This window comes from Pseudomonas sp. UYEF17 (genome assembly GCF_040546125.1).
Lineage (GTDB): Bacteria > Pseudomonadota > Gammaproteobacteria > Pseudomonadales > Pseudomonadaceae > Aquipseudomonas > Aquipseudomonas putida_Z.
In genome coordinates this window covers 1-112369 of record NZ_JBEPNE010000003.1, presented here as the reverse complement: position 1 = coordinate 112369, position 112369 = coordinate 1, and the positions used below count along the sequence as shown (strand labels likewise).

Here is a 112369-nt window from a genome sequence, read left to right as displayed (position 1 = left end):
GGTTGCACAGGGCCTGCAGGCGCTCCAGGGTCAGTGCCAGGTGGGCGCCCCGCTTGTTGCCTGCCAGGGCATGGATTTCGTCGACGATCACCGTGTGCACGCTGGCCAGGCCTTTACGGCCAGAAGCCGAGCCCATCAGCACGTAGAGCGATTCGGGGGTGGTCACCAGGATGTGCGGCGCCAGCTTGCGCATGGCAGCACGCTCCTTCTGCGGGGTGTCGCCGCTGCGCACGGCGGTGGTGATGCGCGGGGCGTTCAGGCCCTGGTCCGCGAGGGCCTGGCTGATGCCTTCGAGTGGGGCTTGCAGGTTCAGGCGGATATCGTTGGACAGCGCCTTGAGTGGCGAAACGTAGACCACCTGGGTTTGCGCTGGTAGCTCGCCCTGATGCTCCAGGCCTTGGCGGAACAGTTCGTCGAGCACGGCCAGGAACGCGCTGAGGGTCTTGCCCGAACCGGTCGGCGCGGCCAGCAGCATCGACTGGCCCGCATGGATCAACGGCCAGGCCTGGGCCTGGGCATCGGTCACCGTGGCGAAGTGGCGACGGAACCAGGTGCGCACGGCGGGGTGGAACAGCTCGAGCACCGGGTGGTGTTTGGCGGGCAGGTTCATGTGTTGGTTATGGAGGGTGTGGGGCGGGTTGGCAAGGGGCCGTTCGTCTGCCGGATCGGCTATGACCTGTGCCGGCCTCTTCGCGGGTAAACCCGCTCCCACAGGTACTGCGCCGCTCTCTGGCCTTGTGGTGCACTTGTGGGAGCGGGTTCACCCGCGAAGAGGCCGGCACAGGAAACACTGGCCTTGTCAGGCCAGGAACCCCATGGGATCCTCCCCGGCCATTGTTTCAGGTGAGCCCAGCCCATGCCCAACACCATCCGCATCGCCGCCGCCCTGCTGATCGACCCCCAGGGACGCACCCTGCTGGTACGCAAACGCGGCACCCAGGCCTTCATGCAGCCCGGCGGCAAGATCGATGCTGGCGAAACCCCGGTGCAGGCGTTGGTGCGCGAGCTGCATGAGGAACTGGGCCTGCACATCGACCCGGCCCAGGCCGTGCACCTGGGCCAGTTCAGCGCCCCGGCCGCCAACGAGCCGGGCTTCGAGGTACAGGCCGAACTGTTCCGTGTCGACAGCGCCGCAGCCGTGCTGCCGGCCGCGGAGATCGAGGAGGTGGTGTGGCTGGCCGCTGACCAGGCACCCGCCATGCAGCTGGCACCTCTGACCCGCGACCTGATCCTGCCGCTATACCGCCAGTCCGTCAGCGCACCGCGCTGACACCATCGAGGGTGGCGAACGAGGTGTCCTTCGCCGTCAGCAGGAAGTCGCGCATGTATGGCGCATCGAGCATGTCGGTGCGCACGGCGGCATAAAGCGTGGCGAACAGCCCTTTTTCACCCAGGCGCTTGCCCTTCACATACCCGCGCGAACTGTACTCGTGCAGCGCCCAGTGCGGCATGCCGCACACGCCACGGCCGCTGGCCACCAGTTGCATCATCATCACCGTCAGCTCCGAGGTGCGCACGGCGGCGGGCTCGATGTCGGCCGGCTCCAGGAAGCGGGTGAAGATGTCCAGGCGGTCGCGCTCCACCGGGTAGGTGATCAGGGTCTGGTCAAGCAGGTCCTGCGGCACGATGTAGGGCTTGCTGGCCAACGGGTGCTGGTTGGCCACCGCCAGCATCGCCTCGTAGGTGAACAGTGGCACGTAGGTGATGCCCGCCAGGTCCAGCGGGTCGGAGGTCACCACCAGGTCGAGGTCACCGCGGGCCAGGGCCGGCAGTGGGGCGAAGGCAAAGCCGGAGGCCAGGTCCAGCTCCACCTCCGGCCAGGCGTCACGGAACTGGTCGATGGTCGGCATCAGCCACTGGAAGCAGCTGTGGCATTCGATGGCCATGTGCAGGCGCCCGGCGGTGCCACCGGCCAGGCGCGCGATGTCACGTTCGGCGCCGCGCAGCAGCGGCAGGGTGGCATCGGCCAGTTGCAGCAGGCGCAACCCGGCGCTGGTGAAGCGGATCGGCTTGGTCTTGCGCACGAACAGCGGCAGGCCCAGGCGCTCTTCCAGCTCCTTGAACTGGTGCGACAGCGCCGACTGGGTCAGGTGCAGGCGCTCGGCGGCCTCCACCAGGCTGTCGGCCTCGCGCAGGGCATGAAGGGTTTTCAGGTGACGGATCTCCAGCACAGCTGACTCCGGTGTGTGGATTTGAGGAAACAGGGAATGAGTTGAGTTTCCCTCATGTTGCCGCGCCTGTCGACTGGGCGTACCGCCGCACCGCCTGGCGGGAGTCATCAAACTGTCACTGAACTGTGGCAGCGCGCCCGAACAGAATTCATCAGACTCGCGCTCTACTGGGGATCTGCATTCTGGTGTTTCTTTCATGCGGGCTTTTTGGCTTTTTCTTTTCTTTGTATTCGGCGTACCGGCGAGTTTCGCTGAACAGCGTTGTGACGCCCACGTGCCGGTGCAGCGTGCCGAACTGGGCGCGGTCAGCCTGGTGTATCAGAGCGTCGGTGCGCCACGCGACCCGGCCTTGCTGCTGGTGATGGGCCTTGGCGGGCAGCTGATCCACTGGCCGGACGACGTGGTCGAAGCGTTGTGCCGCCAGGGCTTTCGGGTGATTCGCTATGACAACCGCGATGTCGGCCTGTCACGCTGGAGCCAGCTGCCACCGTCGGCCAACCTGACGGTCGAGCTGCTGCGCTACAAGCTGGGCCTGCCGGTGGCTGCGCCCTATACGCTGACCGACATGGCGGACGATGGCCTGCGCCTGATGGATGCGTTGGGCGTGCGCCAGTTTCATGTGCTGGGGGTGAGCATGGGCGGCATGATTGCTCAGCACCTGGCCGCCATGGCGCCCGAGCGCGTGCGCAGCCTGACGCTGGTCATGTCCAGTTCAGGGGCGGCGGGGTTGCCGGCGCCGGATCCGGCGCTGGTGCAGTTGCTGGCCCGGCGCAGCGCACCGAACCGCGAAGTGGCCATCGAACAGCAGGCCGACCTGCTGGCGGCGCTGGGTAGCCCCGAGGTGCGTGACGACCGTGCGGCCTTGCTGCAGCAGGCGGCCGTGGCCTATGACCGGGCGTTCAACCCGGAGGGGGCCAAGCGCCAGATCATGGCGATACTGGCCGAGCCGAGCAGGGTCGAGTTGCTGAACCAGTTGCGGGTGCCGACCCTGGTGGTGCATGGCACGGCCGACCCGTTGCTGCCGGTGATGCATGGCGTGCACCTGGCGGCGCATATCCAGGGCAGCGAGCTGCGCTTGATACCGGGGTTGGCGCACCGCTTCCAGGAGCCGTTCAAGGCGCCGTTGCTGGGGGCGGTGTTGCCTTACCTGCAGGCACATCGGCAGGATGTCACGCATATCGCAGGGCTGTGAATTTCCATGCTTCCAGGCTGATGCGATCCCCTGTAGGAGCGGCCTTGTGTCGCGAAAGGGCCGCAAAGCGGCCCCGGCAATATTCGCGGCGAAGCTGAAATCGGGGGCCGCTACGCGCCCCATCGCGACACAAGGCCGCTCCTACACGGACCGCGTCAGCCGACCGGCCTCAGTGCATCCGCACCCACAAGGTCACCAACACGGTCGCCGCCATCAGCCAGGCCACCGTGGCCAACGCCAGCGATGCCTCCAGGCGCATGCGGTCGACCAGTACATACAAGGTCGCCAGGTACACGAAGTACGGAATGATCGACCACATGCCGAACAGGATGGTGGTCTTCAGGTCGGCAATGCTGCGCCCTTTGCCGACGATGTAGTGGGCAATCAGGGCGAAGGTGGGGAACAGCGGCACCAGCCCGGCGATGTAGTAATTGCGCGTCTTCGACAGCACCGCCAGCAGCACCACCACGCCAGCGCCCAGGGCAGCTTTGAATACCAGGTCCACGTTGTCTTTCCAGGTTGGGGTTGAGGTTAGCCGAGGCCGTATTTCTTCACTTTGTCGAACAGCGTGGTCTTGGCCATGCCCAGCTCCTGGCTGGCCTGGCTCAGGTTGCCACCGGTGCGTTGCAGGGCATCGCCGAGCAGGTTGCGCTCGAACGCTTCCACCGCCTCGGCAAAGCCCAAACCTTGGCTGGCACCACCGCTGGGGCCTTTCTTGAACGCTGGCAGGCCGAGGGCATAGCGTTCGGCGACGTTGCGCAGTTCACGCACGTTGCCCGGCCAGTCGTGGGCCATCAGGCGCGACAAGGTCTGGCTGTCCAGCGCAGGCGTTTCGCGGTCGAAGCGCAGGGCGGACTGCTGCAGGAAGTGTTCGAACAGCTGCAGGATGTCTTCGCGGCGCTCGCGCAGCGGCGGCAGCTCGAGGGTCACCACGTTCAGCCGGTAATACAGGTCGCTGCGGAACTGGCCGCTCTGGCCCATGGCATCCAGGTCGGACTTGGTGGCCGCGATCACCCGGCAGTCCACCGGAATGCTCTGGTTCGAGCCCAGCCGCTCCAGGGTGCGCTCCTGCAGCACGCGCAACAGCTTGATCTGCAGGTTGATCGGCATGCTCTCCACCTCGTCGAGGAACAGCGTGCCGCCGTTGGCGTGTTCGATCTTGCCGATGCGGCGTTTGCCGGCACCGGTGAAGGCGTTGGCCTCGTGGCCGAAAATCTCGCTTTCGAACAGGTTTTCCGGCAGGCCGCCACAGTTCAGTGCCACGAACGGCTGGCCCTGGCGGCGGCTGAAATCGTGCAGGCAGCGGGCGACCAGTTCCTTGCCGGTACCGGTTTCGCCTTCGATCAGCACGTTGGCCGAGGTATCGGCGACGTTGGCGATCAGTTCGCGCAGGTGCTCCATGGCTGGCGAGCGGCCAATGATGCGCCCCTCCAGGCTGCTTTGTTCGGCCAACTGGCGGCGCAGGGCCACGACTTCGCGCGACAGCCCGCGCTGCTCAAGGGCGCGGCGCACCACGTCGACCAGGCGCTCCGGGGAGAAGGGTTTTTCCATGAAGTCGTAGGCGCCATTGCGCATGGCGCCGACCGCCATGTCGATATCGCCGTGGCCGGTGATCAGCACCACCGGCAGGCTGCGGTCGCGGGCCTTGAGGCGGTTGAGCAGCTCCAGGCCATCGATGCCCGGCAGGCGGATATCGCTGACGACGATGCCGGCGAAGTCGTCGCCGATGCGTTCCAGCGCCTGTTCGGCGCTGCCTACGCCTTCGCAGGCGATGTCTTCCAGGGCCAACGCCTGTTGGCAGCCGAGCAGCACATGCGGGTCGTCTTCGACGATCAGGACGGTAAGAGGCGCTTGGTTCATGGGTGCTCTGCCGATTCGCTAGGGGGTGAGACCAGGGGCAGGGCCAGGACGAAGGCCGTGCCGCCGCTGGCGGGGTGCTCGACGTTGAGGCTGCCCTTGGCGGCGGCGGCAAGGCTCGCCGACAGGGTCAGGCCCAGGCCCAGGCCGTGTTCGCCCGGTTTGGTGGTGAAGAAAGGTTCGAACAGGTGCTTGCGCGCCTCGGCGTCGATGCCGTGGCCATTGTCGCGCACCTGCAAACGGTACTTGTCGCCCTGCAGCTCGCCTTCCAGCCACAGTTGCGGCAGCGGCTGGGCGGCCATGGCATCCAGGGCGTTGCCGATCAGGTTGACCAAGATCTGCTCCAGGCGGGTCTGGTCGATGGCCAGCTGCTGGTCCTCGAACTGATTGTGCAGCTGCAGGTGGCAGGCGCTGATGCGGTTGGCCAGCACCTGCAGGGTAGCGTCCACCGCCTTGGCCAGCGAGGCCTGGCCGCTGTCGTCACTGCGTCGGGCGAACGAGCGCAGGCTGGCGGTGATGCGGCCCATGCGGTCGATCAGGTCGTTCATGGTGCGCAGGTTGGTGCTGGCGGTTTCCAGTGCCCCGCGCTCGAGGAAGCGCACGGTGTTGCCGGACAACGTGCGCAGCGCGGCAAGAGGTTGGTTCAGTTCGTGGGCAATGCTGGTGGACATCTGCCCGATGGCGGCCAGCTTGCCGGCCTGTACCAGTTCGTCCTGGGCGTGGCGCAGGGTCTGCTCGGCATGCCGGCGCTCGCGAATCTGGCCCTTGAGGCGTTCGTTGCTGGCACGCAGGTCGGCCGTGCGTTCGGTAATCCGTCGCTCCAGCTGGCTGTTGGCTTCCTGCAGGGCCTCGCGGGCTGCCAGGCGGGTGGCGATGACCTTGCGCCGTTCGTTCCAGGCAATGCCGAGGATCGCCAGCAAGGCAAAGGCCACGCCCACCAGGATGCCCTGTACCATGGATTCGCGGCGCAGGTCCTGCAGTGGGGTCAGCAGAGTGAAGTGCCAGGGCGTGTCGACCAGGCGCCGGGTCTGGGCCAGGTAGGCCATTTCGCGGGCCTTGCCCTGTGCGGTTTCGCTGTTGGCCGGGAAGGTCAGCTTTTCCACACCGTCGGCCAGGGTTTCACGGGCCAGGGGCTGCAGCTCGTTCAGCGGCCACCAGTAGTACTGCAGGCTACGGGCCAGGCGCTCCTTGATCTGCGGGGTCAGCGGGCGTACCGACTTCAGGCGCCGGGCCGGGTCGCTGGAGAGGATGATGATGCCGTTCTCGTCGCTGACGAACGCTTCCAGGCGGGCACGCTGCCAGCGCTCCTCGAGGGTGTCCAGGCGCACTTTAATCACCGCCACGCCAATGATCTTGCCGTGCTCCTCCAGGCCGTGGGCCAGGTAATAGCCGGCCTCGCCGGTGGTGCTGCCGATACCGTAGAAACGCCCGGGCTCGCCGCGCACGGCGGTCTGGAAGTAGGCACGGAATGAAAGGTCTTCGCCGAGGAACGAGTCGGCATCGCGCCAGTTGCTGGTGGCCTGGACCCGGCCATTGGTGTCGAGGACGAAGATGGCCCGGCTGCGGCTGCGCCGGTTCAGGCCTTCGAGGTATTCGTTGACGATCTGCCGCGAGCCGCCATCAGGGTCGGTGAGCAGGTGCGAGACGCTGTCTTCCAGCTCCAGCAGGCTCGGCAGGTAGGTGTACTTGCTGATTTCGCTCTCGACCGTGCGCGCGTGCAGCTCCAGCTGGCGCTCGCCGTTTTCGCTGAGGGTGCGGATACCGTTGCTCTCGCTGATCAGGTAGCCAGCCATACCCAGGCCGACCATCAGCAGGATGATCAGTGGCGGCAACAGCAATTGGCGGAGCAGGCGGGATTTCACGGCAGGCTTGGCAGGGAGAAGAAGCGAAGGATCGCATTTCATCACAGTGGCCTTGTCACGACCAGCGCCTGCTGCCCGAAAGGGCAGCGGCGCCGACCGCTTCAGTGAAGCAAAATCAGTGTTGCAGGATCTTGCTGAGGAAGTGCTGGGTACGCTCGTGGCGGGCGCTCGGGTTGCCGAAGAAGTCTTCCTTCTGGCAGTCCTCGATGATGTTGCCCTTGTCCATGAAGATCACGCGGTTGGCTACCTTGCGGGCGAAGCCCATTTCGTGGGTCACGCACATCATGGTCATGCCTTCGTGGGCCAGTTCGACCATCACGTCCAGTACTTCGTTGACCATCTCCGGGTCCAGCGCCGAGGTCGGTTCGTCGAACAGCATGACGATCGGGTCCATCGACAGGGCACGGGCGATGGCCACGCGCTGCTGCTGGCCGCCGGACAGCTGGCCGGGGTGCTTCTTGGCGTGGGCACCGAGGCCGACACGGTCGAGCAGGGCCAGGCCCTTCTTGGTCGCTTCCGCTTCGCTGCGGCCAAGCACCTTGCGCTGGGCAATGGTCAGGTTCTCGGTGATGGACAGGTGCGGGAACAGCTCGAAGTGCTGGAACACCATGCCAACGCGCGAACGCAGCTTGGGCAGGTTGGTCTTGGGGTCGGCGATCGAGGTGCCGTCGACCACGATGTCACCTTTCTGGAACGGCTCCAGGGCGTTGACGCACTTGATCAGGGTGGACTTGCCCGAGCCTGACGGGCCGCATACCACCACCACTTCACCCTTCTTGACCTCGGTGCTGCAGTCGGTCAGTACCTGGAAGTCCCCGTACCACTTGTTGACGTTCTTGATGGAAATCATACGGTGATCCTTTTTTGCAGGCGCTTGACCAGCCACGAAGCGGAGAAGCTGATGAGGAAGTACACGACACCGGCGAAGATCAGGAACTCATGGGAGCGCCCGATGATGTCGCCGTTGGAGCGTGCCGAGTTGAGGAAGTCCACCAGGCCCACGGTGTATACCAGCGAGGTGTCCTGGAACAGGATGATGCTCTGCTGCAGCAGCAGCGGGGTCATCTTGCGGAAGGCCTGGGGCAGGATGATCAGGCGCATGGTCTGGCCGTAGGTCATGCCCAGCGCCTGGGCGGCGCCCATCTGGCCCTTGGAGATCGACTGCACGCCGGCGCGGACGATTTCGCAGAAGTACGCGGCCTCGAACATCATGAATGCCACCACGCAGGAGGTGAAGGCACCCACCGGGGTGTCCTCGCCGGTGATCCAGCGCAGCACGAACGGTACCGCCAGGTAGAACCAGGTGATGACCAGCAGCAGCGGGATCGAGCGGAAGTAGTTGACGTAGGCGCCGGCCACGTTCGACAGCAGCTTGCTCGACGACAGGCGCATCAGGGCCAGGATGGTCCCCAGCACAATGCCGCCGACCACGCCCATGACCATCAGCTGCAGGGTCATGACCATGCCTTCCCACAGCGCAGGCAGGGCCGGGATGATTTCGCTGAAATCCATGTCCATTTATTTGCCCCCTACGGAAATCAGGCCGGGCACCGAGACTTTCTTCTCGACCATGCGCATCAGCAGCATCAGGCCCATGTTCAGGGTGAAGTAGATCAGCGTGGCCAGGGTGAAGGCCTCGAACAAGTTGGCCGAGAATTCGGCGGTCTGCTTGGTTTGTGCCAGCAGTTCCATCAGACCGATCAGCGACGCCACCGACGAGTTCTTGAACACGTTCAGGAATTCCGAGGTGAGCGGCGGAATGATGATCCGGTAGGCTTGCGGCAGCAGCACGTTGGTGTAGATCTGCGACAGGCTGAAGCCCATGGCACGGGCGGCGGCTTCCTGGCCGCGGGGCAGCGCCTGGATGCCGGTACGCACCTGTTCGCACACGCGGGCGGCGGTGAACAGGCCCAGGCAGATGACCACGCTGATCAGCGCCGAAGTGGTCGGGTTGAGGTCCTGCTTGAACCATTCCTGCAGGCCCTCTGGCAGCAGGTCCGGCACCAGGAAGTACCAGATGAACAGCTGCACCAGCAGCGGTACGTTGCGGAACAGCTCCACGTAGGCGGTGGCGATACCTGCTACCACACGGTTCGGCACGGTACGCATGACACCGAGGACCGAGCCCAGCAGCAAGGCGATGATCCAGGCGGAGATGGCGATGGCGATGGTCCAGCCCAGGCCGGTGACGTACCAGTCCAGATAGGTTTCGCTGCCCACGCCGGTGGACTTGAAGAACACGCCCCAGTCCCAGTTGTAATTCATCGGGATTTCCCCTCAGACGATTGTTTCACGGGCACCTTCGAGCATCCGAGAGCGCTTGGCGCCCTCGGATGAAAGGTTAGACACTAATGAGTGGCCTGCAGTATTGATTGGTGCTGTTGAGCACCAGGCCACTATCTGAGAGTCAGGACTTCTTCTCGTCCGCAGCCTTGTCGGTCGGCTCGGCGATCAGTTTCTTCAGCTCGTCGCTCATCGGGAACTGCAGGTTCAGGCCCTTTGGCGGGATTGGCTGCTGGAACCACTTGTCGTAGCTCTTGTTGACTTCGCCCGACTTGAAGTAGCCGACGATGGCGTCATCGACCGCTTTCTTGAAGGCCGCGTCATCCTTGCGCACCATGCAGCCGTAGATTTCGTACGATTGCGGGGTACCGGTGATGACCCAGTCCGACGGTTTGCGAGCCTTGGCCATTTCGCCGGCGAGCAGGGCGTCGTCCATCATGAAGGCCACGGCGCGGCCGCTTTCGAGCATGTTGAAGGCTTCACCGTGGTCCTTGGCGGAAATCACGTTCATCTTCATCTGCTTGTCGGCGTTCATCGCCTTGAGGATGCGCTCGGAGGTGGTACCGGCGGTGGTCACCACGTTCTTGCCGGCCAGGTCCGGGAAGTCCTTGTATGCCGGCTGACCGTCCTTGACCTTGGTCAGCAGGCGGGTACCGACTTCGAAGATGCCGACCGAGAAGCCGACCTGTTGCTGGCGCTCGACGTTGTTGGTGGTGGAGCCGCACTCGAGGTCCACGGTGCCGTTCTGCACCAGCGGGATGCGGGTCTGGGAGGTGACGAGGTTGTAGCGGACCTTGATGTCCGTGCCCAGCTGCTTCTTCAGGGCGTCGACGACAGCCATCTGGATGTCATGCGAGTAGCCCACGGGCTCGGGCTTGCCGGCCAGGTAGGAAAACGGGATGGAGGAGTCGCGGTGGCCCAGGGTGATGGTGCCCGAATCCTTGATCTTCTTCAGGGTGCCGGTCAGTTCTTCGGCCATGGCCGGCGAAGCGATCACAGCGGCCGCGATGGCGGCGCCCAGCAATTGACGAACGATGCGCATCAAATTTTCCTCGACGTGTTTGTTTTTTTTATGGAGCCGTTGGCGGACTCTTCGTTCAACGAATACAGAAGTAAACGATTGCATTCGGCTACCAAGTGTAGAGCATGAGTCGTGCCAAGCCCTGTGTTCGATGATAACGCCGCGAATTTGCTGGGAATCAATCTTTTTTGACCATTGTATGACGGTGAGTTGCGTGCGCATTTCCGAACGAATTGTTTTCGGCCATTCGGAAATCCGAACGCATATCTCGTCACACGCTGCCGCTACCAACCCGGTCAGGCGCCGGTCCAGGCAACCTGACCGGGGCAGCGTTCGAGGATCAGCGCTGAAGCGGGCGGTCCACGTCAGCCGACCTGGAACGTGCCCACGCTTCGGCCGTCAAACGGCGCATCAAGGTTGATTCTTCTGCCGCCAGTTCGTGCATCAGTGAGCTGGCGCGTTCTTCGTAGTCGCCTTCCTGGCCCGCCGTGGCCTGCGCTTCGAGCGCTTCCATCCGATCGTGGTAAGGCCCGGTCATCGCCTCGAAACGCTCCGCATAGGTTTCACGCAGGTAGGTCTGCCAATAGGGGCGGACGGCGAGCGCATCCAGCATGGGTAACGTCTCGTAGGTGCCCAGCACTTCCAGTTGCGCATCGTTCAGGTCTGCGGACGTCACATGCGCGTACGAAGCGAAATGCATTTCATCGGGCGGTACTGGCAGGTCGAGGGCGTCTGCAAGGCGCAAGCGATAGAACAGGCGGACTTCGATTTCATCCGGCCTGCGCCCTGCCTGGCGCAAGCGCTGGACATGGCGATTGGCAATGGCATCCAACAGGTCGAGACGATGCAACTGCTCCCCCAGGTGCAGCAAGCTTGTTTCTCTCATCGCAGCAGGTACGCCTTCGACGCCCTGATAAGCCATGACGCCGACTTCCATCTGGTTGAGCATCAGCAGCAGGCGGTCATCGCAGCTGCGTGGTCCATCGGCCTCGCGAAACAGCTGTTCACGCAGTGCTTCGTTGTTTTCGCAAGCTTCCAGGATATGCCAGGCGCGCCGACGATAATGGCGAGGATTGTCCTGGAAGTCCTCGCTTTGGGCGAAGTCGGCCAGGAACCGGAACATGCTTGCCGAACCAGGCTCTTCGATCAGGCGGTCCCAGGCTGCCTCGCGTTGAGCGCGCAACAGCTCGTTTCTGGAGGCTACCCAATTGGCGCGGGTGTCCTCGTCGACCACCCCGTGGGTGTAGCTGGCGCTGCCCCTGCCACCGGCATCGGTGACGCCGCGCGCTTCGTCGAGATATTCGATACTGCTTTCGCTCAAGGGGTTGTCGTGCAGGTTGAGGCGCTGCAGGCGCAGGCGCAGCCCGCGCATTTCCCGCTGTAGCTCGCTGATCCTGTTGTCGCGCAGATCGACATGGGCGCGCATCGTTATCAGCTGGTGAATCTGGCTGATGTCTGCCTGGCCCGTGGCGCGCAACTGCAGGTCACGCACATGCGGCAACGCGGACAGGTCAGGCAACCCATTGAGCGGGTTGTAACTCAGTATCAGCGTATCGAGGCGTTGGAGTTGGGCCAGGCGGTTGCTTGCCGTCTGGTCCAGCGTGATCCGGTTGTTGCCAAGGTTCACGCGTCGGAGCTGGGTAAGGCTTTCGATACCCTCGGGCACCTGGGTCAGCCGGTTGCCGCTGAGGTCCAGATCGACGATGTTGGGAAAACGCCTGAGGAATTGGGCATCGATGTGTTCCAGATGCATGTCGCGCAATGTCAGGCGGCGCACATGCCCGTATTCGATGCCGGCTGGCAACGCTGGCAGGGTCGGTACGGACTCGCCGTCTATGAACAACTCGTACTGGTCGTTGCCATCCACCAGCTTGCGCCGCCAGCTGCGGCGAAGGGCATCGACGATACGGCGGCGACGGATGGCGTCGACCGGCGACTGCCAGTCGGCCTGCCAGGCCCGTAGCGTCTCGCGTAGTTCGCCAAGCTGGCGTTGCAGCATCTGATAATGGCTCCACAGGTTTTCGCCTCGCTGACGCACGGCGTTCAGGTAGGCGTCCAGTTGCAGTTCGCTCAATGTCGGGAAGATCTGATGGATGCCTTGGCGAATGGCCTGCCGGCTGCTTTCGCCGCCACCGCTGAGTGGGTATCCAAGCCTTCCATCGGCAAAGCGCCTGGGCGGCCGCAGATTGGCACCGATACGGGGTAGCCCGAGGATTTCCGCCGTGCGTTGCCGATCCTGCACCGCGGCCACAAGGAGTTGCTGACGGAGCTGCCTGGCCTGCAAGTTGCGGTTTCCAAGCTTGGTTTTCTGCTGCTCGTCAAAGGTGCGCAGTACCGTTTCGAGCAAGGTACCGCTGGCCAGGTGATTCGCGTCATTGGCCAGCCTGTAGCCGTCTGGTTGTCGCACGATGATCGACACCTGGCTGTTCTGCGTATCTGGGCTTGCATACAACAGGCGACCTTTCTGGTGACCTTCACGCAGTTCCACACGCAATGCGGCCGGCCAGGGTGCTTGGCGCTCGATCAGCCCCATCACCAGTTTTTCGCTGTCGGCTGTACCCAGCGCCGCCAGGCGCATGCCAAGGCAAGCCCGGTCGATACGGCTGTCCCGCTCATACCAGCGGGCACGTTCCGCCATGCCCAACGGCACACGCCCGCTTGCCTGGAGTTTTTTCAGCTGTGAGGAGCTGCTGTGCTCGATGATTTCCTGGGCGCCCCTCGGTGAGAGGTACCTGAAGGCATTCATCAATGTTTTCTGCTCATCGGAAACAGCCTGGCGCCGGGCGAGCAATTGCTCCTCGAAGGCCGCGCCGCGTAACCCTGGGTGGTCGGTATGCAGTGCAATACGTTCGTGGATGTCGAGCAGCCGCGCTGGCGGCGGGGCGTGTTCCAGGCACAGCTGGCGTAACTGCTCCGTGGAAAAACCGGTGACATCCTGCAGCATGCTGGCGCTCGACTCCTGAAGTTCACCCAGGTGGTTGCCTTGCAACCCCTGCAGCAGTACCGACGCGTTTTCCTCGGCTGGGAAGTAGTGAGGAGAGCGAGCCAGTTTGACTTTGCCTTCAGGAAGCGGCCTTGGCGCCAACCCATCGACAAAAGGTACCCGCCGTATTGCCTTTATCGCGCCTGCGCTGGCACCGGCGAACACCAGGCCCTGGGCCACGGTGAACAGGTGATCCAGAGCCCCTTGGCGATCACCCAGTTGCCAGTCCTGATAGCCTTCGTAGACCTCGTCCAACAGTTGCGCAGCGCTAAGCACCAGCATCAGGTCGCCTACGACGGGCACGACGAATGCAATCAGCCCCAGCAGGTCCAGCCCTGCGCCGAGCATGGCCTGCAAGCGCCTGTGCCTGCTTAGACGGTCTTCCTGATCGGTCGCTACGGCCAGGTAGGCGGCATCGTCGAAGATCCTGGTAACCAGCAAGGCCTGCACGTGGGCGAACACATCACCACTCACGGCGAGGTTGCGCCCGTCAAGTTCCGGGGCGTGCTCCTTCTGCGATGCAGCCAAAGCCCGCGAGAGCGCCTGGTCGAACTCGCTCCTGTCCTGCGCCTTGATGAAACGCCGCAGAAAGGTCTGGAACGACCGATGTTCGAGGCGCCTGGCAAGGTCGTCGTAGAGCTCGCGCCACGAGTCGTAGAAACGCAGGCTTCGGTCAGGGTCATCAGGGATCCAGACGATAATCTCATCGAGGGCGGAATCTGGCAGCGGTCGCCATTCGAGCGCGATGATGCCGACCATGCACTTGCCCAGCAGATACAGTTGGCGCGGGATCAGGCTGCCTTTGTCATGCGCGGGCTGGGCAGGGGTAGCAAGCACTGATAGCAACCGCAGCAGATCCTGCTCATCCAGCTGGCCCTTGAGCCTGCCTTCATGAAGCGCAGCTCGCATGCGCGAACGAATACCGCGCTGAAACTGCTGTTCCACCTTGATTCGCGCCTGATCCGCTGGTTGGCCTCGGCCTGCTCTGGGTTTGAGGATGCGGTTCAGAAGGGCTTGGTATCGTCCGCCGATGTCCAGCGTGCGGCACAGGCTGGCAAAGCGCTCGAACGTCATCGCCAGGCGCCTGCCCTTTTCGTCCACCAGATGCGCCTTGCGCTGCCACCAAGGCTGGGTTTCGTGTGCTTCGAAGTTGTGTAGCGCGGCGGCTAGCAGGCTCTGTCGTGTGGTGTGAGTGATGCTGGGTTGGTAAAGCTTTTCTGCAGCAGAGGGCAACTGAAACGCTTCGCTGATGACCACGTATGTAGACCGAGGGTCGATCTCGCCAAGCCCTTCTGCAAGCAAGGCGCCTTCGAGCAGAGGGACGGCGAACTGTTCAATATCCGGTATCGAGGCAAGCAGATGCTTGAGGCTGTCGGCTGCCTGTTGCTGTTCGCTCAAGGCTTCGCGATAGGCTTCACGGTGCTGTGCGTCCGCGCGGGTCAACCAGTCAGGAAGCTGCTGCGCGATCAGATGGTCGATGGAGTCGGACGGAATACTTTCGATGGGCGGCACGTGGTGATCTCCGGGGCTGAAAAAGCCACCAGAGCATCACGCTGGGAACCCGGCTTGGCGGTAGATAGTGCTGCGCTGAGCTGCCTGTGGTGCCGCCAGGGGGCGATGACGGCCAGCCGGGAAACCAAGGTTCGATCCATGAGCATTATCTAGTGCCCATGCCCGGTGCGCAGGTGTTGAGGTGGCCGCCCATTGCCGCTGGAGACACCACATGACATCCGTTGATTTCCCCCCTGACTCGGTCGATACGCTGATTGCCCGCCAGTTGCCCGATTGGCTCACGCATGCCCCAGCCGACCGGCGGAGCACTTTCCTGAAGGCCTTGCGCAAACAGGAACAGACCACCCACAACCTGGGCGAGGTGCTACACAAGATTCCATCGCTGGAAGCGTTTGCCCGGCAACTGCTTACCGCTGGCCTGCAGCAAGCCGGGGTCAGCAATGAGCAGGCGTGGCGTTGGCAGGTGTTCCAGCAGGAATCGGAGTTCCAGCCATCCGTGCAACCGGGGATACGCAAGGCATACCCTGTCAGTTGGTCTACACGCAATTTGTTGACCGCCGCGCTGCACAACTATCACGTAAACGAGACAAAGGCTGACTCCCTGCGAAAAGCCTATTTCCTGGACGGGAATGGCAGGAGGCTGCCATTGAAGTTCGAGGTGTTCGCGAAGCTGTGCAGGCAATTGGACGTGGGTGGAAGATACCAGGCCAAGCTCGATACCTGCCTGAAGCCGAGTGATCCTCAAGGCGCCGCGCCGGGGCAGGCCGAGCGCGAGATACACAAACTGTTCGAAGACAATCAGCGCGCGCATTTTCAGGTCGCTGTGTACATGGCTTTGTTCAAGGGCGCGTTGGACGAACGCAGCTACCTGCAACTGTTGCCCGTGTTGGCTGAAACCCCGGTGGTGCCGGCAGTGCCCCAGGTGACCACGGCGCGGCAGCTCTATCTGCTGGGGAAATGCATCCGCGGTGTAGTGACCCTCGAAGTGGCACAGGCAGGCGGGGAGGGTATAGAGGGGGTCATTGCCTGGATTCCCGGCGATCCGATCACCCCTGTCGCTCGGTTTGCCACCTGGCAAGCGCTATACGTTGCACTGGCCGTTCGTTTGCAGAGCCCGGGCTACCGTGCATTCTTCGCTCGGTTTGTCAGTGAGCGGGACCGAGGCCGCTTCTTTACCCTGTTGACCGAGCGCCTGGCGAAGAGGGCGGGTTCGGCTATCGAACTCGACGGTCGCCACCTGGCTGTCAATGAACCGTTGTACGTACACCTGCGACGCTTGCAGATTGGCAAGATCTACGACGATGCCCGACTGCTCGCCGTGCCCACGGGCGATGAAGACCAGCAGGCGCGCAACGAGCGGTTCAATGCCTATGCATCACTGGGGTTGGACCTGCTCAACCTGGCGGGCCTGTTCGTGCCGGTGCTTGGGGAGGCATTGCTGGCGGTGGCTGCGGTGCAGGTGGCTTCTGAAGTCTATGAGGGCTACCAGGACTGGCGTATCGGGGATCGCGAGGGCGCGCTGGACCACCTTTTTGGTGTGGCGGAAAACGTCGCCACCGGTCTGCTCCTTGCCAAGGGCGGCGCGGCAGTGATCCAAGGCTTGAAGCGAGTCGCCTTCGTCGATGGCCTCGTACCGTTATCTGATGGCCTGGGCAAGGTAAGGCTGTGTTCGCCAAATCTCGAAGGATATGGCGTGGATGCTGCCGAGGCGAAATTGGCCGACGCTGGGGGCGCTTCCGATTACCGTCTGCTGCGCAGTGAAGAGTCGGCCTTTCAGGTCTGGGACGATCCGCAGGACGGGATACCGCGTATTCGTCACCCGGACCGCGCCGAGGCATTTGCGCCGTGGGTGGAGGACAACGGCGGTGGTTGGCATCATGCGCTCGAGCAGCCACAGCGTTGGCAGGGCGCTGCTCGCCTGATGCGGCGCCTGGCGGCGAGCCTGGCAGAATTGCCTGATGAAACGGCGCACCAGCTGTTGCAGATCACCGGCCTGAAGCTGGAGCAGCTTCGCCGGCTGCGTGTGGAGAATGCTACGGCTCCGGGCCGTTTACTGGACGCTTTCGAGTTCCATCAATTGCATGAGCAGATGCCATTGTTACGGGGGGCAGCGCTTGATCGCGTCTTCACCGAGCGCCAACCCAAGCCCAGTGCCGAGGCAGCTGCCGTGCTTGTGCGTGACTTCCCCACGTTGTCTGCGCACGCGTTGGACGAGTTGCTTGGCCAGGCTTCTGGTGTGCAACTTGATAACCTGTCCCAAGGTCGGCGAGTACCGCTGGCGCTGGCGGAACGTGCGCGCTGGCTACTGCATGACACTCGTCTCGATCGGGCCTGCGCCGGCGTGCGCCTGCTGCGCGCGGCCAATGCAGACAGCGAGGCCTTGGCGTTGGGGCTTGTATCGGAAACCGCCCCGTGGCCGGAATCGGTTCGCGTGGAGCTGCGTGAGGCGCAGGTAAACGGCCGGCTCTTGATGGCTTTCGGTGCCGAGCAAACTGCTGATGTGCGTTGCATCGTCAGAGGCGAGCAGGGATACCATCTTGCTGACGCTGCCGGGCGGAACCTGGAGCTATCACAAGTGTTGCTGCGCCTGCTCGAGGACGATCAGAAAGGGCTGCTCGGCGGTATCGAAGGGGAGCAGGGCCTGCGTGATTCCCTGGCTACCCTGGCCGCTGCCGACCGTGAACGGGCCGCGCGGCTGATCGGCTTGGCGCCGGTCGGGCAGGGATTGCGCCCGGTGCACAGATTTGCAGACGGGCGTATCGGGTACCCTCTCAGTGGCCGTGCCGAAAGCAGCCGGCAGGCAATCAGAAGCGGCATTCACCAGGTATTCCCGACGTTGACCGATGAGCAGATGGACGCTTACCTGGCGGAGCTCATGCAACACTCGACAGGGCTATGGGAACACTTCAGCCAGCTCCAGCAGCAGCTTTCCCGGTTGCGGGAGGTGTTGCATGGCTGGTGCGCCGAGGCTCCAGGTGTACTTGAGTATGCCAGGCGACGCCGAGTGGCCCGGCAGGTACGGCGATGCTGGCGGCGGAAAATAACCAATCACGCCGGCGAATATGTTCTGACAATCGACGGAGAGCATCTTGGCTCCCTGCCAGCACTGCCCGCTGGGCTGGATTTCGGACACGTCAGCAGGCTGGTGCTGCGCAACATGAACTTGAGCGAAGTCGGTGCAGACTTCCTGTCACGTTTCGGCAACCTGATCGAGTTGGACCTCGCAGGCAATCGTCTCGAGCAAGTGCCTGTCGGGCTCGAGCGACTGTCGCGTCTGCTGCGTTTGAACCTTTCCGGCAACCGTATCGTGATGAATGTCGCCAGTGAACGGCGCCTGGCCAGCCTGGGGCGGCTGGCGATGCTGGACCTGAGCCACAACCCGTTGGGGCGCGCGCCTGTGCTGACCGGCTTGCACCAACTTACTGATGTTCGGCTGCGCGACGCAGGCCTGGAGACGACGCCCGCGGACGTGATCCTGCGTGGGCATGTGGACTTGAGGGAAAACCGTATTCGCCAGTTGCGCCAGGAACTGAACGGCTTGGGCGCGCGATTGCAATCGTTCAGCCTGCATGACAACCCGCTCGATGCCCAGGGCGAGGCCGCGCTTGATCGGGCTGCCGGTGTTGACCGCGCTGGCAGCAGGGGTGGTGGCTCGTTCCGCCATCGTGCTGTTGACCAGGCTGTCCGCGATGCCTGGGTCGGCAAAGACGGCGCATTGAAAGCGCCCAGGGCCGCATTGTGGGAGTCGTTACACCAGGAGCCCGATGCGCAAGGGCTGTTCCAGTTTCTTGCGGACTTTCTCGACAGCGACGATTTTCATGAACATCCCGGTTATTTCCGTAAACGCATCTGGCGCATCCTTCAGGCATGCGAGCAACATGAACAGCTGCGGTTGCGGGTGTTTGCCGAGGCCTCGTCCCCCCGCACCTGCGAAGACCAGATGCTGTTGATTCTGGAGCAACTGGAGTTGAGCTTGCTGGCGGAGCGGGTGAGCAGCCGAGTTCCAGCGGCGGAACTGGAAGAGGGGCTGGTTCGTCTGGGGCGGCAACTGGCTCGCCTGGATGCCGTCGACCGGTTCGCCGCCGCGCATATCAGGCAGTTGCGCAGAGGGGATGCGTCGATCGTGGACGATATCGAAACGAGGCTTTTTTTCAGGCTGCGCCTGCGGCAGCCGCTGGACCTGCCCATCCTGCCGGACACGATGCACTTCGAAGATTTCGCCAACGTCACCGAGCAGGATCTGCGCAGCGTTCAAAATAGTGTGCTGGAGATGGAAAACCGAGAGGACCTGATCGTCTCGCTCGCCCAGCGCCCGTTTTGGGAGGTGCATGTGCGCCAGCGTTACCCGGATCGTTTCGACACGCTGCGGCAGCGCTTCGACCTGCGCCTGGAACAGATCGAGGCGGACCTGGCCGCGCAGCGCATCGATGAATGGACCCATGTACAACGCGGCAGGACGGTCATGAGTGATTATCAGGTTGCCGAACGTGACTTGATAAGCACGTTGGCCAGGGAAGCTTATGACCGGTTGAACCTGTGACTGCAGCGGTTACGCACCCGGTGCGCACTCACGGACGGCTTGCTCGCCGTTCCGTGGGTGCGGGCAGGCCATGGGTCACGCCGCTTGGGTGCGCGCCTGCTGCTCTCGTTGCAGATAGTCTGCTAGCGCCTGTTGCTCGCCGGTGCTGGTGAACAGGCCCAGCTTGGTGCGGCGCCAGAGAATGTCTTCAGCGCTGCATGCCCATTCGTTGTGTGCAAGGTAGTCCACCTCCCGGGCGAACAACCCACCGCCAATGGCCTGGCCCAGGTCTTCCGGCCCTTGCACGCCATCCAGCAACTGCCATACGCGGCTGCCATAGGTCAGCACCCAGCGCCTGGCGATATCGACCGGCAACCAGCCACAACGCGCCACCACCGCATCGACCAGAGCCTGCACCGTGGTCATCTGCTCACCACCTGGTAGCGGCGCGCCAGCGGTCCAGCTACCGCGCATCTGTGGGAAGTGTGGCTTGAGCTCGGCCATGGCCGACTCGGCCAGTTTGCGGTAGGTGGTCAGCTTGCCACCGAATATCGAGAGCAACGGCGCTTGCCCTTCGCTGGCGGACAGCGCCAGGGTGTAGTCGCGGGTGACCGCGGACGGATTGTCCGATTCGTCGTTGCACAGTGGGCGCACGCCGGAATAGGTGTGCACGATGTCGCTGCGGCTGAGCTGGTGGTTGAAATGGGCGTTGACCACCTTGAGCAGATAATCGGTTTCCTGCTCGGTGATCGCGACTTTGGCGGGGTCGCCGCTGTATTCGCGATCGGTGGTGCCGATCAGCGTGAAGCGCTCCAGGTACGGGATGCAGAAGACGATGCGCTGGTCCTCGTTCTGCAGGATGTAGGCATGTTCGCCTTCGTACATGCGCGGCACGATGATATGGCTGCCCTGGATCAGGCGGATGCCGTAAGGGGCATCGAGCTTGAGGTCATCCTTGATGAAGCTGGCCACCCACGGGCCGGCAGCGTTGACCAGGGCGCGGGCGCGAATGGTCTGCAGGCGGCCGTCAGCGTGCTGCAACTCCACCTGCCACAGGCCATCCACACGCTCCGCACGCAGGCAGCGGGTACGGGTATGGATATGGGCACCTTTTTCCCGTGCGGCCATCGCATTCAGCACTACCAGGCGGGCATCGTCCACCGCGCAGTCGGCATATTCGAAGCCACGGCTGATTGCAGGCTTGAGCGGGTAGCCCGGGCCGAAGCGCAGGCTGCGCGAAGCACCCAGGCGCTTGCGCTTGCCCAGGTGATCGTAGAGGAACAGGCCGGCGCGAATCATCCAGGCCGGGCGCAAGTGCGGGCGGTGCGGCAGCACGAAGCGCATCGGCTTGACGATGTGCGGGGCTTTGGCCAGCAGCACTTCGCGCTCGGCCAGGGCTTCACGCACCAGGCGGAACTCGTAGTGCTCCAGGTAGCGCAGGCCGCCGTGGATCAGTTTGCTGCTGGCCGACGAGGTGTGCTGGGCCAGGTCGTCCTTTTCGCAGAGGAATACCTTGAGGCCGCGCCCGGCGGCGTCGGCAGCGATGCCCACGCCATTGATGCCGCCGCCGATCACGGCGAGGTCATAGCAGTCGGCGACTGGGGGCTGGGACGAAACGGGCTGGGACACGGGCAAGGCCTCCTGGGGCTGTTCACATCGAATATGAACATTGATGTTCGTTTTCGAAAATACTAGCGCAACAGAAAGCTGGTCGCCAGTCAGTCTTTATAGAAAAAACTGATCAGATGACAATGAAATGAACATTTACGAAAATTTTGGATGATCGGTTTGAAAGGTGTGGCGTCTATGAGATCGAGCGCGGCGCGGGCGGCGCTCGATCTCACAGGTGCGACAAGCCTTGCGGCATGCGCCTGTCAGCCCTCAAACCACCTCAAGCCGGATCTTGTACTGGTTCAGCAGCTGGGTGAGGGCGGGGGTTGGCGCCTGGTCGGTCACCAGACAGTCGACCAGGCTGATCGAGCCCATGCGCACCATGGCGTTGCGCCCGAACTTGCTGGAGTCGGCGGCAAGGACCACTTGACGGGCATTGGCGATGATCGCCTGTGACACCCGCACTTCCTGATAGTCGAAATCGAGCAGGCTGCCGTCTTCGTCGATGCCGCTGATGCCCACCAGGGCGAAGTCGACCTTGAACTGGTTGATGAAGTCGACACTGGCCTGGCCGACAACGCCGCCATCACGGCGCACCGTGCCACCTGCCACCAGCACTTCGAAATCGTCCTTGGCGGCAAGGATCGCGGCCACGTGCAGGTTGTTGGTGATGACTTTCAGGTGGTTGTGGTTGAGCAGCGCCCGGGCGATGGATTCGGTGGTGGTGCCGATGTTGATGAACAGCGAGGCATGGTCGGGAATCTGCCGGGCCACGGCTTCGGCGATGCGTTGCTTTTCGTCACGCATCTGGTCGGCGCGCATGGCATAGGCGGTGTTCTCGATGCTCGAGTCGTAGGCTGCGCCCCCGTGGTAGCGGCGTAGCAGATTGAGCTCGGCCAGCTGGTTGATATCACGGCGAATGGTTTGCGGTGTGACGACGAACAGCTGCGCCATTTCTTCGATACTGACGTAACCGCGTTCGCGCACCAGTTCGAGGATTTGTTGTTGGCGAGGGGGCAGATTCATGGGCGGTCCTTTGGGGCTGCCGGACAAATGCTGCAATGATGCCGTAGGACGCGGACTACGACCAGTAGACTATCGGGCCTGCCGCGGGGACAAATGCCCTGCATCGATTTTGTGGCCTGCGCTGGCGCTTTTTTGTAGGAGCGGCCTTGTGTCGCGAAAGGGCCGCGAAGCGGCCCCAGCAACATTTGCAATGACACGAAAATCCTGGGGCCGCTTCGCGGCCCTTTCGCGACACAAGGCCGCTCCTACACGTGGTGTAGCGCCTATCAGGTGGGATCAGGCCTCGTGATCTTCCCAGTCGCGGGTACGGTCGACAGCCTTCTTCCAGCCGGCATACAGCTTCTCTTTCTGCGTTTCATCCAGCTGCGGGCTGAACTCGCGCTCGATGATCGCCTTGTCGCGCAGTTCGTCCAGGCCGCTCCAGAAACCACAGGCCAGGCCTGCCAGGTAGGCCGCACCCAGCGCCGTGGTTTCGCGCATCTTCGGCCGCTCCACGCAGGTGCCGAGGATGTCGGCCTGGAACTGCATGAGGAAGTTGTTGGCCACCGCACCGCCGTCCACGCGCAACTCGGACAGGCGCTGGCCGCAGTCCTGCTGCATGGCGTCGAGCACATCGCGGGTCTGGTAGGCGATCGATTCCAGAGCAGCGCGGATGATGTGGTCCACCTTCACGCCACGGGTCAGGCCGAACAGTGCGCCACGGGCATACGGGTCCCAGTACGGGGCACCCAGGCCGGTGAAGGCTGGCACCAGGTATACGCCGTTGCTGTCCTTGACCTTGCTGGCAAAGTATTCGGTATCCAGTGCGTCGTTGACGATCTTCAGTTCGTCACGCAGCCACTGCACGGTGGAACCACCATTGAACACCGCGCCCTCCAGTGCGTAGGCGACTTCGCCACGCGGCCCGCAGGCGATGGTGGTGAGCAGGCCATGGGACGACTTCACCGCCTGGTCGCCGGTGTTCATCAGCAGGAAGCAGCCGGTGCCATAGGTGTTCTTGGCCTGGCCCGGCTCCACGCACATCTGGCCGAACAGTGCCGACTGCTGGTCGCCGGCGATACCGGCAATGGCGATGCCGCTCTTGGTGTGGCCGTAGACCTCGGAGGAAGGGCGTACCTCGGGCAGCATCTGCCGTGGGATGCCGAGGATTTCCAGGAGCTTGTCGTCCCACTGCAGGCTGTGGATGTTGAACATCAGCGTGCGCGAGGCGTTGGTGTAATCGGTGACATGCACCTTGCCACCGGAGAACTTCCAGATCAGCCAGGTATCGATGGTGCCGAACAGCAGTTCGCCGCGGTCGGCGCGTTCACGGGCGCCCTCGACATTGTCGAGGATCCACTTCAGCTTGGTGCCGGAGAAGTACGGGTCGGTGACCAGGCCGGTGGTTTCGCGAATGTAGTCTTCATGGCCGTCGCGCTTGAGCTGGGCGCAGATCTCGGTGCTGCGGCGGCACTGCCAGACGATGGCGTTGTACACCGGGCGGCCGGTTTCCTTGTCCCATACCACGGTGGTTTCACGCTGGTTGGTGATACCCAGCGCGGCGACCTGGGCGTGGCTGATGCCCGCCTGGGCCAGGGCCTCGACCATGGTCGCGCTCTGCGTGGCGAAGATTTCCATCGGGTCGTGCTCGACCCAGCCCGCTTGCGGGTAGTGCTGGGCAAATTCGCGCTGAGAGGTACCCACCACATTGGCGTCGCGGTCGAAAATGATGGCCCGCGAACTGGTGGTGCCCTGGTCCAGGGCGATGATGTAGTTCTTATCCTGGGTGTCTGTCATGGTCGTAGGCCTTGCGAAAATAGGGGTTCAGGGCTGGGCGTGATGCCGGCGTCAATTGACTTGAGTATCGCCCTGGCGATTGTCATTTGTCTCAGGGTTCACGGCGGCTGCCATTGGCAGGTTGCGGGCGATCAGGCCGCGATAGGTCGCGGCGCCCAGGCAGGCGCCAAGGATCGGTGCGAACACCGGAACCAGGAAATAAGGCATGTCCCGACCGCCAGTGAAGGCGATTTCGCCCCAACCGGCCAGGAAGGTCATGAGTTTTGGTCCGAAATCGCGGGCCGGGTTCATGGCAAAGCCGGTCAACGGGCCCATGGCGCTGCCGATCACGGCGATCAGCAGGCCGATCAGCAGCGGGGCCATGGCGCCGCGCGGCAGGCCGTTGTTGTCGTCGGTCAGGGCCATGATCACGGCCATCAGGATGGCGGTGATGATCACTTCGACCAGGAACGCCTGGCCGGTGGACAGCGATGGGTGCGGATAGGTGGAGAACACCGAGGCCAGTTCCAGGCTGGCTTCGCTACCGCGCAACATGGCGTGGGTTTGTTCGAAATCGAAGAACAGGTTGCTGTACAAGGTGTAGACCAACGCTGCGCCACAAAATGCGCCGCATACCTGGGCCAGCATGTAGAAGGGCAGCTTGCGCTTGTCGAAACCGGCGAACAGGGTGAGGGCGATGCTCACCGCAGGGTTCAGGTGCGCGCCGGAAACACCGGCGGTGAGGTAGATCGCCATGCTGACGCCCACGCCCCAGATGATACTGATTTCCCAAAGGCCGAAGCTGGCGCCCGCGACCTTGAGCGCGGCGACGCAGCCGGTACCGAAGAAGATGAGCAGGGCAGTGCCGAGGAACTCGGCCAGGCATTGGCTGGACAGCGCGGGTTGGCGTAGAGCAGTCGTCATGTATGACCTCGTTTTTTTTGTTGTGAGGCGCGTGGCGCTCGACAGCAAAGCCCGGAGTCTATCCCCGTTGACCCCAGGCAGATGTAGGAAACGCACCTTAAAAGTGCATCATTTATTCAGAAACGAAAAAATATAGACAAGAAACGCTGATGTCAAAGGTCGAAAGTGAACGGCCGGTCACGATCTGGATGCTGGTTTCAGGTGCGGATCCGCGTACTAGAGGCGCGCAGTTGCGGTTCGCTGGCTGAGGTGTGGGAATTGTCCTAAAGTAGCCGCCGAGCTGTCCCCGACCGGAGCCCCCGCATGACCCCCGCCCTAGACCTGTTGAAGAAACACCGTGCCGAGCATCGTGTGCACAGTTACGAACATGACCCCAAATCGGCGTCATATGGCCTGGAGGCGGCGGAAAAGCTCGGTCTCGACCCGCAGCAGGTGTTCAAGACCTTGCTGGCGAGCAGTGAGAAGGGTGAGTTGCTGGTGGCGGTGGTGCCTGTGGTGGGTACGCTCGACCTCAAGGCCCTGGCCCATGCTGCCGGGGTGAAAAAGTGCGAGATGGCCGACCCGGCGGTTGCGCAGCGGGCCACGGGGTACCTGGTGGGCGGGATCAGCCCGCTGGGGCAGAAGAAGCGCCTGCGCACCTTCATCGATGACTCGGCGCAGAACTTTGCAACCATCCATGTCAGCGCCGGGCGGCGTGGGCTGGAGGTGGAGTTGGCGGCCGCAGTGCTGGCTGAGTACACCCAGGGCAAGTTTGCCGGGATTGGTCGGGGCTGAGATTTCTGGGGCTGCTTTGCAGCCCATCGCGACACAAGGCCGCTCCTACAGGGGGAATACGTACCCTTGTAGGAGCGGCCTTGTGTCGCGAAAGGGCCGCAAAGCGGCCCCAAAATTTCGAATCAGGTCGCTGAACTGTACCGGCGCACCCCGTTCTCCTGCCGCGGCAACTGCGCCGCCACGCTGCCCGGCACCGGGAACAGCACCAGGTGATCGGCCTTGACCGCAATCCCCACATCCTCGCCGACCTGATGGTCGTTATGGCTAGGGAAGATCGCCTCCAGCTGGCTGCCGGTCGGCAACTGCAGGCGGTACAGGGTCGATGCCCCAAGGAAGCTCTTGCCGACGATGTTCGCCTGCAGCGCGCTGCCCGGTGCGTGGACGATATCGTCAGGGCGCAGCAGCACATCCACCGAGCTGCCCGGCGCCATGATGTAGGCACGGTTGCCGCGCAGTTCACCCAGCTCGGTATTGACCGCTTCGTGGCTGATCATCTGCCCACGGATGAAATACCCCTGGCCAATGAAGCTGGCCACGAACGGCGTCTGCGGCTCGTGGTAAAGGTTGTAGGGCGTGTCCCACTGCTCCAGGCGGCCTTCCTTGAACACGCCAACCTGGTCGCTGACGGCAAAGGCCTCTTCCTGGTCATGGGTCACCAGGATGGCGCTGGTGCCGCGGCTCTTGAGAATGTCGCGAACCTCATGGCTCAGGCGCCGGCGCAGCTCCACGTCGAGGTTGGAGAATGGCTCGTCGAGCAGCAGCAGTTGCGGCTCCGGTGCCAGCGCACGGGCCAGGGCGACCCGTTGCTGTTGGCCGCCGGACAGTTCATGCGGGTAGCGCCCGCCCAGGCCGCCCAGCTTGACCAGCTCGAGCATCTCTTCGATGACCTCGGCCTGGCGCGGGTGCTTGGCGATGCCGAAGGCAATGTTCTGTGCCACGGTCAGGTGCGGGAACAGCGCGTAATCCTGAAACACCATGCCGATGCGGCGTTTTTCCGGGGCCAGGGTGAAGCCAGCTCGGGAAATGACCTCGCCAGCCAGCTGGATCTCGCCGTCGTGCACGGGTTCGAAACCGGCGATGGCGCGCAGGGTGGTGGTCTTGCCGCAACCGGATGAACCCAGCAGGCAACCGATGTCGCCTGCGTTCAGGTGCAGATTGAGGTTCTGGACGATGCGCTGGTCGCCATAGCCGCAGGCGAGGTTGCGCAGGTTGAGCAGTAGGGGTTGACTCATGCGTGGTGGTAAGCCGGTTCTACAAGGAATTCGAGAAGGGCCTTCTGTGCATGCAGGCGGTTTTCAGCCTGGTCCCAGGCGACCGAACGTGGGTCGTCGAGCAGGTCATGGCTGATTTCCTCACCACGGTGGGCTGGCAGGCAGTGCATGAACAGGGCGTCGGGTGCCGCCAGGTCGAGCAGTTCGCGGGTGACCTGGTAAGGCGCGAAATGCGCCAGGCGCCGTGCAGTTTCCTCCTCCTGGCCCATGGAAGTCCAGACATCCGTGGTCACCAGATGGGCGCCGCGCACGGCTTCCTTCGGGTCACGCACGATCTGCACGTGGTCACCACCAATGGCCATGAAGCGTGGGTCCGGCTCGTAGCCTTCCGGGCAGGCGATGCGCAGCTGGAAGTCGAACTGCCTGGCTGCCTCGATGTACGAGTTGCACATGTTGAAGCCATCGCCGATCCAGGCCACGGTCTTGCCCTGGATCGAGCCGCGATGTTCGAGGAAGGTCTGCATGTCGGCCAGCAGCTGGCACGGGTGCGACTCGTCGGACAGCGCGTTGATCACCGGCACACGCGAGTTGGCGGCGAATTCGGTCAGGGTGCTGTGGGCGTGGGTACGGATCATCACCACATCGAGCATGCTCGACAGCACGATGGCACTGTCGCCGATCGGCTCGCCACGGCCCAGCTGGGTGTCGCGCGGGGACAGGAAGATGGCCTGGCCGCCGAGCTGGATCATGCCGGCCTCGAACGACACGCGGGTACGGGTCGAGGACTTCTCGAAGATCATGCCCAGCACGCGGTTCTTCAGGGGCTCGAACAGCACGCCTCGCTTGCGCAGGTCCTTCAGCTCGATGCCGCGGCGGATCACCCCGAGCAATTCGTCGGTGGTGAAGTCCAGCAGGGAGAGAAAGTGCCTAGCGCTCATGATTGACTACCTTATCTGCAACGGTATGCAGGTCGACCGTATGGTTTTTTTTGACAACGGGAGTGACCTGCGGCGTAAGCCGCACGGGGGCGGACGAAATAGGGAAAGGCGCAATACTATAAGTAAATGTCGCCTAAAGCCAAGAGGGGAAACAGCTGCCCAGTACCAAAGGGTGTTGCAAAGGGTGTCTTTACCCGACGGGCAGTGCTGTTTTTTATTTGCTACAGAGGGTTGTACACGGCTTGCCGGCAATTTGGCAAATGGCTGTCGCAAATCGTGTGCCTGATGTCGGTGGATTCACGCCGCGAAGCGCGCTGGCCGGCGGCGGGGGCCGGGCGCATAGTCGATGTTCGACAACCCTGTACACATCCTCCATGACAACAAGGCAGAGGCGGCCATGACCAAGACCCTGCATCACCGTGCCTGTCACCTGTGCGAAGCGATCTGTGGGCTGAACATCGAAGTCAGCCATGACGACGACGGGCGGGCGCTGATCAGTTCGATCAAGGGCGACCCCCAGGACCCGTTCAGCCGCGGCCATGTCTGCCCAAAGGCCGTGGCCCTGCAGGACATCCAGAACGACCCCGACCGCCTGCGCCAGCCGCACAAGCGGGTGGGCGAGCACTGGCAGGCCATCGGCTGGGACGAGGCCTTTGCCCTGGCCGCCGACAGGCTGTGGGCGATCCAGCAGGCCCATGGGCGCAATGCCGTGGCGGTGTACCAAGGCAACCCGAGCGTGCACAACTACGGCCTGATGACCCACAGCAACTACTTCCTGGGCCTGCTGAAAACCCGCAACCGCTTCTCTGCCACCTCGGTGGACCAGTTGCCGCAGCACCTGGTCAGCCACCTTATGTACGGCCATGGCCTGCTGCTGCCGATCCCGGACATCGACCAGACCGGTTTCATGCTGATCCTCGGCGGCAACCCGCTGGCCTCCAACGGCAGCATCATGACCGTGCCGGACGTGGAAAAGCGCCTGAAAGCGCTGCAGGCCCGGGGTGGGCGCCTGGTGGTGGTGGACCCGCGGCGCAGCGAAACGGCGGCGATGGCCGACAGTCACCTGTTCATTCGCCCTGGAGGGGATGCGGCCTTGTTGTGCGGCTTGCTCAACACCCTGTTCGCTGAAGGCCTGGCGCGCGGCTCGCACTTGCCGGTCGCGGGTCTGCAGCAGGTGCGCGAAGCGATCGCGCCGTTCAGCGCGGAGGCCATGAGTGCGCACTGTGGCATTGCCGCTACAGACATCCGCCAGCTGGCACGGGACTTCGCCGCGGCCGACAAGGCGGTGTGCTACGGCCGCATGGGGGTATCGACCCAGACCTACGGCACCCTTTGCCACTGGTTGGTGCAACTGATCAACCTGGTGACCGGCAACCTTGACCGTGAAGGCGGCGCGTTGTGCACCGAGCCTGCCGTCGACTTGGTGGCGACCACCTCGGGTGGCCATTTCAACGCTTGGCAGAGCCGGGTGTCGGGCTTGCCCGAGTACGGCGGCGAACTGCCCGTGGCGGCCTTGGCCGAGGAAATGCTGACACCCGGCGAAGGGCAGGTGCGCGCGCTGGTGACGGTGGCTGGCAACCCCGTACTGTCCACGCCCAACGGCCGCCAGCTGGATGTGGCGCTGGAGGGGCTGGAGTTCATGCTCAGCATCGACCTGTACATCAACGAAACCACCCGCCATGCCGACCTGATCCTGCCCTCCACCTCGGCGCTGGAAAACGACCATTACGACTCCACGTTCAACTTGCTGGCCGTGCGCAACGTGACCCGCTTCAACCGGGCGGTCCTGGCCAAGCCCGAAGGGGCATTGCATGACTGGGAGATTTTCGTCGGGCTGGCACAAGCGTTCGCCAAGCGCGCCGAGCTGGAGTTGAAGCCGACCTGGGCGCCAGCGCAGATGATCGACCTGGCCTTGCGCAAGGGGCGCTATGGTGAAGCGACACCCTGGCAGTTGTCGCTGGCAGCGCTGGACGAGCACCCGCATGGCCTCGACCTGGGGCCATTGCGCGCCAACCTAGCAGCGCGCCTGACGACTGCCAGCAAGGCTGTCGAAGCGGCGCCGCAGGTGCTGCTGGACGACCTGGGTCGGCTGGCGCAACAAGCCCCTCCGGCGCCGGGCGAACTGCTGCTGATCGGCCGTCGCCATGTACGCAGCAACAATTCGTGGATGCACAATTTTCATCGGCTGGTGAAAGGCAAACCGCGACATCAGTTGTTGATGCACCCGCAGGACCTGCAGCAGCGGCAGCTGCAGGACGGCCAGCGGGTTCGTATCCGCTCGCGTACCGGGGACCTTGAAGTCGAGGTGCAGGCCTGCGAGGACATGATGCCGGGCGTGGTGAGCCTGCCCCATGGCTTCGGTCACTCTCGTCGGGGCGTGCACATGCAGACCGCCCAGGCGCAACCTGGCGTGAGCGCCAACGACCTCACCGATGAGCGCCTGCGTGATCAGGTTTCCGGCAATGCCGCCCTCAATGGCGTACCCGTGCAGGTAGAGGCCGCGTAAGGAACGGTAAGGCCGAGCATGCTGCTCGGCTTTCCGTTACAATGCGTCACCGTGCCGACGACCGCGTCGGAAAGTTCAGCCGAGGTGCTACATGGATATCATCGAAACGATCAAAGAGCAGATTGCCAACAACACCATTCTGCTTTACATGAAAGGCTCGCCGAATGCCCCGCAGTGTGGCTTCTCTGCGCGTGCATCGCAGGCCGTGATGGGTTGTGGCGAGAAGTTCGCCTACGTCGACATCCTGCAGAACCCGGAAATCCGTGCGAACCTGCCAAAGTACGCCAACTGGCCGACCTTCCCGCAACTGTGGGTAGCCGGTGAGCTGGTCGGCGGCAGCGACATCATGCTGGAAATGTTCGAAAAGGGTGAGCTGCAGACCCTGATCAAGGAAGCGGCTGCCAAGGCCAAGGCTTCCGAAGCCTGAATTTCCGGCAAGCATGAAAAAACCCGCTCATCGCGGGTTTTTTCATGGGGCGAATATTTATTCTTCGCCCATCTGCGACTGCAGGTAGTTCTCGATACCAATCTTGTCGATCAGCCCCAGCTGGGTTTCCAGCCAGTCGATGTGTTCTTCCTCGGACTCGAGGATGTCTTCGAGCATGTCACGCGAGCCGAAGTCGCCAGCGGTTTCGCAATGGGCGATGGCTGCTTTCAGGTCGACCAGGCCTTTCTGTTCGATCTTCAGGTCGCACTCGAGCATTTCCTTGGTGTGCTCGCCAATCAGCAGCTTGCCCAGGTCCTGGACGTTGGGGATGCCTTCGAGGAAGAGAATACGCTTGATCAGTTTGTCAGCGTGCTTCATCTCGTCGATGGATTCCTTGTACTCGTGCTTGCCGAGTTTGTTCAGGCCCCAATCTTCGTACATGCGTGCGTGCAGGAAGTACTGGTTGATCGCGACCAGCTCGTTTCCGAGGATCTTGTTGAGATGCTGGATGACGCTTACGTCGCCTTTCATGTCGGGTTCCTGCCCTGTAGAAGTGTGCCAATACAGTGAAGTTTGAGCCCGATACTTAGGAGTGTCAAACCTAAGTTCTTGAATAATAAGTGAAAATTAATGGAAATAAGAATGTTTGTGAACCGCGTTGGAGCGCTAACTTATTGAATTGCGGGCATAAAAAAACCGGACGCAAGGTCCGGTTCTTGGAATTCTGGGTTTTCAGGCCGCGGTAAATTCCACGGGGTAGGGCAGGGCTGCCTGGCTGACCTGGAGCTCGGTCAGGGTCTCGCGGACCACCTGCTTGGCCACGCAGGCACATTTGCCACACTGGCTGGCGACATTGGTCGCGGCTCGCACTTCCTTGTAGTTGCAGCATCCTTCATAGATCGCATCGCGGATCTGTCCGTCGGTAACGCCGACACAAAGACACACATACATAAAGGCTGACCATCGTTGGTGGGCTCGATGGGGTGGAGCTTAATGTTAATGAGAATGCTTGTCAAAGGAGTTTCTGAAAGGGCCGTGCTTGAGCGACCGGCGGTTGCTTCGTCGTTGGAGTCGGCCTGTCACCAGAAGCCGTGTATGATGGTCGGCCTTTGTTGGATGTCGGGCAAGCCCGTCTGGCCCGGCAAACGGTTTTTCACCCTCATCAGGAGATTACAATGAGCGTACTCGTTGGTAAGAAAGCCCCCGATTTCACCGTTCCGGCCGTGCTGGGCAATGGCGAGATCGTCGACAGCTTCAACCTGGCTTCGGCCATCAAGGGCAAGTACGGCCTGGTGTTCTTCTACCCGCTGGACTTCACCTTCGTCTGCCCGTCCGAGCTGATCGCCCTGGACAACCGCATCCCTGACTTCCAGGCGCGCAACGTGGAAGTGATCGGCGTGTCGATCGACTCGCACTTCACCCACAACGCCTGGCGTAACACCCCGGTCAACAACGGCGGTATCGGCCAGGTCAAATACACCCTGGCTGCCGACATGACCCACGAAATCTGCAAGGCCTACGACGTCGAGTCCGAAGGCGGCGTGGCCTTCCGTGGTGCCTTCCTGATCGACACCAACGGTGTTGTCCGTTCGCAGATCGTCAACGACCTGCCACTGGGCCGCAACATGGACGAGCTGCTGCGCCTGGTTGACGCCCTGCAGTTCCACGAAGAGCACGGCGAAGTTTGCCCTGCCAACTGGAAAAAAGGCGACAAAGGCATGAACGCTTCGCCGGAAGGCGTTGCTGCCTACCTGAGCGAGAACGCTGGCAAGCTGTAATTGCCGCGTGCATGAAAAAACCGGCCCTTGTGGCCGGTTTTTTTGTGCCGTCCTGTGCCGGCCTCTTCGCGGGTAAACCCGCTCCCACAGGTATCCCACGGGCCTCAGCCATTGTGCGATCCCTGTGGGAGCGGGCATGCCCGCGAATGCTCTTTCAACTCAATCGTTGAAATCGCGCCAGCCGCCCATCTCTTTCCAGCGGTTGACGATGCCGCAGAACAGCTCGGCCGTCTTCTCGGTGTCATAACGCGCCGAATGCGCCTCACGCCCGTCGAAGTCGATGTCGGCGCTCTGGCAGGCCCGCGCCAGTACGGTCTGGCCGTAGGCCAGGCCCGCCAGGGTAGCGGTGTCGAAGCTGGAGAACGGGTGGAACGGGTTGCGCTTCAGGTCATTGCGCGTTACCGCCGCATTGAGGAAGCCCAGGTCGAAGCTGCTGTTGTGGCCGACCAGGATCGCCCGCTTGCAGCCATTGGCCTTGAGCGCCTTGCGTACGCCGCGGAAGATGTCGGTCAGCGCACTTTCCTCGCTGACCGCCATGCGCAGCGGGTGGTCCAGCTTGATCCCGGTGAACTCCAGCGCGGCCGCCTCGATGTTGGCGCCCTCGAATGGCTCCACCCGGTGGAAGTAGGTGTGCTCGGGGAACAGGAAGCCCTTTTCGTCCATGCCGATGGTGACAGCGGCAATTTCCAGCAGGGCATCGGTAGCGCTGTTGAAGCCGCCGGTTTCAACATCTACCACTACCGGCAGATAGCCGCGAAAGCGCTCGGCCATCGGGTGGCGCGAGCCGCTGCTGCCTTGGGTGTCCAGGTCGTCTTCGTAGAGGTCTTCGCTCACGCGTTTTCCTCCAGCAGGCGCCAGCGCAGTTTTTCGCCGGCGCGCAGCGGGACCACGGTCTGCTCGCCAAACGGTAGGCTGTCCGGGGCGGTCCATTCTTCGCGGACCAGGGTAATGGTGTCGGTGTTCGCCGGCAGGCCATAGAACGCCGGGCCGTGCAGGCTGGCGAAGCCTTCCAGCTTGTCCAGCGCGTTACGCTGCTCGAATGCTTCGGCGTACATCTCGATTGCCGCGTAGGCGGTGTAGCAACCGGCACAACCGCAGGCGGCTTCCTTGGCGTGACGGGCGTGCGGGGCCGAGTCGGTACCCAGGAAGAACTTCGGGTTGCCGCTGGTGGCCGCGTCCAGCAGCGCCACCTGGTGGGTGTTGCGCTTGAGGATCGGCAGGCAGTAGAAGTGCGGGCGAATGCCGCCAACCAGCATGTGGTTGCGGTTGTACAGCAGGTGCTGCGCGGTGATGGTCGCGCCGACGTTGGCCGGGGCCTCGGTGACGAACTGCGCGGCATCGCTGGTGGTGATGTGCTCGAACACCACCTTCAGCGTTGGGAAGCGCTCGACCACACGGCGCATGTGCTCGTCGATGAAGCGCTTCTCGCGGTCGAACACGTCGATCTCGCTGCGGGTCACTTCGCCATGCACCAGTAGCGGCATGCCAACTTCCGCCAGCGCCTCGATGGCCGGGAAGATGTTGTCGATGCTGGTCACGCCCGAGTCGGAGTTGGTGGTGGCGCCGGCAGGGTACAGCTTGGCGGCGTACACGAAACCGCTGGCCTTGGCCGCGCGGATGTCCTCGGGGCTGGTGCGGTCGGTGAGGTACAGCACCATCAGCGGCTCGAAGCGGCTGCCAGCCGGGCGGGCGGCCAGGATGCGCTCACGGTAGGCGCCGGCCTCGACGGCATTGCGTACCGGCGGAACCAGGTTGGGCATGATGATGGCACGGGCGAAAGTACGCGCCACGTCGCCAACGGTGTGGGGCAGGACGGCACCATCGCGCAGATGGATGTGCCAGTCGTCGGGACGCAGGAGGGTCAGGCGATCGGACATTGGGGATTCCAGGCGGGTCGAACTCAAGCCCCAATGCTACCGGAAAACCCTGGGTGGAGCACGGCTATCAAGTTTTCCGGCAGGCGTCCGATAGCCTGCAGGTAAGCCGTCAGAATTTGTGGAGCCGCCCGTGCGCCAGCGTTACCTAGCCCTGTTGACCCTGTTCGCCAGCCTGCCGGCCGGCGCGCTGACCTTCCAGACGCGCATGGAGAACATCGCCTGGAAGGTCGAGGGTGACCAGTTCGAGTGCCGGCTGATCCAGCCGATCGACGGCTTCGGCAGCGGCGAGTTCGTGCGCCGCGCGGGCGAGCAGCCGGTGTTCCAGCTGCGTTCGGACAGCAATGTACTGGGTGCGGGCACGGCCACATTGCTGGCAGCCGCTGCGCCGTGGCAACCCGGGCGCAGCGACATCAACCTGGGCAGCGTGCGCATGGCCCGCACCGGGGTGCTGTTCAGTTCGTCCCAGGGCCAGGCCAGCCGCCTGATCAACGGCCTGCTCGATGGGCGCAGCACGGTGGTACGCAATTACGCCGGCGAGGCGGGCAGGCCGATGGAAGTGCGTGTACTACCGGTCAGCTTCGCCAAGGCCTACAGCGACTATCAGGCCTGTGCCGGCAAGCTGCTGCCGATGAATTACGACCAGGTGCGCCAGACCCAGGTGGGCTTCCCCGGGGGCGGCTTCGAGCTGGATGGTGCGGCCAAGGCACGGCTGGATGTGATCCTCGACTACATGAAGGCTGACCCGACGGTGAACCATGTCGAGCTCAACGGTCACTCCGACAACAGTGGCAACCGCCTGACCAATCGCGACATGTCGCGCCGCCGGGCACTGGCGGTGGCCGACTACCTCAAGGCCCATGGCGTTCCGGAAGAGCAGATTACCGTGCGTTTCCACGGCGAGCGTTACCCGTTGGCGAAGAACACCAATGCTGCCAACCGGGCGCGTAACCGTCGGGTGAATATTGAACTGGATCGGGTGACGGTGATCGAGAAGCCGGTGGAGAAGCCTGTCGAAAAGGCCCCTGAGCCAACACCTGCCAAGTCCTGAAGGTTGCGGAGCTTTCTGTAGGAGCGGCCTTGTGTCGCGATGGGCTGCGCAGCAGCCCCGGCAGTTTTCGCTGCATTGCTGAGATCCAGGGGCTGCTGCGCAGCCCATCGCGACACAAGGCCGCTCCTACACGGCATTTCATACTTTCCGACGGTAAGTCGCCCTTCCGAAACTTCCTGTCGCTTTGTCGTCAGAAGCTGTCGCCCCACTGTAAATTTATCCGTAACGTCGTTAGAATCGATCCCTTTCCGTACAACCCCGTGGAGTGATGGCATGGCGGACGTAAAAAAGGTCGTACTGGCGTATTCCGGCGGCCTTGATACTTCGGTGATTCTCAAGTGGCTGCAGGATACCTACAACTGCGAAGTGGTGACCTTCACCGCTGACCTGGGTCAGGGCGAAGAGGTCGAGCCGGCTCGTGCCAAGGCCCAGGCAATGGGCGTTAAAGAGATCTACATCGACGACCTGCGCGAAGAGTTCGTGCGTGATTTCGTGTTCCCGATGTTCCGCGCCAACACCGTATACGAAGGCGAGTACCTGCTGGGTACTTCCATCGCCCGTCCGCTGATCGCCAAGCGCCTGATCGAAATCGCCAACGAAACCGGCGCCGACGCCATTTCCCACGGCGCCACCGGCAAAGGCAACGACCAGGTGCGTTTCGAACTGGGCGCCTACGCCTTGAAGCCAGGCGTCAAGGTAATCGCCCCATGGCGTGAGTGGGACCTGCTGTCCCGCGAGAAGCTGATGGACTACGCCGAGAAGCACGGCATCCCGATCGAGCGCCACGGCAAGAAGAAGTCGCCGTACTCGATGGACGCCAACCTGCTGCACATCTCCTACGAAGGCGGTGTCCTGGAAGATACCTGGACCGAGCACGAAGAAGACATGTGGCGCTGGAGCGTCTCGCCCGAGAATGCCCCGGACCAGGCTACCTACATCGAGCTGACCTACCGCAACGGTGACATCGTTGCCATCGACGGTGTCGAGAAGACCCCGGCCACCGTCCTGGCCGACCTGAATCGTATCGGTGGTGCCAATGGCATCGGCCGTCTGGACATCGTCGAGAACCGTTACGTCGGCATGAAGTCGCGTGGCTGCTACGAGACCCCAGGCGGCACCATCATGCTCAAGGCCCACCGTGCCATCGAGTCGATCACCCTGGACCGCGAAGTCGCTCACCTGAAGGATGAGCTGATGCCGAAGTACGCCAGCCTGATCTACACCGGCTACTGGTGGAGCCCGGAGCGTCTGATGCTGCAGCAGATGATCGACGCTTCGCAGGTCAACGTGAACGGCGTGGTACGCCTGAAGCTGTACAAGGGCAACGTCACCGTTGTCGGCCGCAAGTCGGACGACTCGCTGTTCGATGCCAACATCGCTACCTTCGAGGAAGATGGCGGCGCCTACAACCAGGCGGACGCAGCGGGCTTCATCAAGCTCAACGCCCTGCGTATGCGCATTGCTGCCAACAAGGGCCGCTCGCTGCTCTGATCGCTGGCATGTGCAGCAAGAACCCCGGCCTAGGCCGGGGTTTTTTTATCTGTGATATCAATGGCCGTCGCTCGCCTGCTGTCCATCAAGCGCGCTGATCGATAGTTGTGCGCACTGGCGTCTATCCAGGTTGCAAAAGCGCCACGTGCGCGCTTGCTGCGGCGGTTGGGCAAGGGCGGACAGCAATTGCTGCTCCATCATGCGATAGGCATCGGGGCCGGAAAACATGAATGTGACAGGCTCGCCCTGCAGCGCTTCGCTGGTATTACCGGGCATTGCATGTTTGGCCACATCGCTCTGTGTCGACGTGTTGTCATTTGCCGTCCTGTTTGATGAAGGGTCGTAGAGCGACTTGTAATTGAAGTTGAGCGTGAGGAAGAACAGTGCCGTCAGGAAGAATGGGAAGCCCACCAGGAACCAGGTATAGAGCTTTTGGCTGGATTCGCTGAGAAACGGCAATGTGGCAAGGGCGGAGGCTTCGATAATCCCTGCGAAGATGGCAATGATCGTCAGCGGGGCGACAGGTTGTACTTGGTGCATATGGGGTCGTCTCCAGCGATTTTGCACATCTTTACCTTACGGCGATGCTCAACTAAAGGCTGGATTGTTTCCCGGGTGAGAATAATCGCTCGAAATCCTGATGACGGTGTTTGTTCAGCGCATTTGAACTGAGTATTTCCCGAGGTGTCGGCCGGTTTTCAACTGGTGCACTTTTAGCGGCTGGTGATACCGTTCATTCGGTAGCAGGGAATTTGATTGTTACAAGTGCGTCAGTTGAGTGTAGGAAATTTCTGTAAGTGTTGTAGGTTCTATCTGTTCATATATTTCGTCGGTAAATCACCGCGCCAGTAAGCGTTCTGTAGGTTATCTTGGCGGGCCATAGCAAAAGCAATGAATGGATATCGCATGAATAAAGTGCTTATCGTGGATGATCATCCGGTCATACGCCTGGCCGTACGCATGCTGATGGAGCGGCATGGGTATGACGTCGTGGCGGAAACCGACAACGGGGTGGCTGCGCTGCAACTCACACGGCAACACCTGCCGGATATCGTGGTGCTCGATATCGGTATCCCCAAGCTGGATGGCCTGGAGGTGATCGGTCGCATGACAACTTTCAGCCCGGGCAGCAAGGTGCTGGTGCTGACATCGCAGGCCCCCGGCAACTTCTCGATGCGCTGCATGCAGGCGGGGGCGGCGGGGTATGTGTGCAAGCAGCAGGAACTCACCGAGCTGCTGAGCGCCATCAAGGCCGTGCTGTCGGGCTACAGTTACTTCCCCAACCAGGCCTTGCATGTGTCACGCGGCAGAGGCGGAAGCGAGACGGATATGGTCAACCGCCTCTCGGCGCGCGAGATGACGGTGTTGCAACAGCTGGCGCGAGGGCGTTCCAACAAGGAGATTGCCGACAGCATGTTCCTCAGCAACAAGACGGTCAGTACCTACAAGTCGCGCCTGTTGCTCAAGCTCAATGCGCGCTCGCTGGTCGACCTGATCGAGCTGGCGCAGCGGCAAGGGTTGAACTGACCGCCAAGGCCGTAAAGCCTCCAGCCAGGAGGCTTTGCCAAGGTTACAGATCGTAGTCGAAGTCGGCCAGCTGCTTCTGCAGGCGCCTTTCTTCCAGCATATTATCGATGGTACGGCGCTTGCTCAGGTTGGTCTTTGCGGTTTCTACCTGGGGTTCCGCTTCGTCATCCGCGGCAACAAAATCATCTTCGATCGACAGGTCGTCTTTATCGCTACTCATGAGTCGCTCCAAGCCAAGGGGCCATTGGCCGTCCTTATAACCAGAAAGCAGACGCTGGTAAAAAAGATTTTTTCAATCGCTGCAGGTGGTTTCCAGCTATCGACTCAATCGTCGGAGGTCTTGTGCTTGTACTCGCACAAGTCTTCGATCCGGCAACTGCCGCAGCGCGGCTTGCGTGCCTGGCACACATAGCGCCCGTGCAGGATCAGCCAGTGGTGGGCGTCGAGCAGGTAATCCTTTGGCACGAACTTGATCAGCTTTTTCTCCACTTCCAGCACCGTCTTGCCTGGTGCAATACCCGTGCGGTTGCTGACCCGGAAGATATGGGTATCCACCGCCATGGTTGGCTGGCGGAACGCCGTGTTGAGCACCACGTTGGCGGTCTTGCGGCCCACGCCGGGCAGCGCCTCCAGGGCTTCGCGGGTTTGCGGTACCTGGCTGCCATGGCGTTCGATCAGCAGTCGGCAGGCTTCGATGACGTTCTTGGCCTTGCTGTTGTACAAGCCAATGGTCTTGATGTACTCGCTCAGGCCTTCGACGCCCAGCGCATAGATGGCCTCGGGGGTGTTGGCGACCGGGAACAGGCGTGCGGTGGCCTTGTTGACGCCGACATCGGTGGACTGCGCAGACAGTGTCACGGCGACCAGCAGTTCGAACGGGGTGGTGTAGGCCAGTTCGGTCTTCGGGTCGGGGTTGTCTTCGTGCAGCCTGCGAAAGATCTCCAGGCGTTTGGCGGCATTCATGAAATCAGAGCTTTCCTTGACGACGTGGTTGGGCGGGGCCCGGACGCAGGCGATTGTACAAGGCCAACAGCAGTCCGAGCAGTAGCAAGGCGCCCGGGGCAAGGCTGGCCAGGTGCAGGCCTGTACCGTCGGCCAACCATTGGCGGCTGGCGCCGAGCAGCAGGCATGTGGCAAGCAGCGCACAAAGGTGGCCGGCGAGCAGGCGCCAGCGCCCTTGATCGGGCAGCAGGTGGTCAGTGGCCAGGCATTGCAGGCACAGCAGTGCGGGATAGTGGCCGAGGGCAAGTGCCACTGGCAGCAGCCAGGCACGCAGCGCCAGTTGCAGGCAACTGGCCAGGGCCGCCAACAGCAGCAGGCTGGCCAGCACATAGGTCCAGGTGGCAAGCCGCTGGCGCAGGGGGGCCAGCAACAGCTGGTGAAGGCTGCTCATCAGCACCGCGCACACGCCGATGGTGGCGCCTTCGCTCATTGTTCGGGTGGCGCCCAACAGGGGCACCAGGCTTGCGCCGAGCAGGCAGAACCTATTCATGCATGGCGCCCTCCAGCAATACGCTGCGCTGCTCATCGAAGTAGCTCAGCGCTTCCTGCAGCGCGCCGATCACCGCCCGTGAGGTCACGGTTGCGCCAGCCAACTGGTCAAAGTCGCCCTGGTCGCGCTTCAGCGCCCAGCGATCGCCCAACTGGCGGTTGGCAAATTGCCCAAGCCAGTTCAGCTGCGGATCACCCAGGCGTGCACCCAGCCCGGGGCTTTCCTGTTGCTCGACTACCTGGCTGCCGATCAGCCGGCCGTCCGCGGTGATGGCCACGCTCAGCACGATCGGCCCGGCATAGCCCTGGGCCTGGGTGACCAGGATGATGGCGGCCGGCTTGCCTGCCAGCGTCGCCCGGTAAGCTGCCAGGATACGGCTGTTTGGCCGCTGTGCGGCGGGCCTGGGCAGCGGGCTGTCCAGGGGCTGGTTGTCGTAACTGCCTTCTGGCAGCACTGCCAGCCGCTGACGGCTATTCAGTTGTTTCTCGGCGTCGGCGATGGCCGCGCTGGTCCAGTGTCGCCAGGCCAGGGTGGCCGACAGTGCCAGTACCCCGGTCAGTAGCAACAGGCCCACATCACGTACCAGGCGCTTCATCGTGCAACCTGCTGGCGCTGCAAAGCCAGGCGTTCGAGGCTCGGCGCCATGAGGTTCATCAGCAGGATGGCGAATGCCGTACCGTCCGGGTAGCTGCCCCAGGTGCGGATCAGGTAGATCAGCAGGCCCGCCCCCAGGCCAAACCCCAGCTTCGCCCACTCCTGCCGGGGGCCGGATACCGGTTCGGTGGCAATGAAGAACGCCGCCATCATGGTCGAGCCGGAGAACAGGTGCAGCAGCGGGGAGCCGTTGGAGTCCGAACCCGAGCCATTCCAGCCCAACAGGCTGAACAGGAACAACCCTGCCAGCAGGCCAACCGGCGCATGCCAGCTGATCACCTTGCGTTGCAGCAAAAACAGGCCGCCCAGCAGGAACGCCAGGTTGACCCATTCGCTGCCCTGCCCACCGATGCTGCCGAAGCCCGGGTGGCTGGCGAACAGTTCATCGATGGTCAGGCTGCGGTTGTGGCGCAGGCCGTCGAGCAGTGTCGGCCGGGCCCAGGCATCGATCTGCTCGCCACCGGCGAACACCAGCTGCAGGCTGTCGAGCAGGCCTGGTGCCGGCCCCGGCCAATGGTTCATCTGCAACGGGAAGCTCAGCAGCACGAAGGCGTAGCCGACCATGGCCGGGTTGAACAGGTTGCGCCCGACCCCGCCAAAGGCCTGCTTGCCGATGCCGATGGCAACACTGGCTGCGACCACAGGCAACCACCAGGGCGCCAGGGTTGGCAGGGCGGCGGCCAGCAGCACGGCGGTCACCAGCGCGCTGCCGTCGTTCAGCGCCGTGCGCAGCGGTTGTGCTCGCAAGGTAAGCAACAGCGCCTCGCACAGCAGCGCGGCGCTGGCGCACAGCAACAGGTTCAGTAGCAAACTCCAGCCATGCAGCCAGAACAGCGCCAGCAGGCCAGGTACGCAGGCCAGCAACACCAGGCCCATGCTGGTGCGTAGCCGCGGGTCGGGCTTGGCGGTCATTGGGCGAACAGCCCGTTGAAGCCGGAAAACGCCATGGCCATTACCCCGGCCCCAAGCAGTTCGATGGGCAGGCCGCGCATTGCCCCGGGGACGTCGGCATGAGCGCTGCGCTGGCGCAGGTCGGCGAACAGCACCAGCGCCAGCCAGAAGCCGCCGCCGGCCAGCAGGCCTTGCAGCAAGGTAGCGAGCCATGTGCTGTCGTCGCTTGCCTGTTGCAGGGTCAACCCCAGTACTACCGCATTGCTCAACAGCAGCGCGGGCAGTTGCGTCACCGGCCAGCTCGGGCGCCACCTTGTCAGCAGCCATGGCATGCCCCAGGCGAGCCCGGCCAGCCAGGGCAACAACAGGAACAGGGCAAGGTCCTGGGCCTGCAGCGGGGCAAGCACCCCGCGCACCAGTAGTTGTGCGCCGATCACGCCCAAGGCAATGCACAGTGCGCAGGCGAGGCCGTGCACATGGAGGTGCAGCCTTGGGAGTGGCTGTTGTTGCAGGCACAGGTGATTGACCAGCGCAGCGCTGGTCAGGACCAGGATGTAGTCGCTCATGAGATGACGATAGCCGGGAATCGGGGCGATTGTCCGGGTTTGGCATCAAGGTGCCGGAGTCATTGTGGGAGCGGGCGTGCCCGCGAACACCGGCAACGCCGGTGCCATGCACCGCGTAGTCCGTTTCGCGGGCACGCCCGCTCCCACAAGGTCCAGCAGGTTTTGTTACTTGATGCGCTGGCCCGGCTTGGCACCGCTGTCCGGGCTCAGCAGGTAGATCTCTTCACCGCCAGGCCCGGCCGCCATGACCATGCCTTCGGACACGCCAAAGCGCATCTTCCGTGGCTTGAGGTTGGCCACCATCATGGTCAGGCGGCCTTCCAGCTGGGACGGGTCGGGGTAGGCCGACTTGATGCCGGAGAACACGTTGCGGCGCTCGTCACCGATGTCCAGGGTCAGTTGCAGCAGCTTGTCGGCACCCGGCACGGCCTCGGCCTTGACGATCAGTGCCACGCGCAGGTCGACGGCTGCGAAGGTGTCGAACTCGATTTCCGCCGACAGCGGGTCCTTGGCCAGCTCGCCGTTGCCGGCCGGGGCCTTGGCTTCGGCGGCCAGCAGGTCTTCCTTGCTGGCGGCGACCATGGCTTCGACCTTGGCCGGTTCGATACGGCTCATCAGCGCCTTGAACGGGTTCAGCTGGTGGTTTTCCAGGCGCGACAGGTGGTCGTTCCAGGTCAGCGGTGCCACGTTGAGGAAGGCCTCGGCGTCAGCGGCCAGCACCGGCAGCACTGGCTTGAGGAAGATCACCAGTTGGCGGAACAGGTTGATGCCCTGGGCGCAGATGGCCTGCACTTCATCCTGCTTGCCTTCCTGTTTGGCCAGCGACCATGGGGCCTTGTCGGCGATCCAGGCGTTGGCACGGTCAGCCAGCGCCATGATTTCGCGCATGGCACGGCCGAAGTCGCGGCCTTCATAGGCGTCGGCGATCGACGGGGCGGCCGCCAGGAAGGCTTCGGTCAGCTCCGGTGCGGCATCGCCAGCCACCATCACGCCTTCGTTGCCTTTGTGGATGAAACCGGCGCAGCGGCTGGCGATGTTGACCACCTTGCCGACCAGGTCGGAGTTGACCTTCTGCACGAAGTCTTCCAGGTTCAGGTCCAGGTCATCGACGCCACGGCCCAGCTTGGCCGCGTAGTAGTAACGCAGGTATTCCGGCTGCAGGTGGTCGAGGTAGGTGCGGGCCTTGATGAAGGTACCGCGCGACTTGGACATCTTGGCGCCGTTCACGGTCAGGTAGCCGTGCACGTTGACCGCGCTCGGCTTGCGGAAGCCGGCGCCTTCGAGCATGGCTGGCCAGAACAGGGCGTGGAAGTTGACGATGTCCTTGCCGATGAAGTGGTACAGCTCGGCCTTGGAGCCCTCGTTCCAGAACGCGTCGAAGTCCAGCTCCGGGCGGCGTGCGCAGAGGTTCTTGAAGCTGGCCATGTAGCCGATCGGTGCGTCCAGCCACACGTAGAAGTACTTGCCTGGCTCGCCCGGGATCTCGAAGCCGAAGTACGGCGCGTCGCGGGAGATGTCCCATTCCTGCAGGCCCGAGTCCAGCCATTCGGCCAGCTTGTTGGCTACCGCGTCCTGCAGCGTGCCGCTACGGGTCCACTGCTGCAGCATGGCCTGGAAGTCCGGCAGCTTGAAGAAGAAGTGCTGGGAGTCACGCAGTACCGGGGTGGCGCCGGAGATGGCCGACTTGGGGTTCTTCAGCTCGGTGGGCGCGTAGGTGGCGCCGCATTTTTCGCAGTTGTCGCCGTACTGGTCTTCGGCCGCGCACTTGGGGCAGGTGCCCTTGATGAAGCGGTCGGCGAGGAACATGCCCTTTTCCGGGTCGAAGTACTGGGTCACCGAACGGGTGGCGATATGCCCGGCGTCACGCAGGCGCGCATAGATCAGGCCCGACAGCTCGCGGTTTTCTTCGCTGTGGGTGGAGTGGAAGTTGTCGAAATCCACCAGGAAGTCGGCGAAATCGCTGCTGTGTTCGGCCTGGACGTTGGCGATCAGCTGTTCCGGGGTGATGCCTTCCTTCTCGGCGCGCAGCATGATGGCCGAACCGTGGGCGTCGTCGGCGCAGACGTAGATGCACTGGTTGCCGCGCAGCTTCTGGAAGCGGACCCACATGTCTGTCTGGATGTACTCGAGCATATGGCCAAGGTGGATCGATCCGTTGGCATAGGGCAAGGCGCTGGTGACGAGAATCTGACGTGGCTCGGACATGGTGGCTCGGCTACTTATCTGGCGACGGGGTAAAAATGAGGTTGATCGGCCACTATAAAGGGCTGGCGAAGATATTTCACCTCGCATGCGCATCTGCTGACGATTGACGGGTTAGGATAGGCGTCTGTTTTACATTCAGTTTGCCATTGGGAGTCTCCATGAGTGCCGTCACCCGTGCCGCCGTCGAGGGCGTGCTTCGCCAGTACACCGACCCCTACCTGAACCAGGACCCGGTCAGCGCCGGCTGCGTGCGCGCCATCGATATCCAGGGCGGGCAGGTCAGCGTGCAGTTGCAGCTGGGTTATGCCGCAGGGCTGTTCAAGAACGGCTGGGCCCAGGTGTTGCAGACCGCCATCGGCAACCTCGAGGGCGTCAGTGGTGCCCAGGTGTCGATCGACTGCGTGGTGGCCGCGCACAAGGCCCAGGCCCAGGTGCCGGCAATGGCCAACGTCAAGAACATCATCGCCGTGGCCTCGGGCAAGGGCGGTGTGGGCAAGTCGACCACCGCGGCCAACCTGGCCCTGGCGCTGGCCCGCGAGGGTGCGCGGGTGGGTATTCTCGATGCCGATATCTATGGCCCCAGCCAGGGCGTGATGTTCGGCATCGCCGAAGGCACCCGTCCGCAGATTCGCGAGCAGAAGTGGTTCGTGCCGATCAAGGCCCATGGCGTGGAAGTTATGTCCATGGCGTTCCTGACTGACGACAACACGCCGATGGTATGGCGTGGCCCGATGGTTTCCGGCGCGCTGCTGCAGCTGGTGACCCAGACCGCCTGGGACGACCTGGATTACCTGGTGATCGACATGCCGCCGGGCACCGGTGACATCCAGCTGACCCTGGCGCAGAAGGTACCGGTGGCCGGTTCGGTGATCGTCACCACCCCGCAGGACCTGGCCTTGCTGGATGCCAAGAAGGGCGTGGAGATGTTCCGCAAGGTCAACATCCCGGTGCTGGGCGTGGTGGAGAACATGGCTGTGCACATCTGCTCGAACTGCGGCCATGCCGAGCACCTGTTCGGCGAAGGCGGTGGCGAGAAGCTGGCGAGCCAGTATGGCGTCGACCTGCTGGCGTCGTTGCCGCTGTCGATGCTGATCCGCGAGCAGGCCGATAGTGGCAAGCCGACGGCGATCGCCGAGCCGGAAAGCCAGATTGCCATGGTCTATCAGGAACTGGCCCGCCAGGTGGGCGCGCGGATCGTGCTGCAGGAAGCTGCTGCGCCGGCGATGCCTAGCATTACCATCAGCGAAGATTGACTGGCAGACCGAGTCGCCTGCTTCGCGGGTAAACCCGCTCCCACAGGTACAGCGCAGCCTTCAAGTACCGCGCTGTCCCTGTGGGAGCGGGTTTACCCGCGAAGAGGTCGACTCGGTCTTTCGGCCAGGCATAAAAAAACCCGCCGGAAGGCGGGTTTTTTGAAAGCTAGGAAGCTTCGATCGACTTAGGCGATCTGAACTTCTTCAGCCTGCATGCCTTTCTGGCCGCGGGTAGCGACGAAAGTAACAGCCTGGCCTTCTTTCAGGGTTTTGAAGCCGTCAGCTTGGATGGCTTTGAAGTGCACGAACAGGTCGTCGCCCGACTGAGGGGTGATGAAGCCGTAGCCTTTCTCATCGTTGAACCACTTAACAACACCGGATTGACGGTTGGACATTTTTCTGTCTCCTTGGACAATTTGATAACGGTCAGGAAAAACCCTGGCCGGGACTGAGCGCAAAGAGAGCAGAAAATTCAGCGATGGGCCGATCAGGATCGTGCATCAAACTAGAGATTCTCGGTGTCACGTGCAGCACAGTGGCGCCACCTTACCCCACTTTCCGCAACCTGCCAATGGTCAGAAGGCGCTTTACGCAAATTCGGATCGACGGCGGCTGCAGCCCCCGCCCGGCGCGGGATGAGGCATGGAACTTTAACCTGGGCGCCGGGACCGGTAAGATGCGCGTCTCGAATTTTCACCTCGCAACTCTTCAGGACACCCCGCCATGAGCATCAAATCGGACAAGTGGATTCGCCGCATGGCGCAGGAACACGGCATGATCGAACCGTTCGTCGAGCGCCAGGTGCGCGGCGAACAGGACAGCCGGGTGATCTCCTTCGGCGTCTCCAGCTACGGCTACGACGTGCGCTGCGCCGACGAATTCAAGGTGTTTACCAACATCAACTCGGCCACCGTCGACCCGAAGAACTTCGATGCCGGCAGTTTCGTCGACATCAAGAGCGACGTATGCATCATCCCGCCGAACTCCTTCGCCCTGGCGCGCACCGTCGAGTATTTCCGCATTCCGCGTGATGTGCTGACCATCTGCCTGGGCAAGAGCACCTACGCCCGTTGCGGCATCATCGTCAACGTCACCCCGCTCGAGCCCGAGTGGGAAGGCCATGTGACACTGGAGTTCTCCAACACCACCACGCTGCCGGCGAAGATCTACGCCAACGAAGGTGTGGCCCAGATGCTGTTCCTGCAGTCCGACGAAGAATGCGAAGTGTCGTACAAGGACCGTGGCGGCAAGTACCAGGGCCAGCGCGGCGTCACCCTGCCGCGTACCTGAGCCGACGAGCGCGGGGAATTCCCCGCGCCTTTGGCACTCCAACTGGATAACGCCGGTGCGCATGATGCGCAGCGGCCTTGTCAGGAGCAGCCAATGAAACTCCACCCCGCAATCAGTGCCAAGCTGGCAGGTCTGCAGCCCAACCACGTCGGGTTGCTGCCATGGTCTCTGCTGGCACACCCGCTGCCCATGCAGGCGGGCGGCGTACCCCACCAGCCTGACCCGGATACCCCGCAACCGCCGGAGCCCGGTGAAACACCACCCATGGAACCGGGCGAGCCAACCTTGCCTGATGAGCCTCCTCCGGCGCCTGTAGCCTGAGTTAACTCCGCTAGAGCGCCCAGACACGGTCTGCCCCTGCCAGGTACACCCGGCTGGCGCTCGTGGGCGCGATTTCCCACCCCCCGGTGAATTCACCGAACGCCGGCAACAGGCTGACCTGGCCATCAATCAGGAAGCAGGGCAGTCGCAGGCGTTGCCGAGCCTTGCCACGCAGTACAAATACCGGATGTACATGGCCTGCCAGTACCGGGTGGCTGGGGTGCGGTTCGGGTTCGTGCTGGAGCGCGAAGGGTTCAAGCAGCCAGGGTTCGTTCATGACTTCTATTTCGAGCGTCACGGGTGGATCACCGGCGTTGCGATCATGATTGCCGCGTATCAGTACGATTTTCAGGGCCTTGTGCCGTTCCCTCCATGTCTGCAGCCTGGTGAGCGTTGCCGGCGCCCGCGCTGTTCGGGCATGCAGGAAATCGCCAAGAACGATCAGTTGCTCGCAATCATGCGCGGCCAGCAATGCATCCAGGCGCTCGAGTGTCGCTTCGGTGGTGCCGCGTGGCACCGGTTGGTGCAGGGCGCGATAGCTTGCTGCCTTGCCGATGTGCACGTCGGCCACCAGCAGGGCACGACGGGCTGGCCAGTAGATGGCCTTGTCCGAAAGCAGCCAGAGCACCTGGCCATGGAGTTCGATGGATAGGAAGTTGGTCATTCCGTAGCGTCCGCCGCACTGTTCAGTTCCGCGACCATCCTGGCAATCCGGGCCGCCAGTTTCTCGGTGCTCAACGTTTCGCGCATGCCTTCCACCAGCAAGGCAAATGCCAACGGCCCCGGCCGCTCAAGCTGTCGCAGCTCCAGCCGTAACTGCCCCATTTTCAGCAATTGACGGTGCAGCCGCTCGATCTCCAGTTCCTCATTCAGCACTTCGTCCCGTGCCTGAGTCAGCAGCAAGTTGCCGGCGTCATGCTTGCGAAATACCTCATAGAACAAACCGCTGGAGGCCTGGATCTGCCTCAGGCTTTTCTGCGCCGCCGGATACCCGCCAAACACCAGCCCGGCAATCTGCGCGATCTCGCGAAAACGGCGCAATGCCATTTCTCCAGCATTGAGGCTGGCCAGCACATCCTCCAGCAGGTGGTCGGTAACCAGCGCCTGTGGCAGATGCGTTGCCCAGTCCACGTTGCCCGGGCTGAGCAGTTCGAACCCGTAGTCATTGACGGCAATCGAAACCGAAAGCGGCTGCACGCGGCTCACTCGCCAGGCAATCAGGTTGGCCAGGCCAAGGTTGGCCATGCGTCCGGCGAACGGGTACAGGAACAGGTGCCAACCTTGGCGCGACTTGAAGGTCTCGGCCAGCAGCGTGCCGGGGGTGGGCAGCGCCGACCATAGCGCCTGCAAGGTCAGCAGAGGGCGCACTGCACGCATCTCCGGGCCTTGGAAGCGCCCCTGGGATGCTGCGCCAAGCTGCTCGACCAGTGCGTCGGCCAGTTCGCTGGAAAGCGGCATGCGGCCACCATTCCAGCGAGCGACCGCTGCCTTGCGCGCGGTGCTGCGGCGTACGTAGGCGGTCATGTTTTCCACGCGCACCAGTTCCAGCACTCGCCCGGCGAACACCAAGGTATCGCCAGGGCGCAAACGGGCAATGAACGCCTCTTCGACGCTGCCCAGCGCCTTGCCTCCGCCGCCCTTGCTCCAGTATTTGAGCTGCAGGCTGGCGTCGCTGACGATAGTACCGATACTCATGCGGTGGCGACGTGCCAGGCGTTCGCTGGCAACCCGGTAAGCACCGTCGGCCTGGCGCTCGACGCGCTGGTAGTCCGGGTAGGCGCTGAGTGAACTGCCGCCATGGCAGACGAAGTCCAGCGCCCATTGCCACTGGCTGTCGCGCAACTCGCGAAAGGCCCAGGTGCTGCGCACTTCGGCCAGTAACTGCTCCGGGTGAAAGCCACTGCCCAGGGCCATGCTGACCAGGTGTTGCACCAGCACGTCCATGCACAAGCGCGGCGAATGACGGGCCTCGATGTGCCCGGCTGCCAATGCCTGCCTGGCGGCGGCTGCTTCCACCAGTTCCAGGCTGTGGGTGGGCACCAGAGTAACTCGGGAGCGCCGCCCCGGCGCGTGGCCGGAGCGCCCGGCCCGTTGCACGAGGCGGGCAATGCCCTTGGCGGAACCGATCTGCAGTACTCGCTCCACGGGCAGGAAGTCCACCCCCAGGTCCAGGCTGGAGGTGCAGACCACTGCCTTCAGGCTGCCTTGCTTGAGGCTGCGCTCGACCCAGTCACGGGTATCGCGGGCCAGTGAGGCATGGTGCAAGGCAATCAGCCCGGCCCAGTCGGGGCGTGCTTCGAGAAGGGCCTGGTACCAGAGTTCGGCCTGCGCCCGCGTGTTGGTGAATACCAGGCAACTGGTGCTGGCATCGATCTCCCGGCTGACCTGGTCGAGCATCTTCAAGCCCATGTGCCCTGCCCAGGGGAAGCGCTCGATGGCCGTTGGCAGCAGGGTATCGACCTGCAGCGGCTTGTCTTGTCTGCCTTGTACCAGCAAGCCGCCTTGTGGCAGCAATACGTCCAGCGCATGTTGAAGATTGCCGAGGGTGGCGGACAGGCCCCATGTCGGCAGGCTCGGGTGCCAGTGGCGCAGGTGGGCCAGCGCCAGTTGCAGTTGTACCCCGCGCTTGTTGCCCAGCAGTTCGTGCCATTCGTCCACCACTACCAGGCGCAGCGTGGCGAAGTCTTCGCGGGCTTGTGCCCGGGTCAACAGCAGCGTAAGGCTTTCAGGGGTAGTGACCAGTACGCTGGGCAGGCGCCGTGCTTGCCGGGCACGTTCGGCGCTGCCGGTGTCGCCGCTGCGAACGCCCACGCTCCAGGGCAGGCCCAGCTCGTCCAGCGGCATCTGCAGCGCGCGGGCGGTGTCGGCGGCCAAGGCACGCATGGGGGTAACCCACACCACCTGCAGGGGTGCAGCATGACGCCCCTGGGCTTCGGCTTTGAAGGCCCGCAGCGCGGCGAGCCATACCGCGTAGGTCTTGCCGGCACCGGTACTGGCATGCAGCAAGCCGGATTCGCCCCGGTCCACGGCCGCCCATACACGGCGCTGGAAAGCGAAAGGCTTCCAGCCACGCTTGGCGAACCAGGCCTTGGCGAGGTCGGTGGCGGCGGGCATGGGGCATAGGGTCCTTCGGTGGCTGTGTTTCTACAGACAACCAGCCAGGCGCAATGGTTTTACCGAATCAGTTTGCCAGCAGATAGCCGCTGCGGCACACCTGCTCGCCTGCGACGTGGGCGATGACCATGCCTGCGGTAGCCATGCGCCGTACGTTACGTGCATACAGCAGGCCGGGCTGGCTGTTGCGGATGGCCGTCACCCGGTCGCTGAGCGGGTCGATGACTTCAGCGATCAACTGGCCCGCATCCAGGTGCTGGCCTGGCCGGGCGTGGTACACCAGCAACCCGCCCAGTGGCGTTATCACCGGTTCTACTGCGGCCAGCGGCGTGGCCGGGCAGCGCAAGGCGGGCAGGGCCGGGCTTGCGCCTTCGATGACCCCCGCATGGGTAAGGAAGTCGAGGATCGCCTGACAGTCCTTGCTGGCCAGGTCATGGCTGACATCGGCCTGGCCGCGCAACTCGACGGTGACCGAGCAGCAGCCCAGCGGAATCGGGAAACGTTTGCCGAAGCGTTGTTGCAGCTGCCACCAGACCAGGCTGAAGCATTCATCGAACGACTGCCCGCCAGAGTCGGTGGCAAGCAGGCTGGCTTGGGCACCCAGGTAGCGGGCCAGCGGTTCGATCTGCGGCCAGGCGTCTGGCGTGGTGTACAGGTGCTCGACCGCCTCGAAGTCGCAGTGCAGATCCAGCACCATGTCGGCATCGCAGGCAAGGCGCTGCAATATCAGGCGTTGGGCCTGCAGCGGTGTGCGCGCCGGGTGTGCGTCCAGCCCCCGCCGCAGATATTCGCGGATCAGCGCGAGGTTGTGTGCCGGGTCGTCGGTCAGGTGTTCTTCGATCTGGTCGCCGATGCTGTCGGAAAGATCGACGAAGTTACGGTTGAAGTTCTCGCCGCTTTGCAGTTCGAAACGCCCCAGCGGCGCGTCCAGCAGCACTTGTTCCAGGCCGACCGGGTTGGCCACCGGCACCAGGATGATCTCGCGCTGCAGGCGGCCTTGCTGTTCCAGTTCACCCAGGCGGCGCTTGAGGTGCCAGGCCACCAGCATGCCGGGCAGCTCGTCGGCATGCAGCGAGGCCTGAATATAGACTTTGCCGCCACTGCGAGGTCCGAAGTGGAAGCTGTGCAACTGGCGGGTAATGCCCGGAACGGGCGAGAGCAGGTCGTGAGTTGAATGGTGCATGGTGGTCCTGGGTGCGTGGCGAAAACGGTCTGCGACACAGTCGGCACAGAGATGGAAGCACAGTTTTCGGGCTTGCGCCTGCATCGGTGCCCTCCTGGCCACCGCGCTGGCCTCTTCGCGGGTAAACCCGCTCCCACAGGGATCGCACAAAACTCAGCTTTTGTGCATGACCTGTGGGAGCGGGTTTACCCGCGAAGAAGCCAGCACGGTCCAGAAATTGTTTCAGGCCAGCAGCGCCTGCAATGTAGCCAGGTCATCCGCTTCTTCCACTGGCTTGTCCAGCCGCCAGCGCAGCATCCGCGGAAAGCGCACGGCAATGCCGCTCTTGTGCCTCCTGGACAGCGCGATGCCCTCGAAGCCAAGCTCGAACACCAGCGTCGGCGTCACGCTGCGTACCGGCCCGAAGGTTTCAACCGTGGTCTTGCGGATGATGGCGTCGACCTTGCGCATCTCTTCGTCACTGAGCCCTGAATAGGCCTTGGCAAAGGGGACCAGTGCCCGCCCCGGCGTACCGGCTGGCGCGTCCCACACGGCGAAGGTGTAGTCGCTGTACAAGCTGGCCCGCCGGCCGTGGCCGCGCTGGGCGTAGATCAGCACGGCATCGACGCTGAACGGGTCGATCTTCCACTTCCACCAGGTGCCCATGTCCTTGGTGCGCCCCACGCCATACAACGCCTCGCGCTGTTTCAGCATCAGCCCTTCCACCCCCAGGCTGCGGGAATGTTCGCGCTGGCAGGCAAGGTCGGCCCAGTCCCGGCCTTCGAGTAGAGGTGAGAGCAACACCGGGGCCAATGGGTGCTGCTCAAGCACGTGTTCCAGCTGTTGGCGGCGTGCATGCTGCGGCCGGCTGCGCCAGTCCTCGCCTTGCCATTCCAGCAGGTCGTAGGCTTGCAGCACGACCGGCGCGTCGCTCAGCAGCTTCTTGCCCAAGGTCTTGCGACCCAGGCGCTGCTGCAACATGGCAAAGGGTTGTACAGCCAGTTCAGCCGCTGAGCCGCCGGGTTTCCACACCAGGATCTCGCCATCGAGCACGACACCGTCGGGTAGCGTCTGCGCCAGGCTGTGCAATTCGGGGAAGCGTTCGGTGACCAGTTCCTCACCGCGTGACCAGACCCACAGTTGGCCTTCGCGCTTGACCACCTGGGCGCGAATGCCATCCCATTTCCATTCGATCTGCCATTCGCTTGGCGGCCCGAGCAGTGCATCGAGCTGTTCGGTTGGTACCTGCAGGGGGTGGGCCAGAAAAAACGGGTAGGGCTGGCCGCCACGCTGGCTATGTTCATCGTCTGATTCCGGGGCTATCAGCCGTTGATAGCTGGCTGCCGTCGGGCGGTGGCTGATGTCGGTGTAGCCAACCAGGCGCTGGGCCACGCGTTTGGCATCCAGCCCGGCCAGTTGCGCGAGGGCGCGAGTGACCAACAGCTTCGATACCCCCACGCGAAAGCTGCCAGTGATGAGTTTCAGGCAGAGCATCAGGCTGGGGCGGTCCAACTGCGCCCAAAGAGGCGGCAGGCGTTGCTGGATCTCCTCGACCGGCAGGCCACGCAATGGCAACAGATGGGCTTCGACCCAGCGGGCGAGGCCGTCGTCGCCAGGGTGGTGGCTTTCCGGTACCAGCAGGGAGATGGTTTCGGCCAGGTCGCCAACGGCCTGGTAGCATTCCTCGAACAGCCAGTCAGGCAGCCCCGCCAACCTGCCAGCCAGCTCCCGCAGCACGCGTGTAGGCACCAGTTGGCGAGGGCGGCCACCTGCCAGGAAGTACACCGCCCAGGCGGCATCCACAGCCGGGGCGGTGCTGAAGTAGTCGCGTAGCGCCGTGAGCTTTGCAGTGCTGGAGGTGGTCGCATCCAGCCTCAGGTACAGCTCGGCGAATGCCTTCATGCGTCTGGCTCCGCAGCTACCACGTCATCTTCCTCGCCGTACTCGGTCACGAAGGCGCGGGCATCGAGGCCTTGTTCGATAAGGTAGCGCACCAGCACATTGACCGAGCCATGGGTGACCATCACGCGTTCTGCGCCAGTCTGGCCGATGGCCCAGAGCAACCCCGGCCAATCGGCATGGTCCGAGAGCACGAAACCTCGGTCTACCCCGCGCCGGCGGCGGGTGCCGCGCAACAGCATCCAGCCACTGGCAAAGGCATCGCTGTAGTCGCCGAAACGGCGCATCCAGCTGCTGCCACCCGCCGAAGGCGGTGCCAGGACCAGTGCCTGGCGCAGCAGCGGGTCGTTGCGTGGGATATCGCCGACATAGCGGGTTTGCGGAAGGTAGACGCCAGCGTCCCGGTACACCCGGTTGAGTGGTTCGACAGCGCCATGCACGAGGACAGGACCAATGTTGGCGTCCAGCCCATGGAGGATTCGCTGGGCCTTGCCGAAGGCATAGCAGAACAGCACGCTGGCTTTGCCGTGTTCGCTATTGGCGCGCCACCAGGTATTGATGCCGGTGAAGATCTCGCCCTGGCTGGGCCAACGGTAGATGGGCAGGCCGAAGGTCGATTCGGTGATGAACGTGTGGCAGCGCACCGGTTCGAACGGCGTGCAGGTGCCGTCGGGTTCCACTTTGTAGTCGCCGGAGGCGACCCAGACCTCGCCCTGGTACTCCAGGCGCACTTGCGCCGAGCCCAGTACATGCCCGGCCGGGTGCAGGCTCAGAGTTACGCCATGGTGCAGCAGGCGTTCGCCGTACGGCAGGGTTTGCAGGTCGATGTCCTGGCCCAGGCGGCTGCGCAGGATGCCGGCGCCTGGGGCGGCGGTGAGGTAATGGCGGTTGCCGACGCGGGCATGGTCGCCGTGGCCGTGGGTGATGACGGCACGCTCCACTGGCCGCCAGGGGTCGATGTAGAAATCACCGGGCGGACAGTACAGGCCTTCGGGGCGGGCGATGACGAGGTCCATGGCATGGGCGCTGGCTTGGAGTTACCAGTTAGGAACCATGGTAGGTGCGGGAAGTTCGACTGGAGATGGTTGGGGCACAAAGTGGCCCCAACAAAGGCACCATTGTTTATTTCCCAGGCACCAACGTCAAACGCTGGTTGCCATACGCCCGCCCGAAGTTCTGCTGCTGCAGTGGCAGGCTCATGAAGCGCCCTTTGAACCAGGCATCCAGCCCGTCGCTGTAATGCGTGCTGGCCGGGTTGCCGGATTGCCCGCTGCTGGTCAGCACCTGCAATGGCTCGGCCTGGCCGAAGTCGACGATCATCCGCGCCGAGGCCGGCAGGCGGGTGTCGAAGTCGCTGCCCCAGGTGTATGGCGTCAGGGCCAGGGTGGTGAAGTCGCCACCGGCAGCCAGCGGCGAGCGGCCGAGGGCGTCGCCCAGACCATGGTAGGCCGGTGCAGGCCAGCGGTATTGGTGCAGCTTGCCCCACTGCCAGGCGCGGCGGTCGGCGCCCAGTTGCGCGGTGCCGGCATCCACCGCGCCCGCCAGGCTGCGGGCGAGAATGGCCGGCTTGTCTTCTGTCTGCGGCGTGCTGCGGTCATCCCAGAACGGGCTGTCGTCGCGGCCCAGCAGGTGGTCGGCCTGCGCCGAGAACGACGATCTCGCATTGCTGACGAAAGCCTGCCAGGCCGGGCCGGATTCCGGGCCCAGGTCGTCGAGGAAGGTTTGCCGGGCCACTTCCTGGAGGAACAGTTCGTACAGTGCGGCATCGGCCGATACCGGGCTCAGGCGGCCATCGAAGGCCTTGATCCGGGCCAGCGCGTCGCTGGCCTTGTCGCGCTGTGCGGCGGGCAGGGCGTCGATCGCCTGCTTGAGCGGCTGGGCCATGCCCGGGGCGTCGAACATCTGCTTGAGCTTGTCGGCCAGCAGGGTGGTCTGGTCGTTCTGCAGGGCCATCAGGCTGCGGCTGTCGTGGCGGCCATTGCCGGCCAGCTGGGCCAGGCGCTCGGCGCGCTCGGGGTAGTACCAGGTGCTGGACAGCTGCATGCCATAGCCACGCGGCAGGCTGCGCTGGTTGGCGTGGCCGATCCAGCCGGCGGGCGGGTCCTGGTCGTAAGGGTGCAGCATCGGGTCGGCATAGCCGTCCCAGTCGTAGCGCCCGTCCCAGCCCGGCGAGGGCAGCAGGCCCTGGCCTTCGCGGCGGTTGGGGTAGCGGCCACTGACTTGCCAGCCGATGTGCTCGGGTTCGGCGAAGACGAAGTTGAGGGCGGCGGCGGTCACTTCACGGGTGCTGTCGAAGGCACGCTCCACGCTCTTGGCACGGGTCAGGTCGAACAGCGCATCCAGGCTGCGGTCGCCCTTGAACTGTGGCAGGTTCAGCGCCAGGCCCAGGCTGGCATTGCCTGGCTGGGCCAGCAGGGTGCCGTGGCGGGTGTCGTACATCACCTCGCGCAGCGGGCGCTGGCCGCGGACGAAGAAGGTTTCGCTACGGGCGCGGGCCGGCAGCCATTTGCCTTCGGCCAGGTAGCTCAGCTGGCTGCCCTGGTGGCGCAGTTGCTCCAGGTACAGGTCCTGGTTGTCGGCCATGACCGCGCTGCTGCTCCAGGCCAGCTTGCCGTTGTAGCCGGCCAGCACGATTGGCAGGCCGGGCAACGACAGGCCGGCGACCTGGTACTTGCCGGTGTGGATCTGTACCGGGCTCAGGGCCCAGGCGGCTCGGCTGTCGCTGGCCAGCAGGCTCTTGCCGCTGCGGCTGCGCTGCGGCGCCAGGGCCAGGTTGGCCGAGCCCGGGCTGCCCAGAAGGTCGAGGTCGGCCAGCTTCTGGCTGGCAGCTGCCAGGGCCGGCAGCCCCGACAACTGGCTGGCCAGGTTCAGGCCCTTGAGCTTGTCCACTTCGGCTTCGGCCAACGGCTCGTCCGGGGCACCGGGCAGCAGCCAGGCCAGCTTGTCGCTGCCGGCTTTCTGCGCCAGGGTCAGGGCGCTCAGTTCTTCCTGCAGGTTCACCGACTGGCTGAACGCATACAGGCTGAAGATCAGCGCCGAGTCCTCGGGCTTCCAGTATTCGGGGCGGTAGCCACTGCTGGCCAGGCCGGCGGGCAGCTTGTCGCGGTAGCGGAACAGGTAAGCGTTGACCCCGCGTGCATACACTTCGAAGAAGCGCTTGAGCCTTGGCGAGGCGTCGGCGTACTGCTGGGCGGCGCTCTGTTTGAGGTTGGCCGCGCGCATCAGGCGGTCGATGTCCAGCGCGTCGCTGCCGGCCAGTTCGGCCAGGCGGCCCTGGGCCAGCAGGCGCATGGCGACCATCTGCTCGATGCGGTCGCCGGCATGCACATAGCCCAGGCTGAACAGGGCGTCATGGAAGCTGCTGCTTTCGATCAGTGGTGCGCCCATTGCGTTGCGCCGTACCGAGACGTTCTGCGCCAGGCCCTTGAGCGGCTGCACGCCGCTGGTCGGTGGCACGCTGCCCTGGTAGCCGCCCGTCTGGCAGCCGGCCAGCCCGAGCATGCCGAGCAGCGTGGCAGCGGTTGCGAACCGCGGGCGGAATGGGGGAAAGGCGGAGGCGGCCATGACAAGGGCTCCTGCAAGGCGTGGCGGGTTTCGAAAGGCGCTAAGGTAGTGAGCGCGCAGGCGCCGTGCAAGGTCCCTGGGCGGTTTATTTTTTGTGCCTGGCGTGGGTTGTGTGGGCCTGTGAGATCGAGCGCCGCCCGCGCGGCGCTTCGCAGCACAAGGCTGCTCCTACATCTGTTTCGGGCCAATTATTCCTGTGAGGTTTGTGCGCGAACACTTTGGCGCATGGCTCGATATCGCGTTGTACGAACAAGGCGGTCGCGTGCACTGGCACAGGCGTGACTGGCCCGAAACAGATGTAGGAGCAGCCTTGTGCTGCGAAGCGCCGCGCGGGCGGCGCTCGATTTGCGCACCACCTCAAAAATCAGGACAGGCACTCAAACCTTGAAATGTTCGGCCACGGCGTCGGAAAAGTGCGTGCAATTGATGCGAGCAAGGCGTTGATAGTTACGGCTGACGGCGAAGGACGAGCCTGGCATCAATAGCACCTTGTGCTGTTCCAGGCGACGCATGAAAGGCTGCAGGTCGGCCAGTTCGGGGTGGTAGACCCACAGGAACATGCCGCCTTGGGGCGTTATGTCGAACTGCCAGCCACGCGCCCGCAACAACTGCTGGGTCTGCGCCTGCTGCCGGATCAGGCGCTGCTGCAGGTCTTGCATGTGCCGGGCATAGGTGCCGTCGGACAAGATGGTGTTGACGAAGCGTTCGCAAAACGCCGGCACCGCCACGCAGGTCAGCAGCTTCAGGCGCGTCAGCGGCTCTATCAGCTCTGCCGAGCAGGCGATGTAGCCCACGCGCAATGAAGCGGACAGGCATTTCGAGAAGCTGCCGATGTAGATGACCCGCTCAAGGTTGTCCAGTTCGGCAAAGGTCTGGCGCACACCCGGGCTGAAGTCGCCGTAGACATCGTCCTCGACCACGAAGAAGTCGTGTTCCACCGCCAGGCGCAGGACGCTGAAGGCATTGTGCGGGCTGATGTTGCCGCCGGTCGGGTTGTGGAAGGTGCTGTTGCAGAAGAACGCCTTGACCTTGTGCCTGGCCAGGTGCTCCTGCATGTCTTCCACGCTTGGTCCGTCCTGGGTTCGGCGCACCCCGACCACGTGGCCGCCGGCCAACTGGATCAGCTTGATCAGGTTGCCGTTGCCGGGCTCGTCGACGAACACGTGATCGCCTGGCTTGATCAACAACCGCGCCACCAGGTCCAGCGCTTGTGTGGCGCCCAGTGTAGTCAGCAACTGGCTTGGCCGGGCATCGACACGGGTCAGGCGTTTCAGGTGCACGCACAGCTGTTTGCGCATGGGCAGGTAGCCCTGGATGTCGCCATATTCCGCCAGCGAGCTCTGCTCCAGCCGCGCCGTGCGCCGAATCGCCTTGGCCAGCAGCTCGGTGTCACGCCAGGCGGGTGGCAGCCAGCCGCTGCCCAGTTTGATGTAGTGCTGGCCCCCCTGCAGCAGCTTGAACAGTGGGTCGCCGGCCATGCCTGCGGGCGCATCCACTGCGCCGGTTTGCCGTGTGTGGCTGGCGACGAAGTAGCCGCGGCCAGGAATGGCAGTCAACACACCTTCGCTGACCAGCCGGGCATAGCTGGAGACGACATCGTGGTAGCTGCAGCCAACCGCCGCCGTCAGCTTGCGGATGGACGGCATGCGCTGGCCGGGCAGCCATTCGCCGGCTTCGAGGCGCTGTTTCAACTGGTCATGAAGGCTGTGCGGGCGCATGGCGGGTCCAGCAGCTGTTAGAAAAAACAGCCTAACAGTTAACCGGAAAGCGCGTCGACTGTTCGAATTTCAGGGCGCGGCAGATGCGACCATGCACCTGTCGGCATCTTTCCCAATACCGAAATCGACCCGTCCACCAACCGTGAGCACACGCTATGTCGAGCACACTTCCGCGGCGCACGTACCTGTATTTCACCGCGCAATCGATCAACCTGACGACTGCGGTCATGTCCGTGACCATGGCGGCCATTGTCGGGGCGGCGCTGGCGCCTGCCGCCACGTGGTCCACCGTGCCCTATGGTTTCCAGTTCCTCTGCCTGATGCTGGCCACCTATCCGGTCTCCAGGCTGATGAGCCGTATTGGCCGCAAGCGCGCCTTCATGCTGGGCTCGATCCCTTTGGCGGTGTCTGGCATCAGTGGTTACCTGGCGGTGCAGTACCAGCAGTTCCCGATGCTGGTGATCAGCCATTCGGCATTGGGCATCTACATTGCGTTTGCCAACTTCAACCGCTTCGCGGCCACCGACAATCTGGCCCAGAACCTGAAGCCCAAAGCGCTTTCCCTGGTGGTGGCCGGTGGGGTGATCGCCGCCGTGGTCGGGCCGGCGCTCACCGAGTGGCTGAGGGACGTTGGTGGGTATCCGCTGTTTTCACTGTGCTACGCCGCTTTTGTCGGCTTGGCGGTGATGTCGTTGCTGACAGCGGCCTGCCTGCCCGGCGATACCGGCACCGCCAGTAACGACCGTGCAGCGAAACCGGTTGGCACGACCGCCGAGCCGCTGAGCCCGGTGGTTGCCGTGGCCATGGCAGTGGCCGCGCTGGGCTACGGGATCATGAATTTGCTGATGATCCAGGCGTCCATGCACATGAAACACATGCATGAGGACTTTTCCGACGTTCGCCTGGCGATTCAATGGCATGTGATTGCCATGTTCGCGCCGTCGTTCTTCACCGGCGCCATCATCCACAAGCTCGGCATCCGGGCCACCATCTGTCTCGGCCTGGGCCTGCTGATCGGTTGCACGGCCATGAACATGTGGTCGCACAGCTACGCGATGATGACCTTGTCACTGATAGCCCTGGGCCTGGGTTGGAACCTGACCTACGTGGGCGGTGGGGCTCTGTTGGCGCAGACGCTGCAAAACAGCCCGGCAGCGATGCAGATGCAGGGGAAGAACGATCTGGCCATCGCGGTGTTCGCGACCATTGGCGCATTCAGCCCCTCGCTGTTGCTGGGCACGGTCGGTTGGGATGGCACCAATGCCATCTGCATGGCCCTGTGCATCGTGCTGCTCATGGCCACCGCAGGGGTGCTGCAGCGCAAGGTTTCAGGGCCTGCCAGGGCCAGCTAGGCCCCGGCTACCCACTGCGCGGCCCGTGGCAGGGACGCGCAAGAGCTGTTCAGGTCAGGCGCCGTGGCACTTCTTGAACTTTTTCTGGCTACCGCACGGGCACGGGTCGTTACGGCCAACGTCCTTCAGGGCGTTGCGTACCGGCTCCTGGTGGCCGTGGTTGCAGTGCGGGCCGTGTACATGGCCATGATCGTGGTGGTGATCATGATCGTGGTTGCAGTCAGGGCCATGAACGTGGGGTTGCTGGGACATTGCAGGGTTACTCCGGTTTGTAATCGCCGGGGATTATCTCACCACTGCGCGACAAGTGCAGGTCCCGATGGATGAGCAACCCGGTCGCCAGCTCGCCCTGCAGGCTGTAGTGCAGCGGTTGTTCGCTTTTCAGCAGCTTCGCCAGTGGTTTCAGGTGCTGCCACAGGTTGGTCCGCGCGGTGATCTTGAAAGTACGCTGGGCATGCCCGCCGACACTGCGCCACACGCTGGTTTCATCCTGCACCAGCAACAGGTCGTTGAGGCGTATGGCATACGACAGGTTGCGGATGAACAGGCGGCTGTCATTGGGGTTGTCGATTCGCAGATGCAGCACGAACTCCTGCTCCAGCAACCTGGCCTTGACCGTCTCCACCTCGACCAGGTGCACCTCGGGTTCGCGCCAGTCGTCACTGCCCCAGCTGGCGCAGCCCGCCAGCAGTGCCAGGCATGCCATCAGGGTGGCGAGCAGCAGCGGGCGGGTGCGGGCGATCATGTTCAGCTACCCACGTAACTGGCGCAGCATTTCTTGATCTTATGCAACAATACACTACCAAAGCGTTGAGTCATTTTGCACCCTTAATGCTCCATGCCCTGAAGTGGGCTCTCTCGCGGAGTGTAGTCCAGCCCAAGAGAAGGACGGCCGTGTTCCAGTGAGTCGTGGTGGCAAAATGCCCTTGGCGTGGATAAAATTGACAAAACTCCTATTGAGGTCGTGATATGAAAGCAAGGATGGCAGCAGTTGTAGGAATGTGTGGTTTTGTTATGTCTTCATTCGCTAACGCTGACTGGATAACGACCACGCAAGACGACATTTTCAGTGGCGGTAAGACGGCCATGATGCTGGGATATATCAGTCCTTTTCAATCGGTAGCGGTAGACTGCAATTCGGATGGACTTTCACTTGCACTTCTTCAGAAGGAGAAGTGGCAGGACGGTCGCCCGAGCTCAGCTTGGAATCTGCTTGTTAAAGTCGATGGCGGTGAGGTTCATCGTTTCGTCGCTAGTAGCGGTCAGCGTAATACCGAGTATGTTCAATACATTACGTTCGAGAAAGACGAGATTTTGAAAGTTTTGACAGAGCTGCGTAATGCCAAGTCGCAGATTTTGCTCGGGCTCCAATCAGATGAGTTTAACGCCAAATGGTCGGGCACCGCACCTGTAAGTGGCTCCACTCGTGAAACGGATAAATTTATCCAGGCTTGCAAGCTCAAAGGTGCATAACCTCAAGGAATGCGGAGGGTAGGCGTTTTCGAATTGAAACGCCTGCTCCTAAAGAATGAGATGTTATAGGTTGGCTTGTTCAAGTTTCATAACTTCATGCTTGATGGTTAAAAGTTGGAGTTGAAGATTTTCCAGTCTTTCGTGCATAAGCTCAATGCAGTGCTCTCTAGAATGATTTAATGTCTCGTCATTGAGTTCCATCATGTTGATGTTGCTTGTAGAGGTGTTGGCCTTGCTTTGTGGGTTGAGTGTGAGCTCGCTTATCCAAGCTTTCAAAACTTGATAAGAAGGTGTGTCATCCTGCTTGCAAAAATTACTAATGGTCATGCCAGATGCACGAAACTTGGCGATCATGGTAGTACGCTCTCTATCGCTGTATCGTTTCGCTTGTTTGGCGTTGGAGAATACACGAGCCATGATGGCGCCTCCGCATAGTGTTTGAAGGAGTCTGCTAGGGCGAAACATCAGAGAAGCCAGTCCATTATTGCAACTGCCATGCCTGTCCCCAAAAGCGACCCTGTGATTATCAGTAGCCATTCTAAGAGTGACGTATGATTGCCCATATCAAGTGAGCCTCAGATAGGCCATACGCAATGCAAATGAACATTGTGGCTGCTGAAAGAGCGGCGAGGATATAACACAAATCATTCTTATCCATAGATGAGTTCATGGTGCGGTCTCTCCCGTTGGGCATCAGTCTGCACGCAATACAGGGAACAACTCAGCAGGATTGCGACATTCCGAATTCATTTTCTTGCACTCTGATTCGCCTGCCGATCTGCTTGAAAAACCGCGCTTTATTCGCACTTTCTCTTGGTTGTCGTAGATGTCGAAGCCGCCTGAGGTCGTCGCGGCATAGAACCTGTTACCCACTTGGAACGATTCATTTTCTATCGGTACAGCTGGAACGATAACGAATCTTGGTTGCATTTTGCCATCCCCCTCCCTGCTGAGATCTTAGTAATAGCCACGCTAATGGTTAGATGCAAGATGTTTCATCAATACATTTTGCAGGAGTCGTTTCAGTTTACGTTGGAGGGAAAGTTCTGTACTGGTGAGTACAGATTTAGAATAATTCGGATTTGACATGCGGAGGAATAAGGTTGATGACGATAATCATTTCCATGGCAGGGGTAGAGAGCTGAACTCTTAGTGCTCTGGTTGGATTTGCTTGAGCGGAAAAGATAATCGACTGTATCGCCCGAGGTGCTAAGCCAAGTGCGAGGCAGCAGATAGCAATCGTTCTTGTTTTGGAAATAAGTTGTAGTGGCAGGGTGTCAGCCCCTGATCCGAGTCACAGAGGCGTGGCCGGTGCTAGAGGTGTTAAGCTGACTTTACTCGTTGCACCGTAGATACTGCACAGCCGACAATCTCGGCAGTCTTGCGGATGCTCTTGCCTGCATCGAGGCATTCCTTGATGCGGTTATGAAGTGCCTGATCCACCTGTCGGCCTTTGTACGCATCTCTGTCCTTGGCTTTCTTGATACCCTCTGCCTGACGGCGTCGACGGTCGTCATAGTCCTTTCGTGCAACCACTGCAAGCATATCGAGCAGCATCCCGTTGACGGCGTTGATCATGCCCTTGGTGAAGTCATCTTGACCTTGGGTCGGCGTCAATGCTGCATGGCTGGTAGCCAAGTCGAGCGACACCACTGTGACCTTCTTCGCTGCGATAATGGCTTTCAGGCTTGCCCAGTCATCAGGAGAGAGGCGGGACAGCCTGTCTACCTGCTCGATCAGCAGCACATCACCATCATGACTGTCGTCCAGCAAACGAAACAGTTCTGGGCGATGGAGTTTGGTCCCTGATTCGTTCTCTGTGTAGAAAGCGGCGATCTTGTGACCATTGTCAGCAGCGAACTGAACGAGAGCGCTTTTGGCACGGCTGGCGTCTTGGGAGTCGGTCGAAGCTCGAAGGTATGCACGGATGAACATGGTGGCTGATGCCTTGTGCCGTTTTGGGTGTACCGATTATAGGTGTGCTCGTTAGGGTTGTCTATAGAGTTATTCGGTACGCCCGTGTGGTGCCGTTTGCCTGTACTCGCTGACCTATAGTCAAAACGGCTATCCGGGGGAATGGCGCCTACATGTGGTTTGATGCTGTCCTGCTATCATCGCGCTTGATCAGGCGCCGAATTTACAGGAGATACAGAATGGGCATTGAGCTGGAAGCGCTTCGACCAACCGGCAAGTGGATGATCATTGATTGCGTTCAGAGTGCAGGGATTGATGTTACGGCATGGAGCTACAGGAAAGCGGACGGGCAACCAGTAGCCCTGCCACAATCAAATGGTGGCTATTGTTATGAATGGTCTTTCCGTAGCGACGACAGAAGCATCCTGCTGTTGTGTGTTTGGTGGGAAGGGCTACATATCGACAGCCAAGGACGGGTTTGCTTTTCAGAAAATCTGAGAGCATATGCCGATTCTTTGAGCCAGCAGCTTGAAAAAGACCCTAAGAATCGAAATCGGACGATCAAAGACCCACGGATCAATCGTGCACAACATTTCAGCACTACAGTCCAACTGGCTTACATGAATTCGACTCCTGTGCGGGTAGTAATCGTGACAGGACCTGTTCGTGAGCGTGAGAAGGAAGATGAAAGAGCGAAGCACGACCGAGCGACTGGACGCCAATTGGATGAACAGGCGTGGTTTGTCGAGTCTTTCGAGGATGATACAGGGGCGTTCGTGCTGGTACGCGGTAACCGTAATCCAGTGAGTATTGTTGCTAAGTCGACAGGGTTTGAAGAAGCTCCTATCCAGTTGGATGTCGGTGTTGCGAGCGATCCTCCCGTTGTAGATCAGTTTGATACTAATGAGAGGCCGAGAACATATAGCCATAACGGCATACAACGTTATCGTGACCCAAGCGTTCGTCGGCGAGTGTTGGAGCGTTCAGGAGGTGTCTGCGAACTAACAGGGGTTCCGGGATTCCCGGTGGTGAGTGGAGGTGTCTATTTGGAAACTCATCACATCGTTCCTCTTTCAGAGGGCGGTTCCGATACGGTTGACAACGTTATAGCTTTATCTGCGAATGCCCATCGCCAAGCTCATTTCGGTTTTGATCGGGATGAATTGCGGACACGTTGCTTGCGGATTGTTGCCGATCGAATCGGTCGATAGGTGAGTTATCGCTGAAGCCTCGTATCGTCGGTAGCGGATACAGATCAGGAGCGGAGCGATTCGATGCCTGTGCTGATCGCTTGAGCATTGGTGTCTAGCGTAGCGAGGATGGTCAGTACGTTGTCATGAACGTTGGTTGATCCTCGTTGCTTGATCCAGAGTGACAATTCTTCAAGGCCAGCTCTCAGGGCATGCTGGTTGAGCGCCAGCAGTTCCAATGTGTCAGCAGTGATTGAGTTGCGTTCGTCCATGAGGTCTGTCCTAGTCGGTGCTGAGAGTATCAGTGTAGACCCAGCTTGTTCATGGGGCGTTTGCACCGAAAACGGTGAGCTTTCAATAGTTCATGTTGTAGATGTGGGCCACCACTGACCTGACGGTCGAACAGAGCACTAATAACAAATCATCACAAATCTAGCTTTGGCCTTTGATCTTGATTATTGGTGCAAGAACGGTGGTTAGCGAGAGCTAACGGTGGTATCTGCTTTAGCTTCGCTTGGCTGTTTGCACCAAAGGCGCTTAGCCTTCAGATTTGGTGGATGATATTGTATATCATTCATCCACCCTTCCTTTCAGTGGGATCAATCTGTAAGCGTCGCTTACATGGACTACCCACCATGCTCCGCATTCCAAGAGCATCAAGGTCAAAAGCGATGTGTGCAGATGCCATTGGATTGGATTGTGCACTGATCCAGTATCGTGGCGATGCGTCTGTTGTAGGTACTGTGTCATGCCTCGAATGGAGTGTTGTACAGACCAATGCTCCGCATTTAAGTGCTTCTATGATACATGCGGCCGTATTACTCCCCCCCCTGTGAGAAGGCCGCTTACGCGACCTGCAACTCATCCTGCACAGTCTGTATCTCGTCACGCCACTTTCTGATGGTCTTTGCCGATACGCCGGTGTCCCGTTCAATGGCCTTAACCGCCATGCCTTGTGCGAGCATCCTCATCACGTCCTGCCTCTTGGGGTTCTGTCGCTGGTGCTGATGGCGAGCCGGGAGCGTTACGACAGTGGCAGTGATCGGATGAGTTGGGTATTCCGCCTCGTACTCTTCTGCCGTCCTGTATTCGGTCAAGGTACGAAGGTCGTAGTGCAGCTTTGCCAGTTCTTCAGCGCTCGGTGTGCGTGCCTCATCCCAATCTTCCCACTCACAAGGTTTCGGTTCAGGCTCGATTCCTTCCATCTCGTTGATGAGGGACTGAGGACGACTCTTCATCATCCATGGAATGATCAACTCAATCGCCTTGACGTAACGCCGGGCATGTCGCTCTCTCAGTTGCAGCAAATCTTCAACAGCTTCGTTGGTCACGGCTGGGAGGCTTTCCAAAATCACGACAAGATGGCGGACAGACAGAGGCATGGACTTGCCGCCGACCCCCAGTGGACGATTGTGCCAGTCAAGTCGAGCGATGCCTTCGATGATGTCCATCGCAAACGCTGGGTAGCGCCCCCAATACGTTGTGCAGCCAATGAAGCCGTAGAATGGATTCTCAACCACTTTGGGCTTAGCGCCACGATTGCTCTTGAGCTTGCGTTCGGTCTTGCTCTTGGTTTTCGGTGCATTTTCTGCCAGCCACTTATCAGCGTTGGCCGAGATTCGCGCATTCAATGCTTCCAGCTCCGCTTGGGAGAGCAGATTGGTGGCAGGGGTGGGTTCAGTGGTGGTGGGCGTATTCAGGGCGAGCGGGTACGGCATGGATGTCCTCCTTGTTCAGTTCATTTTCGATAGGCGTTACCTCGGGTATTGCCGATTGGTTTGTTGATTGGTCCTCCGCAGGCATGGTCGTTTGCCTGCGGTGGTGGTTGCATAAGTTGGTCAGTCGCGGATGTGGGCCGACAGGTTCTTCAGCCTGCTAATGACTCTCTCGTCAATCAGCCCGTCATAGAGCGCGGCCAACTCTTGTCCATACGATTGTCTTGCCTGCTTGTACGCTTCAAAGGCTTCAGTAGGGGTGTTGAAGTGGCCAAGGACTGTGACACTGGCATACCTCGAAATCCGAGCAATGAAGCCCAATCCGCTGGAGTGGACGTATACGCCGCGCGGAAGTTTTGCTCGCAGTTCTCTAGAGTCCTTGAAAATGAGATTGACACTCTTGGGTACTACTGTGCAGTTCTCTGGCGAATAGATCGTGTTCAGAGGGTCCAAAATGTCTTTATCCAACTCGCCATCTGCCTCGAATGCGTGTGGCTGCACGGAGTACCACGCGGCGAACTCCTGATAGTCCCACCACTTTCTACAGACGCTGCAATCTTCATAAGCAGCAGCCTGATTGGGGCCGTACGCACGTCGCATCATGTTATGCCAAGCCTTGTAAGGCGTGCCCTTGCCCGTTTTGAAGTAGGGCATATCCATGGCCTTACGGCGGCGCCCAGAGTTGTAGCCAAAGCCGTAGGTCAATGGCTGGTCCAGCGGTGGTCCGAACAGCGGCAGTTCTTCCCCGAGGCTGTAGTCAAGGCGGATTCCAGCCACGCAGGGTGCTACGAATATGGTCCGGGTGATGTCGATGATGCTGTGTTGATGCATGTTGTTACCTCCGTTCAGTTGAAAAATGGGCATAAAAATACCGACTCATTGGTCGGCATCGGCTCATCGTTCATCTCGTTACGGAGTGTGAATTCAGTTATGCGATGTCATCGACCTCAAAGTGGGTGTTGCTTCGTTTGCGTTGGTCATGGGGTATTCTCATGATCTGCATTGACCGTCAGGTGGTGGTCAGCCAAAACGTGGGCACTAAAAACCTCTAGGCGATTTTCGGTGATTTGTTCACACCATGGTCGCGTAGAGGTTTTCGGTAATCTGTTCTGCCCGCTCAGGCAGGTAGCTAATACTACACGAATCCGGACGAAATGCAACCCCTCATGGGTTGACATTTCCGGATGCCGCGTTCTAAAAACTGGTTTTCATGGTGAGGAACGCGCTTCGCTTAGTCCAGAGCATCCATTCGCCCCGAAAACGTTGAGTCTAGCGTGAGAGGTGTCTGGATAACGTCGTTTGGGAAGCAAGGTTTAACCTAGGTTTTTGCTAGGTTATTCGGGGTTATTCGATGTGCCTCAACGCCTCGACCATCGCCTTGATTGGCGTCCTGCTCCTGTAGATAAAGGCATCTTATTCGGTTATGCCATGACGAGCCTTCCACATTGCCAGAAGCTCTGGCGGTAGCTCATCCCAAGATTCAGTTTTGGCGAAGATAGCTTCCACTTCGTTTAGCTCGCCTTGGGCCACTTGCAGGTCAACATACTCGTCATACATTGCTTCAAATCGAATCTCATTACCTCGGTTCATCAGGTAGAAAAGCAGGTTTGGCGTCTCTGCACTGAATGGGAGTGGAATGGCGTTGTTCTTGCTGACCCAGTACGTCTCATCTGTCCTGCCATTCTTGCTAGCGAAAATGAACAGGCCAAGTCTCTTGATGAGGTTGTTGGCAGCCACACGGCCTTCAAATGACACAAGGTCGAGCTTTTCGAAGAAGTCATGTTTGCTCACCACTTTGTCAGATGCCAGCCGTTCAGCGATAGCGGTTCGTTCTGACTCAAGGGCGCCAATATCGGCTTCTAGCTCGTGCAGCAGCTTCGCAGTGATGCGGGATGGGAATTCAGCGTGTGAAGCCTCTGCATCGTCCTGACGTGCCTTCAGCGAAGCTATGCGGCCTTCTACGATCTGCAAGGACTTCTGCAAGCTGCCAGAGCTATCCTGTACCAAGGACAAGCTATCGACCTTCGTCAGTATCTCTTTAAAAACTTCCTCCGTGCGTGGGGCGCTGATGATCCCTGCGTCACACAGTCCTCTAGTCGTCTTGGAACACTTGTAATACTTACGGCCACGCTGGCCTTGGAGGTGCATTGCTGAGCCGCACTTGTAACAATTAAGGATGCCCGCTAGCACATTGAAATTGGTGGTGGCCTTCGTGACGCTGTGTGTCTTGCGAGACGTTCGGGCAGCTTGGGCTAGGTAAAATTCATTCTCCGTCACTACGGAGGGGAAGTAGTCCTTGATCGGTTCGCCGTCTGGAGTTCGTTTGCCATCAATGAAAATGTGAGGTTGGTACTCGCCCAGCACTGTGCGGCTATCGAGGATGTGCCGCACGGTCGAGAAGCCCCACAGACCAGAGAAGTTTTTACGTCCTGCACTGAATGCGGGTATGCCTTCCTGATTCAATGTGGCTGCAATGATGCGGGAGCCGTGGCCCTTGGTGGATAGGTCGAAGATGCGGTGAACAATGGCAGCTTTGCCAGGGTTGAGCACATAGCCATCTGGTGTCACATCGAGCCACAACGGGCGATTCTTGCCCAGTGGCTTGCCAGTGGTGCGAGCTTCCTTCTGTTTCGCACGCCAAGCAGAGGATACCCGGCCACCCTTGGTTGCCGATTCCTCATGGGCACGTGACATTGAGATGATCGAGATGATCAGATCTAGTTCGTTGTAATCCTTGGTGTACAGGCGTTTGTCTACGCTGGTGTAGACGTTGATACCCTTGGCTAGCAGGTCAAGAAACCTTGGAAGGGCGTCTCTCACTCGCTCACGTGAAAGGCGGTCCAGCGACTCCACTACTAAATAGCTGCCTGCTGGGATCGTGCCGTCTTCTACATAGCCCAAGAATCGGGCTAGCTCACCTGTGTCGTCTAGATGTCGACCCTTGAAGGCTGATCGTCCTTTGTCGAAGAACAGGTATTCCCGAGAGTCGGCCAGTTCTAGGCCGTGCTCGTCACAGAATGCCTTCGCGGCTTTCACCTGTCTGGCATAGCTGTCGCCTGCTGACTGCTTCGCACTGCTAAATCGGATGTAGCTAAAAACCTTGCTCATAATGCGGATATACCCACCTCAACCTTTTGGTAGGTAATTGTTGCAGCATTTCTTGAACTTCTGGCCGCTGGCGCAGGGGCAGGGGTCGTTGCGCCCGGCCTTGAGCCCGACCGTGGGGTCGATGAAGTACCAGCGCCCGGCATGCTGGACGAATGCCGAGCGCTCGCGGTGCTGATGGTCACCCTCCTGGTCGTGCCAGCGTGCAGTGAAGGTGACAAAACCGTGCTCCGGCTGGCCGCCCAGCACCTCTGCGCTCTCCACCTCCAGGCCCAGCCAGGTGCTCTGGGCGCTCCAGGCGGCCATGGCGGCACGGTCCAGGCCGGCTTGCTGGGCGGGCAGGGTGGTGGCCACCAGATAGTCGACCAGGCCCAGCACGTAAGCGCTGTAGCGTGAGCGCATCAGCGCCTGGGCATCCGGTGCCGGGGTGCCGGCATGGTAATGCCCGCAGCAGGCGTCGAGCAGGTTGCCACTGCCACAAGGGCAGACCGAGACACTCATCATCACCACCAGTACTTGCCGAAGTTTTCAGGGTTGGCCCAGAACTTGGCATTCAGCCAGTCCGGTACCTGCTTGTAGTCATGTAGATCATAGGTGAACAGGCTCAATACCTGCTGGTCACGGCGGAATTTCTCGCTGGCCGACAGGGCCAGGGCAAAGAAATCGGTGTCTTGCCAGCCACAGGCGGCCAGGTCGGCCAGCACCGCGACCCGGCTGGCATTGAGGTTGCGAATGCCGCCGAGCAATTCCAGGCCGGTGCGTTTGGGCAGGTGCTCCAGGCAGTCCACCAGTACCGCCAGGTCAAAGCGCTGGGCTGCCAGTTCGGCCGGCAGCGGGCCTGGGGCGGCCGTGGCGATGGTTACCTGTGGGTGCGCCTGGGCGAAGGCGTCCAGCGCCGGGAAGCGCGTGCCCACCAGCAGCAGGCGTTGCGGGGTGAAGCGCTCGAGCAGGGCCGCCAGGGCCTGCTGCGGGGTGCGCTGGGAAAAACCGTCGGTCATTGGCAATCCTCGTTGAAGTCGTCCAAGACTAGCGGGCCGCAGCGTGCGGGCAAAGAGGCATGTGACTGTGTCGTGGCTTATTGGTGGCAGGGATCAGATGCTCGGTCTTTACTCCCTGAAATCGGCCTTATGCCGATTCCCCCTAGGAGAAGCAATGAAATGAGCATAGTACGCACAGCGATACCCCTGGTTCTGCTCACCAGTGTGTTGACTGGTTGTGCAGATTTGCAAAAGACCGACTGGCCGAAATGTGCCGCCGTCGGGGGTGTAAGCGGCGCTGCCCTGGGCGCCATCGAGAGCTCCAGCTGGGCTGGTTGGGGCGCGTTGCTGGGCGGTGGCCTGGCGGCGGGCTATTGCTGGGCCCATGGCGATGGCGACGAGGATGGCGACGGCGTGCCGGACAGCCGTGACAAGTGCCCAGGCACCCCGCGCGGTGTGCAGGTCGATGCCAACGGCTGCCCGCCAGAGCCGGCCGCGGTGGTCGAGGAAGTAGTGGTGCAGAAGGAAGAAGTCATCGTCATCCGCGATGTGCACTTCGAGTTCGACTCTGCGCGCCTGACCGCCAGCGACAAGGAGCGCCTCAACACCATTGCCACGCGCCTGAAACAGGAAGCGCCGTCCGCCCGCCTGAGCGTCAGCGGCCATACCGACAGCGTCGGCTCCGACAGCTACAACCAGAAACTGTCCGAGCGCCGTGCCCACTCGGTGACCGATTACCTGGTCGAGAGCGGTGTGCCACGCAGCAGCTTCGTTTCGGTGGTCGGTGCCGGTGAAACCCAGCCGGTGGCAGACAACGCCACGGCTGATGGGCGCGCCATGAACCGCCGTACCGAGATCAAGATCCAGCGGTAGAGCGGCGTGCGCCCGTGCCTTGAGCAGTGGCACGGGCGCGCCTTCAACGGCGGTCAACCGTCCGTGGCCAATGACACAGGAGCATTCAGCATGAGTGTGACGTCGAAGGCGGCGCTGCCGCTGTTGGTGGCTGCCAGCCTGCTCGCGGGCTGCGCCACCCACAGCGATGGCAGCGCGCCGCTCAACCAAAGGACCTGGCCCATCTGCAGCCTGCTCGGCGGCCTGGTCGGTGGTGGCCTGGGCGCCATCGAAAGTTCGAGCTGGGCGGCTGGCGGCGGTGCCCTTGGCGCCATTGCCGGGGGCCTGATCTGTTACGCCCAGGATGGCGACGAAGATGGCGACGGTATTTTCGACCGCCGCGATCGTTGCCCCGATACCCCCGCCAACACTGCGGTCGACCACATGGGTTGCCCGTTGAAGGTGTACCCCGCATCGCCGCCTGCCACTGAACCTGAACCGTCGCCAGAGGTGATCATCCTGGATGACAACGGCGCGGTGATGTTCGCCTTCGATTCCGCCGAGCTGACCCCGGCGGCCCAGCAGCGCCTGCAAGGCCTGGTGGCGAAGCTCGATTCACCGACGGTGGCGAAAGTAAGCGTGATCGGGCATACCGACAACGTAGGCTCCGACAGCTACAACCAGGCACTTTCCGAACGCCGCGCCAGCAGCGTGGCCGTTTACCTGATCAGCCAGGGGCTGGAGGCGGGCAAGGTCACCAGCCAGGGGCGCGGCGAGAGTGAACCGCTCACCGACAACGAAAGCGAGGAGGGCCGCGCTCGCAACCGACGGGTGGAACTGCACCTCAACTGAGTGGTGCTGGCGCCTGTCCTGACATTGCAGTTAATGTTGGTCGCACGGCCCGCTCGAACGGGCCGTCTCGACATAACAACAATCCATGGGGGGCGGGATATGAAGTTCATCCTGGGCTTGGGCAAGGTCCTGACAGTCGCTTTCTGGGGTGTGGTGTTGTTCAATCAGTTGATGCCACAACCCTTGCCCTTCAATCTGCTGATCAACGCCGCCGGCATCACCTTGCTGGGCCTGCACCTGCTCGAAGTGCTGTTCTTCAATGGCAGCCTGCGCGGCCGCAGCCACCGCTGGTTCGATCGTCTGCAGATCCTGTTGACGGGTATCTTCCATGTCATGTCCATCCCCCGTGTGCAGGAGGCGCCGCGAAATGCGTAATCTGATGTTGCTGGCCATGTTGTCCGTTCCCCTGGCCCAGGCCGAAAGCCTGGAGGTCGCTGCCAATTCCATGCTGCGCCTGCCCGACAAGTCGGCAAGCGTGCACCTGGCACAGTTGCGTGTCGCCGATGCCGCAACCCTGCTGCTGCCTGCCACGCTCGCTGAGTTGAAGGTCGACCAACTGGAGTTGGGGCGCGATGCACGTATCGCCATTGCACCTTCCGATAGCCCGTTGCTGATCGAGGCGCGCAGTGCGCGGCTGGGTGAGGGTAGCGAATTCAGTGCGCCGGGAGCGGCGGGTACTTACCAGCGGGGAGCCCGGTCGGGCCGCAGCCTGGACCTGAAACTGGCTGAAGTGGATGCCGAGCGCCTGGCCATCGATGCCCGTGGCGGTGCCGGTGCGCCGGGGTACGTGGGGCTCGATGGCGCCAACGGCCAGGCCGGTGGCTGCACCTGGGGCCAGGCCAGCCGCGGTGCCAATGGCGATGACGGCGGCAACGGGCACGATGGTGCGCCGGGTGGGCGCATCCGTCTGAGCGTGCCGCAGGGCTTCCCGCAAGAACGGATCGTGGTGCGCCTGGACGGCGGCGCACCGGGCAAGGCCGGGGCTGCAGGCAAGGCCGGCAAGGGCGGGGCTAGCAAGGGTTGCCTGGTGTACCGCACAGACGCCGGCGCCAACGGCCGGCCGGGGCAGCCGGGCCAGCCTGGGTTGGCCGGCGCTGCAGGTGAGCTGATTCTGCAGCGCCTCTGAAGCCTTGCCGCGCCCCCTGTAGGAGCGGCCTTGTGTCGCGATGGGCTGCGCAGCAGCCCCGGCAATTTGTGCGAAGGCGCTGAAATCCTGGGGCTGCTGCGCAGCCCATCGCGACACAAGGCCGCTCCTACAGGGGCCGAGCAGATCCTGTCAGAGCATCAGCCGCGAACTGGCCACGGCTACCACCGCCAGGCCCAGCAGCAGGTTGATCCCCACCATCCGCCGAATCCGCCCCAGCACTGCCGCACCTGCCGGCCAGTCCTCGGCCTGCACCGCCGCCCTCAACTCCGGCAGCAGCAACGCCTGGATGCGCATGAACAGGGCAAACATGGCGATGCCTCCACCGATCATCACCTGCACATACTTCGGTGCAGTCTCGAAGCCGCTGAAGCGCATGTGCAACATGCCGATACCACTTATCGCCAAAATCGCCACGGCCAGCCAGACCCAACCGAAGAAGCGTCGGAAAACTTCCACCCACAAGCGCAGCCGGGCAGGCCCCTCAAGGGCTGCAACCGTTGCCGGGCGCAGCACCAGCCAGGCGAAGAACATGCCGCCGACCCACACCAGGGCGGCCAGGACATGCAGTGTGTAGGGCAGGGCAAAGGCAAGCATCCGGATCTCCATGCGGCATAAAGGGCAATAGCGGGGTATGATAGCCGCCCCATGCGAAACACTGAAAATATATCCAGCCCTCCGGGCGCCTGCAGACCATGATCAGCAACGAACTCAAAGCCACCATCCAGGGCGCCTATACGCGTTTTCTCGAAGCCAAGAGCCTCAAGCCGCGCTATGGCCAGCGCCTGATGATCGCCGAAGTGGCCAAGGTGCTCGGCGACATCGCCTGCGACGAAGAAGGCCGCCGTGCCGGCGAGCCTGCCGTGGTGGCAGTGGAGGCGGGCACCGGTACCGGCAAGACGGTGGCCTACAGCCTGGCTGCCATTCCGGCCGCCAAGGCCGCCGGCAAGCGCCTGGTGATCGCCACCGCCACCGTGGCGCTGCAGGAGCAGATCGTCTTCAAGGACCTGCCCGACCTCATGCGCAGCAGCGGGCTGAACTTCAGCTTCGCCCTGGCCAAGGGCCGTGGCCGCTACCTGTGCCTGTCCAAGCTCGACATCCTGCTGCAGGAGGGCCACGCCCAATCGGCCACCGCCCAGCTGTTCGAGGAAGAAGGCTTCCACATCGAAGTCGACGAGCGCAGCCAGAAGCTGTTCAACAGCATGATCGAGAAGCTTGCCGGCAACCGCTGGGACGGTGACCGCGACAGCTGGCCCGAAGCCCTCGAAGACCAGGACTGGGCACGCCTGACCACCGACCACAGCCAGTGCACCGGCCGTCATTGCCCGAACTTCCAGCAGTGCGTGTTCTACAAGGCCCGCGAAGGCATGGGCAAGGTCGATGTGATCGTCACCAACCACGACATGGTGCTGGCCGACCTGGCCCTGGGCGGCGGCGCGGTATTGCCCGACCCGCGCGACACCATGTACGTGTTCGACGAAGGCCACCACCTGCCGGACAAGGCCATCGGCCATTTCGCCCACTATTCGCGCCTGCGTTCCACTGCCGACTGGCTGGAGCAGACCGCCAAGAACCTGACCAAGCTGCTGGCCCAGCACCCGCTGCCCGGTGACCTGGGCAAGTACATCGAACAGGTGCCGGAGCTTGCGCGGGAAGTGCGCACCCAGCAGCAGTTCATGTTCACCCTGTGCGAGCAGGTTGCCGACTTCCGCCCCAGCGAGGACAACGAAGGCCGTGAGCGCCCGCGCTACCGCTTCGAAGGCGGCGTGGTGCCGGAGCAGATTCGCGAAGTGGGCATCGAGCTGAAAAAGGGCTTTGCCCGCCTCAACGACCTGTTCACCCGCCTGGCCGACCTGCTCAAGGAAGGCATGGACGGTGAGGTCAACATCGGCATCGCCAGCCACCAGGCCGAGGAGTGGTACCCGCTGTTCGGTAGCCTGGTCACCCGTGCCCAGGGCAACTGGGAGCTGTGGACGGCCTTTACCGCCGAAGACCCGGAAGACAGCCCGCCCATGGCCCGTTGGCTGACGCTGGCCGAGAGCGGTGCGCTGTTCGATATCGAAGTCAACGCCAGCCCCATCCTGGCCGCCGAAATGCTTCGCCGCAGCCTGTGGAGCGTGGCCCATGGCGCGCTGGTGACCTCGGCGACGCTGACCGCGCTGGGCAAGTTCGACCGCTTCCGCATGCGCTCGGGGTTGCCGCGTGACGCGGTCACCTGCGTGGTGCCCAGCCCGTTCGTGCATGGCGATGCCGGCCTGCTGCGGGTCCCCGACCTCAAGGCCGACCCGAGGGATGCGGCGGCGCATACCGCAGCGATCATCCGCGAACTGCCAAACATCGTCGAAGATGCCCGCGGCGCGCTGGTGCTGTTCTCCTCGCGCAAGCAGATGCAGGACGTGTTCGATGGCCTGGACCGTGACTGGCGCAAGCTGGTGCTGATCCAGGGCAACCTGTCCAAGCAGGAAACCCTGAACAAGCACAAGGCGCGGGTCGACGATGGCCAGCACAGCGTGCTGTTCGGCCTGGCCAGCTTTGCCGAGGGTGTCGACCTGCCGGGTGCCTACTGCGAGCACGTGGTGATCGCCAAGATTCCCTTTGCCGTGCCCGACGACCCGGTCGAAGCGGCGTTGGCCGAGTGGATCGAAGCTCGCGGCGGCAACCCGTTCATGGAAATTGCCGTGCCCGACGCCTCGCTGCGGCTGATCCAGGCCTGCGGCCGCCTGCTGCGAACCGAACAGGATCGCGGTGTCATCACCTTGCTTGACCGGCGCCTGGTCACCCAGCGCTACGGCAAGGCTATTCTCAATGCGCTGCCGCCGTTCCGGCGGGAGATTTCCTGACCGCCGGAGCACACTTGCTCCGGCGCGTTGTCCATTACTCAGTCGTGGGCCATGAGGGCCCTGAAGGAGAGCCCCAGCCTTATGGTCCGCCGTACCCTGCCCGCCATTTTCGCCCTGTTGTTCAGCTCGCCCTTGCTGGCTGGGCAGCAGACGCTGTTCAGCTTCGTGCGCCCGGCCTCGGTGGTCAACGTGGCGACCGAGGATGCCGGCATGCCGCAGTACAACGCGGAGCAGACGGCCGAAGGCGAAGTGTTGCGGCGCGTGGTGTTCAACCCGGCCCAGCGGCCGACCCTGCGCCTCAGCCCGCAAAGCGGTGTGTGGGACTGGTCCGGCGGTCAGTTCCTGACCTTGCGCCTGCAAAGCGCGATGGATTGGGCGCTGACCGTGGACGTCATGGTGCAGGGCAGTGATGGCCGCACGTTGACCAGCCGCATCGACCTTCCGGCCGGTCCTGCGCAAACCGTGATGGTACCGCTGACGGCCAGCTCGCCGCTGAGCCAGGGCATGCGCGCCGGCCCGCCCATGCCCTGGAACCATGGCGGCCAGCGCCTGCTGCTGACCAGCAGCGCCGGCGCGGTCGACCTCAAGCAGGTGACGTCGGTCAGCCTGAGTATCCCCAACCCCAAGGTGGCGCAGAACCTGCTGATCGAGCGGGTCGGGATCCAGGATGACGACCAGGCCTACAAGGCGGCCTACCATGAGCTGATCGATGCCTATGGCCAGTCCACCCGCGGCCATTGGCCTGAAAAGGTTGCCAATGACGAGCAGCTCAAGGCGGCCGATGCACGCGAGCAGCAACAGCTCAAAGGCTGGCTGGCAGAGCGTGGCAAGCAGCAGCTGGATGCATACGGTGGCCTGCTGGCCGGGCCGGCGTTCGAGGCCAAAGGCTTCTTCCGCACCGAAAAGCGTGACGGCCGCTGGTACCTGGTAACGCCCGAGGGGCATCCGTTCTATTCCCTGGGGGTGAATGCTGTGGCCGCGGATGGCGGGCGTACCTACGTCGCCGGGCGTGAAGGGATGTTCAAGGCGTTGCCGGGCGAGGGTGATGCACTGGCCGCATTCTATGGCGACGGCAACAACGACGACGGCAACCCCTCGTCGCAAGGGCGCAACTTCAAACAGGGGCGCTGGTTCGATTTCTATGCCGCCAACCTGCAGCGCACCTATGGCAAACCCTGCCCGCCCGCGGTAGAAGGGCAGCCGGCCAACTGCCCACCATTGGCGCTGGATACAGCCCGCTGGCAGGCGCATGCGCTCGACCGCCTGCAGGCCTGGGGTTTCAACACGGTCGGCAACTGGAGCGAGCCGGCCCTGGGCCAGGCCAGGCGCATGCCGTACACCTTGCCGCTATCGATCGTGGGGGATTACGCCAGCATCAGCACCGGCATGGACTGGTGGGGCCGCATGCCCGACCCGTTCGACCCGCGTTTTGCCATGGCTACCGAGCGCGCCGTGGCCATTGCCGCCCGCGATCACCGTGACGACCCCTGGCTGATCGGCTATTTCGCCGACAACGAACTGGCCTGGGCCGCCCCCGGTAGCGACCCGAAGGCGCGTTACGGCCTGGCCTACGGTACCTTGCGCCTGACCACCGATGTACCGGCCAAGCGCGCCTTCCTCAAGCAGTTGCGTGACAAGTACCGCAACCAGGAAGGGCTGTCCAAGGCCTGGGGCATCGAGCTGACCGCCTGGGAACTGATGGAGGACCCGGGCTTCGAGGCACCGTTGCCCGACCCGGAGCATCCGGAAATCGAGCGGGACTACCAGCACTTCCAGCAGGTGTTCGCCGAAACCTACTTCAGGACCATTGCCGACTCGTTGAAGTGGCATGCGCCCAATCACCTGCTGCTGGGGGGCCGCTATGCCGTCAGCACGCCGGAGGCGGTCAAGGCCTGCGCGGAGTTCTGCGATGTGCTCAGCTTCAACTTCTATACCATCAAGCCGCAGGATGGCTACGACTTCGCCCGCCTGGCCGAGCTGGACAAGCCGGTGTTGGTGTCCGAGTTCCAGTTCGGCTCGCGCGATCGCGGGCCGTTCTGGCCGGGGCCGCTGGAAGTGGCGCGGGAAGAAGATCGTGGCCCAGCCTACGGCAACTTCCTCAAGGCGGCCCTGGCGCAGCCGATGATCGTTGGCGCGCACTGGTTCCAGTACCTCGACCAGCCGGCCAGCGGCCGCCTGCTCGATGGCGAGAACGGCCACCTCGGGTTGGTGGCGATCACCGATATGCCATACCCGGGGTTTGTCGATGCCGTGCGCAAGAGCAACTTGCAGGCAATGAGCCAGCTGCGCGCCCAACTGGAAAAACCGGCGCCCTAGCAACCGGCTGACGCGGTCTGGTGTAGGAGCGGCCTTGTGTCGCGATGGGCTGCGCAGCAGCCCCAGGATCTCCGCCGCAATGCACAAATTGCCGGGGCTGCTGCGCAGCCCATCGCGACACAAGGCCGCTCCCACAGTGACCACCCAGCCCAAGCCAGTTTGCAAAACGCCAAACTACTGAAACAATGCACACCATTTTCGGAATTGGTCGTACGGAGAACAGCGGGTGCAGATCCAGGGTCACTATGAGCTGAAGTTCGAAGCAGTGCGCGAAGCCTTTGCCGCGCTGTTCGATGATCCCCAGGAGCGTGGCGCCGCGCTGTGCATCCAGGTTGGTGGCGAAACCGTGGTCGACCTGTGGGCCGGCAGTGCCGACAAGGACGGCCAGCAGGCCTGGCACAGCGATACCATCGCCAACCTGTTCTCCTGCACCAAGACCTTCACCGCTGTCACCGCCCTGCAACTGGTCGGCGAGGGCAAGCTGGCCCTCGATGCGCCGGTGGCCAACTACTGGCCCGAGTTCGCCCAGGCAGGCAAACAGGCGATCACCCTGCGCCAGCTGCTCAGCCACCGTGCCGGCTTGCCGGCCATCCGTGAGCTGCTGCCGGCCGAAGCGCTGTATGACTGGCAGGCCATGGTCGATGCGCTGGCTGCCGAAACGCCCTGGTGGACACCCGGCACCGAGCAAGGCTATGCCGCCATTACCTACGGCTGGCTGATCGGCGAGCTGATCCGCCGTGCCGACGGCCGTGGCCCCGGCGACTCGATCGTGGCCCGTACCGCTCGGCCGTTGGGGCTGGATTTTCATGTCGGCCTGGCGGACGATGAGTTTTATCGCGTGGCGCACATCGCCCGTGGCAAGGGCAACGCCGGGGACGCTGCGGCGCAGCGCCTGCTGCAGGTGACCATGCGCGAGCCCGAGGCCCTGTCGACCCGTGCCTTCACCAACCCACCGGCGATCCTGACCAGTACCAACAAGCCGGAGTGGCGGCGCATGCAGCAGCCAGCGGCCAATGGCCATGGCAATGCGCGCAGCCTGGCGGGCTTCTATGCCGGGTTGCTGGACGGTAGCCTGCTCGAATCCGAACTGCTCGACGAACTGACCCGTGAGCACAGCCTCGGGCAGGATCGCACCCTGCTCACCCAGACCCGTTTTGGCCTGGGCTGCATGCTCGACCAGCCCGACGTGGCCAATGCCACCTTCGGCCTCGGGGCCCGCGCCTTCGGCCACCCAGGCGCCGGCGGCTCGGTCGGTTTCGCTGACCCGGAACACGATGTGGCCTTCGGTTTCGTGGTCAATACCCTCGGCCCTTATGTGCTCATGGACCCGCGAGCCCAGAAACTGGTACGCGTCCTTGCCAGTTGCCTTTGATCGGGTAATGCGGGTGTTGCCCCACCCCTTTGACTATCCTCAATGCCAACGCCTGAAAGGCGTAGGCAAAATTTCTTTCTATTTCATGGTGTATCGCTGATGTCTTCACACAAAACCTTAGCACTCGCCCTGTGCCTGACCGCCGTTACCGGCTGCGCCAGTCACCCCCAGGACGGCTCGAAGGACAGCGCCTCGAGCTGGTGGCCCTTCGGTTCGGACAAGGTTGCCGAGCAGGAAGTGAAGCAAGCCGTCACGGAAAACGTGGCCAAGGCCGACGCCAAGTCCGACAACGCCAGCCGTTGGTGGTGGCCGTTCGGCGGTGAAGAGAAGCAGGCAAAGGGGCCGGTGGTACCGAAGATCGACCAGAAGGCCACCCAGGCCTGGCTGGACGAGTACGAGCCCAAGCTGCGTGAGGCGATCAAGGGCAGCAAGCTGGAACTGGAGCGCCGTGACAACGTGCTGGCCGTAACCATCCCGGTGGACAGCTCGTACAACCCTGATCGTCCGAACATGCTGCTGCCGATGACCCTGGGCCCGATCACTCGTGTGGCCAAGACTGTCGAGGGCGATGCCAAGACCGCCGTGCTGGTGCTCGGCCATGCCGACAGCAGCGGTGTCGCTGCCGCCAACCAGAAGCTCAGCCTGGAGCGCGCCGCTTCGGTGTCGGCCATTTTCCGCCTCAGCGGCCTGCAGCGTGATCGCCTGAACCTCAAGGGCATGGGCTCGGAAATGCCGCGCGCCGCCAACGACAGCGCCGAGGGCCGTGCCCTGAACCGCCGTGTGGAAATGCTGCTGACCCCGCAGAACACCATGGTCGCCCTGCTGGCCAAGTATCAGCAAGCCGCCCCGGCGCGGGCCCCGATGGTGGCGGTGCAGGACGTCAAGGCGCCTGCCGCCAAGCCTGCCGACAGCAAGCCGGCCACCAAGGCTGCGGCGAAGAAGCCTGTAACCAAAGCCAAGGCCAAGGCGCCAGCCAAGACCACGGCCAAGAAAAAAGCCGCGCCGGCCAAGCCCGTCGCCAAGAAAGCTACCACTGACAAGAAAGTAGCTGCCAACAGCCCTGCGAAGACCAACTGATCGTCAAGGAACGCAGCAATGACCCAATCCCTGGCCGATATGCGCCGCGACTACACCCGTGATGGCCTGGCCGAAGCCCAGGCCCCGGGGGAGCCGTTCGCCCTGTTCCATCAGTGGTTCGCCGATGCGGTGAAAACCGAGCAGGTACCGGTGGAAGCCAACGCCATGACCTTGGCCACTGTCGATGGTGAAGGCCGCCCTCACTGCCGTATCTTGCTGCTGAAGGGGCTCGATGAGCGTGGTTTCACCTTCTTCACCAACTACGATAGTGCCAAGGGCCAGCAACTGCTGGTCAACCCTTTCGCCGCCATGACCTTCTTCTGGCCGGCACTGGAGCGCCAGGTGCGCATTGAAGGGCGGGTGGAAAAGGTCACGCCCCAGGAGTCGGACGCCTACTACCAGGTGCGCCCGCTGGGCAGCCGCCTGGGAGCCTGGGCTTCGCCGCAGAGCCAGGTAATTGCCGGCCGTGAGGAGCTGGAGGGGCTGGTCAAGGCCACCGAGGCGCGCTTCTCCGACACCCAGCCGCATTGCCCGGAACATTGGGGTGGGTATCGTTTGCTGCCTGAACGCATCGAGTTCTGGCAGGGGCGGGCCAGCCGCCTGCATGACCGACTGAACTACCGGCTGGTGGATGGGCAGTGGCTGCGGGAGCGGTTGGCGCCCTGAGATTCCGGGGGCTGCTGCGCAGCCCATCGCGACGCAAGGCCGCTCCCACAGGTACAGCGCAGACCCAATCTGTGGGAGCGGCCTTGTGTCGCGAAAGGGCCGCAAAGCGGCCCCAGCAATCTCCAAGGCTACCCCGGATACCCCGCAGCCTCCCGCTCCAACCACCCCGCCAACTGCTTGCGCCCCACCTTCTCCACCCGCGCCTGCTCCAGCCTTTGCAGCATATACGTGCGTTTTCCAGGGTCCGCCCCAGCCAGCGACAACGCCAGGTCACGGTCCATCCAGCGGCGCATGCGCACATACAGCCACCAGTGGAAGTACAACCCCGCAACGGTGGTGACCACGACGATGAAGTAATCCATGGCTATCCTTGGTCTCACTTGAAAGGCCTCGACACAGCCACGCAGGCTGTCCCTTGGCTGAATGAAAACAATTTTATTACGTTTGTACCGTGACAGCCGTCAACGTGCAGCGTCTAATGAGCACCTGACTTATGGAGACTTTACCCATGCGTAAATCCGCTTTGCTGGTGGCGACCTTTACCACCATGTCGTTGTTGCTGGGTGGCTGTGCCTCGAGCCTGACCGGTGACAGCTACTCCCGTGATGAGGCCCGCCGCGTGCAAACCGTGCGCATGGGCACCATCGAGTCCCTGCGCCCGGTCAAGATCGAAGGCACCAAGACCCCGATCGGCGGTGGTGCTGGCGCCATCGTCGGTGGCGTGGCCGGCAGCGCCGTGGGTGGTGGCCGTGGCAGTATCGTCGCTGCCGTGATCGGTGCCGTTGCCGGTGGCCTGGCCGGTTCCGCCGCCGAAGAAGGGCTGACTCGTACCCAAGGTGTCGAAATCACCGTGCGTGAGGATGATGGCAGCATGCGTGCCTATGTGCAGGCCGTGCAGCAGAACGAGATCTTCCGCGTTGGCGACCGCGTGCGCATCATGACTGTCGATGGCACCAGCCGCGTCACGCACTGACCGTTGCCCAACAAGACAAAACCCCGACATGGCGCTCGCCAGTCGGGGTTTTTTCATGCTGCGGCCAGGTCAGCCGACGTTGGGCTTGCGGCTGGCCATGGCGGTTATCGCATAGCCGATCACGGCGGCGAAGAACGAGCCGGTGAGAATACCCATGCGGTCCATTCCGGCGTAATCACTGCTGCCAGGCACAAAGGCGAGCGAGCCAACGAACAGGCTCATGGTGAAGCCGATACCGCAAAGTATCGCCACACCCAGCAATTGCCCCCAACTGGCGCCTGCAGGCAGCGCGGCCAGGCGCAGCTTGACCGCGACCCAGGTCAGGCCGAAGACACCCACGGTCTTGCCCAGCAGCAGCCCTACGGCGATGCCCAGTGGCACCGGGTGGGTGAAGCTTTCTACGGTCATGCCTGCCAGGGATACACCGGCATTGGCGAAAGCGAACAGCGGCAGGATGGCGTAGGCGACCCAAGGATGCAGGGCGTGCTCCAGGGCGAGCAGTGGCGAGCGTTCGGCATGGCGCGTGCGCAGCGGGATGCACAGGGCCAGGGCAACCCCGGCCAAGGTGGCATGCACACCGCTCTTGAGCACGCAGACCCACAGGATCAGGCCAACGACCATGTACGGCCCAAGCTTGACCACGCCAAGCCGGTTCATGGCCACCAGCACTACCAGGCAGGCGGCGGCCAGCAGCAGCGACACGCTCGACAGGGTGCCCGAGTAGAACAGGGCAATGACGATGATCGCACCCAGGTCGTCGATGATCGCCAAGGTCATCAGAAACAGTTTCAGCGACACCGGCACGCGCTTGCCCAGCAAGGCCAGTACGCCGAGGGCGAAGGCGATGTCGGTGGCGGTGGGGATCGCCCAGCCGGCCACGGCCGCCGGGTTGTCACGGTTGATGAACCAGTAGATCAGTGCCGGTATCACCATGCCGCCCACGGCGGCAGTGGCTGGCAGGATCACCTGGGAGGGCTTGGACAGGTGGCCGTCGACCACCTCGCGCTTGACCTCCAGGCCGATGAGCAGGAAGAACAGGGCCATCAGGCCGTCGTTGATCCACAGCAGCAGCGGTTTGGCGATGTGCAGCGCGCCGACCTGGACGGCGACGGGGACGTCGAGCAGGCCGCTGTACAGGTAGGACAGCGGCGAGTTGTTGATGACCAGGGCCAGGATGGCCGCAGCGATCAGCAACAGGCCGCTGGCGGCTTCGAGCTGGAAGAAGCGGGTGAACAGGCTACGCACGGGCTATAGGCTCTCCATGAGCAGTTGACGATGGAACGGGCGTACACCCTAGCCTGTGACGATATGCTTTCAAACAAAAACTATATTCGTTTTTGTTATATGGTGTTACTGGCTGGGCTGAGGGAAGCCTAGATGCAGATGGGGAAAGAGTGGGGAGGGGAAGTCTGATGTTTGTTGTGGATTTTTCTGATGTCTGCAGTGGCCCTTTCGCGGGTAAACCCGCTCCCACAGGTACTTCACAGTCTTCAATACCTGTGCAGTACCTGTGGGAGCGGGTTTACCCGCGAAGAGGCCCTGGCATGTAATAAAGGCTCAGAGGCCGAGCATATCCCGCGCCACCGCCTCGGCGATACGAATGCCATCGACACCTGCCGACAGGATCCCGCCCGCATACCCAGCCCCTTCACCCGCCGGGAACAGCCCCTTCAGGTTCAGGCTCTGGAAGTCCTCACCGCGGGTAATGCGCAGCGGTGACGAGGTGCGGGTCTCGATCCCGGTCAGCACCGCATCATGCAGGTTGTAGCCCTTGATCTGCCGGTCGAACGCCGGCAGTGCCTCGCGAATGGCCTCGATGGCGAAGTCCGGCAGGCTCGGCGCCAGGTCGCCCAGGGTCACGCCCGGTTTGTAGGACGGCTCGACACTGCCCAGCGCAGTCGACGGCCGGCCGGCGACGAAGTCACCCACCAGCTGCGCCGGGGCCTGGTAGTTGCTGCCGCCCATCACATAGGCGTGGGCTTCCAGGCGCTCCTGCAGCTCGATGCCGGCCAGCGGGCCGCCCGGGTAATCGCGTTCGGGGTCGATGCCGACGACGATGCCGGAGTTGGCGTTGCGCTCGTTACGCGAGTACTGGCTCATGCCGTTGGTAACCACCCGGCCTGGCTCGCTGGTGGCGGCGACCACGGTGCCGCCCGGGCACATGCAGAAGCTGTACACCGAACGGCCGTTCTTGGCGTGGTACACCAGCTTGTAGTCGGCGGCACCAAGTTTCGGGTGACCGGCGTACTTGCCCAGGCGCGCCTTGTCGATCAGCGTTTGCGGGTGTTCGATGCGGAAGCCCACCGAGAACGGCTTGGCTTCCATGTACACGCCCTTGGCATGCAGCATGCGGAAGGTGTCGCGGGCACTGTGGCCCAGGGCCAGCACCACATGGCGCGAGTGCAGCTGTTCGCCGCTCTCCAGCACCACGCCGGTCAGCTGCCCATCCTCGATCAGCAGGTCGGTGACCTTCTGCTGGAAGCGCACTTCGGCGCCGAGGGCGATCATGTCCTGACGCATCTGCTCGACCATGCCGGTGAGGCGGAAGGTACCGATGTGCGGCTTGTTGATGTACAGGATCTCGTCCGGCGCACCGGCCTTGACGAACTCTTCCAGCACTTTGCGGCCGTGGTGCTGCGGGTCCTTGATCTGGCTGTACAGCTTGCCGTCGGAGAAGGTACCGGCGCCGCCTTCGCCGAACTGCACGTTGGACTCGGGGTTGAGCACGCTCTTGCGCCACAGGCCCCAGGTGTCCTTGGTGCGCTGGCGCACTTCCTTGCCGCGCTCGAGGATGATCGGCTTGAAGCCCATCTGTGCCAGCAACAGGCCGGCGAAGATGCCGCACGGGCCGAAGCCGACCACGATCGGGCGCTCCTGCAGATCGGCAGGGGCCTGGCCGACGAACTTGTAGGTCACGTCTGGCGCCGGGCCGATGTTGCGATCGTCGGCGAACTTGCTGAGCAGTTCGGCTTCGTTGCTGGCTTCCAGGTCGATGGTGTAGATGAACAGCAGTTCGCTGTTCTTCTTGCGCGCATCGTAGCTGCGCTTGAACAGGTTGAAGCTGAGCAGTTGCTCGTCGCGGATGCCCAGGCGCTGGACGATGGCTTCACGCAGGGCTTCGTCGGGATGATCTAGGGGCAGCTTCAGTTCGGTGATTCGTAGCATGGCAGGGTCCAGTATCCCGGCCATGGGCGGCCGGCGGCTTTACACAAACCGCCAAGTATAAGCTGTTCGCCGCCCCGACTGGCAGGATAAAAGCGCCCGGCGATCAGTTGTCGCGCGCACCGCCGTAGTAACCGCAGCCCTGCAGGGTCTTGCCGTCGATGCGCAGTTCGGCGCGCAGGTGGTGGATGGCACCGGTGGCGGTGTCTACGCAGCGTTGTGGCGCGACCCACAGCTCCACGTGCTGGCCGTTGGCTTCGCTGGTCAGGGTCAGGCCGCCGCCGGGCACTTCTTCTTCCAGGAAGGGCAGGGGCAGGGGTTCCTGGCCGACGCGGTTGAGCACCATGCCTTTGCCGCTGGCCTTGATGTCCCATTCCGGCTCGTGGCCGTTGGCGCGCAGGGTCAGCTGCTTGAAGTTGGGGTCTTCACAAGCGCGGGTGGAAGGTTCCAGGCGGTACAGGCGACGAACCTCCAGTTGGCCGTCGTTGTTGGCCTGCCTGCTGCCGGTGAGGCGGCCACGGACGTCGGCGAACAGCTTGTCGTTGGCGTCCTTGGCGAGGTTGGCGGCTTCCTGCAGGATGCCGGTGGCGGCGACGTCGTTGATCACGAAAGTGCGGTTTTCGCTGCACGGCTTGAAAAGCAGCTGGCCTCCGGCAGCACGCAACTCGCCCTGCATGCGCGTGGTGCCGATGTTCGGGTCGCTGGGGGCGTCAGCCATGAGCTGGCAGCCGGCGAACAGGGGCAGCAGGGCGGTGAGCAGCAGGGTGGGGGTGAGGCGCATGGGGCGGGCTCCGGGGGTCTTTGCCGTGAAAGCAGGCCACGTTACTCAGGCTGGCGCTGGATCACAAGTTAATGGTTGCCTGTGCTGGCCCTATCGCCGGCAAGCCAGCTCCCACAGGTACCCCACAGTTCCTGAAAGTTGTGGGGGCCTGTGGGAGCTGGCTTGCCGGCGATAGGGCCAGCACAGGCAATACATTTCTGGCAGGTAGAAAAAAGGGCCAGTAGATGGCCCTTTTCCCGGTCAACCCCCCAGGTACGCGTCGCGCACCTTCGGGTCGGTCAACAGTGCTTCCCCAGTACCCTGCATCACCACCCGGCCGTTCTCCAGCACATACGCCCGGTCAGCGATCTTCAGCGCCTGGTTGGCGTTCTGCTCCACCAGGAACACCGTCACGCCATCACGGCGCAGCTGTTCGATGATGTCGAAGATCTGCTGGATGATGATCGGCGCCAGGCCCAGCGAGGGCTCGTCGAGCAGCAGCAGCTTGGGTTTGCTCATCAGCGCCCGGCCAATGGCGAGCATCTGCTGCTCGCCACCGGACATGGTGCCGCCACGCTGGATATAACGCTCCTTCAGGCGCGGGAACAGCTGCAGCACCTTGTCCAGCTGCTCCTGGTAATCGCCCTTGTCGGTGAAGAAACCGCCCATCGCCAGGTTTTCCTCGACGGTCAGGCGGGAGAACACACGGCGGCCTTCCGGCACCACCGCGATGCTCTTGCGCATGATGTGCGAGGACGGCTGGCCGACCAGTTCTTCACCCAGGTACTTGATGCTGCCGCTGTGCGCCTGCGGCGAGCCGCACAGGGTCATCAGCAAGGTCGACTTGCCGGCACCGTTGGCGCCGATCAGGGTAACGATCTCGCCCTGGTTGATCTCCACGTTCACGCTGTGCAGCGCCTGGATCTTGCCGTAGAAGGTGGAAACGTTCTCGAACTTCAGCATTTACGCTTCCCCCAGGTAGGCTTTGATCACGTCAGGGTTGTCGCGGATCTCTTCCGGCGTGCCGTGGGCCAGGGGGGTGCCCTGGTTGATCACCACGATATGGTCGGAAATGCTCATCACCAGCTTCATGTCGTGCTCGATCAGCAGCACGGTGACGTTGTGCGACTCACGCAGGTAGGCGATCAGCGCCTTGAGGTCTTCGGTCTCCTTCGGGTTCAGGCCCGCTGCCGGTTCGTCGAGCATGATGATGCGCGGCTGGGTCATCATGCAGCGGGCGATTTCCAGGCGGCGCTGCTGGCCGTAGGCGAGGGTGCCGGCGGTACGGTTTGCGAACTCGGTCAGGTTGACCTTCTCCAGCCAGTACTGCGCGCGCTCCATGGCCTCCTTCTCGCTGCGGCGGAAGTTCGGGGTCTTGAACAGGCCGGCGAAGAAGTTGGTGTTCAGGTGGCGGTGCTGGGCGATCAGCAGGTTTTCCAGCGCGGTCATTTCCTTGAACAGGCGCACGTTCTGGAAGGTCCGCACCACGCCCTTGCGGGCGATCTGGTGCCCGGCCAGGCCCTGGATCGGCTGGCCATCGAGCAGGATGGTGCCGCCGCTGGGCTTGTAGAAGCCGGTCAGGCAGTTGAACACCGTGGTCTTGCCGGCGCCGTTCGGGCCGATCAGTGCCACCACCTGTTTTTCCTTGACGGTCAGGCCCACGCCGTTGACCGCCAACAAGCCGCCGAAGCGCATGCTCAGGCCGCTGACTTGCAGAATTTCGCGGCTCATCGACGCAGCTCCATGTGTGGACGTTGCATAGGCAGCAGGCCTTGCGGACGCCAGATCATCATCAACACCATCAGCGCACCGAACATCAGCATCCGGTATTCGCTGAACTCACGCATCAGCTCGGGCAGCAGGATCATCACGATGGCCGCGAGGATCACGCCCAGTTGTGAGCCCATGCCGCCGAGCACGACGATGGCGAGGATGATCGCCGACTCGATGAAGGTGAACGACTCCGGCGTCACCAGGCCCTGGCGCGCAGCGAAGAAGCTGCCGGCGAAACCGGCGAAGCAGGCGCCCAGGGTGAATGCCGACAGCTTGATCACGGTCGGGTTCAGGCCCAGTGCACGGCAGGCGATCTCGTCTTCGCGCAGGGCTTCCCAGGCGCGGCCGATCGGCATGCGCAGCAGGCGGTTGATCACGAACAGCGCCAGCAGGGCCAGCAGCAGGGCCACCAGGTAGAGGAAGATGACCTTGTTGATCGAGTTGTATTCCAGCCCGAAGAACTCATGGAAGGTCTGCATGCCCTCGGCGGCACGGCGTTCGAAAGTCAGGCCGAAGAGCTCTGGCTTGGGGATGTTGCTGATGCCGTTGGGGCCGCCGGTCCAGTCGGTGAGGTTACGCAGGAACAGGCGGATGATCTCGCCGAAGCCGAGGGTCACGATCGCCAGGTAGTCACCGCGCAGGCGCAGCACCGGGAAGCCGAGCAGGAAGCCGAAGGTAGCGGCCATCAGGCCGGCGATCGGCAGGCATACCCAGAAGCTCCAGCCCAGGTAGTGCGAGAGCATGGCGTAGCTGTAGGCGCCGACGGCGTAGAAGCCGACGTAACCGAGGTCGAGCAGGCCTGCCAAACCGACCACGATGTTCAGGCCCAGGCCCAGCAACACGTAGATCAGGATCAGCGTGGCAATGTCGACCGCACCGCGCGAGCCGAAGAACGGCCACACCAGTGCCGCGACGATCAGGCCCATGATCACGTAGCGCTGGGTTTTCGGCAGGGTCAGGTAGTTGCTGACCGCCGGCGGGATCAGCTTGCGATCCGAACGGCGGCCCATTACCGAGTTCCACTGCTTGTCGAACAGCACGCGCAGGAACATCAGCACCGAGCACAGGGCAATGATGCTGAGGTTGAACGAGCCCTGGCTGTGCACGGACAGGCTGATGCCGTCGATGCTCAGTTTCAGGCCCAGTACCGGGAAGGCCACGGCCCATACCAGCAAGGCGCTGAAGAACGCCTGTTTGAGATTTCTGTTCATACTTTTTCAACCTCCGGGCGGCCCAGGATGCCGGTCGGCCGGAATAGCAGGACAAGAACCAACAAGCCGAATGCCACCACGTCCTTATACTGGTCGCCGAAGATATCGGCACCGAACGCTTCGGCCACGCCCAGCACCAGCCCGCCGAGCATGGCGCCCGGAATGCTGCCGATGCCACCCAGCACCGCCGCGGTGAAGGCCTTCAGGCCCACCAGGAAACCGGCGTTGGGGTTGATCACCCCGTACTGCATGCTCAGCAGCACGGCCGCCACCGCCGCCAGGGCGGCACCGATGACGAAGGTGAGGGCGATGATGTTGTTGGTGTTGATGCCCAGCAGGTTGGCCATCTTGATGTCCTCGGCGCAGGCGCGGCAGGCGCGGCCCAGGCGGGAACGGGAGATGAACAGGGTGAGGCAGGTCATGGCCACCAGGGTGACCACGAACACCAGGATCTGCATGTAGCTGATCAGTACTTCCTCCGCGCCGCCCGGCCCGAACGAGAAGCTTCCGGGGATCAGGTTGGGGATGGACTTGTCCTTGGAGTCTTGCGACAGCAAGACGGTGTTCTGCAGGAAGATCGACATGCCGATGGCGGAAATCAGCGGGATCAGTCGGTTGCTGTTGCGCAGGGGGCGGTAGGCAACCCGTTCGATGCTGTAGCCATAGGCACTGGTGACGAAGATCGTCGCGACGAAGGCGACGGTCATCAGGATCGGCAGCGAATGGATACCCATCATGGCCAGGCCCGCCAGGGCGATGAAGGCCACGTAGGAACCGATCATGTACACCTCGCCGTGGGCGAAGTTGATCATGCCAATGATGCCGTACACCATCGTGTAGCCGATGGCGATCAAGGCATAGGTGCTGCCGATGGTCAATCCATTAACCAGTTGTTGGAAGAAATGGTAGATCTCAGGCATTACAGCGCTCCTAAAAACCTGATTTGCATTTCGCTGGCGGGGGTAGGCCAGGAAACCGCGGGTGACGGTTTTAAGATTTTCAGGTGAACCCGCCCCCGGATCGCGGGGATCAGGCCCATGAACCTCGTAAAACAAAGCCCACTGCTCGCACAGTGGGCTTCTACGGTCAGCTATTAGTCACGCAGTTACTGAGGGGAGACTTCGGTCTTCGGCTTGCCGAAGTGCCATTCGTAGACCACGAACTTGAAGTCTTTCAGGTCGCCCTTCTCGTCGTACGACAGGGTGCCGGTCGGGGTCTTGAAGGAGCCGGCGTGGATGGCCTCGGCCACCTTCTCGGCGTCTTCGGACTTGGCGGCCTTGATGCCCTGGGCGATCAGCTCGACAGCCGAGTAGGCCGGGAACACGAACGGGCCGCTTGGGTCCTTGCCGTCAGCCTTGATGGCGTCGACGATCTTCTTGTTGGCAGGGTCCGCGTCGAACGACTTCGGCAAGGTCACCAGCAAGCCTTCGGAGGCGTTCTGGGCGATCTGCGAGATGGAGTCGTTGCCCACGCCTTCCGGGCCCATGAACTTGGCTTTCAGGCCCTTTTCCTGAGCCTGGCGCAGGATCAGGCCCAGCTCTGGGTGGTAGCCGCCGTAGTAGACGAAGTCGACGTTGTTCTGCTTGAGCTTCTGGATGATCGAGGAGAAGTCCTTGTCACCGGCGTTCAGGCCTTCGAACACGGCAACCTTGGTGCCTTTGCCTTCCAGGGTCTGCTTGACCGCGGTAGCGATGCCTTCACCGTACTGCTGCTTGTCGTGCAGGACGGCTACCACCTTCGGCTTGACGTGGTCGGCGATGTAGTTGCCGGCAGCCGGGCCCTGGGCGCTGTCCAGGCCGATGGTACGGAAGATCAGCTTGTAGCCGCGGGCGGTGATTTCCGGGGAGGTGGCGGCCGGGGTGATCATGATCACGCCTTCGTCTTCGTAGATGTCGGACGCAGGCTGGGTGGAGCTGGAGCACAGGTGGCCAATCACGAACTTGACGCCGTCGTTGACCACTTTGTTGGCGACTGCAACGGCCTGTTTAGGGTCGCAGGCGTCGTCGTATTCCTTGGCTTCGAGCATCTTGCCATCCACGCCGCCCGCGGCGTTGATATCCTTGATGGCTTGCTTTGCGCCGATGAACTGCATGTCGCCGTACTGGGTCACAGGGCCGGTCTTGGGACCTGCAATCCCGATCTTGATGGTATCGGCGGCAAACGAATGGCTGGCTACCCCTGCCAGAACCATTGCGGCGAACAGCTTGGAAATCTTGATCATAGTGCTCCACTCATTCTGTTGTAATTCTTATAGTCCTGGCGGCCAGGGCTACAGACCGGGCGGGATTTGCGGCGTGGCCATGCCAACGCGCAAGCCCACCTTCCCCCGGAACATGTCCCGGAACTGTACCGGTACAGTGTAGAGCGCTGTTCGAGCGCTTGAAAAGCGGTCGAAAAGTGCCTGCTTCCTGGGTTGTCGCATGGTCGACACAAAGATACAGAAAGGCGCCATCAAACTGCCTGCATCTGCGACCCCGCCCCACAAGTTCGGGATCAATCGACCAAATTACATATTTGAAACCGGGTTTTTCTGCAAAAATGCCGACCTTTTTTATTGGCCGATTTTTGCGGAAACCACCCATGACTGATCAAACAAGCACCCTCTATGCCAAATTGCTTGGCGAGACGGCAATCATCGAGTGGAAAGCGCTGGAGCGTTTCTGGGCCAAGGGTGACCTGATTTGGGTCGACCCGAGCCTCGACCTGATCACCGTTGCCGAGGCGATGGCCGAGAATCGCAGCGAGATCTTCGCCAAGTGGCGTAGTGATGGCACTGTTGGGCCGGTGACCGCCGAGCAGGCCCTGGACCTGCAAAGCCGCGATCCAGAGATCTGGGCGGTGGTGGTTTCGCCGTTCATCGTGATCCAGGTGAAGCCCCCGGCAGAGGCGTGATCGCTTTTGGTGCGCGAAAATGCGCAGCAGCCCCGTTTTGGTGCTCGAAGGCGCTCAAAGCGGGTAGAGGGAAGTAACAATTCGGCGTGGCGGTAACAGTTTACGGGATGCGTAATGGGGGCTGCCTTGCAGCCCTTCGCGGGCATGCCCGCTCCCACAGTCAGATGCTGCTCTTCAGACCAGCGCTGGTCCTGTGGGAGCGGGCGCGCCCGCGAAGGCCGCAAAGCGGCCCGGATCGATATCGAATTTGTCCGGAGTCATTGATGAACTCAAAACTACCTTCGCTTGGATTCGCCGGCATCGGCCTGATGGGCCTGCCCATGTGCCGCCGCCTGTTGGCAGCGGGCTACCCGCTGACCGTGTGGAACCGCAGCCCGGACAAGTGCGCGGCACTGGTCGCCGCCGGCGCGCGCCTGGCCAGCAGCCCTGCCGAACTGTGCCGCGACAGCGACATGCTGCTGCTGTGCCTGGCCGACACGGCCGTGGTCCGCGAAGTGGTGTTCGGCGAGCAAGGCATCGCTCAGGGCGGGCGCAGCGGCCAGTTGCTGATCGATTTCTCCAGCCTGGAGCCAACCGCCACCCGTGAAATGGCCGCCGAACTGGCAGCGCTGTGCGGCATGGCCTGGTTGGACGCGCCAGTTTCCGGCGGCACGCCGGGGGCCGAAGCCGGCACTCTGGCGATCATGGTCGGTGGCGAGGCGGCCGACCTGGAGCGGGCGCGCCCGGTACTGCAGGTACTCGGCCAGCGGGTGACACACATGGGGGCGGTGGGCGCAGGCCAGGTGACCAAGGCCTGCAACCAGATGATCGTGGCCTGCAATGCCTTGGTGATTGCCGAAGTGGTGGCCTTGGCTGAACAGTCCGGGGTCGATGCGACGCTGATCGCCGAAGCGCTGGCGGGCGGCTTTGCCGATTCCAAACCGTTGCAGATCCTCGCTCCGCAAATGGCCGAAAGCCGCTTCGAGCCGATCAAGTGGCACGTGCGCACGCTGCTCAAGGACCTCGATGGCGCGGTCAAGTTTTCCCGCGAGCAAGGCTCGGCGACGCCGCTCAGTGGCCTTGCCGCACAATTGATGCGCCTGCACGCAAGCCAGGGTTACCTGCAAAAAGATCCGGCGACCCTGGTTGAGCTGTATCGCAGCAAGGGCTGAACACACCGCCCTGGTGCTGCAGCCGCTCCAGCAGCGAGCGCAGTTCGGCAAGCGGCTCCGGGCGGCCCAGCAAGTAGCCCTGCAGGTAATCGCAGCCGTGGGCTTCGAGAAACGCCAGCTGTTCGGCGGTTTCCACGCCCTCGCTGACCACCTGCAGATGCAGGGTATGCGCCATGACGATGATCGCCTGGACGATCTCGCGGTCCTTCTGGCTGCCCGGCACATCCTGCAGGAAGCTGCGGTCGATCTTCAGCACGTCCAGCGGCAGGCGCTTGAGGTAGGCCAGTGACGAGTAGCCGGTGCCGAAGTCATCGATCGACAGCGCCACGCCCAGGGCGCGCACGCGCTTGAGCAGGTTGACCGTGCGCTGGATATCACCCATCAGGGCGTTCTCGGTCACTTCCAGTTCCAGCTGCCGGGGTGCGAGCCCGGCGTGGAACAGCGCCTTTTCCACTTCGTTGGGCAGTTCGTCGTGGCTGAGGGTGACGGCCGAGCAATTGACCGTGACCTTTAGGTTGCCATGGCCGTGTCGCTGCAGGTAGGCCAGGTCGGCGCAAGCGTGGCGCAGCACCCACAGGTCGAGGTCGATGATCAGCCCGTTGGCTTCGGCGATGGCGACAAAACGATCGGGCCCAAGCAGGCCGTGTTGCGGGTGTCGCCAGCGCACCAGGGCCTCCAGTTTGGCCACTTGCCTGCTGCGCAGGTCGAAGATCGGCTGGTAGTGCACGCACAGCCCATGCTCCTCGAGCAGGGCCACCCGCAGTTCCTCTTCCAGTTGCAGGGCAATCGAGGCCTGGGTCTTCAGGCTGTCGTTGAAGAAGTTCAGGCTGTTGCGCCCGTTGCCCTTGGACTGGTAAAGGGCGAGGTCTGCATGCTTGAGCAGCTCTTCGGCGGTGGTGCCGTCGTCGGGGAAGATGCTGATGCCGATACTGGTGGTCATGACCATGCGCCGTCCGCCCAGGTTGATGGGCTCTTTCATCCTCTGCATGATGCGCTGGGCCAGATGGCGGGCTTCGTCGCGGTTGTTGAGGCTGGTGACCACGCAGAACTCGTCGCCGCCAAAGCGTGCGACCAGGTCGTGGTTGCGGGTGGCGGCCTTGATGTGGCTGGCGATCACCTTGAGCAGTTCGTCGCCGGCGTCGTGACCGAGGCTGTCGTTGATGCGCTTGAAATGGTCGATGTCGAGGAACATCACTGCCAGGTGGCTTTCCGTGGCCTGGTGTTCGGCCAGGCGTTCGGCGAACACCTGGTTGAAACCGCGGCGGTTTACCAGGCTGGTCAGGGCATCGTAGTGCGCGGCCTGCTGCAACGACGCGCGGGCCTGGTCGAGCTGGCTGAGCAGCACGCTGACCCGGCGCAGGTCGTGCTCCTTGCTTTGCAGCTTCTTGTCGGCCAGCGCAGTACTGACGCTGGCAGCACTGATCAGCAGGGTGATGAAGCCGATGCCCAGCGCCAATTGCAGGCTGTTGTCGCCAGAGGGCAGGCGCAGGGCGGTGTCGGCCGGGATGACCAGGGTCATGGCCGACATCGCGGTGAAGTGGGTGGCGACGATACCGCCGGCCATCAGCAGGCTGGCGCCGTACTTCATGGCCTGGTGCAGGGTACCGCTGCCATGGCGGAAGTAGCGGGCCAGGTACAGCGCGGTCAGGCTGGTGAGCAGGGCAATGGTGGCCGAGGCCAGCAGCAGGCCGGACTGGTAGTACTGGCGGGCGCCGGTTTCCAGGGCGGCCATGCCTACGAAGTGCATCACGATGATACCCAGGCCGATCAGTACCGCACTTTGCAGGTAATGGTGTGTTTGCATCTGGCTGCGGTCGAGGCTGTGCATGGCCAGCCAGGCGACGGCCAGGGCGATGAGCAGCGAAAGGATGGTCAGGGACGCGTCGTAATGCACTTCAACTGGCGCCTGGAAGGCCAGCATGCTGATGAAGTGCATTGCCCAGATGCCACCAGCAAGGCAGCAGGCACCGAGCATGTTCCATTGTCGGTGGGCGGTGGGGTCTTCGCTGTGGGATTGGCGCTCGGCCATGTCCAGGGTGGCGAAGCAGGCCGCACAGGCGACGAAGTAGGCGAGCAGAACCAGGAACGGTTCATGCCTGCAATCAATGACGATGCGCCCGGTTGCCGGCAGGTCGGCGAACAGTTGCAGCCCCAGCCATTCCATGGAATGCCTCATGATCGAGTTTTCACTCGTCTGCGCTACAACCCTGTGCAGACTGTCCAGAGGCAGTATAGGAAGAGGTGTTTAACCCTTCCTGACTAATGGCACATTGATTTCTACGATTTGGTTATGGAACCAATCGCCGCCAAGAATATTGGCTCGCTTTTTTGTAGGAGCGGCCTTGTGTCGCGATGGGCTGCGTAGCAGCCCCAGATTTCTGCACTACCGCAAAAATGCTGGGGCTGCTGCGCAGCCCATCGCGACACAAGGCCGCTCCTACACGGGTGCGGGGAAAGACTAGCCAGCCACCAGCACGCGAATGGCTTCCAGGCGCAGGGCGGCCTTTTCCAGCATCGCCAGGCCCTCTTCGCGCTGCTTGCGCAGCGCTTCGATCTCGCTGTCGCGCACGCTCGGGTTGACCGCTTGCAGCGCGACCAGACGAGCGAGTTCTTCGTCGGCTTCAGCTGTCAGGCGACGCTGGGCCTCGGCCACGCGCTCGACGTGGGCCGGCATGACCTTGGCCTCGCCACTGCTGATGCGCTGGGCAAGCACGTCGCGCTGGGCCTGGACGAACTTGTTGGCGCTGGCGCGCGGCACGCTTTCCAGTTGGTCGTTGAGGGTTTCGAAGGCCACGCGGGACGCCAGGTCGTTGCCGTTGGCGTCGAGCAGGCAGCGCAATGCCGCCGGTGGCAGGTAACGGCCCAGTTGCAGGCTGCGCGGTGCCACCACCTCGCTGACGAACAGCAGTTCAAGCAGCACGGTGCCGGGTTTGAGCGCCTTGTTCTTGATCAGCGCCACGGCGGTGTTGCCCATCGAGCCGGACAGCACCAGGTCCATGCCGCCTTGCACCATCGGGTGCTCCCAGGTGAGGAACTGCATGTCCTCGCGCGACAGCGCCTGGCCACGGTCGTAGGTGATGGTCACGCCTTCGTCGTCGCCCAGCGGGAAGCTGGCGTCGAGCATCTTCTCGCTCGGCTTGAGGATCAGGGCGTTCTCGGAATGGTCTTCGCTGTCGATGCCGAAGGCGTCGAACAGGGTTTCCATGTAGATCGGCAGGGCGAACTGATCGTCCTGTTCGAGAATGTCCTCGACCAGCGCCTGGCCTTCGCCGGCACCGCCGGAGTTGAGTTCCAGCAGGCGGTCACGGCCGGTATGCAGTTCGGCTTCCAGGCGTTCGCGCTCGCTGCGGGCATCGGCCACCAGGGCTTCCCAGGCCTTGCTTTCGCCACCTTCGAGCAGCGGCAGCAGGCGCGGGCCGAACTGGTGCTGCAGGGCGTTGCCGGTAGGGCAGGTGTTGAGGAAGGCGTTGAGGCCTTCGTGGTACCACTGGAACAGGCGCTCTTGCGGGCTGTCCTGCAGGTACGGGATATGCAACTGGATGGTGTGCTTCTGGCCGATACGGTCGAGGCGGCCGATGCGCTGTTCGAGCAGGTCGGGGTGCGCCGGCAGGTCGAACATCACCAGATGGTGGGCAAACTGGAAGTTGCGGCCTTCGCTGCCGATCTCGGAGCAGATCAGCACCTGCGCGCCGAACTCTTCGTCGGCGAAGTAGGCGGCGGCGCGGTCGCGTTCGAGGATGCTCATGCCTTCATGGAACACCGAGGCCGGGATGCCGGAGCGCACGCGCAGGGCGTCTTCCAGGTCCATCGCGGTTTCGGCATGGGCGCAGATCACCAGCACCTTGGTGCGCTTGAGCATCTTCAGGGTGTCGATCAGCCAGTCGACGCGCGGGTCGAAACGCCACCAGCGCTCGTCATCGGCCACCTCGCCCTGGGCCTGGAAGGCGACTTCCGGGTACAGCTCGGCATGTTCGCCGGCTGGTAGGTCGCGGTACTGCTCAGGCGTGGCCAGTGGGTAAGGGTGCAGCTGGCGCTCAGGGAAGCCCTGGATCGCCGCGCGGGTGTTACGGAACAGCACGCGGCCGGTGCCGTGGCGGTCGAGCAGCTCACGGATCAGGCGCGCGCTGGCCTGGGTATCGCCGTCGCTGACCGCGGCCAGCAGGGCTTCGCCTTCGGCACCCAGGAAGCCCTGGATGGTGGCGTGGGCCTTGGGCGACAGGCGGCCTTCGTCGAGCAGTTCCTGTACGGCTTCAGCCACCGGGCGATAGTGCTCGCTCTCGGCGCGGAAGGCGGCCAGGTCGTGGAAACGGTTGGGGTCGAGCAGGCGCAGGCGGGCGAAGTGGCTGTCCTGGCCGAGTTGCTCGGGGGTGGCCGTGAGCAGCAGCACGCCCGGGATCACCTGGGCCAGCTGTTCGACCAGGCCATATTCGGCGCTGACCTGGTCTTCGTGCCAGACCAGGTGGTGGGCTTCGTCCACCACCATCAGGTCCCAGCCGGCGGCGAACAGCGCGTCCTGGGCCTTTTCGTCGTCGACCAGCCACTCCAGGGCCACCAGCGCCAGCTGGGCGTCCTCGAACGGGTTGCTGGCGTCGCTTTCGATGAAACGCTCGGCGTCGAACAGGGCCACCTGCAGGTTGAAGCGGCGGCGCATTTCCACCAGCCACTGGTGCTGGAGGTTTTCCGGTACCAGGATCAGAACGCGGCTGGCGCGGCCCGACAGCAGCTGGCGGTGGATCACCAGGCCGGCTTCGATGGTTTTGCCCAGGCCCACTTCGTCGGCCAGCAAGACGCGCGGCGCGCTGCGGTCGGCGACTTCGCGGGCGATGTGCAACTGGTGGGCGATGGGTTGGGCGCGGCAGCCGCCCAGGCCCCACAGCGCCGACTGCATCTGCTTGCTGGTGTGCTGCAGGGTGTTGTAGCGCAGGCTGAACCACGACAGTGGGTCGATTTGCCCGGCGAACAGGCGGTCGCTGGCCAGGCGGAACTGGATGAAGTTCGACAACTGGGTTTCCGGCAGGGTGCGCGGCTGGTTCTGCCCGTCCAGGCCGTGGTAGACCATCAGCCCGTCGATGTCCTCGACCTCGCGCACGGTCAGCTTCCAGCCTTCGAAGTGGGTGATCTGGTCACCTGGCGAGAAGCGCACGCGGGTCAGCGGCGCATTGCGCAGGGAATACTGGCGGGTGTCGCCAGTGGCCGGGTAGAGCACGGTCAACAGGCGGCCATCCTGCGCCAGGATGGTACCCAGGCCGAGCTCGGCTTCGCTGTCGCTGATCCAGCGTTGCCCCGGTTGATACTGCTGCGCCATACTGCCTGAACTCCCGCGATGAAAAAGCCGGTTATGTTAACGGATCGGCCGGTCAGACCAAAGTGCCGAGCGCATCGAAAGGTGCCGAAGTGCGATAGGTAGCAACAGTCTAGCCGCTTCATCGCCCCCCACCGTGCTGCCGACGAGGGCCCCGGATCAACATGTCTGCCAAGCACCGCTGGATCAGCACTTCGATGGCCGTGGGCAGCCTGTTGCTGCTGGCCGCCTGCGAGCAGAAAAACTTCGAGACCTTGCCCGCCATCCCGATCGAGCAGCTCGAGGTACTGGGTGTGCAGACACCGATCAAGAGCGTGCACTTTCGTGACCGCGACGGTGAAGGCCTGCTGGTATTGAGCCGCAGCGATGGCCAGGCCAGCGACCCGGAAAGCGAGCAGGAAGTGGACAAGGTGGTACTCAAGGCCACGCTGTACGGGCGCACCGCCGAAAACGACGCGTTCAAGGCGCGCTGGCAGATCGAACAGGAAACCACCTGCCCGGGCCTGGACCTGGACGTGGACTTCTATAACGACGTAAGCGATGTCGGCGACCTGAACAAGGACGGTGTCGCTGAGGTGACGGTTGCCAGCCACGCCTTCTGCGGCGGTGGCATCGACCCGCACGACATCGCCATCGAGATGCGCGAAGGGCAGGCCAGCTACAGCATCACCGGCCAGTCGCTGATCACCCCGGCGGGTGAAGAGCCGATCGGCGGTGAGCGTGAGGACAGCGCTTCGCTCAAGGCCGCGCCGCAGGTGCTGCGCGAGCACATGGACGCGGTCTGGCAGCAGGTGTACAAGCGGCCCTGGAGCGAGGCCAGCCCGCCAAGCGACGACGACCCTGACGACGAAGCCGAATAAGTGTTGTGCCTGCCATCAAGGTAAGCCCGCGCCTGCCGATACAGGGGGCATAGGAGAACGTCCATGCTGCCACCGATCATTCCGCTCAGTGCCGCGCCGGTGACCTCGCAACAGGACCCGGTCAAGCCGACACCCGACATCAAGCCGGTGGTGCCGACGCAGCCTGCATCCGGTGAAAGTGCCATCGACCTCAAGCACCAGCGTGACCCGCAGGAGCAGGCGCTGCTGCTGCGCGACGAGCAGCGCCGCCAGCAGCAACGCCGGCAGAAGGGCGACGACGAACGCTACAGTGCGATGCCCGGTGACGAGGTCAACGCCGACAACACCGTGCCGGTGGCGCCGTTGATGGGCGAGCATGTACGCCAGGGGCTGCTGGTGGACATCGAAGTCTGACATGGGGCTGGTCAGCGCCAGCGCCTGGCTTCATCATGCAAGTCTCAGTTGATCGTCGAGCCCACCCATGAGCCAAGACAACCTCATCGATTTCGATGCCGAACGCGCCAAGCGCGTCCACGACCTCAAGGAAAAGCGCCTGAACGAGATGCGCAATGCGTTCGAGCAGGCCCTGCCGTTGAACACCGCCAAGAAAAAGAAGCCCAAGGGCAAGCCGAAGAAGCGCTGAAACTTGACGCAGGTCAACCCTGCACCCGCCTCGCGTGCCCGGCCCCGGGCACCATTGACACCGATCAATTTTCCCCGCCCCCACATTGGTTAACTTGCACCCATCGGACAACGGCAAACGAATGGGGAGGCCAGCATGTTCTTCGACAACGTGGTTATCGCCGGAGTGATAACGGTCGGGTTGATGGTCGTCTTCTTTGCCGGTCTGGGCATTTTCATCTGGAAGGACTCGAACAAGCGCAAGCCGCGCTGACCTTCCGGGTACACGAGCACGCAAGGCATTTAGGGCGACTTCGGTCGCCCATTTTTTTGCCTGCAATTTTGGTGTTGCCTGTCCCGGCCCTTTCGCAGCACAAGGCTGCACCTACACAGTATCTGTAGGAGCAGCCTTGTGCTGCGAAAGGGCCGGGACAGGACCATCTGCACCTCATAAAGATGATTAGCTAGCTAATTAATCGTTTCCGCTTTATCCTTCCCCCCATTGTCTATCTTTCTACAAGACCATCCCCGCAAGGTCCGTCTCGTGCCCATCACCCTCCAGGCCCTGTTCGCCCCCAGCAGCCTCGCCCTCAAGTTCGCCATCAAGACCCTGCTCGGTGGCGGCCTGGCGCTGTGGCTGGCGATGCGCTGGGGCCTGGAGCAACCGTCCTGGGCACTGATGACCGCTTTCATCGTCGCCCAGCCGTTGTCGGGCATGGTGGTGCAGAAGGGCCTGGCGCGGTTGGCCGGTACCTTGGTCGGCACGTTTGCGTCGGTGCTGTTCATCGGCCTGTTTGCCCAGACCCCATGGCTGTTCCTGCTCATCTTGGCCCTGTGGCTGGCCCTGTGCACCGCCGCCTCCACCCAACTGCGCAGTGCCTGGGCCTATGCCTTCGTGCTGGCAGGCTACACCGCGGCGATCATTGCCCTGCCGGCCATCGACCACCCGTTGCAGGTGTTCGACCAGGCCGTGGCGCGCTGCACCGAGATCTGCCTGGGCATCTTCTGTGCCACCGCCAGCAGTGCCTTGCTCTGGCCCATGCGGGTAGAGCAGCAACTGGGCGGGCAGGCCCGCCAGGCCTGGCAGAACGGCCTGCAGGCCGCCAGTGCCATGCTGGGTGGCGAAGACGAGGCGCGCAAAGGCCTGCTGGAAAGCCTGGGGCGTATCGTTGCCATCGACAGCCAACGCGAACACGCCTGGTTCGAAGGCAACCGCGGGCGCCAGCGCGCTCGTGCCATTCGTGGCCTGAGCCAGAAACTGATGGTGCTGTTGCGCATTTCCCGTTCGGTGCGCCGGCAGTGGCGGCAACTTGATGAGCGCGAGGCCGAACGCCTGGCACACTGGCTGGAGGAAGTGCGTGCACTGCTGGGCAAGCCCGACCAGCCGAACCTGTTGTTGCTGCGCCAGCGCATCTGGGATGCTGCCCACGATGAACAGATCAGCCCGGCGGAGCACTTCTGCCTGGCGCGCATCGCGCTGCTGCTGGATTACGCCATGGCTGCCAGCCAGGCGCTGGACGATGTGGAGGCGGGCAGGGCGCCCAAAGATGTGTCCCAAGGCCTGGCCGCGCACCGCGACTGGTCGCTGGCTTTGCTGTTCGGCTCACGCAGTGCGCTGGCCTTTCTGGTAATGAGTGGCTTCTGGCTGGCCACCGCATGGCCTTCGGCACCAGGTGGCCTGGTGCTGACCTGCGTGGTCTGCAGCCTGTTCGCCAGCCGCGAGAACGGCGCGCAGATCGGCCTGAGCTTCCTGCGTGGGATTTTCCTGGCGATACCTGCGGCGTTTCTGGTCGGGCAGATTCTGCTGCCGCAATGGAGCAGCTTCGCCATGCTCTGCCTGGGCATGGGCGTGCCGCTGTTTCTTGGTGCGCTGGGCATGGCTCACCCGCGGACCGGGGCCACGGCCACCTCCTATTGCCTGCATTTCATCGTGCTGGTGTCGCCGCTCAACGCCATGCAGTTCGGCGTGGCCACCATGCTCAACAGTGCCTTGGCCATGCTCGTGGGTGTGTCGGCAGCGGTGATGGCCTTCCGTTTGTTGGTGTTTCGCCACCCGGCCTGGTTGGGCCGGCGCCTGCGTGCGGCGACTCAGAACGACCTGGTGCGCCTGACCCGGCGCGACCTGCGCGGGGCCGACAGCTGGTTTGGCGGGCGCATGGCCGACCGCCTGATGCAACTGGCGCGGCATGCCGGCGAACTGCCCGAGAGCGAACGCAAGCGCTGGGACGACGGCCTGCACGGCCTGGATATCGGCGACGAACTGGTGCACCTGCGCATGTGCCTGGCGGTTGCCCAAGCCCCGTTGGGGCGGGCCGAGCGCGAATACCTGCAGCAGGTAGAAGCCATGCTGGCCAAGGGGCCGGCGCCCGGGCGAGGTCAGCGCCTGGATGCTGCCAGCGAACAGTTCATTGGCGCCTTGCGCCGTCTACCCTCAAGCGATCCGCTGCGGTTGGCCGAAGGGGCGGTGCTGCAACTGCAGAAGAGCTGGGGCAAGTGGTGCCGCTGGCAGGAGGAAGCCCATGGGGTTGCGTGAGTGGGAAGTGGGCGGCGTGCTGTTCAGCCCCTTCCTTGTTTATGTGTTGCTGGCGCTGGTGCTTACCGGGTTGTTGCGTCTGCTGGTGCAGGCCACGCCGTTGGGGCGCTGGATCTGGCATGAAGCGCTGTTCGACGCGGCGTTGTTCGTTTGTGTGTTGTTCCTGGTGGTGCGACTGCTGGGAGCTTTATAAAGGAGTGTTTCGATGCGTGCGGCCGTACGTACCCTGGTCACCTTGTGTGTGGTGGCCCTTGCCGTGTTCGCCGGCTATCAGCTGTGGCAGTACTACATGCTTACCCCCTGGACCCGCGATGCCCGTGTGCGCGCCGATGTGGTGGTGATCGCCCCTGATGTGTCCGGCTGGGTGCGCGAGCTGAAGGCCCGTGACAACCAGCAGGTCAAGGCCGGCGACCTGCTGATGAGCATCGACCGCGAACGCTTCCAGGCGGCCTTCGACCAGGCCAGCGCGGTAACCGAGACCCGCAGCCAGCAACTGCGCCTGCGCGAGCGTGAAGCGGCCCGGCGTACCGCCCTGGGGCCGGAGGCGATCAGTGCCGAATTGCGGGAAAACGCCCAGATCAATGCGGCCATCGCCCGTGGTGAGCTGCATGAGGCCGAGGCACAGTTGCAGGTTGCCAGAATCAACCTGGCGCGCAGTGAAGTGCGGGCACCGCGCAGCGGGCATATCACCAACCTGCGCCTGGCCGAGGGTAACTATGTGAACACCGGGGAATCGGTGATGGCCCTGGTGGACGATTCAACCTTCTATATCCAGGCCTACTTCGAGGAAACCAAGCTGCCGCGCATTCGTGTGGGGGATGCGGTGAAGGTCTGGCTGATGGGCGCAGGCGAGCCGATGCAAGGGCATGTGGAAAGCATCAGCCGTGGTATCACCGACCGCAACAGCAACCCCGACAGCCAGTTGCTGCCGGAGGTTGAACCGACCTTCAACTGGGTGCGCCTGGCGCAGCGGATACCGGTGAGGATCCGCCTCGACCAGGTGCCGGAGGGCGTGACCCTGAGTGCGGGGATGACGGCCAGTGTGCAGGTGCATGAGGAGCAGAATCGGCCGTGAGGGCCAAGGGGGCTGCTGAGCAGCCCATCGCGACACAAGGCCGCTCCTACAGGCGATCGCGTATTCCCCGTGCGATTGCGTATTCTTGTAGGAGCGGCCTTGCGTCGCGATGGGCCGCAAAGCGGCCCCAGATTCTCGATTTCAGAGGAACATCCCGCCTGAAACCTCCAGCCGTTGCCCGTTGATCCAGCCATTGCCATCTTCCAGCAACAGCGCAATCGCTGCTCCGATATCATCCGGCAGGCCCACGCGCCCCAGCGCCGTGTTGCCGGCAATGTATTCATTCACCTGGCGGTTGTCCCGCACCACGCCGCCGCCAAAGTCCGTCTCGATCGCCCCCGGCGCCAGAATGTTCACGCGAATACCACGCGCGCCCAGTTCCTTGGCCTGGTAGCGGGTCAGCACCTCCATCGCCCCCTTCATCGCGGCATAGGCGGCATACCCCGGCAGCGCAAAGCGCGCCAGGCCAGTGGAAATGTTGACGATGCGACCATTGTCGACCAGCAGCGGCAGCAGGCGCTGGGTGAGGAAGAACGGTCCTTTCAGCTGGATGTTCAGCAACTGGTCGAACTGCGCCTCGCTGGTTTCGGTGTATGGCACGTTCAAGCCGATCCCGGCATTGTTCACCAGAAAATCGAAACGCTCGCGACCGAAGTGTTGCTGCAAGGTTGCCCCCAGGCGTTCGGCGAAGCCGGCAAAGCTGGCGCTGTCGCTGACGTCCAGTTGCAACATGGCGGCCTTGACCCCGGCCTGCTCCAGCCGCACGGCCACGGCCTGGGCTTCCTCGGCCTTGCTGTGGTAGGTGCCGATGACATCGATGCCGCGTGTGGCCAGGTGTTCGGCAGTGTTGCGGCCCAAGCCGCGGCTGGCGCCAGTGATCAGGGCAATCTTGCGGGTCATGGTGAAAACCTCATGGTGGGCTGATGAGCACAGGTTATTGGTCGGTGTTGTGCTGTTAAATCCAGCAAATATGGAAATACTGTTCGGTAAAACCGGATAGACGAGGTTCAAGTGAACAAGCTGGAGTTGCTGCGCACCTTTGTGCGGGTGAGCGAGGTCAGCAGTTTCACCCTGGCTGCCGAGAGCCTGGGGCTGCCCCGTTCGACCGTGTCGGAGCAGGTCAGGGCGCTGGAGCGTTTGCTGGGTACGCAGCTGTTCAACCGCACCACCCGCCGGGTGCAGGCAACCCAGGATGGCGCCTTGCTGTACGAGCGCAGCAAGGACCTGCTGTCGGGCATGGACGAGATCGAGAGCCTGTTCTGCGCCGACGACGCCGAGCTGGCCGGGCGCCTGCGGGTCGACCTGCCGACCATGATGGCCCGTCGGGTCATCATCCCGGCGCTGCCGCAGTTTCTGCAGCGCTTCCCGCGCCTGGAGGTGGAGCTCAGTTGCACCGACCGCCAGGTCGACCTGCTGCGTGAAGGCTTCGATTGTGTGATGCGCATTGGTGCCCTGCATGACCTGGACGTGGTGGCGCGCCCGGTCGGGCAACTGAGCATGCGCAACTGTGCCAGCCCTGCCTACCTGGCCCGTCATGGCGTGCCGCGCACGCTGCAGGACCTGGCCGAGCACCACCTGGTGCACTACGTGCGCACCCTTGGGGGGCGCAGTGCCGGTTTCGAATACCTGCAGGGCGGTGAACTGCACTTCCAGGCCATGGCCGGAGTGGTCACGGTCAACAATGCCGAGGCCTACTCGGCGGCCTGCCTGGCCGGGCTGGGGTTGATCCAGGTGCCGGCGGTGGGCGTGGCCGAGCACCTGCAGCGCGGTGAGCTGGTTTCGGTACTGGAAGGCTGGCAGGCCCCGGCCATGCCCGTGTCACTGCTGTATGCCCGGCAACGGCACGTGCCACGCCGGGTGCAGGCCTTCATGCAGTGGCTGGGCGAGGTGCTGCATTCGCAGGTTGACGGTGACCGCTGATCGATGAAAAGCGTGGCGCCTGTGCGACGGCTTGCGTTAGGCTGCCAGTCACGAGTTGCCCGGCAGAGGCAACCACCCCCGCCTGGCGTGCGTATCTTCCGATTTCATTGCGAGGTTACGTCATGGCCATCACTTCCCAGGACATCTGCAACGCTGCCGACCAGCTCAAGGGCTTCGTCGGTTTTCATGGCAAGCGCGGTGTGCACATCGTGCGTTTTTCCGAAGATTCGTTCGGCATGGACGTGGCCGACGCCAGCATCACGCCCTGCAGCGAGTTTGTCTGGCGGCCCGAGCAAGGGCAGCGCATGGCCCTGTGCCGCGAACGGCTGGCGCTGTTGCTGGAGCAGCATGTGGATGACCGTTTGAACATCGGTGAACCGCTGCGCACCTACCTGCGCCGGCGCGACCTGCCGGAAATCGTGGCAGAGCGCAGCTTGCAGCGGGATTCCGCTCTGTAACAGCGGAGTAACTGCCTCGCTCGAATACCGAAAACCTGCACCATCACTGTGGGCGCGGGTTCACCCGCGAACACCGGCGAAGCCGGTGCCATATACCGAGTTGCATTTTTCGCGGGTGAACCCGCTCCCACAGGGGATGTGCAAGTATCAAACCTGCACAAGACAGTTACGTCCGCGCGCTACAGGTAGGGCGCCGAACGCTGGGATGCCTGCTGCAACAACGCCTCGAGCCCCGCACTGTCCAGCGGCTTGCTCAGGTAATAGCCCTGCACTTCATGACAGCGGTCCTTCTGTAGTGCCCTGAGCTGCTGCTCGCTCTCCACCCCTTCGGCCGTCACCGTCAGCCCCATCGCTTCGCCCAGGTTGATGATGGCCTGGACCACGGCGCGGTCGCTGCCAGCGGTGTTGTTCAGCCCGCCGATGAAGCGTTTGTCAATCTTGATGCTGTCGAACGGGTAGGTGCGCAGGTAGCCCAACGACGAGTAGCCGGTGCCGAAGTCGTCCATGTTCAGGCGCACGCCCAGCTCCTTGAGCGACAGCATGGTGCCCAGCGCGCCTTCGATGTCATTGAGCATCACGTTCTCGGTAATTTCCAGCTCCAGGCGCTGGGCAGGGAAGGCGGTTTCCAGCAGGATCTCGCGTACATCGGCCACCACATCGCTGCGCAGGAACTGCGCCGGTGACAGGTTCACGGAAACCAGTACATCGGCGGGCCAGTCATGGGCGGTGCGGCAGGCTTCGCGCAGCACCCAGCGGCCCAGCGCAACAATGATGTCACTCTGTTCGGCCAACGGAATGAAGGTGTCCGGCCCCAGCAACCCCTCCTGCGGGTGCTGCCAGCGCAGCAAAGCCTCGACCGCGACGATGCGCAGGTCGCTGAGGCGATAGCGCGGCTGGTAGTGCAGCTCGAATTCCTGGTTGCGCAGGGCCCGACGCATGTCGTTCTCCAGTTGGCGGCGGTACTGGATCTGCTGGTTCATTTCGGCTGCGAAATAGCGCCAGGTGCACTTGCCGTCGGCCTTGGCCTGGTAAAGGGCGATATCGGCGCAGCGGATCAGCTCGCCGGCATCGAAGCCCTGGGTACGGGTCTGGGCGACACCGATACTGGCGCCAACATGCAGGGGCTGGTTATCGAAGATGATCGGTTGCTGCAGCAGGCTGATCAGGCGCGCACAGAAGCGGTCGATCTCGCTGCGGTTGTCCATGCCGCCGAGCACCAGGAGGAACTCGTCGCCGCCCAGGCGCGCGACCAGGTCGCCATCGCGGGTGCTGTCGCGCAGGCGTGTTGCTACCTCCTGCAGCACGGCGTCACCGGCGGCATGGCCGAGGGAGTCGTTGATCGGCTTGAAGTTGTCCAGGTCCAGCAGCAGCAAGGTCAGTGGCGGCGAATCACTGCCGCGCAACAAGGCCTGCTCGAGGTGCCGGGCGAGCTTGTTGCGGTTGGCCAGCCCGGTCAGCGGGTCGTGCAGCGACAGGTGCTGGATGCGCGCATGAGCGTCGACTTCGTCGGTGATGTCGCTGGCGGTGCCGCGAAAACCGACGGGCTTGCCGTCGTACCAGATGGCGCGGGCCGATATCCGGCAGTAGCGGTTCTGGCCATTCTGGTCGCGGTAGGTGCAGCGCAGGTTGGCCAGTTGTTGCGGGTCGACCGCGGCCAGGGCATCCAGCCACGGCGAGAGCGGCGTGGTATCGCAGGCCAGCAACTGATTGAGCGGGTGGCCTAGCCAGTCGTCCACCGGGTAGCCGGTGACATTGACGAAGCGTTGCGAAAGGTAGGTCAGGCGTTGTTGCCGATCGGTTTCCCAGATCCAGTCGGAGGCCGACTCGGCCACTGCGCGAAAACGCTGCTCGCTGGCCTCCAGGGCCTGGTTGCTCTGCTGCAGATCGGCGAGCGTGAGGTCGATCGCCCGCGAACTGCGCAAGGCATGGCGGAACAGGTACAGCATGACTAGGCCGAGTATCAGCAAGGCACCCGCCAGCGGCGGCAACACCGCACGCAGCAACTGCTGCCCTGGCAGCGGGCTGCTCCAGGACAGGTGGTAGCCGGTATCGCCGAGGTCGATGCGCAGGTGGCCGTGCTCCCCCACATCATCGTTTTCCACGTGCATGCCGGTCAGGCCGGCACCGCTGCTCAGCTGTGCCAGCTTTTCCTCGGTGAGCTGGTCGACGAATAGCATCACCGGCGCCTGGCGCACCTCGCTATCGGTGACATCCCGGTCCGGGCGCACCGCCGCGGCACTGAGCACTGCCGGCCAGCCGTTGAACAGGACGAAACGGGTGATCTGTTCACGTGGGATGGCTGCCGCCCGGGCCTGGTCGATGATTGGCTGCAGCGCTGCATCAATATAGGTATTGGCCGCCGCCTGGGTCGGCTGGCCTTTGAACAAACCGTAGGTGGTGCGAGCGTCCTCCACCACGAACACCCCTTCATAGCCGCTGGCGCTGTAGAGCGACTCGCCCACGTTCTTTTCTTCGTAGGCCCATTTCCAGTCGGCCTGGCCCGCCAGGTGTTCGAAGGCAGCATCCCACACGGCGTAGCTGGACAGGAACTGGCGCGAGGCGAGCAGCCGTTGCTCCAGCGCCTTGGTTGCCTGCGAGGCACTGCGCTGGCGCTCCTGATGGTCAAGAGTACCCGCGATATTGAACAGGGCGCCGAGGATGATCAGGCAGGCCAGGCCGAAAACTGCGCTGAAGCCGGCAATCAGGCGACGCACCTGGAAGCGTGGTGTGGGGCTGGCGGGTGGAAGGTTGGCGGTCCTGGCCATGCGCGAGCGGCTCCTTCAGGCAGCCTCCCGCCAGTTAGTCAGGAAGGAGGTTCAATCAGGATAGGCCAGCCTGAGCGCCGCAGCGTCTCTGTGGGCAAAATTGACCTGGTCGCGCCCGGCATGCTTGGCGGTGTACAGCGCCTTGTCCGCCTGTTCGAGCCAGTGTTCGGGTGACTCCAGGTCGGCCTCGAATGCCGAAAGGCCGATGCTCAGGCTGATGCGCAGGTGCGGCAACTGCGGGTTGCGGTAGCTGGCGACCTGCTCGCGCAGGCGCTCCATGGCCTGGCAGGCTTGGGCCTCGCTGGTGTCCGGCAGGATCACGCAGAATTCGTCACCACCGTAACGCCCGGCCTGGTCGCCTTCGCGCAGATTGCGCCGCAGCTCGGCGCCGAGCTGGCGCAGCACACAGTCGCCGACCACGTGGCCGAAGGTGTCGTTGATGGTCTTGAAGTGGTCGATGTCGATCAGGGCAATCACCGCGTGCCCCTGTTGCTGCTGGCAAGCCTGGAACTTCAGCAGCAGCAGGTCTTTCCAGGCGCCGTGGTTGAGCAGACCGGTCAGGCTGTCGGTAAGGCTCAGGGTGCTCAGCCGGCGCTTGTGGTCGGCCAGCTTGATCGCCAATTGGTAGCAGACCCAGCCCAGCGCCAGCGGGTAGAGGGTCAACATCGGCAGGCATGCATAGACCTGCAGGGGCGTCGCGTTCAGTTGCAGGCCGGGGCCCAGCAGCAGGATGGCGACGAGCATGCCCGTCAGCTGGGCCAGCACCCCGCGAACGACCATGCGTTTGCCGCCGGCGGCGACGTTGTTCATGGTCATCATCGACAGCACGGTCACGCTGGGCAATGGATTGAAATGCATGGCGGCGGTCCAGAACCCACCCATCAGGGAGTCCAGCACCAGGTTGCGCTGTTCTGCCTGGTAGGGCATGGCCGAACGGGCGGCCCACAGGTAGGCCACATGCGGCCACACCAGGCCGTTGAACAGTACCAGCAGCCATGCCCAGGTGGGCGGTGACAGCGGCGCCATGGCGGCCATGACGCTGAACAGGCCAATCCCCAGGCCGATGACCCGCGGCAGGTAGATGCGTTTGGCGAATGAAAGTCCTTTGCCGCTGCGTTTATCCATATTGGTCATCGTTCTTCTGCTGAAGCACCGTTTATCGCATAACTCGCATGAATATTGTTGAACAGTGTTTCATCGACGAAAAATGACCTTACAAGCCAATTCACGGTTGATCCGATCACTGTGGGGTAACATGAAGGCTTTCCTGTTGCTCGGAGTGTTGCTGATGGTCCCTTTGGCCAACCCTGCCGGCGAGCCGGCGCCTCAGCGGGAAGGGCGCTTTCACAATCAGGCGTCGTTGCCACAGGATGGCGTATTGAAGAAACTGCGCATCGGGCTCAAGTACCTGTTCCTGCGCAAACCGCCGGAAACCCGGCCGGCCACACCGGTCAGCCTCCAGCCCATGACCCGCCAACAGGTGCTCGATGCGCCCGACCGCAGCCTTTGGCGCCTGGGCCATTCCACGGTATTGCTCAAGCTGCGCGGGCGCTTCTTTATTACCGACCCGGTATTCGCCGAGCGCGCCTCGCCGGTGCAGTGGGCCGGCCCACTGCGCTTCCATGCGCCGCCCCTGGCGCTGGACCAGTTGCCGCCGTTGGCTGCGGTGGTACTGTCCCACGATCACTTCGATCATCTTGACGAACAGGCGATTCGCCAACTGGCATCGCGCACCAGTGTGTTCCTGGCGCCGCTGGGCGTAGGCAACCTGCTGATGACCTGGGGCGTAGCACCGGCAAAGGTGCGGCAGCTGGACTGGTGGCAGGAAAGCGAGGTCGAGGGCGTGCGCTTTGTCGCCACCCCGGCTCAGCACTTTTCCGGGCGTGGGCTGCTGGACAGCAACCGGACCTTGTGGGCGTCGTGGGTGATCGTCGACGAGGATGTGCGGGTATTCTTCAGTGGCGATACCGGCTACTTCGATGGGTTCAAGCAGATTGGCGAGCGCTTCGGGCCGTTCGACCTGACCCTGATCGAGACCGGGGCCTACAACGTCGCCTGGCCCGATGTGCACATGCAGCCGGAGCAGAGCCTGCAGGCCCATCTGGATCTACGCGGGCGCTGGCTGTTGCCGATTCACAACGGCACCTTCGACCTGTCCATGCATGGCTGGCAGGAGCCGTTCGAGCGCATCCTGGCGTTGGCCAACCAGGCGCAGGTGCGTCTGAGCACGCCGCAGATGGGGGAGCGGGTCAGCCTTGACTCTCCGCACGCCGGGCAGAACTGGTGGCAGCCGCGGCCCGTGCGTCAGCGCGGCCAGGCGAACGAGCGCGTGGTGGCGGCACGCTGAAGTTCATTTGTTGCCGTTGTTGCGGCGCGGGGAGGGTGGCTGGTCCTCTTTCAGTAGTCGTGAGGGCGGTTTGCCGCTGTCGCTGCGCACCTGTGCATGGCTGATCAAGCCGAAGATGAAGCTGCCGCCGATGATGTTGCCCGCCAGAGTTGGCAGGGCGAACTCCAGCCAGAAGCTGCGCCAGGTTTCATCGCCGGCCCAGACCAGATAGGACACCTCGACCGAGCCGACCACGATATGGGTGAAGTCGCCCAGGGCCATCAGGTAGGTGATCATCAGGATGATCCAGATCTTGGCATGTTCCATCGATGGGATCATCCAGACCATTGTGGCGATCATCCACCCCGATACGATGCCTTTGGCGAACATCTGGCTGATATCGTTCTTCATGACCTTGCGGCCCACCTCCAGGAAGGCCACATCGGTCTTGCTGTCGAAGATCGGCAGTTCCAGCATTACCCAGGCCACCAGCAAGGTGCCGGCGAGGTTGCCAAGCAGTACAACGCCCCAAAGGCGCAGCAGGCGCCCGAAGTTGGCCAGGGTGGGGGCGGTCATTACCGGCAACACGGCGGTCAGGGTGTTTTCGGTGAACAACTGCTGACGCGCCAGTATCACTGCAAGGAAGCCTGCGCTGTAGCCGATGCTGGCGATTACCTGAGCGCTGTCCCCCTCTGGCAGGCGAGCATAGAAAAGGCCCATGGCCATGAGCGACAGCCCCATGGACAAGCCTGCGGCCAGTGCCGACCACCACAGTGCGGCGAGTGTACGTTCCAGTTCCTGGTCGCCCTGGTAACGAATGATCTCGTGCAGTACTGCCGCGCGGGGCGGCTGGCTAAGGCTGACTTCCTGCTCCTCGTCCGCCGACAGGCCCGGGGTTTTCTCGCTTTGCGCATCGCTCATGGCCGCTACGCTCCGTGGGGGTGTTTCTCTACAGATTCGCGGCGCTTTCATTAGTTGCCGGCGAGGAGACAAACGCCGGCAGAAAGTTTTTTCAGATCAAGGTGTTGACTCTGATTTCAAAGCGCGTATTATTCGCCTCCTCGCAGCGATGAACGCTTCGAGGCGAGCGGTAAGTTGTTGAGGTTGAAGGGTTTCGAAAGAAACCAGCTGTAAAAAACTTCAAAATAAACGCTTGACAGCAAATGAGGAAAGCGTAGAATGCGCGCCTCGGTTGAGACGAAAGGCTCTTAACCAAACGCTCTTTAACAAATCGAATCAAGCAATTCGTGTGGGTGCTTGTGAGTACGGACTGACAGTCACAAAGATTATCAGCATCACAAGTGACCATGCGAGAAATCACATAGTCATTTGAGATTGCTGAGCCAAGTTTAGGGTTTCTTA

At 62.7% G+C, this 112369-nt stretch carries 101 protein-coding genes (1 of these 101 cut by a window edge); 38 read left to right on the top strand and 63 right to left on the bottom strand.

Going from position 1 to position 112369, the window contains the following annotated elements; all coding sequences use genetic code 11:
• Window positions 1-610: the 5' portion of a DEAD/DEAH box helicase gene (locus tag ABIB24_RS05885; RefSeq protein ID WP_354316218.1), read on the bottom strand. Its footprint begins 3659 nt before the window's first position; the window shows 610 of its 4269 coding nt (coding positions 1-610); it begins with the start codon at window positions 608-610; the stop codon falls past the left edge of the window.
• 246 nt (window positions 611-856) lie between these two features.
• Here ABIB24_RS05885 and ABIB24_RS05880 point away from each other — a divergent pair, with 246 nt between their 5' ends.
• Complete coding sequence (locus ABIB24_RS05880; protein ID WP_137164733.1) at window positions 857-1270, top strand: NUDIX hydrolase; 414 nt, start codon at window positions 857-859, stop codon at window positions 1268-1270.
• Here ABIB24_RS05880 and metR read toward each other — a convergent pair.
• Entirely contained in the window at window positions 1254-2171 is a 918-nt protein-coding gene (gene metR / locus ABIB24_RS05875; RefSeq protein WP_003258025.1) for a transcriptional regulator MetR, read from the bottom strand. The two genes, ABIB24_RS05880 and metR, sit on opposite strands and share 17 nt — an antisense overlap.
• Window positions 2172-2367: 196 nt before the next feature.
• Here metR and ABIB24_RS05870 point away from each other — a divergent pair, with 196 nt between their 5' ends.
• Complete coding sequence (locus ABIB24_RS05870; RefSeq protein WP_354316217.1) at window positions 2368-3363, top strand: alpha/beta fold hydrolase; 996 nt, start codon at window positions 2368-2370, stop codon at window positions 3361-3363.
• Between the two features lie 169 nt (window positions 3364-3532).
• On the opposite strand, the gene ABIB24_RS05865 is transcribed toward ABIB24_RS05870, so the two are convergent.
• From ABIB24_RS05865 to ABIB24_RS05830, 8 genes are all read right to left on the bottom strand, one after another.
• Complete coding sequence (locus ABIB24_RS05865) at window positions 3533-3868, bottom strand: GlpM family protein (protein ID WP_013973973.1); 336 nt, start codon at window positions 3866-3868, stop codon at window positions 3533-3535.
• A 26-nt stretch (window positions 3869-3894) separates the two neighbouring features.
• Window positions 3895-5223 (bottom strand): two-component response regulator AauR, encoded by a 1329-nt coding sequence (gene aauR / locus ABIB24_RS05860; RefSeq protein WP_046614764.1) that lies wholly within the window; start codon window positions 5221-5223, stop codon window positions 3895-3897.
• A complete protein-coding gene (gene aauS / locus ABIB24_RS05855) occupies window positions 5220-7124 on the bottom strand; it encodes a two-component sensor histidine kinase AauS (RefSeq protein WP_025340401.1) in 1905 nt (634 codons plus the stop codon). Before aauS ends, aauR begins: the two co-directional genes overlap by 4 nt.
• 73 nt (window positions 7125-7197) lie before the next feature.
• A complete protein-coding gene (locus tag ABIB24_RS05850) occupies window positions 7198-7932 on the bottom strand; it encodes an amino acid ABC transporter ATP-binding protein (protein ID WP_003258023.1) in 735 nt (244 codons plus the stop codon).
• A complete protein-coding gene (locus ABIB24_RS05845) occupies window positions 7929-8600 on the bottom strand; it encodes an amino acid ABC transporter permease (RefSeq protein WP_075046155.1) in 672 nt (223 codons plus the stop codon). The genes ABIB24_RS05850 and ABIB24_RS05845 overlap by 4 nt, the downstream gene beginning before the upstream one ends.
• Entirely contained in the window at window positions 8601-9347 is a 747-nt protein-coding gene (locus ABIB24_RS05840; protein ID WP_025340399.1) for an amino acid ABC transporter permease, read from the bottom strand. It abuts the gene before it with no gap.
• Window positions 9348-9489: 142 nt separating this feature from the next.
• Window positions 9490-10407 carry a glutamate/aspartate ABC transporter substrate-binding protein gene (locus ABIB24_RS05835; protein ID WP_013973968.1) on the bottom strand — a complete coding sequence of 306 codons (918 nt, stop codon included), beginning with the start codon at window positions 10405-10407 and terminating at the stop codon, window positions 9490-9492.
• Window positions 10408-10726: 319 nt separating this feature from the next.
• A complete protein-coding gene (locus ABIB24_RS05830) occupies window positions 10727-14881 on the bottom strand; it encodes an NEL-type E3 ubiquitin ligase domain-containing protein (protein ID WP_354316216.1) in 4155 nt (1384 codons plus the stop codon).
• A 211-nt stretch (window positions 14882-15092) separates the two neighbouring features.
• Between ABIB24_RS05830 and ABIB24_RS05825 the strand changes: the two genes are divergently transcribed.
• Window positions 15093-19421, top strand: a complete 4329-nt coding sequence (locus ABIB24_RS05825) for an NEL-type E3 ubiquitin ligase domain-containing protein (protein WP_354316215.1) — start codon at window positions 15093-15095, stop codon at window positions 19419-19421.
• Between the two features lie 75 nt (window positions 19422-19496).
• On the opposite strand, the gene glpD is transcribed toward ABIB24_RS05825, so the two are convergent.
• The 4 genes from glpD to ABIB24_RS05805 all read right to left on the bottom strand — a co-directional run bounded on the left by glpD (window position 19497) and on the right by ABIB24_RS05805 (window position 24716).
• A complete protein-coding gene (gene glpD, locus ABIB24_RS05820) occupies window positions 19497-21029 on the bottom strand; it encodes a glycerol-3-phosphate dehydrogenase (protein ID WP_354316214.1) in 1533 nt (510 codons plus the stop codon).
• Between the two features lie 252 nt (window positions 21030-21281).
• On the bottom strand, window positions 21282-22037 hold the full coding sequence (gene glpR, locus ABIB24_RS05815) for a DNA-binding transcriptional repressor GlpR (protein ID WP_025340394.1): 756 nt from the start codon (window positions 22035-22037) through the stop codon (window positions 21282-21284).
• Window positions 22038-22313: 276 nt separating this feature from the next.
• Window positions 22314-23813 (bottom strand): glycerol kinase GlpK, encoded by a 1500-nt coding sequence (gene glpK / locus ABIB24_RS05810; RefSeq protein ID WP_274078347.1) that lies wholly within the window; start codon window positions 23811-23813, stop codon window positions 22314-22316.
• Between the two features lie 51 nt (window positions 23814-23864).
• Window positions 23865-24716, bottom strand: a complete 852-nt coding sequence (locus ABIB24_RS05805) for an MIP/aquaporin family protein (RefSeq protein WP_075046148.1) — start codon at window positions 24714-24716, stop codon at window positions 23865-23867.
• 303 nt (window positions 24717-25019) lie between these two features.
• Here ABIB24_RS05805 and ybaK point away from each other — a divergent pair, with 303 nt between their 5' ends.
• Window positions 25020-25490: a Cys-tRNA(Pro) deacylase gene (gene ybaK / locus ABIB24_RS05800; protein WP_085665445.1), complete on the top strand. Its 471-nt coding sequence runs from the start codon at window positions 25020-25022 to the stop codon at window positions 25488-25490.
• A 122-nt stretch (window positions 25491-25612) separates the two neighbouring features.
• Here the strand turns inward: ybaK and ABIB24_RS05795 are convergent, their stop codons facing one another.
• Together ABIB24_RS05795 and argF are read right to left on the bottom strand one after the other, a co-directional pair.
• Entirely contained in the window at window positions 25613-26722 is a 1110-nt protein-coding gene (locus ABIB24_RS05795; RefSeq protein ID WP_025340392.1) for an ABC transporter ATP-binding protein, read from the bottom strand.
• Window positions 26719-27639 (bottom strand): ornithine carbamoyltransferase, encoded by a 921-nt coding sequence (argF, locus tag ABIB24_RS05790; RefSeq protein ID WP_013973960.1) that lies wholly within the window; start codon window positions 27637-27639, stop codon window positions 26719-26721. Before argF ends, ABIB24_RS05795 begins: the two co-directional genes overlap by 4 nt.
• A 397-nt stretch (window positions 27640-28036) precedes the next feature.
• Between argF and ABIB24_RS05785 the strand changes: the two genes are divergently transcribed.
• Window positions 28037-30145 carry a molybdopterin-dependent oxidoreductase gene (locus ABIB24_RS05785; protein ID WP_354316213.1) on the top strand — a complete coding sequence of 703 codons (2109 nt, stop codon included), beginning with the start codon at window positions 28037-28039 and terminating at the stop codon, window positions 30143-30145.
• Window positions 30146-30236: 91 nt separating this feature from the next.
• The gene (grxD, locus tag ABIB24_RS05780; protein WP_003254949.1) at window positions 30237-30572 is read left to right on the top strand and encodes a Grx4 family monothiol glutaredoxin; all 336 of its coding nucleotides are present in this window, start codon (window positions 30237-30239) and stop codon (window positions 30570-30572) included.
• Window positions 30573-30629: 57 nt separating this feature from the next.
• Here the strand turns inward: grxD and bfr are convergent, their stop codons facing one another.
• Window positions 30630-31103: a bacterioferritin gene (gene bfr / locus ABIB24_RS05775; protein WP_003258014.1), complete on the bottom strand. Its 474-nt coding sequence runs from the start codon at window positions 31101-31103 to the stop codon at window positions 30630-30632.
• A gap of 201 nt (window positions 31104-31304) precedes the next feature.
• The gene (locus ABIB24_RS05770; RefSeq protein ID WP_137164725.1) at window positions 31305-31523 is read right to left on the bottom strand and encodes a bacterioferritin-associated ferredoxin; all 219 of its coding nucleotides are present in this window, start codon (window positions 31521-31523) and stop codon (window positions 31305-31307) included.
• A 224-nt stretch (window positions 31524-31747) separates the two neighbouring features.
• Here ABIB24_RS05770 and ABIB24_RS05765 point away from each other — a divergent pair, with 224 nt between their 5' ends.
• Window positions 31748-32350: a peroxiredoxin gene (locus tag ABIB24_RS05765; RefSeq protein ID WP_003254945.1), complete on the top strand. Its 603-nt coding sequence runs from the start codon at window positions 31748-31750 to the stop codon at window positions 32348-32350.
• Window positions 32351-32509: 159 nt separating this feature from the next.
• Here the strand turns inward: ABIB24_RS05765 and rnt are convergent, their stop codons facing one another.
• Window positions 32510-33121, bottom strand: coding sequence for a ribonuclease T (gene rnt, locus ABIB24_RS05760; RefSeq protein ID WP_230388460.1), 612 nt, complete (start codon window positions 33119-33121; stop codon window positions 32510-32512).
• Window positions 33122-33180: 59 nt separating this feature from the next.
• Entirely contained in the window at window positions 33181-34227 is a 1047-nt protein-coding gene (pyrC, locus tag ABIB24_RS05755; RefSeq protein WP_015271562.1) for a dihydroorotase, read from the bottom strand.
• 130 nt (window positions 34228-34357) lie between these two features.
• Here pyrC and ABIB24_RS05750 point away from each other — a divergent pair, with 130 nt between their 5' ends.
• Both ABIB24_RS05750 and ABIB24_RS05745 read left to right on the top strand, forming a co-directional pair.
• Window positions 34358-35275 carry a flagellar protein MotY gene (locus ABIB24_RS05750; protein WP_025340390.1) on the top strand — a complete coding sequence of 306 codons (918 nt, stop codon included), beginning with the start codon at window positions 34358-34360 and terminating at the stop codon, window positions 35273-35275.
• Window positions 35276-35548: 273 nt separating this feature from the next.
• A complete protein-coding gene (locus tag ABIB24_RS05745; RefSeq protein WP_013973956.1) occupies window positions 35549-36766 on the top strand; it encodes an argininosuccinate synthase in 1218 nt (405 codons plus the stop codon).
• A gap of 57 nt (window positions 36767-36823) precedes the next feature.
• On the opposite strand, the gene ABIB24_RS05740 is transcribed toward ABIB24_RS05745, so the two are convergent.
• The gene (locus ABIB24_RS05740) at window positions 36824-37306 is read right to left on the bottom strand and encodes a hypothetical protein (protein WP_274079421.1); all 483 of its coding nucleotides are present in this window, start codon (window positions 37304-37306) and stop codon (window positions 36824-36826) included.
• A gap of 366 nt (window positions 37307-37672) precedes the next feature.
• Between ABIB24_RS05740 and ABIB24_RS05735 the strand changes: the two genes are divergently transcribed.
• On the top strand, window positions 37673-38293 hold the full coding sequence (locus ABIB24_RS05735) for a response regulator transcription factor (protein WP_023660944.1): 621 nt from the start codon (window positions 37673-37675) through the stop codon (window positions 38291-38293).
• A 43-nt stretch (window positions 38294-38336) separates the two neighbouring features.
• Here ABIB24_RS05735 and ABIB24_RS05730 read toward each other — a convergent pair whose 3' ends face one another.
• From ABIB24_RS05730 to metG, 7 genes are all read right to left on the bottom strand, one after another.
• The gene (locus ABIB24_RS05730) at window positions 38337-38513 is read right to left on the bottom strand and encodes a PA3496 family putative envelope integrity protein (RefSeq protein ID WP_003258006.1); all 177 of its coding nucleotides are present in this window, start codon (window positions 38511-38513) and stop codon (window positions 38337-38339) included.
• 104 nt (window positions 38514-38617) lie between these two features.
• Window positions 38618-39256 carry an endonuclease III gene (nth, locus tag ABIB24_RS05725; RefSeq protein ID WP_025340388.1) on the bottom strand — a complete coding sequence of 213 codons (639 nt, stop codon included), beginning with the start codon at window positions 39254-39256 and terminating at the stop codon, window positions 38618-38620.
• Between the two features lie 4 nt (window positions 39257-39260).
• Window positions 39261-39785 (bottom strand): NADH:quinone oxidoreductase, encoded by a 525-nt coding sequence (locus tag ABIB24_RS05720; RefSeq protein ID WP_274079422.1) that lies wholly within the window; start codon window positions 39783-39785, stop codon window positions 39261-39263.
• A complete protein-coding gene (locus ABIB24_RS05715; protein ID WP_274079423.1) occupies window positions 39778-40380 on the bottom strand; it encodes an RnfABCDGE type electron transport complex subunit G in 603 nt (200 codons plus the stop codon). The genes ABIB24_RS05720 and ABIB24_RS05715 overlap by 8 nt, the downstream gene beginning before the upstream one ends.
• The gene (locus ABIB24_RS05710; RefSeq protein ID WP_354316212.1) at window positions 40377-41351 is read right to left on the bottom strand and encodes an RnfABCDGE type electron transport complex subunit D; all 975 of its coding nucleotides are present in this window, start codon (window positions 41349-41351) and stop codon (window positions 40377-40379) included. The genes ABIB24_RS05715 and ABIB24_RS05710 overlap by 4 nt, the downstream gene beginning before the upstream one ends.
• Window positions 41348-41896, bottom strand: a complete 549-nt coding sequence (locus tag ABIB24_RS05705) for an Rnf-Nqr domain containing protein (protein WP_354316211.1) — start codon at window positions 41894-41896, stop codon at window positions 41348-41350. Before ABIB24_RS05705 ends, ABIB24_RS05710 begins: the two co-directional genes overlap by 4 nt.
• Window positions 41897-42061: 165 nt before the next feature.
• On the bottom strand, window positions 42062-44101 hold the full coding sequence (gene metG, locus ABIB24_RS05700) for a methionine--tRNA ligase (RefSeq protein WP_015271555.1): 2040 nt from the start codon (window positions 44099-44101) through the stop codon (window positions 42062-42064).
• A 158-nt stretch (window positions 44102-44259) separates the two neighbouring features.
• Here metG and apbC point away from each other — a divergent pair, with 158 nt between their 5' ends.
• A complete protein-coding gene (gene apbC, locus ABIB24_RS05695) occupies window positions 44260-45354 on the top strand; it encodes an iron-sulfur cluster carrier protein ApbC (RefSeq protein WP_012273870.1) in 1095 nt (364 codons plus the stop codon).
• A gap of 185 nt (window positions 45355-45539) precedes the next feature.
• Here the strand turns inward: apbC and ABIB24_RS05690 are convergent, their stop codons facing one another.
• Entirely contained in the window at window positions 45540-45749 is a 210-nt protein-coding gene (locus ABIB24_RS05690) for a cold-shock protein (protein WP_003254922.1), read from the bottom strand.
• Between the two features lie 328 nt (window positions 45750-46077).
• Between ABIB24_RS05690 and dcd the strand changes: the two genes are divergently transcribed.
• Together dcd and ABIB24_RS05680 are read left to right on the top strand one after the other, a co-directional pair.
• Window positions 46078-46644: a dCTP deaminase gene (dcd, locus tag ABIB24_RS05685; RefSeq protein WP_003258001.1), complete on the top strand. Its 567-nt coding sequence runs from the start codon at window positions 46078-46080 to the stop codon at window positions 46642-46644.
• Window positions 46645-46737: 93 nt separating this feature from the next.
• The gene (locus tag ABIB24_RS05680; RefSeq protein WP_003254918.1) at window positions 46738-46965 is read left to right on the top strand and encodes a hypothetical protein; all 228 of its coding nucleotides are present in this window, start codon (window positions 46738-46740) and stop codon (window positions 46963-46965) included.
• Between the two features lie 10 nt (window positions 46966-46975).
• Here ABIB24_RS05680 and pdeM read toward each other — a convergent pair whose 3' ends face one another.
• The 7 genes from pdeM to ABIB24_RS05645 form a co-directional block, all read right to left on the bottom strand.
• Complete coding sequence (gene pdeM, locus ABIB24_RS05675; RefSeq protein ID WP_274079426.1) at window positions 46976-47629, bottom strand: ligase-associated DNA damage response endonuclease PdeM; 654 nt, start codon at window positions 47627-47629, stop codon at window positions 46976-46978.
• On the bottom strand, window positions 47626-50079 hold the full coding sequence (locus ABIB24_RS05670; protein ID WP_354316210.1) for a ligase-associated DNA damage response DEXH box helicase: 2454 nt from the start codon (window positions 50077-50079) through the stop codon (window positions 47626-47628). The genes pdeM and ABIB24_RS05670 overlap by 4 nt, the downstream gene beginning before the upstream one ends.
• Before the next feature lie 67 nt (window positions 50080-50146).
• A complete protein-coding gene (locus ABIB24_RS05665; protein ID WP_274079428.1) occupies window positions 50147-51262 on the bottom strand; it encodes a succinylglutamate desuccinylase/aspartoacylase family protein in 1116 nt (371 codons plus the stop codon).
• Between the two features lie 222 nt (window positions 51263-51484).
• Complete coding sequence (locus ABIB24_RS05660; protein WP_274079429.1) at window positions 51485-53143, bottom strand: ATP-dependent DNA ligase; 1659 nt, start codon at window positions 53141-53143, stop codon at window positions 51485-51487.
• Complete coding sequence (locus tag ABIB24_RS05655; protein WP_274079430.1) at window positions 53140-54156, bottom strand: ligase-associated DNA damage response exonuclease; 1017 nt, start codon at window positions 54154-54156, stop codon at window positions 53140-53142. The genes ABIB24_RS05660 and ABIB24_RS05655 overlap by 4 nt, the downstream gene beginning before the upstream one ends.
• 106 nt (window positions 54157-54262) lie before the next feature.
• Complete coding sequence (locus tag ABIB24_RS05650) at window positions 54263-56704, bottom strand: penicillin acylase family protein (protein ID WP_354316209.1); 2442 nt, start codon at window positions 56702-56704, stop codon at window positions 54263-54265.
• 377 nt (window positions 56705-57081) lie between these two features.
• Window positions 57082-58422, bottom strand: coding sequence for an aminotransferase-like domain-containing protein (locus ABIB24_RS05645; protein WP_354316208.1), 1341 nt, complete (start codon window positions 58420-58422; stop codon window positions 57082-57084).
• 155 nt (window positions 58423-58577) lie between these two features.
• On the opposite strand from ABIB24_RS05645, the gene ABIB24_RS05640 reads away from it, so the two are divergent.
• Window positions 58578-59774 carry an MFS transporter gene (locus ABIB24_RS05640; protein ID WP_354316207.1) on the top strand — a complete coding sequence of 399 codons (1197 nt, stop codon included), beginning with the start codon at window positions 58578-58580 and terminating at the stop codon, window positions 59772-59774.
• A gap of 54 nt (window positions 59775-59828) precedes the next feature.
• Here the strand turns inward: ABIB24_RS05640 and ABIB24_RS05635 are convergent, their stop codons facing one another.
• Both ABIB24_RS05635 and ABIB24_RS05630 read right to left on the bottom strand, forming a co-directional pair.
• Window positions 59829-60026: an SEC-C metal-binding domain-containing protein gene (locus ABIB24_RS05635; protein ID WP_003258907.1), complete on the bottom strand. Its 198-nt coding sequence runs from the start codon at window positions 60024-60026 to the stop codon at window positions 59829-59831.
• A gap of 7 nt (window positions 60027-60033) precedes the next feature.
• Window positions 60034-60519 carry an LEA/WHy family protein gene (locus tag ABIB24_RS05630; protein WP_137164712.1) on the bottom strand — a complete coding sequence of 162 codons (486 nt, stop codon included), beginning with the start codon at window positions 60517-60519 and terminating at the stop codon, window positions 60034-60036.
• 224 nt (window positions 60520-60743) lie between these two features.
• Here ABIB24_RS05630 and ABIB24_RS05625 point away from each other — a divergent pair, with 224 nt between their 5' ends.
• Window positions 60744-61247, top strand: a complete 504-nt coding sequence (locus ABIB24_RS05625; protein ID WP_354316206.1) for a hypothetical protein — start codon at window positions 60744-60746, stop codon at window positions 61245-61247.
• 63 nt (window positions 61248-61310) lie between these two features.
• Here the strand turns inward: ABIB24_RS05625 and ABIB24_RS05620 are convergent, their stop codons facing one another.
• From ABIB24_RS05620 to ABIB24_RS05610, 3 genes are all read right to left on the bottom strand, one after another.
• Window positions 61311-61664 (bottom strand): hypothetical protein, encoded by a 354-nt coding sequence (locus tag ABIB24_RS05620; RefSeq protein WP_354316205.1) that lies wholly within the window; start codon window positions 61662-61664, stop codon window positions 61311-61313.
• Between the two features lie 276 nt (window positions 61665-61940).
• Entirely contained in the window at window positions 61941-62177 is a 237-nt protein-coding gene (locus ABIB24_RS05615; RefSeq protein ID WP_354316204.1) for a hypothetical protein, read from the bottom strand.
• Between the two features lie 393 nt (window positions 62178-62570).
• A complete protein-coding gene (locus ABIB24_RS05610; RefSeq protein ID WP_354316203.1) occupies window positions 62571-63182 on the bottom strand; it encodes a recombinase family protein in 612 nt (203 codons plus the stop codon).
• 218 nt (window positions 63183-63400) lie between these two features.
• On the opposite strand from ABIB24_RS05610, the gene ABIB24_RS05605 reads away from it, so the two are divergent.
• A complete protein-coding gene (locus ABIB24_RS05605) occupies window positions 63401-64372 on the top strand; it encodes an HNH endonuclease (protein ID WP_354316202.1) in 972 nt (323 codons plus the stop codon).
• A 44-nt stretch (window positions 64373-64416) separates the two neighbouring features.
• Here ABIB24_RS05605 and ABIB24_RS05600 read toward each other — a convergent pair whose 3' ends face one another.
• The 6 genes from ABIB24_RS05600 to ABIB24_RS05575 all read right to left on the bottom strand — a co-directional run bounded on the left by ABIB24_RS05600 (window position 64417) and on the right by ABIB24_RS05575 (window position 70169).
• Entirely contained in the window at window positions 64417-64623 is a 207-nt protein-coding gene (locus ABIB24_RS05600) for a hypothetical protein (protein WP_354316201.1), read from the bottom strand.
• Window positions 64624-65196: 573 nt separating this feature from the next.
• Window positions 65197-66069: a helix-turn-helix domain-containing protein gene (locus tag ABIB24_RS05595; RefSeq protein ID WP_354316200.1), complete on the bottom strand. Its 873-nt coding sequence runs from the start codon at window positions 66067-66069 to the stop codon at window positions 65197-65199.
• A 120-nt stretch (window positions 66070-66189) separates the two neighbouring features.
• Window positions 66190-66897 (bottom strand): hypothetical protein, encoded by a 708-nt coding sequence (locus ABIB24_RS05590; RefSeq protein WP_354316199.1) that lies wholly within the window; start codon window positions 66895-66897, stop codon window positions 66190-66192.
• 582 nt (window positions 66898-67479) lie between these two features.
• Window positions 67480-69174 (bottom strand): recombinase family protein, encoded by a 1695-nt coding sequence (locus tag ABIB24_RS05585; protein ID WP_354316198.1) that lies wholly within the window; start codon window positions 69172-69174, stop codon window positions 67480-67482.
• Window positions 69175-69192: 18 nt separating this feature from the next.
• A complete protein-coding gene (locus tag ABIB24_RS05580) occupies window positions 69193-69672 on the bottom strand; it encodes a YchJ family protein (RefSeq protein ID WP_024087648.1) in 480 nt (159 codons plus the stop codon).
• A 2-nt stretch (window positions 69673-69674) separates the two neighbouring features.
• A complete protein-coding gene (locus tag ABIB24_RS05575) occupies window positions 69675-70169 on the bottom strand; it encodes a DUF6231 family protein (protein WP_025340372.1) in 495 nt (164 codons plus the stop codon).
• A 159-nt stretch (window positions 70170-70328) separates the two neighbouring features.
• Between ABIB24_RS05575 and ABIB24_RS05570 the strand changes: the two genes are divergently transcribed.
• The 4 genes from ABIB24_RS05570 (at window position 70329) to ABIB24_RS05555 (ending at window position 72957) form a co-directional block, all read left to right on the top strand.
• A complete protein-coding gene (locus ABIB24_RS05570) occupies window positions 70329-71021 on the top strand; it encodes a PA1041 family peptidoglycan-binding anchor lipoprotein (RefSeq protein WP_354316197.1) in 693 nt (230 codons plus the stop codon).
• Between the two features lie 90 nt (window positions 71022-71111).
• Window positions 71112-71831 (top strand): PA1041 family peptidoglycan-binding anchor lipoprotein, encoded by a 720-nt coding sequence (locus tag ABIB24_RS05565; protein ID WP_025340370.1) that lies wholly within the window; start codon window positions 71112-71114, stop codon window positions 71829-71831.
• 99 nt (window positions 71832-71930) lie between these two features.
• Window positions 71931-72206 (top strand): DUF1145 domain-containing protein, encoded by a 276-nt coding sequence (locus tag ABIB24_RS05560; RefSeq protein WP_025340369.1) that lies wholly within the window; start codon window positions 71931-71933, stop codon window positions 72204-72206.
• On the top strand, window positions 72199-72957 hold the full coding sequence (locus tag ABIB24_RS05555; RefSeq protein ID WP_354316196.1) for a collagen-like protein: 759 nt from the start codon (window positions 72199-72201) through the stop codon (window positions 72955-72957). The genes ABIB24_RS05560 and ABIB24_RS05555 overlap by 8 nt, the downstream gene beginning before the upstream one ends.
• Before the next feature lie 150 nt (window positions 72958-73107).
• On the opposite strand, the gene ABIB24_RS05550 is transcribed toward ABIB24_RS05555, so the two are convergent.
• The gene (locus ABIB24_RS05550) at window positions 73108-73572 is read right to left on the bottom strand and encodes a CopD family protein (protein ID WP_003258897.1); all 465 of its coding nucleotides are present in this window, start codon (window positions 73570-73572) and stop codon (window positions 73108-73110) included.
• Between the two features lie 98 nt (window positions 73573-73670).
• On the opposite strand from ABIB24_RS05550, the gene dinG reads away from it, so the two are divergent.
• The 5 genes from dinG (at window position 73671) to pdxH (ending at window position 81246) form a co-directional block, all read left to right on the top strand.
• Window positions 73671-75815, top strand: a complete 2145-nt coding sequence (gene dinG / locus ABIB24_RS05545) for an ATP-dependent DNA helicase DinG (RefSeq protein ID WP_013973931.1) — start codon at window positions 73671-73673, stop codon at window positions 75813-75815.
• Window positions 75816-75896: 81 nt separating this feature from the next.
• Window positions 75897-78131: a beta-galactosidase gene (locus ABIB24_RS05540; RefSeq protein WP_354316195.1), complete on the top strand. Its 2235-nt coding sequence runs from the start codon at window positions 75897-75899 to the stop codon at window positions 78129-78131.
• 226 nt (window positions 78132-78357) lie between these two features.
• Window positions 78358-79503 carry a serine hydrolase domain-containing protein gene (locus tag ABIB24_RS05535; RefSeq protein ID WP_354316194.1) on the top strand — a complete coding sequence of 382 codons (1146 nt, stop codon included), beginning with the start codon at window positions 78358-78360 and terminating at the stop codon, window positions 79501-79503.
• A 99-nt stretch (window positions 79504-79602) separates the two neighbouring features.
• A complete protein-coding gene (locus ABIB24_RS05530; protein ID WP_085614187.1) occupies window positions 79603-80580 on the top strand; it encodes an OmpA family protein in 978 nt (325 codons plus the stop codon).
• Window positions 80581-80598: 18 nt separating this feature from the next.
• On the top strand, window positions 80599-81246 hold the full coding sequence (gene pdxH, locus ABIB24_RS05525) for a pyridoxamine 5'-phosphate oxidase (protein ID WP_025340364.1): 648 nt from the start codon (window positions 80599-80601) through the stop codon (window positions 81244-81246).
• Window positions 81247-81374: 128 nt separating this feature from the next.
• On the opposite strand, the gene ABIB24_RS05520 is transcribed toward pdxH, so the two are convergent.
• Entirely contained in the window at window positions 81375-81608 is a 234-nt protein-coding gene (locus ABIB24_RS05520) for a hypothetical protein (protein WP_274079436.1), read from the bottom strand.
• A 146-nt stretch (window positions 81609-81754) separates the two neighbouring features.
• On the opposite strand from ABIB24_RS05520, the gene ABIB24_RS05515 reads away from it, so the two are divergent.
• Window positions 81755-82219, top strand: coding sequence for an outer membrane lipoprotein (locus tag ABIB24_RS05515; RefSeq protein ID WP_013973925.1), 465 nt, complete (start codon window positions 81755-81757; stop codon window positions 82217-82219).
• Between the two features lie 69 nt (window positions 82220-82288).
• Here the strand turns inward: ABIB24_RS05515 and nhaA are convergent, their stop codons facing one another.
• The 8 genes from nhaA to ABIB24_RS05475 all read right to left on the bottom strand — a co-directional run bounded on the left by nhaA (window position 82289) and on the right by ABIB24_RS05475 (window position 91346).
• Window positions 82289-83464 carry a Na+/H+ antiporter NhaA gene (gene nhaA / locus ABIB24_RS05510; RefSeq protein WP_085590187.1) on the bottom strand — a complete coding sequence of 392 codons (1176 nt, stop codon included), beginning with the start codon at window positions 83462-83464 and terminating at the stop codon, window positions 82289-82291.
• A 312-nt stretch (window positions 83465-83776) separates the two neighbouring features.
• Entirely contained in the window at window positions 83777-85384 is a 1608-nt protein-coding gene (locus ABIB24_RS05505) for an NAD(P)/FAD-dependent oxidoreductase (protein ID WP_046614721.1), read from the bottom strand.
• Between the two features lie 103 nt (window positions 85385-85487).
• Complete coding sequence (locus ABIB24_RS05500; protein ID WP_025340360.1) at window positions 85488-86162, bottom strand: COG3650 family protein; 675 nt, start codon at window positions 86160-86162, stop codon at window positions 85488-85490.
• A gap of 240 nt (window positions 86163-86402) precedes the next feature.
• Entirely contained in the window at window positions 86403-87104 is a 702-nt protein-coding gene (locus ABIB24_RS05495) for an ABC transporter ATP-binding protein (protein ID WP_013973921.1), read from the bottom strand.
• Window positions 87105-87872, bottom strand: a complete 768-nt coding sequence (livG, locus tag ABIB24_RS05490; RefSeq protein WP_025340358.1) for a high-affinity branched-chain amino acid ABC transporter ATP-binding protein LivG — start codon at window positions 87870-87872, stop codon at window positions 87105-87107.
• Window positions 87869-89125 carry a high-affinity branched-chain amino acid ABC transporter permease LivM gene (locus tag ABIB24_RS05485; RefSeq protein WP_025340357.1) on the bottom strand — a complete coding sequence of 419 codons (1257 nt, stop codon included), beginning with the start codon at window positions 89123-89125 and terminating at the stop codon, window positions 87869-87871. The genes livG and ABIB24_RS05485 overlap by 4 nt, the downstream gene beginning before the upstream one ends.
• The gene (gene livH / locus ABIB24_RS05480) at window positions 89122-90045 is read right to left on the bottom strand and encodes a high-affinity branched-chain amino acid ABC transporter permease LivH (RefSeq protein ID WP_025340356.1); all 924 of its coding nucleotides are present in this window, start codon (window positions 90043-90045) and stop codon (window positions 89122-89124) included. The genes ABIB24_RS05485 and livH overlap by 4 nt, the downstream gene beginning before the upstream one ends.
• A 185-nt stretch (window positions 90046-90230) precedes the next feature.
• Window positions 90231-91346 (bottom strand): branched-chain amino acid ABC transporter substrate-binding protein, encoded by a 1116-nt coding sequence (locus tag ABIB24_RS05475; protein WP_025340355.1) that lies wholly within the window; start codon window positions 91344-91346, stop codon window positions 90231-90233.
• 359 nt (window positions 91347-91705) lie between these two features.
• Between ABIB24_RS05475 and ABIB24_RS05470 the strand changes: the two genes are divergently transcribed.
• On the top strand, window positions 91706-92017 hold the full coding sequence (locus ABIB24_RS05470) for a DUF2288 domain-containing protein (RefSeq protein WP_274079438.1): 312 nt from the start codon (window positions 91706-91708) through the stop codon (window positions 92015-92017).
• 263 nt (window positions 92018-92280) lie between these two features.
• Window positions 92281-93168, top strand: coding sequence for an NAD(P)-dependent oxidoreductase (locus ABIB24_RS05465; RefSeq protein WP_075046117.1), 888 nt, complete (start codon window positions 92281-92283; stop codon window positions 93166-93168).
• On the opposite strand, the gene ABIB24_RS05460 is transcribed toward ABIB24_RS05465, so the two are convergent.
• Window positions 93068-95332 (bottom strand): putative bifunctional diguanylate cyclase/phosphodiesterase, encoded by a 2265-nt coding sequence (locus tag ABIB24_RS05460; RefSeq protein WP_274121148.1) that lies wholly within the window; start codon window positions 95330-95332, stop codon window positions 93068-93070. The genes ABIB24_RS05465 and ABIB24_RS05460 overlap by 101 nt on opposite strands.
• Before the next feature lie 294 nt (window positions 95333-95626).
• On the bottom strand, window positions 95627-98473 hold the full coding sequence (gene rapA, locus ABIB24_RS05455; protein ID WP_075046115.1) for an RNA polymerase-associated protein RapA: 2847 nt from the start codon (window positions 98471-98473) through the stop codon (window positions 95627-95629).
• A 161-nt stretch (window positions 98474-98634) separates the two neighbouring features.
• On the opposite strand from rapA, the gene ABIB24_RS05450 reads away from it, so the two are divergent.
• From ABIB24_RS05450 to ABIB24_RS05420, 7 genes are all read left to right on the top strand, one after another.
• Window positions 98635-99330 (top strand): M949_RS01915 family surface polysaccharide biosynthesis protein, encoded by a 696-nt coding sequence (locus tag ABIB24_RS05450; RefSeq protein ID WP_025340349.1) that lies wholly within the window; start codon window positions 98635-98637, stop codon window positions 99328-99330.
• 63 nt (window positions 99331-99393) lie between these two features.
• On the top strand, window positions 99394-99723 hold the full coding sequence (locus ABIB24_RS05445) for an aspartate-semialdehyde dehydrogenase (RefSeq protein WP_085590175.1): 330 nt from the start codon (window positions 99394-99396) through the stop codon (window positions 99721-99723).
• Between the two features lie 67 nt (window positions 99724-99790).
• Window positions 99791-99952 (top strand): hypothetical protein, encoded by a 162-nt coding sequence (locus ABIB24_RS05440; RefSeq protein ID WP_075046112.1) that lies wholly within the window; start codon window positions 99791-99793, stop codon window positions 99950-99952.
• A 135-nt stretch (window positions 99953-100087) separates the two neighbouring features.
• On the top strand, window positions 100088-100204 hold the full coding sequence (gene ccoM / locus ABIB24_RS05435; RefSeq protein WP_283206076.1) for a cytochrome c oxidase subunit CcoM: 117 nt from the start codon (window positions 100088-100090) through the stop codon (window positions 100202-100204).
• A 270-nt stretch (window positions 100205-100474) separates the two neighbouring features.
• Complete coding sequence (locus ABIB24_RS05430; protein WP_354316193.1) at window positions 100475-102463, top strand: FUSC family protein; 1989 nt, start codon at window positions 100475-100477, stop codon at window positions 102461-102463.
• Window positions 102450-102656 (top strand): DUF1656 domain-containing protein, encoded by a 207-nt coding sequence (locus ABIB24_RS05425; protein WP_046614712.1) that lies wholly within the window; start codon window positions 102450-102452, stop codon window positions 102654-102656. Before ABIB24_RS05430 ends, ABIB24_RS05425 begins: the two co-directional genes overlap by 14 nt.
• Window positions 102657-102668: 12 nt before the next feature.
• Window positions 102669-103538: an efflux RND transporter periplasmic adaptor subunit gene (locus ABIB24_RS05420; RefSeq protein WP_354316192.1), complete on the top strand. Its 870-nt coding sequence runs from the start codon at window positions 102669-102671 to the stop codon at window positions 103536-103538.
• A gap of 141 nt (window positions 103539-103679) precedes the next feature.
• Here ABIB24_RS05420 and ABIB24_RS05415 read toward each other — a convergent pair whose 3' ends face one another.
• Window positions 103680-104438, bottom strand: coding sequence for an SDR family NAD(P)-dependent oxidoreductase (locus ABIB24_RS05415; protein ID WP_137164698.1), 759 nt, complete (start codon window positions 104436-104438; stop codon window positions 103680-103682).
• Between the two features lie 111 nt (window positions 104439-104549).
• Here ABIB24_RS05415 and ABIB24_RS05410 point away from each other — a divergent pair, with 111 nt between their 5' ends.
• Together ABIB24_RS05410 and ABIB24_RS05405 are read left to right on the top strand one after the other, a co-directional pair.
• A complete protein-coding gene (locus ABIB24_RS05410) occupies window positions 104550-105458 on the top strand; it encodes a LysR family transcriptional regulator (protein ID WP_075046109.1) in 909 nt (302 codons plus the stop codon).
• A 122-nt stretch (window positions 105459-105580) separates the two neighbouring features.
• Window positions 105581-105916, top strand: coding sequence for a DUF2025 family protein (locus ABIB24_RS05405; protein ID WP_013973906.1), 336 nt, complete (start codon window positions 105581-105583; stop codon window positions 105914-105916).
• A gap of 179 nt (window positions 105917-106095) precedes the next feature.
• Here ABIB24_RS05405 and ABIB24_RS05400 read toward each other — a convergent pair whose 3' ends face one another.
• Together ABIB24_RS05400 and ABIB24_RS05395 are read right to left on the bottom strand one after the other, a co-directional pair.
• Window positions 106096-108681: a bifunctional diguanylate cyclase/phosphodiesterase gene (locus tag ABIB24_RS05400; protein WP_354316191.1), complete on the bottom strand. Its 2586-nt coding sequence runs from the start codon at window positions 108679-108681 to the stop codon at window positions 106096-106098.
• Window positions 108682-108732: 51 nt separating this feature from the next.
• Window positions 108733-109806: a diguanylate cyclase gene (locus tag ABIB24_RS05395; protein ID WP_137164847.1), complete on the bottom strand. Its 1074-nt coding sequence runs from the start codon at window positions 109804-109806 to the stop codon at window positions 108733-108735.
• Window positions 109807-109936: 130 nt separating this feature from the next.
• On the opposite strand from ABIB24_RS05395, the gene ABIB24_RS05390 reads away from it, so the two are divergent.
• Window positions 109937-111028, top strand: coding sequence for an MBL fold metallo-hydrolase (locus tag ABIB24_RS05390; RefSeq protein WP_025340338.1), 1092 nt, complete (start codon window positions 109937-109939; stop codon window positions 111026-111028).
• Window positions 111029-111031: 3 nt separating this feature from the next.
• On the opposite strand, the gene ABIB24_RS05385 is transcribed toward ABIB24_RS05390, so the two are convergent.
• Window positions 111032-111928 (bottom strand): formate/nitrite transporter family protein, encoded by an 897-nt coding sequence (locus ABIB24_RS05385; RefSeq protein ID WP_137164695.1) that lies wholly within the window; start codon window positions 111926-111928, stop codon window positions 111032-111034.
• Window positions 111929-112369 lie beyond the last annotated feature (441 nt).

Excerpts from the sequence above, each read along its gene's own strand:
- ABIB24_RS05745 (WP_013973956.1), top strand. The coding sequence starts at position 35,549 with ATGGCGGACGTAAAAAAGGTCGTACTGGCGTATTCCGGCGGCCTTGAT.
- ABIB24_RS05845 (WP_075046155.1), bottom strand. The coding sequence starts at position 8,600 with ATGGACATGGATTTCAGCGAAATCATCCCGGCCCTGCCTGCGCTGTGG.
- ABIB24_RS05395 (WP_137164847.1), bottom strand. The coding sequence starts at position 109,806 with ATGGATAAACGCAGCGGCAAAGGACTTTCATTCGCCAAACGCATCTAC.
- ABIB24_RS05495 (WP_013973921.1), bottom strand. The coding sequence starts at position 87,104 with ATGCTGAAGTTCGAGAACGTTTCCACCTTCTACGGCAAGATCCAGGCG.
- glpR (WP_025340394.1), bottom strand. The coding sequence starts at position 22,037 with ATGAATCTGCCCCCTCGCCAACAACAAATCCTCGAACTGGTGCGCGAA.
- ABIB24_RS05610 (WP_354316203.1), bottom strand. The coding sequence starts at position 63,182 with ATGTTCATCCGTGCATACCTTCGAGCTTCGACCGACTCCCAAGACGCC.
- ABIB24_RS05515 (WP_013973925.1), top strand. The coding sequence starts at position 81,755 with ATGCGTAAATCCGCTTTGCTGGTGGCGACCTTTACCACCATGTCGTTG.
- ABIB24_RS05650 (WP_354316209.1), bottom strand. The coding sequence starts at position 56,704 with ATGGCCGCCTCCGCCTTTCCCCCATTCCGCCCGCGGTTCGCAACCGCT.
- ABIB24_RS05420 (WP_354316192.1), top strand. The coding sequence starts at position 102,669 with ATGCGTGCGGCCGTACGTACCCTGGTCACCTTGTGTGTGGTGGCCCTT.
- ABIB24_RS05835 (WP_013973968.1), bottom strand. The coding sequence starts at position 10,407 with ATGCGCATCGTTCGTCAATTGCTGGGCGCCGCCATCGCGGCCGCTGTG.
- ABIB24_RS05555 (WP_354316196.1), top strand. The coding sequence starts at position 72,199 with ATGCGTAATCTGATGTTGCTGGCCATGTTGTCCGTTCCCCTGGCCCAG.
- ABIB24_RS05540 (WP_354316195.1), top strand. The coding sequence starts at position 75,897 with ATGGTCCGCCGTACCCTGCCCGCCATTTTCGCCCTGTTGTTCAGCTCG.
- ABIB24_RS05665 (WP_274079428.1), bottom strand. The coding sequence starts at position 51,262 with ATGCACCATTCAACTCACGACCTGCTCTCGCCCGTTCCGGGCATTACC.
- ccoM (WP_283206076.1), top strand. The coding sequence starts at position 100,088 with ATGTTCTTCGACAACGTGGTTATCGCCGGAGTGATAACGGTCGGGTTG.
- aauS (WP_025340401.1), bottom strand. The coding sequence starts at position 7,124 with ATGAAATGCGATCCTTCGCTTCTTCTCCCTGCCAAGCCTGCCGTGAAA.
- ABIB24_RS05870 (WP_354316217.1), top strand. The coding sequence starts at position 2,368 with ATGCGGGCTTTTTGGCTTTTTCTTTTCTTTGTATTCGGCGTACCGGCG.
- ABIB24_RS05530 (WP_085614187.1), top strand. The coding sequence starts at position 79,603 with ATGTCTTCACACAAAACCTTAGCACTCGCCCTGTGCCTGACCGCCGTT.
- pyrC (WP_015271562.1), bottom strand. The coding sequence starts at position 34,227 with ATGTCCGATCGCCTGACCCTCCTGCGTCCCGACGACTGGCACATCCAT.
- ABIB24_RS05670 (WP_354316210.1), bottom strand. The coding sequence starts at position 50,079 with ATGCCCGCCGCCACCGACCTCGCCAAGGCCTGGTTCGCCAAGCGTGGC.
- ABIB24_RS05660 (WP_274079429.1), bottom strand. The coding sequence starts at position 53,143 with ATGAAGGCATTCGCCGAGCTGTACCTGAGGCTGGATGCGACCACCTCC.
- ABIB24_RS05640 (WP_354316207.1), top strand. The coding sequence starts at position 58,578 with ATGTCGAGCACACTTCCGCGGCGCACGTACCTGTATTTCACCGCGCAA.
- rnt (WP_230388460.1), bottom strand. The coding sequence starts at position 33,121 with ATGGCCGAGCGCTTTCGCGGCTATCTGCCGGTAGTGGTAGATGTTGAA.
- rapA (WP_075046115.1), bottom strand. The coding sequence starts at position 98,473 with ATGGCGCAGCAGTATCAACCGGGGCAACGCTGGATCAGCGACAGCGAA.
- ABIB24_RS05785 (WP_354316213.1), top strand. The coding sequence starts at position 28,037 with ATGACCAAGACCCTGCATCACCGTGCCTGTCACCTGTGCGAAGCGATC.
- ABIB24_RS05805 (WP_075046148.1), bottom strand. The coding sequence starts at position 24,716 with ATGACGACTGCTCTACGCCAACCCGCGCTGTCCAGCCAATGCCTGGCC.
- livG (WP_025340358.1), bottom strand. The coding sequence starts at position 87,872 with ATGAGCCGCGAAATTCTGCAAGTCAGCGGCCTGAGCATGCGCTTCGGC.
- ABIB24_RS05740 (WP_274079421.1), bottom strand. The coding sequence starts at position 37,306 with ATGCACCAAGTACAACCTGTCGCCCCGCTGACGATCATTGCCATCTTC.
- ABIB24_RS05470 (WP_274079438.1), top strand. The coding sequence starts at position 91,706 with ATGACTGATCAAACAAGCACCCTCTATGCCAAATTGCTTGGCGAGACG.
- ABIB24_RS05450 (WP_025340349.1), top strand. The coding sequence starts at position 98,635 with ATGTCTGCCAAGCACCGCTGGATCAGCACTTCGATGGCCGTGGGCAGC.
- ABIB24_RS05500 (WP_025340360.1), bottom strand. The coding sequence starts at position 86,162 with ATGCGCCTCACCCCCACCCTGCTGCTCACCGCCCTGCTGCCCCTGTTC.
- ABIB24_RS05590 (WP_354316199.1), bottom strand. The coding sequence starts at position 66,897 with ATGCATCAACACAGCATCATCGACATCACCCGGACCATATTCGTAGCA.
- ABIB24_RS05570 (WP_354316197.1), top strand. The coding sequence starts at position 70,329 with ATGAGCATAGTACGCACAGCGATACCCCTGGTTCTGCTCACCAGTGTG.
- dinG (WP_013973931.1), top strand. The coding sequence starts at position 73,671 with ATGATCAGCAACGAACTCAAAGCCACCATCCAGGGCGCCTATACGCGT.
- ABIB24_RS05730 (WP_003258006.1), bottom strand. The coding sequence starts at position 38,513 with ATGAGTAGCGATAAAGACGACCTGTCGATCGAAGATGATTTTGTTGCC.
- ABIB24_RS05400 (WP_354316191.1), bottom strand. The coding sequence starts at position 108,681 with ATGGCCAGGACCGCCAACCTTCCACCCGCCAGCCCCACACCACGCTTC.
- ABIB24_RS05475 (WP_025340355.1), bottom strand. The coding sequence starts at position 91,346 with ATGATCAAGATTTCCAAGCTGTTCGCCGCAATGGTTCTGGCAGGGGTA.
- ABIB24_RS05880 (WP_137164733.1), top strand. The coding sequence starts at position 857 with ATGCCCAACACCATCCGCATCGCCGCCGCCCTGCTGATCGACCCCCAG.
- apbC (WP_012273870.1), top strand. The coding sequence starts at position 44,260 with ATGAGTGCCGTCACCCGTGCCGCCGTCGAGGGCGTGCTTCGCCAGTAC.
- ABIB24_RS05630 (WP_137164712.1), bottom strand. The coding sequence starts at position 60,519 with ATGATCGCCCGCACCCGCCCGCTGCTGCTCGCCACCCTGATGGCATGC.
- ABIB24_RS05605 (WP_354316202.1), top strand. The coding sequence starts at position 63,401 with ATGGGCATTGAGCTGGAAGCGCTTCGACCAACCGGCAAGTGGATGATC.
- ABIB24_RS05585 (WP_354316198.1), bottom strand. The coding sequence starts at position 69,174 with ATGAGCAAGGTTTTTAGCTACATCCGATTTAGCAGTGCGAAGCAGTCA.
- pdeM (WP_274079426.1), bottom strand. The coding sequence starts at position 47,629 with ATGACCAACTTCCTATCCATCGAACTCCATGGCCAGGTGCTCTGGCTG.
- ybaK (WP_085665445.1), top strand. The coding sequence starts at position 25,020 with ATGACCCCCGCCCTAGACCTGTTGAAGAAACACCGTGCCGAGCATCGT.
- ABIB24_RS05580 (WP_024087648.1), bottom strand. The coding sequence starts at position 69,672 with ATGAGTGTCTCGGTCTGCCCTTGTGGCAGTGGCAACCTGCTCGACGCC.
- ABIB24_RS05850 (WP_003258023.1), bottom strand. The coding sequence starts at position 7,932 with ATGATTTCCATCAAGAACGTCAACAAGTGGTACGGGGACTTCCAGGTA.
- ABIB24_RS05735 (WP_023660944.1), top strand. The coding sequence starts at position 37,673 with ATGAATAAAGTGCTTATCGTGGATGATCATCCGGTCATACGCCTGGCC.
- ABIB24_RS05765 (WP_003254945.1), top strand. The coding sequence starts at position 31,748 with ATGAGCGTACTCGTTGGTAAGAAAGCCCCCGATTTCACCGTTCCGGCC.
- dcd (WP_003258001.1), top strand. The coding sequence starts at position 46,078 with ATGAGCATCAAATCGGACAAGTGGATTCGCCGCATGGCGCAGGAACAC.
- ABIB24_RS05560 (WP_025340369.1), top strand. The coding sequence starts at position 71,931 with ATGAAGTTCATCCTGGGCTTGGGCAAGGTCCTGACAGTCGCTTTCTGG.
- ABIB24_RS05825 (WP_354316215.1), top strand. The coding sequence starts at position 15,093 with ATGACATCCGTTGATTTCCCCCCTGACTCGGTCGATACGCTGATTGCC.
- ABIB24_RS05415 (WP_137164698.1), bottom strand. The coding sequence starts at position 104,438 with ATGACCCGCAAGATTGCCCTGATCACTGGCGCCAGCCGCGGCTTGGGC.
- ABIB24_RS05645 (WP_354316208.1), bottom strand. The coding sequence starts at position 58,422 with ATGCGCCCGCACAGCCTTCATGACCAGTTGAAACAGCGCCTCGAAGCC.
- ABIB24_RS05550 (WP_003258897.1), bottom strand. The coding sequence starts at position 73,572 with ATGCTTGCCTTTGCCCTGCCCTACACACTGCATGTCCTGGCCGCCCTG.
- ABIB24_RS05720 (WP_274079422.1), bottom strand. The coding sequence starts at position 39,785 with ATGAATAGGTTCTGCCTGCTCGGCGCAAGCCTGGTGCCCCTGTTGGGC.
- ABIB24_RS05440 (WP_075046112.1), top strand. The coding sequence starts at position 99,791 with ATGAGCCAAGACAACCTCATCGATTTCGATGCCGAACGCGCCAAGCGC.
- ABIB24_RS05425 (WP_046614712.1), top strand. The coding sequence starts at position 102,450 with ATGGGGTTGCGTGAGTGGGAAGTGGGCGGCGTGCTGTTCAGCCCCTTC.
- ABIB24_RS05615 (WP_354316204.1), bottom strand. The coding sequence starts at position 62,177 with ATGCAACCAAGATTCGTTATCGTTCCAGCTGTACCGATAGAAAATGAA.
- ABIB24_RS05520 (WP_274079436.1), bottom strand. The coding sequence starts at position 81,608 with ATGGATTACTTCATCGTCGTGGTCACCACCGTTGCGGGGTTGTACTTC.
- ABIB24_RS05600 (WP_354316201.1), bottom strand. The coding sequence starts at position 64,623 with ATGGACGAACGCAACTCAATCACTGCTGACACATTGGAACTGCTGGCG.
- ABIB24_RS05565 (WP_025340370.1), top strand. The coding sequence starts at position 71,112 with ATGAGTGTGACGTCGAAGGCGGCGCTGCCGCTGTTGGTGGCTGCCAGC.
- ABIB24_RS05710 (WP_354316212.1), bottom strand. The coding sequence starts at position 41,351 with ATGACCGCCAAGCCCGACCCGCGGCTACGCACCAGCATGGGCCTGGTG.
- bfr (WP_003258014.1), bottom strand. The coding sequence starts at position 31,103 with ATGAAAGGCGACGTAAGCGTCATCCAGCATCTCAACAAGATCCTCGGA.
- glpK (WP_274078347.1), bottom strand. The coding sequence starts at position 23,813 with ATGACAGACACCCAGGATAAGAACTACATCATCGCCCTGGACCAGGGC.
- pdxH (WP_025340364.1), top strand. The coding sequence starts at position 80,599 with ATGACCCAATCCCTGGCCGATATGCGCCGCGACTACACCCGTGATGGC.
- ABIB24_RS05485 (WP_025340357.1), bottom strand. The coding sequence starts at position 89,125 with ATGAACAGAAATCTCAAACAGGCGTTCTTCAGCGCCTTGCTGGTATGG.
- ABIB24_RS05715 (WP_274079423.1), bottom strand. The coding sequence starts at position 40,380 with ATGAAGCGCCTGGTACGTGATGTGGGCCTGTTGCTACTGACCGGGGTA.
- ABIB24_RS05385 (WP_137164695.1), bottom strand. The coding sequence starts at position 111,928 with ATGAGCGATGCGCAAAGCGAGAAAACCCCGGGCCTGTCGGCGGACGAG.
- ABIB24_RS05390 (WP_025340338.1), top strand. The coding sequence starts at position 109,937 with ATGAAGGCTTTCCTGTTGCTCGGAGTGTTGCTGATGGTCCCTTTGGCC.
- livH (WP_025340356.1), bottom strand. The coding sequence starts at position 90,045 with ATGCCTGAGATCTACCATTTCTTCCAACAACTGGTTAATGGATTGACC.
- ABIB24_RS05680 (WP_003254918.1), top strand. The coding sequence starts at position 46,738 with ATGAAACTCCACCCCGCAATCAGTGCCAAGCTGGCAGGTCTGCAGCCC.
- ABIB24_RS05770 (WP_137164725.1), bottom strand. The coding sequence starts at position 31,523 with ATGTATGTGTGTCTTTGTGTCGGCGTTACCGACGGACAGATCCGCGAT.
- ABIB24_RS05445 (WP_085590175.1), top strand. The coding sequence starts at position 99,394 with ATGCTGCCACCGATCATTCCGCTCAGTGCCGCGCCGGTGACCTCGCAA.
- metG (WP_015271555.1), bottom strand. The coding sequence starts at position 44,101 with ATGTCCGAGCCACGTCAGATTCTCGTCACCAGCGCCTTGCCCTATGCC.
- ABIB24_RS05655 (WP_274079430.1), bottom strand. The coding sequence starts at position 54,156 with ATGGACCTCGTCATCGCCCGCCCCGAAGGCCTGTACTGTCCGCCCGGT.
- ABIB24_RS05795 (WP_025340392.1), bottom strand. The coding sequence starts at position 26,722 with ATGAGTCAACCCCTACTGCTCAACCTGCGCAACCTCGCCTGCGGCTAT.
- ABIB24_RS05840 (WP_025340399.1), bottom strand. The coding sequence starts at position 9,347 with ATGAATTACAACTGGGACTGGGGCGTGTTCTTCAAGTCCACCGGCGTG.
- ABIB24_RS05620 (WP_354316205.1), bottom strand. The coding sequence starts at position 61,664 with ATGGCTCGTGTATTCTCCAACGCCAAACAAGCGAAACGATACAGCGAT.
- nth (WP_025340388.1), bottom strand. The coding sequence starts at position 39,256 with ATGAATGCCGCCAAACGCCTGGAGATCTTTCGCAGGCTGCACGAAGAC.
- ABIB24_RS05705 (WP_354316211.1), bottom strand. The coding sequence starts at position 41,896 with ATGAGCGACTACATCCTGGTCCTGACCAGCGCTGCGCTGGTCAATCAC.
- ABIB24_RS05505 (WP_046614721.1), bottom strand. The coding sequence starts at position 85,384 with ATGCTACGAATCACCGAACTGAAGCTGCCCCTAGATCATCCCGACGAA.
- ABIB24_RS05625 (WP_354316206.1), top strand. The coding sequence starts at position 60,744 with ATGAAAGCAAGGATGGCAGCAGTTGTAGGAATGTGTGGTTTTGTTATG.
- ABIB24_RS05465 (WP_075046117.1), top strand. The coding sequence starts at position 92,281 with ATGAACTCAAAACTACCTTCGCTTGGATTCGCCGGCATCGGCCTGATG.
- ABIB24_RS05635 (WP_003258907.1), bottom strand. The coding sequence starts at position 60,026 with ATGTCCCAGCAACCCCACGTTCATGGCCCTGACTGCAACCACGATCAT.
- grxD (WP_003254949.1), top strand. The coding sequence starts at position 30,237 with ATGGATATCATCGAAACGATCAAAGAGCAGATTGCCAACAACACCATT.
- aauR (WP_046614764.1), bottom strand. The coding sequence starts at position 5,223 with ATGAACCAAGCGCCTCTTACCGTCCTGATCGTCGAAGACGACCCGCAT.
- ABIB24_RS05595 (WP_354316200.1), bottom strand. The coding sequence starts at position 66,069 with ATGCCGTACCCGCTCGCCCTGAATACGCCCACCACCACTGAACCCACC.
- argF (WP_013973960.1), bottom strand. The coding sequence starts at position 27,639 with ATGAGCGCTAGGCACTTTCTCTCCCTGCTGGACTTCACCACCGACGAA.
- ABIB24_RS05575 (WP_025340372.1), bottom strand. The coding sequence starts at position 70,169 with ATGACCGACGGTTTTTCCCAGCGCACCCCGCAGCAGGCCCTGGCGGCC.
- ABIB24_RS05405 (WP_013973906.1), top strand. The coding sequence starts at position 105,581 with ATGGCCATCACTTCCCAGGACATCTGCAACGCTGCCGACCAGCTCAAG.
- ABIB24_RS05460 (WP_274121148.1), bottom strand. The coding sequence starts at position 95,332 with ATGGAATGGCTGGGGCTGCAACTGTTCGCCGACCTGCCGGCAACCGGG.
- ABIB24_RS05690 (WP_003254922.1), bottom strand. The coding sequence starts at position 45,749 with ATGTCCAACCGTCAATCCGGTGTTGTTAAGTGGTTCAACGATGAGAAA.